At 69.8% G+C, this 110,583-nt stretch carries 104 protein-coding genes and 1 riboswitch (1 of these 105 cut by a window edge); of the genes, 55 read left to right on the top strand and 49 right to left on the bottom strand.

Features of this window, described 5'->3' with window-relative positions:
* The 4 genes from EBN03_RS24830 to EBN03_RS24840 all read left to right on the top strand — a co-directional run.
* Positions 1-306: the 3' portion of a 1-aminocyclopropane-1-carboxylate deaminase/D-cysteine desulfhydrase gene (locus EBN03_RS24830; protein ID WP_122190540.1), read on the top strand. 672 nt of this gene lie to the left of the window's left edge; only the last 306 of its 978 coding nucleotides appear in the window; the start codon falls outside the window, past its left edge; the stop codon is at positions 304-306.
* 131 nt (positions 307-437) lie between these two features.
* Positions 438-896, top strand: coding sequence for a hypothetical protein (locus tag EBN03_RS24835; RefSeq protein ID WP_147471689.1), 459 nt, complete (start codon positions 438-440; stop codon positions 894-896).
* A 105-nt stretch (positions 897-1,001) separates the two neighbouring features.
* A complete protein-coding gene (locus tag EBN03_RS34650; protein WP_199742954.1) occupies positions 1,002-1,175 on the top strand; it encodes a hypothetical protein in 174 nt (57 codons plus the stop codon).
* Positions 1,176-1,307: 132 nt separating this feature from the next.
* The gene (locus EBN03_RS24840; protein WP_122190542.1) at positions 1,308-2,027 is read left to right on the top strand and encodes a polyprenol monophosphomannose synthase; all 720 of its coding nucleotides are present in this window, start codon (positions 1,308-1,310) and stop codon (positions 2,025-2,027) included.
* A 4-nt stretch (positions 2,028-2,031) separates the two neighbouring features.
* Here the strand turns inward: EBN03_RS24840 and EBN03_RS24845 are convergent, their stop codons facing one another.
* Together EBN03_RS24845 and EBN03_RS24850 are read right to left on the bottom strand one after the other, a co-directional pair.
* Entirely contained in the window at positions 2,032-3,546 is a 1,515-nt protein-coding gene (locus tag EBN03_RS24845) for a 1-acylglycerol-3-phosphate O-acyltransferase (protein WP_122190543.1), read from the bottom strand.
* Entirely contained in the window at positions 3,546-5,888 is a 2,343-nt protein-coding gene (locus EBN03_RS24850; RefSeq protein ID WP_122190544.1) for a glycerol-3-phosphate 1-O-acyltransferase, read from the bottom strand. Before EBN03_RS24850 ends, EBN03_RS24845 begins: the two co-directional genes overlap by 1 nt.
* Before the next feature lie 132 nt (positions 5,889-6,020).
* Here EBN03_RS24850 and EBN03_RS24855 point away from each other — a divergent pair, with 132 nt between their 5' ends.
* The 3 genes from EBN03_RS24855 to EBN03_RS24865 all read left to right on the top strand — a co-directional run bounded on the left by EBN03_RS24855 (position 6,021) and on the right by EBN03_RS24865 (position 9,062).
* Positions 6,021-6,908 (top strand): oxidoreductase, encoded by an 888-nt coding sequence (locus tag EBN03_RS24855; RefSeq protein ID WP_122190545.1) that lies wholly within the window; start codon positions 6,021-6,023, stop codon positions 6,906-6,908.
* Between the two features lie 130 nt (positions 6,909-7,038).
* Positions 7,039-7,506, top strand: coding sequence for a carboxymuconolactone decarboxylase family protein (locus tag EBN03_RS24860; protein ID WP_122190546.1), 468 nt, complete (start codon positions 7,039-7,041; stop codon positions 7,504-7,506).
* 395 nt (positions 7,507-7,901) lie between these two features.
* Complete coding sequence (locus EBN03_RS24865; protein WP_122190547.1) at positions 7,902-9,062, top strand: pyridoxal phosphate-dependent aminotransferase; 1,161 nt, start codon at positions 7,902-7,904, stop codon at positions 9,060-9,062.
* A 494-nt stretch (positions 9,063-9,556) separates the two neighbouring features.
* On the opposite strand, the gene EBN03_RS24870 is transcribed toward EBN03_RS24865, so the two are convergent.
* The gene (locus tag EBN03_RS24870; RefSeq protein ID WP_122190548.1) at positions 9,557-10,648 is read right to left on the bottom strand and encodes a 3-deoxy-7-phosphoheptulonate synthase; all 1,092 of its coding nucleotides are present in this window, start codon (positions 10,646-10,648) and stop codon (positions 9,557-9,559) included.
* A gap of 323 nt (positions 10,649-10,971) precedes the next feature.
* Between EBN03_RS24870 and EBN03_RS24875 the strand changes: the two genes are divergently transcribed.
* The 5 genes from EBN03_RS24875 (at position 10,972) to EBN03_RS24895 (ending at position 16,503) form a co-directional block, all read left to right on the top strand.
* Positions 10,972-11,298 carry a hypothetical protein gene (locus EBN03_RS24875; protein WP_122190549.1) on the top strand — a complete coding sequence of 109 codons (327 nt, stop codon included), beginning with the start codon at positions 10,972-10,974 and terminating at the stop codon, positions 11,296-11,298.
* 149 nt (positions 11,299-11,447) lie between these two features.
* Entirely contained in the window at positions 11,448-12,482 is a 1,035-nt protein-coding gene (locus EBN03_RS24880; RefSeq protein WP_147471690.1) for an HD domain-containing protein, read from the top strand.
* Positions 12,483-12,586: 104 nt separating this feature from the next.
* Entirely contained in the window at positions 12,587-14,263 is a 1,677-nt protein-coding gene (locus EBN03_RS24885) for a DNA repair helicase XPB (protein WP_122190551.1), read from the top strand.
* A gap of 105 nt (positions 14,264-14,368) precedes the next feature.
* Entirely contained in the window at positions 14,369-15,025 is a 657-nt protein-coding gene (locus EBN03_RS24890) for a DUF3239 domain-containing protein (RefSeq protein ID WP_122190552.1), read from the top strand.
* A 53-nt stretch (positions 15,026-15,078) separates the two neighbouring features.
* Positions 15,079-16,503, top strand: coding sequence for a M1 family metallopeptidase (locus EBN03_RS24895; protein ID WP_122190553.1), 1,425 nt, complete (start codon positions 15,079-15,081; stop codon positions 16,501-16,503).
* An 84-nt stretch (positions 16,504-16,587) separates the two neighbouring features.
* On the opposite strand, the gene EBN03_RS24900 is transcribed toward EBN03_RS24895, so the two are convergent.
* From EBN03_RS24900 to EBN03_RS24910, 3 genes are all read right to left on the bottom strand, one after another.
* Positions 16,588-17,082, bottom strand: coding sequence for a MarR family winged helix-turn-helix transcriptional regulator (locus tag EBN03_RS24900; RefSeq protein ID WP_233608610.1), 495 nt, complete (start codon positions 17,080-17,082; stop codon positions 16,588-16,590).
* A gap of 72 nt (positions 17,083-17,154) precedes the next feature.
* Complete coding sequence (locus EBN03_RS24905) at positions 17,155-18,021, bottom strand: hypothetical protein (RefSeq protein WP_122190554.1); 867 nt, start codon at positions 18,019-18,021, stop codon at positions 17,155-17,157.
* A 3-nt stretch (positions 18,022-18,024) separates the two neighbouring features.
* A complete protein-coding gene (locus EBN03_RS24910; protein WP_122190555.1) occupies positions 18,025-20,391 on the bottom strand; it encodes a helicase-associated domain-containing protein in 2,367 nt (788 codons plus the stop codon).
* A gap of 109 nt (positions 20,392-20,500) precedes the next feature.
* Between EBN03_RS24910 and EBN03_RS24915 the strand changes: the two genes are divergently transcribed.
* A complete protein-coding gene (locus tag EBN03_RS24915) occupies positions 20,501-20,686 on the top strand; it encodes a hypothetical protein (protein WP_122190556.1) in 186 nt (61 codons plus the stop codon).
* A 195-nt stretch (positions 20,687-20,881) separates the two neighbouring features.
* Here the strand turns inward: EBN03_RS24915 and EBN03_RS24920 are convergent, their stop codons facing one another.
* Both EBN03_RS24920 and EBN03_RS24925 read right to left on the bottom strand, forming a co-directional pair.
* Complete coding sequence (locus EBN03_RS24920; protein WP_122190557.1) at positions 20,882-21,535, bottom strand: transglycosylase family protein; 654 nt, start codon at positions 21,533-21,535, stop codon at positions 20,882-20,884.
* Positions 21,536-21,545: 10 nt separating this feature from the next.
* Positions 21,546-21,742, bottom strand: a riboswitch (cyclic di-AMP (ydaO/yuaA leader).
* Positions 21,743-22,040: 298 nt separating this feature from the next.
* A complete protein-coding gene (locus EBN03_RS24925) occupies positions 22,041-22,274 on the bottom strand; it encodes a hypothetical protein (protein WP_233608611.1) in 234 nt (77 codons plus the stop codon).
* Between the two features lie 259 nt (positions 22,275-22,533).
* On the opposite strand from EBN03_RS24925, the gene EBN03_RS24930 reads away from it, so the two are divergent.
* Positions 22,534-22,956, top strand: a complete 423-nt coding sequence (locus tag EBN03_RS24930) for a cold-shock protein (RefSeq protein WP_122190558.1) — start codon at positions 22,534-22,536, stop codon at positions 22,954-22,956.
* 157 nt (positions 22,957-23,113) lie between these two features.
* Here the strand turns inward: EBN03_RS24930 and EBN03_RS24935 are convergent, their stop codons facing one another.
* The 3 genes from EBN03_RS24935 to EBN03_RS24945 are packed head-to-tail and all read right to left on the bottom strand — an operon-like array spanning position 23,114 to position 26,266.
* Complete coding sequence (locus EBN03_RS24935) at positions 23,114-23,638, bottom strand: DUF2771 family protein (RefSeq protein ID WP_233608612.1); 525 nt, start codon at positions 23,636-23,638, stop codon at positions 23,114-23,116.
* 49 nt (positions 23,639-23,687) lie between these two features.
* Positions 23,688-25,427 carry an MFS transporter gene (locus tag EBN03_RS24940; protein ID WP_233608613.1) on the bottom strand — a complete coding sequence of 580 codons (1,740 nt, stop codon included), beginning with the start codon at positions 25,425-25,427 and terminating at the stop codon, positions 23,688-23,690.
* A 50-nt stretch (positions 25,428-25,477) separates the two neighbouring features.
* Positions 25,478-26,266, bottom strand: a complete 789-nt coding sequence (locus EBN03_RS24945) for a glutaminyl-peptide cyclotransferase (RefSeq protein WP_122190559.1) — start codon at positions 26,264-26,266, stop codon at positions 25,478-25,480.
* Between the two features lie 17 nt (positions 26,267-26,283).
* On the opposite strand from EBN03_RS24945, the gene EBN03_RS35880 reads away from it, so the two are divergent.
* Together EBN03_RS35880 and EBN03_RS24955 are read left to right on the top strand one after the other, a co-directional pair.
* On the top strand, positions 26,284-27,960 hold the full coding sequence (locus EBN03_RS35880) for a DUF3027 domain-containing protein (RefSeq protein WP_407671232.1): 1,677 nt from the start codon (positions 26,284-26,286) through the stop codon (positions 27,958-27,960).
* Positions 27,921-30,980 carry a sacsin N-terminal ATP-binding-like domain-containing protein gene (locus EBN03_RS24955; RefSeq protein ID WP_233608614.1) on the top strand — a complete coding sequence of 1,020 codons (3,060 nt, stop codon included), beginning with the start codon at positions 27,921-27,923 and terminating at the stop codon, positions 30,978-30,980. The genes EBN03_RS35880 and EBN03_RS24955 overlap by 40 nt, the downstream gene beginning before the upstream one ends.
* Here the strand turns inward: EBN03_RS24955 and EBN03_RS24960 are convergent.
* Positions 30,970-31,587, bottom strand: a complete 618-nt coding sequence (locus tag EBN03_RS24960) for a TetR/AcrR family transcriptional regulator (RefSeq protein ID WP_233608615.1) — start codon at positions 31,585-31,587, stop codon at positions 30,970-30,972. The genes EBN03_RS24955 and EBN03_RS24960 overlap by 11 nt on opposite strands.
* A gap of 121 nt (positions 31,588-31,708) precedes the next feature.
* Positions 31,709-31,963, bottom strand: coding sequence for a DUF2530 domain-containing protein (locus tag EBN03_RS24965; RefSeq protein ID WP_122190561.1), 255 nt, complete (start codon positions 31,961-31,963; stop codon positions 31,709-31,711).
* 66 nt (positions 31,964-32,029) lie between these two features.
* Between EBN03_RS24965 and EBN03_RS24970 the strand changes: the two genes are divergently transcribed.
* Complete coding sequence (locus tag EBN03_RS24970) at positions 32,030-32,467, top strand: MarR family winged helix-turn-helix transcriptional regulator (RefSeq protein WP_122190562.1); 438 nt, start codon at positions 32,030-32,032, stop codon at positions 32,465-32,467.
* Between the two features lie 51 nt (positions 32,468-32,518).
* Here the strand turns inward: EBN03_RS24970 and EBN03_RS24975 are convergent, their stop codons facing one another.
* The 3 genes from EBN03_RS24975 to pdxH all read right to left on the bottom strand — a co-directional run bounded on the left by EBN03_RS24975 (position 32,519) and on the right by pdxH (position 36,059).
* Complete coding sequence (locus tag EBN03_RS24975) at positions 32,519-33,832, bottom strand: citrate synthase (RefSeq protein ID WP_122190563.1); 1,314 nt, start codon at positions 33,830-33,832, stop codon at positions 32,519-32,521.
* 202 nt (positions 33,833-34,034) lie between these two features.
* Positions 34,035-35,318, bottom strand: coding sequence for an MFS transporter (locus tag EBN03_RS24980; RefSeq protein WP_122190564.1), 1,284 nt, complete (start codon positions 35,316-35,318; stop codon positions 34,035-34,037).
* Positions 35,319-35,408: 90 nt separating this feature from the next.
* Positions 35,409-36,059, bottom strand: coding sequence for a pyridoxamine 5'-phosphate oxidase (gene pdxH, locus EBN03_RS24985; protein WP_122190632.1), 651 nt, complete (start codon positions 36,057-36,059; stop codon positions 35,409-35,411).
* Between the two features lie 147 nt (positions 36,060-36,206).
* On the opposite strand from pdxH, the gene EBN03_RS24990 reads away from it, so the two are divergent.
* Positions 36,207-37,355, top strand: a complete 1,149-nt coding sequence (locus EBN03_RS24990) for a citrate synthase 2 (protein ID WP_122190565.1) — start codon at positions 36,207-36,209, stop codon at positions 37,353-37,355.
* Between the two features lie 76 nt (positions 37,356-37,431).
* Positions 37,432-38,328 carry a polysaccharide deacetylase family protein gene (locus EBN03_RS24995; RefSeq protein WP_233608616.1) on the top strand — a complete coding sequence of 299 codons (897 nt, stop codon included), beginning with the start codon at positions 37,432-37,434 and terminating at the stop codon, positions 38,326-38,328.
* A 30-nt stretch (positions 38,329-38,358) separates the two neighbouring features.
* Here the strand turns inward: EBN03_RS24995 and EBN03_RS25000 are convergent, their stop codons facing one another.
* Positions 38,359-39,147, bottom strand: a complete 789-nt coding sequence (locus EBN03_RS25000) for a hypothetical protein (RefSeq protein WP_233608617.1) — start codon at positions 39,145-39,147, stop codon at positions 38,359-38,361.
* A gap of 161 nt (positions 39,148-39,308) precedes the next feature.
* Between EBN03_RS25000 and serC the strand changes: the two genes are divergently transcribed.
* The 3 genes from serC to EBN03_RS25015 all read left to right on the top strand — a co-directional run bounded on the left by serC (position 39,309) and on the right by EBN03_RS25015 (position 42,856).
* Positions 39,309-40,430, top strand: coding sequence for a phosphoserine transaminase (serC, locus tag EBN03_RS25005; protein ID WP_122190566.1), 1,122 nt, complete (start codon positions 39,309-39,311; stop codon positions 40,428-40,430).
* A gap of 391 nt (positions 40,431-40,821) precedes the next feature.
* Positions 40,822-41,937, top strand: a complete 1,116-nt coding sequence (sepH, locus tag EBN03_RS25010) for a septation protein SepH (protein ID WP_122190567.1) — start codon at positions 40,822-40,824, stop codon at positions 41,935-41,937.
* Positions 41,938-42,112: 175 nt separating this feature from the next.
* The gene (locus EBN03_RS25015; RefSeq protein WP_122190568.1) at positions 42,113-42,856 is read left to right on the top strand and encodes a DUF6928 family protein; all 744 of its coding nucleotides are present in this window, start codon (positions 42,113-42,115) and stop codon (positions 42,854-42,856) included.
* A gap of 4 nt (positions 42,857-42,860) precedes the next feature.
* On the opposite strand, the gene EBN03_RS25020 is transcribed toward EBN03_RS25015, so the two are convergent.
* On the bottom strand, positions 42,861-43,154 hold the full coding sequence (locus EBN03_RS25020) for a DUF2537 domain-containing protein (protein WP_233608618.1): 294 nt from the start codon (positions 43,152-43,154) through the stop codon (positions 42,861-42,863).
* Positions 43,151-43,954, bottom strand: a complete 804-nt coding sequence (locus EBN03_RS25025) for a TrmH family RNA methyltransferase (RefSeq protein WP_122190569.1) — start codon at positions 43,952-43,954, stop codon at positions 43,151-43,153. The genes EBN03_RS25020 and EBN03_RS25025 overlap by 4 nt, the downstream gene beginning before the upstream one ends.
* Before the next feature lie 148 nt (positions 43,955-44,102).
* Here EBN03_RS25025 and EBN03_RS25030 point away from each other — a divergent pair, with 148 nt between their 5' ends.
* The gene (locus tag EBN03_RS25030; RefSeq protein ID WP_122190570.1) at positions 44,103-44,462 is read left to right on the top strand and encodes an FKBP-type peptidyl-prolyl cis-trans isomerase; all 360 of its coding nucleotides are present in this window, start codon (positions 44,103-44,105) and stop codon (positions 44,460-44,462) included.
* A gap of 199 nt (positions 44,463-44,661) precedes the next feature.
* On the opposite strand, the gene EBN03_RS25035 is transcribed toward EBN03_RS25030, so the two are convergent.
* From EBN03_RS25035 to EBN03_RS25050, 4 genes are all read right to left on the bottom strand, one after another.
* Entirely contained in the window at positions 44,662-45,834 is a 1,173-nt protein-coding gene (locus EBN03_RS25035; RefSeq protein WP_122190571.1) for a YhgE/Pip domain-containing protein, read from the bottom strand.
* Positions 45,835-45,901: 67 nt separating this feature from the next.
* Positions 45,902-47,308 carry a sensor histidine kinase gene (locus EBN03_RS25040; RefSeq protein ID WP_199742955.1) on the bottom strand — a complete coding sequence of 469 codons (1,407 nt, stop codon included), beginning with the start codon at positions 47,306-47,308 and terminating at the stop codon, positions 45,902-45,904.
* Positions 47,305-48,000, bottom strand: a complete 696-nt coding sequence (locus EBN03_RS25045) for a response regulator transcription factor (protein ID WP_122190572.1) — start codon at positions 47,998-48,000, stop codon at positions 47,305-47,307. The genes EBN03_RS25040 and EBN03_RS25045 overlap by 4 nt, the downstream gene beginning before the upstream one ends.
* 163 nt (positions 48,001-48,163) lie before the next feature.
* Positions 48,164-50,311, bottom strand: a complete 2,148-nt coding sequence (locus tag EBN03_RS25050; protein ID WP_122190573.1) for an AMP-binding protein — start codon at positions 50,309-50,311, stop codon at positions 48,164-48,166.
* A 306-nt stretch (positions 50,312-50,617) separates the two neighbouring features.
* On the opposite strand from EBN03_RS25050, the gene EBN03_RS25055 reads away from it, so the two are divergent.
* The 11 genes from EBN03_RS25055 (at position 50,618) to EBN03_RS25105 (ending at position 64,955) form a co-directional block, all read left to right on the top strand.
* A complete protein-coding gene (locus tag EBN03_RS25055; RefSeq protein ID WP_122190574.1) occupies positions 50,618-54,679 on the top strand; it encodes a sensor histidine kinase in 4,062 nt (1,353 codons plus the stop codon).
* Entirely contained in the window at positions 54,676-55,089 is a 414-nt protein-coding gene (locus tag EBN03_RS25060; RefSeq protein ID WP_122190575.1) for a roadblock/LC7 domain-containing protein, read from the top strand. Before EBN03_RS25055 ends, EBN03_RS25060 begins: the two co-directional genes overlap by 4 nt.
* A 7-nt stretch (positions 55,090-55,096) precedes the next feature.
* Positions 55,097-55,471, top strand: coding sequence for a DUF742 domain-containing protein (locus tag EBN03_RS25065; RefSeq protein ID WP_122190576.1), 375 nt, complete (start codon positions 55,097-55,099; stop codon positions 55,469-55,471).
* Entirely contained in the window at positions 55,452-56,054 is a 603-nt protein-coding gene (locus tag EBN03_RS25070) for a GTP-binding protein (RefSeq protein WP_199742956.1), read from the top strand. Before EBN03_RS25065 ends, EBN03_RS25070 begins: the two co-directional genes overlap by 20 nt.
* 250 nt (positions 56,055-56,304) lie before the next feature.
* Positions 56,305-57,987, top strand: a complete 1,683-nt coding sequence (locus EBN03_RS25075) for a carboxyl transferase domain-containing protein (RefSeq protein ID WP_122190577.1) — start codon at positions 56,305-56,307, stop codon at positions 57,985-57,987.
* Between the two features lie 123 nt (positions 57,988-58,110).
* Entirely contained in the window at positions 58,111-58,929 is an 819-nt protein-coding gene (locus EBN03_RS25080; RefSeq protein ID WP_122190578.1) for an aldo/keto reductase, read from the top strand.
* A gap of 146 nt (positions 58,930-59,075) precedes the next feature.
* Positions 59,076-59,801, top strand: a complete 726-nt coding sequence (locus tag EBN03_RS25085; protein ID WP_122190579.1) for an enoyl-CoA hydratase — start codon at positions 59,076-59,078, stop codon at positions 59,799-59,801.
* Positions 59,801-60,967 carry an MBL fold metallo-hydrolase gene (locus EBN03_RS25090; RefSeq protein WP_122190580.1) on the top strand — a complete coding sequence of 389 codons (1,167 nt, stop codon included), beginning with the start codon at positions 59,801-59,803 and terminating at the stop codon, positions 60,965-60,967. The genes EBN03_RS25085 and EBN03_RS25090 overlap by 1 nt, the downstream gene beginning before the upstream one ends.
* Before the next feature lie 22 nt (positions 60,968-60,989).
* Complete coding sequence (locus EBN03_RS25095; protein WP_233608628.1) at positions 60,990-61,310, top strand: antitoxin; 321 nt, start codon at positions 60,990-60,992, stop codon at positions 61,308-61,310.
* Between the two features lie 69 nt (positions 61,311-61,379).
* Positions 61,380-63,668, top strand: a complete 2,289-nt coding sequence (locus EBN03_RS25100; protein ID WP_122190582.1) for an ATP-dependent DNA ligase — start codon at positions 61,380-61,382, stop codon at positions 63,666-63,668.
* Positions 63,669-63,707: 39 nt separating this feature from the next.
* A complete protein-coding gene (locus EBN03_RS25105) occupies positions 63,708-64,955 on the top strand; it encodes a lipase family protein (protein ID WP_122190583.1) in 1,248 nt (415 codons plus the stop codon).
* 134 nt (positions 64,956-65,089) lie between these two features.
* Here EBN03_RS25105 and EBN03_RS25110 read toward each other — a convergent pair whose 3' ends face one another.
* The 6 genes from EBN03_RS25110 to EBN03_RS25135 all read right to left on the bottom strand — a co-directional run bounded on the left by EBN03_RS25110 (position 65,090) and on the right by EBN03_RS25135 (position 71,903).
* On the bottom strand, positions 65,090-65,815 hold the full coding sequence (locus EBN03_RS25110) for an ammonium transporter (RefSeq protein WP_122190638.1): 726 nt from the start codon (positions 65,813-65,815) through the stop codon (positions 65,090-65,092).
* 184 nt (positions 65,816-65,999) lie between these two features.
* The gene (locus EBN03_RS25115) at positions 66,000-66,749 is read right to left on the bottom strand and encodes an energy-coupling factor transporter transmembrane component T family protein (RefSeq protein WP_122190584.1); all 750 of its coding nucleotides are present in this window, start codon (positions 66,747-66,749) and stop codon (positions 66,000-66,002) included.
* Positions 66,746-68,785: an ABC transporter ATP-binding protein gene (locus EBN03_RS25120; RefSeq protein WP_233608619.1), complete on the bottom strand. Its 2,040-nt coding sequence runs from the start codon at positions 68,783-68,785 to the stop codon at positions 66,746-66,748. Before EBN03_RS25120 ends, EBN03_RS25115 begins: the two co-directional genes overlap by 4 nt.
* A 48-nt stretch (positions 68,786-68,833) precedes the next feature.
* Positions 68,834-69,667: a metallophosphoesterase gene (locus tag EBN03_RS25125; protein ID WP_233608620.1), complete on the bottom strand. Its 834-nt coding sequence runs from the start codon at positions 69,665-69,667 to the stop codon at positions 68,834-68,836.
* A gap of 80 nt (positions 69,668-69,747) precedes the next feature.
* A complete protein-coding gene (locus EBN03_RS25130) occupies positions 69,748-70,530 on the bottom strand; it encodes an RluA family pseudouridine synthase (RefSeq protein WP_233608621.1) in 783 nt (260 codons plus the stop codon).
* 11 nt (positions 70,531-70,541) lie between these two features.
* Complete coding sequence (locus tag EBN03_RS25135; protein ID WP_122190585.1) at positions 70,542-71,903, bottom strand: WS/DGAT/MGAT family O-acyltransferase; 1,362 nt, start codon at positions 71,901-71,903, stop codon at positions 70,542-70,544.
* Between the two features lie 267 nt (positions 71,904-72,170).
* Between EBN03_RS25135 and EBN03_RS25140 the strand changes: the two genes are divergently transcribed.
* The 5 genes from EBN03_RS25140 to EBN03_RS25160 all read left to right on the top strand — a co-directional run bounded on the left by EBN03_RS25140 (position 72,171) and on the right by EBN03_RS25160 (position 77,408).
* Positions 72,171-73,466 (top strand): hypothetical protein, encoded by a 1,296-nt coding sequence (locus tag EBN03_RS25140; protein WP_122190642.1) that lies wholly within the window; start codon positions 72,171-72,173, stop codon positions 73,464-73,466.
* A 172-nt stretch (positions 73,467-73,638) separates the two neighbouring features.
* Positions 73,639-74,685: a PP2C family protein-serine/threonine phosphatase gene (locus EBN03_RS25145; protein ID WP_233608622.1), complete on the top strand. Its 1,047-nt coding sequence runs from the start codon at positions 73,639-73,641 to the stop codon at positions 74,683-74,685.
* A gap of 10 nt (positions 74,686-74,695) precedes the next feature.
* Positions 74,696-75,973 carry a vWA domain-containing protein gene (locus EBN03_RS25150; protein ID WP_233608623.1) on the top strand — a complete coding sequence of 426 codons (1,278 nt, stop codon included), beginning with the start codon at positions 74,696-74,698 and terminating at the stop codon, positions 75,971-75,973.
* Between the two features lie 3 nt (positions 75,974-75,976).
* Positions 75,977-76,645 (top strand): FHA domain-containing protein, encoded by a 669-nt coding sequence (locus tag EBN03_RS25155; protein WP_122190586.1) that lies wholly within the window; start codon positions 75,977-75,979, stop codon positions 76,643-76,645.
* A gap of 205 nt (positions 76,646-76,850) precedes the next feature.
* Entirely contained in the window at positions 76,851-77,408 is a 558-nt protein-coding gene (locus tag EBN03_RS25160) for a C40 family peptidase (protein ID WP_122190587.1), read from the top strand.
* A gap of 5 nt (positions 77,409-77,413) precedes the next feature.
* Here EBN03_RS25160 and EBN03_RS25165 read toward each other — a convergent pair whose 3' ends face one another.
* Together EBN03_RS25165 and EBN03_RS25170 are read right to left on the bottom strand one after the other, a co-directional pair.
* Positions 77,414-77,761: a DoxX family protein gene (locus tag EBN03_RS25165; protein WP_122190588.1), complete on the bottom strand. Its 348-nt coding sequence runs from the start codon at positions 77,759-77,761 to the stop codon at positions 77,414-77,416.
* A 64-nt stretch (positions 77,762-77,825) separates the two neighbouring features.
* Complete coding sequence (locus tag EBN03_RS25170) at positions 77,826-78,713, bottom strand: LysR family transcriptional regulator (protein WP_122190589.1); 888 nt, start codon at positions 78,711-78,713, stop codon at positions 77,826-77,828.
* An 84-nt stretch (positions 78,714-78,797) separates the two neighbouring features.
* Between EBN03_RS25170 and EBN03_RS25175 the strand changes: the two genes are divergently transcribed.
* The gene (locus EBN03_RS25175; protein ID WP_122190590.1) at positions 78,798-80,060 is read left to right on the top strand and encodes an MFS transporter; all 1,263 of its coding nucleotides are present in this window, start codon (positions 78,798-78,800) and stop codon (positions 80,058-80,060) included.
* A 110-nt stretch (positions 80,061-80,170) separates the two neighbouring features.
* Positions 80,171-80,653, top strand: a complete 483-nt coding sequence (locus tag EBN03_RS25180; RefSeq protein WP_122190591.1) for a GtrA family protein — start codon at positions 80,171-80,173, stop codon at positions 80,651-80,653.
* On the opposite strand, the gene EBN03_RS25185 is transcribed toward EBN03_RS25180, so the two are convergent.
* From EBN03_RS25185 to EBN03_RS25200, 4 genes are all read right to left on the bottom strand, one after another.
* Entirely contained in the window at positions 80,650-81,240 is a 591-nt protein-coding gene (locus tag EBN03_RS25185; RefSeq protein ID WP_122190592.1) for a TetR/AcrR family transcriptional regulator, read from the bottom strand. The two genes, EBN03_RS25180 and EBN03_RS25185, sit on opposite strands and share 4 nt — an antisense overlap.
* A gap of 221 nt (positions 81,241-81,461) precedes the next feature.
* Positions 81,462-82,424: an extracellular catalytic domain type 1 short-chain-length polyhydroxyalkanoate depolymerase gene (locus EBN03_RS25190; protein WP_122190593.1), complete on the bottom strand. Its 963-nt coding sequence runs from the start codon at positions 82,422-82,424 to the stop codon at positions 81,462-81,464.
* A 147-nt stretch (positions 82,425-82,571) separates the two neighbouring features.
* Positions 82,572-83,201: a hypothetical protein gene (locus EBN03_RS25195; protein WP_122190645.1), complete on the bottom strand. Its 630-nt coding sequence runs from the start codon at positions 83,199-83,201 to the stop codon at positions 82,572-82,574.
* Positions 83,202-83,624: 423 nt separating this feature from the next.
* Positions 83,625-84,140, bottom strand: a complete 516-nt coding sequence (locus EBN03_RS25200) for a cupin domain-containing protein (RefSeq protein WP_122190594.1) — start codon at positions 84,138-84,140, stop codon at positions 83,625-83,627.
* A gap of 90 nt (positions 84,141-84,230) precedes the next feature.
* On the opposite strand from EBN03_RS25200, the gene EBN03_RS25205 reads away from it, so the two are divergent.
* On the top strand, positions 84,231-84,725 hold the full coding sequence (locus tag EBN03_RS25205; protein ID WP_122190595.1) for a MarR family winged helix-turn-helix transcriptional regulator: 495 nt from the start codon (positions 84,231-84,233) through the stop codon (positions 84,723-84,725).
* 74 nt (positions 84,726-84,799) lie between these two features.
* On the opposite strand, the gene EBN03_RS34300 is transcribed toward EBN03_RS25205, so the two are convergent.
* Positions 84,800-84,967 (bottom strand): hypothetical protein, encoded by a 168-nt coding sequence (locus tag EBN03_RS34300; protein WP_158675732.1) that lies wholly within the window; start codon positions 84,965-84,967, stop codon positions 84,800-84,802.
* Positions 84,968-85,158: 191 nt separating this feature from the next.
* Positions 85,159-85,398, bottom strand: a complete 240-nt coding sequence (locus EBN03_RS25210; RefSeq protein ID WP_122190596.1) for a lipopolysaccharide assembly protein LapA domain-containing protein — start codon at positions 85,396-85,398, stop codon at positions 85,159-85,161.
* A gap of 122 nt (positions 85,399-85,520) precedes the next feature.
* Here EBN03_RS25210 and EBN03_RS25215 point away from each other — a divergent pair, with 122 nt between their 5' ends.
* Positions 85,521-85,922, top strand: a complete 402-nt coding sequence (locus EBN03_RS25215; protein ID WP_122190597.1) for a VOC family protein — start codon at positions 85,521-85,523, stop codon at positions 85,920-85,922.
* 53 nt (positions 85,923-85,975) lie between these two features.
* Complete coding sequence (locus tag EBN03_RS25220) at positions 85,976-86,968, top strand: zinc-binding dehydrogenase (protein WP_122190598.1); 993 nt, start codon at positions 85,976-85,978, stop codon at positions 86,966-86,968.
* Positions 86,969-86,972: 4 nt separating this feature from the next.
* Here the strand turns inward: EBN03_RS25220 and EBN03_RS25225 are convergent, their stop codons facing one another.
* Together EBN03_RS25225 and EBN03_RS25230 are read right to left on the bottom strand one after the other, a co-directional pair.
* Positions 86,973-88,025: an RNA polymerase subunit sigma-70 gene (locus EBN03_RS25225; protein WP_122190599.1), complete on the bottom strand. Its 1,053-nt coding sequence runs from the start codon at positions 88,023-88,025 to the stop codon at positions 86,973-86,975.
* A gap of 53 nt (positions 88,026-88,078) precedes the next feature.
* Positions 88,079-88,720, bottom strand: coding sequence for a dihydrofolate reductase family protein (locus tag EBN03_RS25230; RefSeq protein WP_122190600.1), 642 nt, complete (start codon positions 88,718-88,720; stop codon positions 88,079-88,081).
* 241 nt (positions 88,721-88,961) lie between these two features.
* Between EBN03_RS25230 and EBN03_RS25235 the strand changes: the two genes are divergently transcribed.
* Complete coding sequence (locus EBN03_RS25235; protein WP_122190646.1) at positions 88,962-90,134, top strand: serine hydrolase domain-containing protein; 1,173 nt, start codon at positions 88,962-88,964, stop codon at positions 90,132-90,134.
* 87 nt (positions 90,135-90,221) lie between these two features.
* Here the strand turns inward: EBN03_RS25235 and EBN03_RS25240 are convergent, their stop codons facing one another.
* Positions 90,222-91,109 carry an alpha/beta hydrolase gene (locus EBN03_RS25240; protein WP_158675733.1) on the bottom strand — a complete coding sequence of 296 codons (888 nt, stop codon included), beginning with the start codon at positions 91,107-91,109 and terminating at the stop codon, positions 90,222-90,224.
* A gap of 132 nt (positions 91,110-91,241) precedes the next feature.
* On the opposite strand from EBN03_RS25240, the gene EBN03_RS25245 reads away from it, so the two are divergent.
* Positions 91,242-91,583: a winged helix-turn-helix transcriptional regulator gene (locus tag EBN03_RS25245; protein WP_122190647.1), complete on the top strand. Its 342-nt coding sequence runs from the start codon at positions 91,242-91,244 to the stop codon at positions 91,581-91,583.
* An 83-nt stretch (positions 91,584-91,666) separates the two neighbouring features.
* Here EBN03_RS25245 and EBN03_RS25250 read toward each other — a convergent pair whose 3' ends face one another.
* The gene (locus EBN03_RS25250) at positions 91,667-92,647 is read right to left on the bottom strand and encodes an NAD-dependent epimerase/dehydratase family protein (protein WP_122190602.1); all 981 of its coding nucleotides are present in this window, start codon (positions 92,645-92,647) and stop codon (positions 91,667-91,669) included.
* A gap of 152 nt (positions 92,648-92,799) precedes the next feature.
* Between EBN03_RS25250 and EBN03_RS25255 the strand changes: the two genes are divergently transcribed.
* The gene (locus tag EBN03_RS25255) at positions 92,800-93,399 is read left to right on the top strand and encodes a TetR/AcrR family transcriptional regulator (protein ID WP_158675734.1); all 600 of its coding nucleotides are present in this window, start codon (positions 92,800-92,802) and stop codon (positions 93,397-93,399) included.
* Here EBN03_RS25255 and EBN03_RS25260 read toward each other — a convergent pair.
* Positions 93,396-94,187 carry a phosphatidylethanolamine N-methyltransferase family domain-containing protein gene (locus tag EBN03_RS25260; RefSeq protein ID WP_122190604.1) on the bottom strand — a complete coding sequence of 264 codons (792 nt, stop codon included), beginning with the start codon at positions 94,185-94,187 and terminating at the stop codon, positions 93,396-93,398. The two genes, EBN03_RS25255 and EBN03_RS25260, sit on opposite strands and share 4 nt — an antisense overlap.
* Before the next feature lie 419 nt (positions 94,188-94,606).
* On the opposite strand from EBN03_RS25260, the gene EBN03_RS25265 reads away from it, so the two are divergent.
* A complete protein-coding gene (locus EBN03_RS25265; RefSeq protein WP_147471691.1) occupies positions 94,607-95,242 on the top strand; it encodes a hypothetical protein in 636 nt (211 codons plus the stop codon).
* A 234-nt stretch (positions 95,243-95,476) separates the two neighbouring features.
* Here EBN03_RS25265 and EBN03_RS25270 read toward each other — a convergent pair whose 3' ends face one another.
* From EBN03_RS25270 to EBN03_RS25280, 4 genes are all read right to left on the bottom strand, one after another.
* Entirely contained in the window at positions 95,477-96,949 is a 1,473-nt protein-coding gene (locus EBN03_RS25270) for an FAD-dependent oxidoreductase (protein ID WP_122190606.1), read from the bottom strand.
* Positions 96,950-97,055: 106 nt separating this feature from the next.
* Positions 97,056-98,393, bottom strand: coding sequence for a caspase family protein (locus EBN03_RS25275; protein ID WP_158675735.1), 1,338 nt, complete (start codon positions 98,391-98,393; stop codon positions 97,056-97,058).
* Between the two features lie 4 nt (positions 98,394-98,397).
* On the bottom strand, positions 98,398-98,757 hold the full coding sequence (locus EBN03_RS34305; RefSeq protein ID WP_158675736.1) for an effector-associated constant component EACC1: 360 nt from the start codon (positions 98,755-98,757) through the stop codon (positions 98,398-98,400).
* Positions 98,758-99,154: 397 nt separating this feature from the next.
* Positions 99,155-99,904, bottom strand: coding sequence for a PaaX family transcriptional regulator C-terminal domain-containing protein (locus EBN03_RS25280; RefSeq protein WP_122190608.1), 750 nt, complete (start codon positions 99,902-99,904; stop codon positions 99,155-99,157).
* Positions 99,905-100,038: 134 nt separating this feature from the next.
* Here EBN03_RS25280 and EBN03_RS25285 point away from each other — a divergent pair, with 134 nt between their 5' ends.
* Together EBN03_RS25285 and EBN03_RS25290 are read left to right on the top strand one after the other, a co-directional pair.
* Entirely contained in the window at positions 100,039-101,670 is a 1,632-nt protein-coding gene (locus tag EBN03_RS25285) for an acyl-CoA dehydrogenase family protein (protein WP_122190609.1), read from the top strand.
* A gap of 29 nt (positions 101,671-101,699) precedes the next feature.
* Positions 101,700-102,683 (top strand): AurF N-oxygenase family protein, encoded by a 984-nt coding sequence (locus tag EBN03_RS25290; protein WP_122190610.1) that lies wholly within the window; start codon positions 101,700-101,702, stop codon positions 102,681-102,683.
* 246 nt (positions 102,684-102,929) lie between these two features.
* On the opposite strand, the gene EBN03_RS25295 is transcribed toward EBN03_RS25290, so the two are convergent.
* Positions 102,930-104,366 carry a PepSY-associated TM helix domain-containing protein gene (locus tag EBN03_RS25295; protein WP_233608625.1) on the bottom strand — a complete coding sequence of 479 codons (1,437 nt, stop codon included), beginning with the start codon at positions 104,364-104,366 and terminating at the stop codon, positions 102,930-102,932.
* An 860-nt stretch (positions 104,367-105,226) separates the two neighbouring features.
* Positions 105,227-105,808 (bottom strand): hypothetical protein, encoded by a 582-nt coding sequence (locus EBN03_RS25300; RefSeq protein WP_122190612.1) that lies wholly within the window; start codon positions 105,806-105,808, stop codon positions 105,227-105,229.
* Positions 105,809-105,960: 152 nt separating this feature from the next.
* On the opposite strand from EBN03_RS25300, the gene EBN03_RS25305 reads away from it, so the two are divergent.
* Positions 105,961-107,193, top strand: a complete 1,233-nt coding sequence (locus EBN03_RS25305; protein ID WP_122190613.1) for a serine hydrolase domain-containing protein — start codon at positions 105,961-105,963, stop codon at positions 107,191-107,193.
* 35 nt (positions 107,194-107,228) lie between these two features.
* Positions 107,229-107,633, top strand: coding sequence for a hypothetical protein (locus EBN03_RS25310; RefSeq protein WP_147471692.1), 405 nt, complete (start codon positions 107,229-107,231; stop codon positions 107,631-107,633).
* 77 nt (positions 107,634-107,710) lie between these two features.
* Here EBN03_RS25310 and EBN03_RS25315 read toward each other — a convergent pair whose 3' ends face one another.
* On the bottom strand, positions 107,711-108,370 hold the full coding sequence (locus EBN03_RS25315) for a YcnI family copper-binding membrane protein (RefSeq protein ID WP_122190615.1): 660 nt from the start codon (positions 108,368-108,370) through the stop codon (positions 107,711-107,713).
* Between the two features lie 120 nt (positions 108,371-108,490).
* Between EBN03_RS25315 and EBN03_RS25320 the strand changes: the two genes are divergently transcribed.
* From EBN03_RS25320 to EBN03_RS25330, 3 genes are all read left to right on the top strand, one after another.
* A complete protein-coding gene (locus EBN03_RS25320; RefSeq protein WP_147471693.1) occupies positions 108,491-109,171 on the top strand; it encodes a hypothetical protein in 681 nt (226 codons plus the stop codon).
* 297 nt (positions 109,172-109,468) lie between these two features.
* Positions 109,469-109,891 carry a copper resistance CopC family protein gene (locus EBN03_RS25325; protein ID WP_122190617.1) on the top strand — a complete coding sequence of 141 codons (423 nt, stop codon included), beginning with the start codon at positions 109,469-109,471 and terminating at the stop codon, positions 109,889-109,891.
* Between the two features lie 67 nt (positions 109,892-109,958).
* Complete coding sequence (locus tag EBN03_RS25330) at positions 109,959-110,405, top strand: hypothetical protein (RefSeq protein WP_122190618.1); 447 nt, start codon at positions 109,959-109,961, stop codon at positions 110,403-110,405.
* Positions 110,406-110,583: the final 178 nt, after the last annotated feature.

The raw sequence follows: 110,583 nt of genomic DNA on the forward strand, positions 1-110,583 counted from the left end.
TTGCGGCTCGATCGAGGGTCACTGACCCGCTCGGCGCGGCGCACCGCCGACCTGCTGTCCGCCCGCGGCGCCGAACTCCCCGCGCTGCGGCTCGCGCCGGACCGGCTGCGAGTCGTCACCGACCAGCTCGGGCCCGGTTACGGTCACGCGACCGCTGCGGGCCGCGACGCCCATGAATTGGTGCCGCATCTGCCGCTGGAGCCGGTGTATACGGCGAAGGCGTTCGCGGCTCTCCTCGACCTCGCCGGTGGCGCGGCGGCGGGTCCGGTCGTCTTCCTGCAGACCAACGGCCCCCGGCAGACCTGAGGTCGGTATCCGGCCTGATCCGGGGCTGTCGAAGTGCGTTGTCGCCGAACGGACCCGAGGTTGTCGGGCGCGGACCGGTGGCCTCGACCGGTGCGCTGCGGGCCACCCGGACGCGACCCACACCCGGCAGTGTGATCAGCATCACTCCTGTCGGCTGGGTCGGCGCGAGCAACCCCCCGTCCGATTCCGCCCGCGATGCGATATTTGTACCCGCAAGTTCAACCGAGACCGTCCCGCTGCGCGGCAGCGGAATCACGGTCTCCCCCTGGAGGAGTGGCATGGAGCGGTACCGGATTCGTCTCGAGGCGTACTTCGATTACGACATCACCGACGAGAAGGCGGTGCGAGACGAAGCGATCGCCATGATGAACACCGTCGAGGAGCTCAAGTCGCAGCTCGCGCAGATCTCGGTCGACGACATGAGCTTCCCGGACGTGCTGAAGATCGGCCAGGTGCTCAAGGTCGCCTCCGCGCTCGACGGCGCCGGCAACATCGACGGCGCCACCCGGCTCGGCCAGGAAGTGACCCTGCACGTCGAGAAGTTCGTCCCCGCCGAAGAGGGCGCCCCCGCCGAAGCCGCCGCCGGCTGACCGACAGGTGACCCGCCGCCCCGATGTGAATATGCTCACCTCGGGGCCGGTGGACGGCCGAGCGCGGCCACCAGCCGCGCGGACACCAGCGAGGAGGCGCGGGACGTGAGTGACGACGACCAGTGGTACTACTGCATCAAGCACCACAAGGCCGAGCGGGGCAAGGAATGCTGGTACGGCGACCGGATGGGTCCCTACCCGGACCAGGCGACCGCCGAACGCGCCCTCGCGATCGCCGCTGAGCGCAATGCCGCGGCCGATGCCGCCGACGAGGACTGACCCGGTTCCCGTACGGTCGAAGTCGCGGGGTTGCCCCGCGCCCATGCCGTAGCACACCCATCGGATACGGTTCTGATTCAGCTGTGCGATAGCAGTTCGGTTCAACGTGCGCTTCGATCGGGAGGGCGTCTAGTGAAGGTGACCGTGGTGGTCCCCACCTACAACGAGCGGGAGAACCTGCCCGTGGCTGTGGAGCGGCTGACCGCGCTCCCGGTACCCGACCTGCACGTGCTGGTCGTCGACGACAACTCGCCCGACGGCACCGGCGACGTGGCCGACAAGCTGGCCGCCGACCTGCCGAACGCGGTGGGCGTGCTGCACCGGACCGAGAAGGACGGCCTCGGCCGCGCCTACATCGCCGGCATCACCCGCGCGCTCGACGAGGGCGCCGACGTCGTCATTCAGATGGACGCCGACCTCTCGCACCCCGCCGAGGTCATCCCGGCGATGCTGGAGAAGCTCACCACCAGCGACGCCGGTGTCGTCCTCGGCTCCCGCTACGTGGCCGGCGGCTCCACCGCGGCCGAATGGAAGTGGTACCGCAAGGCCCTCTCGGCCTGGGCGAACTTCTACGTCAACATGATCCTGCGCCTCGGCGTGAAGGACTCCACCGCCGGTTTCAAGGCGTGGAAGGCCGAAACCCTGCGCGCCATCGACGTCGCCTCGATCAAGAGCAACGGCTACTCGTTCCAGGTCGAGATGAACTACCGCGCCAAGCAGAAGGGGATCGCGATCGCCGAGGTCCCGATCCGCTTCGAGGAGCGCACCGTCGGCGCCTCCAAGATGAGCCTGAAGGTCCAGCTCGAGTCGGCCGCCATGCCGTGGAAGTTGTTGTTCGGCAAGGCTGTCTGACCTGCTAGTCGGAATCAGCGTCGGGCGCAGGCCAGTTCAGTAGGGTCTGGACGAACAGTTCGCGGACCCTGTCCACCTCGGCGTCCAATTGCCGGGGGTCCCAACCGCTTACGTCGACGGGTGGAAGTACCGCGACGTCGACGACGCCTTTGCGGACGATCGCCGAGTCACGCCAGGCGATTTCGCCGGCGTTGCGGATCACCAACGGCACCACCGGAACTCCCGCCTGCATGGCGATATGGAAGGCGCCCTTCTTGAATGCGCCTACCTCGGGGGTGCGGGAGCGGGTGCCCTCGGGCGCCACGACTACCGAAATGCCCTGGTGCAGGGTATCTACCACCGGGGCCAGGGCCGCGCGTGCGGCCGCGCTGTCCGAGCGATCGATGAACGTCACCCCCACGAAACGCAGCATCGGCCCGAAGATCGGGTTCGCCGTCAGCTCCTGCTTCGCGACCGCGGTCACACCGTGATCGAGGACCGAGGCCAGAATCACCATGTCGAATTGGCTCTGATGGTTGAACACGAACACCGCCGGGCGCGCGTCGCGGGCATACCGGGCGCCGGTCACGCGGATCCGGATGCCGGTGGTCCGCAGCGTAGCCGCGGCAGCCTGTCGAATCATCGCGTCCGCCATCCGGCGCCGGTCACGTGTGGCGGACCGGGACACCACCCCGACGGTGGCGCCGGACAGCAGCGCCGCGAAACCGGCAGCAGTGCGAATCAGATCACGGAGCCGGGCATCCGGGCGGGGCCGGAACGTCAGCACCGGCCACTGCCGTTCCCCGGCAACCGACGCGAGTTGGGGATCGGGGTTCACCACCCGGGGGTGTCCGGCCGATTCGAGCAACGGCAGGTCGGTGGACGAGGCGGCGTAGATGTACGACTGCGCCGGATCCAACTGCCACTCCTGGGCGAACCGGCGTACCGCCTCGGCCTTCTCGGTGCGCCACAACGGGGTTCCGTCGACGTGTCCCGTGAGCACGCCGTCCACGACCGCCAGCTCGGTGTGCAGCACGGTCGGGAAGCCCAGTTCGGCACCGACCGGCTCGACCTGGAAGCGGGTCAGTCCCGTGATCAGGATCAGCGTGTGCCCGGCCACGCGGTGGGCCCGGACCAGCCGCCAGGCTTCCGGATACAGGTGCCCGTAGAGGCTGCTCTGATAGGCGCGTGTCCCGGCCTCGGCCAGTTCGTCCTCGCTGTGTCCGGCCCAGTCCGACCGGAACGACTGCAACAGCCCTTCGTATTCGGCGTCGGTCCGTGCGCTGCGCACGCCGTCGCGCATGCTCCGCGCCAGCCCCGCCGCACCGGCGGAGCGGCGCCTGTGCCACAGCACCTTCGGGCTGAGTCCGTGGGCGACCAGCTCGGCGCGACCGGCGACCGGCGCCGGTAGGACGCGCCGGTCCGGCCGCCGGTCTCGCGCGGCCGCGAGATCGGCTACGGCGCCGACCTCGAAGATCGCGGCGACCTGTGGCCCCTGTGGTCCGGCGGCGACAGCGGCCACGGCCGCATCGAGATCCATCACAGGTCCGGTTGATTGGACGGATCCAGGCCGGCGGCCCGGGTGATCCGGGCGTTGACGATCCGTAGCTCGGCGGCGAACTCGGCTCTCCGCCTGCCCAATTGCGGATCATCGGAGGTGGTCAGGCCCTGGTTGTCGGCGAGTTTCAATGCGCTGGTGAACAATTCCGTCGACACCGCCTCCGGGCTGTGCAGCCGATGCTGGAGCAGCAACTGGCGCCCCACCGCGAGACACTCCTCGATGAATCCTTTTCGATCGGTGAGCTTTTCGTCGCCACGCGCGGTCAGGCGCTCGGCGACCACCAGTTGAGCGTCGAAGAACGAGTGCAGGACCCGGTGCGCCATGACGAATCCGGATTCGGTGAGGCGGTCGAGGATGTCGGCGTAGATCATTCCCTCGGCGACCCGCTCGTGCCAATCAGGGTCCACCAGCAACATTTCGGCCGTCATCTGCTCGGCGAACTCCTTGCGTTCGGGGAAGAAGAACTCGAATTTCAGCAGGTCACGCAGCCGGTACGCGGCCGCCCACCCGGCCTTCTCCTGCTCACCGGCCGGGGCAGCGACCGCCGCCAGCACCGCCAGCTCGAGGATGGCGCGGTTGACGAACCAGTGCACCGCGCTGTTGCGATAGAACGCGGCTTCCAGGTGGGCACCGGCTTCGATCGAGTACACCGGCTCGAGTCCACCCCGGTACACGGTGACGACCCGGGCCAGCGACAGCTGCTCCAACACCACCACCAGGCCTTGGTCGTCGAGGGCTTCCAGCCGCCCGGTCGGCAGGTTGCGCGCGGCGATGTATTCGCGGACCGGCTGCAGCACCCGCCGTACCTCGGACAGAGTGAGCGCGCGTTCGCCGACGCCCAGCAAGGTCAGGGTGACCAGTGCGTTCAGGGTGATCGGGGTGACGGTGTTGATTCCCACCGCGATGTCGAAAGCCATCCGTTGCACGGCGAGATGACCCGGCTCGTCGTCGATGCCGACCGATTCCGGCAGCAGCGGATCTCCGTGCGCGGCCAGCCGTTCCCGGGCAGACATCGGTTCGCCGAACCGGATATAGACCTGGCCTGCCGAATGTTGTTGATTGCGGATGTATCTGGCCAGCCAGGCCAGACCCTCCGGCTGCTTGCTGCCGCCGGTCTGCTCCTCGACGAGGGCTTCGAGTTCGTTGAGCCGCTCGTAGGTGATCGACACCGGCACCAGCATCGCATCTTCGACCCGACCCGAACGGACCGCTGCCGCAAGGTAGTTCAACAGACCGTAGCGAGGCGGCCGCAGTTTCCCGGTGCGGGTCCGGCCGCCTTCGAAGTACCACTCCAGATTGAACCGCTTGGCCAGCAGGAAGGCCAGGTACTCCTCGACGACCGCCTTGTACACCTCGTCGTCGCCGAAGGTGCGGCGGATGAAGATGGTGCCGGTACGTTTGGCGATCGCGCCCATCGGCCAGAAGCTGAGGTTCGCACCGCCGATGACGTGGTTGGGCGGAAAGTCGTTGCGGGCCAGTGCGTCACCGAGCACGAACGGGTCGACATAAGACCGGTGGGACGGCAGAAACACCAGCGGAAAAGAACGGTTGAGCCGGCGTAGATCCGCGAGACCCGAGGTGTCGCAGTCCACCGTCCATGCCGAGGCGTGCACCGGCCGCATCGCCTGGGTGAACAGGTCGGACACCAGCCGGCTCTGCGCGGCCACCAGCTCGTACAGCGCTTTCTCCGCGCGTAGATGGACGGCTGTGCGCGACAGCCCGAGGCGTTCGGCGATCCCGTCGAGGCGGGCCCGGAACGCCGCCGAGTCGAGAATCTTCTCGGCGACCAAGCGCGGCACCTTGTACCGGTCGCCGATCACGGCGCGCTCGGCACGCTCCAGCGCGACGATGCCGGAAAGGACCACGGCCCGAGCCAACGGGTCGGCGTCGGCTCCCGGATTATCGGCACGCAGCTGCGACAGCCGTGCGGGCGCACCGGCCAGCACCAGATATCGATCGGGTGACTTGGCCACCAGACGCCGTTGCATCAGTCGGCGTGGCTTGCGCGGATTCCCGAGGGTGATCAGGTCGGTGAAGGTGGTCCGGCGCACACCGTCCCGTTCGGGCGGCAGCCACAACACCCGGATCGGGATCACCAGCGGATCGTCGCGGCGGCCGACCAGCCGGGCCGCGACCGCCGCGGTATCCAGATCGAGCTGGGTGACCGGAGCGTCGATCCCGAATTCGGCGGCGATACCGCCTTCGGCGATCCAGGTGCCGATCAACTCGCGTTCCACCCGCGACGCCGCATCGACCAGCGCCACCACCGAATCCGGGGCGGTGGGCACGGGAGTGGTCGCGATATCGATGTGATCCAGCATGGCAGTCCTCCTTGCTGAGCGCCCTCTCATTGAAGCCCCGCCGCCGTGTGTCGCGCAGCATGTTGCGGCAACCTCGGCGCGGCGGCACGCGGCGCCGCGGGATCGGCGGCGCGCACGACCTACACTCGCCCGGTGACTCGCTGGGATACCCACGATCTACCCGACCTGAGCGCCCGGACCTTCATCGTCACCGGCGCCAACAGCGGCCTGGGGGCCGCGACCACCAGGGCACTGTCCGCGGCCGGAGCGCAGGTGATCATGGCCTGCCGGGACGTGGCGAAAGCGCAGGCCCTCGCCGGCGAACTGGGCGTGAAAGTCCGGCTACAGCGGCTGGATCTGGCCGACCTGGCCTCGATCCACGAATTCGCCGCAACCGTCGACGGTGCCGACGTCCTGATCAACAACGCCGGCGTGATGGCGGTGCCGCTGCAGCGCACCCGCGACGGCTTCGAGATGCAGATCGGCACCAACCACCTGGGCCATTTCGCGTTGACCGGACTGCTCTACAACGCCGGCAAGATCGGCAGCCGGGTCGTGACGGTCGCCAGCATGGCCCACTTCGGCGGCCGGATCGACCTCGACGACCTGAACTGGGAACGCCGGCCCTACAGCCGCACCCAGGCCTATGGACAGGCCAAGCTGGCCAACGTGCTGTTCGCCCGGGAGCTGCAGCGCCGGCTGTCGGCCGTGGGATCCCCGGTGATCTCGGTGGCGGCGCATCCCGGGTACGCCGCCACATCGCTGCACCTGCACACCGGTTCGCGGCTGTTGCAGCCGGTGCTGTCGCTGGGCGCGAGCTTGCTCGCGCAGTCGGCCGAGATGGGTGCGCTGCCGTCGCTGTACGCGGCCGCCGCGCCTGACGTCCAGCCCGGTGGGTACTACGGACCCGACGGGTTCCGCGGATTCCGCGGCTACCCGGCCCCCGCGCCGGTCGCGCCCGCCGCCACCGACGAGGTGCTGGCCCGGCGGTTGTGGGAGCTGTCCGAGGAACTCACGAAGGTGGACTTCCCGGGGTCCTGACCTGCGTTGATCCACCTCAGAGACGCCGCTGTTGTGAGCTGGGACACACCCGTGTCACACTCTCGGCGGCTGCGTCGTCGACTTGATGAAGCGGAACCACACGGTGCCGCCATCGGAGAGGACCGGAACCATGGAACAGCAGATCAACATGTACGCCACCGCGACCGGCGCCAAGCTCGTCAAGCGCGTCAACGCGGTCGGTGCCGCCCTGGCCGAGACGAAGATGCCGGTGTCCAGCGAGCTGGTCCTGTTGCGCGCCAGCCAGATCAACGGCTGCGGCTTCTGCACCGACATGCACTACAAGGACGCGATCGCCGCCGGCGAGGACCCCGTGCGCCTGAACCTGGTGGCGGCGTGGCGCGAGGCGACGGTGTTCACCGAGGCCGAGCGGGCGGCGCTGGCGTTCACCGAGGAACTCACCCGGATCGCCGACCACCACCGCGGTGTGTCGGACGAGACCTGGGCCGAGGTGCGCAAGCACTTCGACGACGAGCAGGCCACGGCGCTCACCGGCGTCGTCGCTCTGATCAACGTCTACAACCGGCTCAACGTCGCCAACCGGACCCCGGCGGGCAGCTACCAGCCCGGCCAGTTCTGAGCCGGATCGTCGCCGGGCCGCGCCGGGTGTGCGGCCCGTCGGCGGCGTCCGTGGCGCCCCGCCCGGTGCCCGGTGCGATGGGCGGCGTGCACGCAACCCGTACCGACGTCTGCCGCCTAGTCCGATCAGCGCACGGTGGGGCCGTCGTCGAGTGCGGCGCGGTTGCGCCCGCGCGTGGGGACGGCCGCGATCTTGCGGGCTCGACATAACGAATCGCCCGGTCGTGCCCCGATCTCGTCTGTCGGGGCCGTGATCGGATCACCGAGATCCGGGATGGCCGTCCGGCGCTGAACAACTGCTGGACGTCGACGAATACTGATCACCGTGGGCCAGGCGTCCACTGCGCGGATCCGGCGGGGGATCGGAGCCGGGCACGGCTGGACTACGCTGCGGGGGTGTCCGAATCTGCCATTGTTGCCCGTCTGCGCCCGTTCGGGGCGACCATCTTCGCCGAGATGAGCGAGCTGGCCGTCCGGCACGGCGCGGTGAATCTGGGGCAGGGCTTCCCGGACACCGACGGGCCCGCGGCCATGCTGGAGGTGGCGCGGCAGGCCATCGCCGACGGCCTCAACCAGTACCCGCCGGGGCGCGGCATGCCGGTGCTGCGGCAGGCGATCGCGGCGGATCGGTTGCGGCGCTACGGAATCGACTACGACCCGGATACCGAGGTGCTGGTCACCGTGGGCGCCACCGAAGCCATTTCGGCCGCCATCCTGGGCCTGGTCGAGCCCGGGCAGGACGTGGTGCTGATCGAGCCCTACTACGACTCCTACGCGGCGTCCGTGGCCCTGGCCGGCGCTACCCGGCGCACCGCCCGGCTGGTCGCCGACGGTGACGGATTCGCTCTCGACCTGGACAGTCTGCGCGCCGCGATCACCGCGAACACCCGTGTGCTGCTGCTGAATACGCCGCACAATCCGACCGGTGCGGTCCTGGGTCGCGCCGATCTGACCGCGATCGCGGAACTCGCGATCGAACACGACCTGATCGTGGTGTCCGACGAGGTCTACGAGCACCTGACCTGGGACGGCCACGAGCACATCAGCATCTCCACCCTGCCCGGCATGGCCGAACGCACGGTCGTGATCTCCAGTGCCGCAAAGATGTTCAGCGTCACCGGCTGGAAGACCGGCTGGGCCTGCGGGCCCGCCCGGCTGATCGACGGCGTCATCGCCGCCAAACAGTTCATGTCCTACGTCGCGGGCGGCCCGTTCCAGCCCGCGGTCGCGTATGCCCTGGACAACGAGCAGGATTGGGTACTCGGCCTCCGAGACGCCCTGTCCGCCAAGCGACTCCGCCTGTCCAAGGCCCTGGCCGACGCCGGCTTCGACGTGAAGCGCAGCGATGGAACCTATTTCGTCTGCGCCGACATCAGCCCGCTCACCGACTCCGACGGGCTCACCTTCTGCCGCGAACTCCCCGCCCGCCTGGGCGTCGTCGCCATCCCGGTCAGCGTCTTCACCGACGACAAGAAACCCTGGGACAACCTGATCCGCTTCGCCTTCTGCAAGCAGGACGCGACGCTGGACGAGGCAGTACGCCGACTGAGCGCCTGACCAGGAGTTTCGCGGACATTTGCCTGTCCTCTCTGCCTCGAGACAGCTGGAGCCGAGTACTATGGCGCCATCACGCAAGTGATGGCTGGGCGGTGTGGTGCTGCGCTAACAGCACCACACCTGGTGGGCTACTTACACACCCAGCGGACCACCATCAGGGCCCCGGAGATTTCGGCAGCGACACACATCAGCATGCCGTAGTCGACCGGGGCTTTTTTGATGCCCCGTCGATGCTTGGCCATTCCCACCACCTCCTTTCTGGGCGCGGTGTCCGGACCACCGGATCCACCGCCCCTCGACTGGAGGTGTCAACACGCGATATCAGCTACTGGCCAGTGCAATATGGAATGCCTTGTCTACCAGCTAAATTGGTGCAATATGGGCGCTATCTCGCGTATCGGCGATATTGTCGCAACGCTGATTGCCGGTGAATACGCCGAAGCCCCCGCCGACGCGCACTCGAGGTGTGTCGGCAGGGGCTTCGATCGGCCGGATCAGGACTTGCGGCGGGCCTCCACCGCGTCGGCCAGGCGGTCGAGCGCGGTCGAGGTCGTCTCCCAGTCGATGCAGGCGTCGGTGATGGACTGGCCGTAGGTCAGCTCGTCGGCGTGGCCGAGGGTGAGGTCCTGGCGGCCGGCGACCAGGAAGCTCTCCAGCATGAGCCCGACGACCGCGCGGTCGCCGGCGGCGATCCGCTCGGCGATATCGGTCGTCACGTCGACCTGGCGCTCGTGGTCCTTGTTCGAGTTGCCGTGGCTGGCGTCGACCACCACGCGCTGCGGCAGCGACGACTTATCCAGGCGGACAAGGGCTTCGGCGACCGAGGCGGCGTCGTAGTTGGGGCCGGTGCTGCCGCCGCGCAGGATGACGTGGCAGTCGTTGTTGCCGGCGGTCCGGATCAGGGCCGAGCGACCGTCCAGGTCGGTGCCGGGGAACACGTGGCTGGCCGCGGCCGCGCGGACGCCGTCGACGGCCACCTGCACGTCACCGTCGGTGCCGTTCTTGATGCCGACCGGCATACTCAGCGCGCTGGCCAGCTGCCGGTGCACCTGGCTGGCGGCGGTGCGGGCACCGATCGCGCCGTAGGAGACGAGATCGGAGATGTACTGCGGGGTGATCGGGTCGAGGAATTCGCACGCGACCGGCAGGCCGAGGGCGGTGATGTCGACCAGGAGTCCGCGGCCCAGGCCCAGACCGGTGTTGATGTCGAAGGTGCCGTCCAGGTGCGGGTCGTTGATCAGACCCTTCCAGCCCAGCGTGGTGCGCGGCTTCTCGAAGTAGACGCGCATCACGATGTGCAGCCGGTCCGACAGCTCCGCGGACTTGGCGGCCAGGCGGCGGGCGTAGTCGAGGGCGGCCTCGGGGTCGTGCACCGAGCACGGGCCCACGATCACCATCAGGCGGTCGTCGGCACCGTCGAGGACCTGCACGGTCGCGGCGCGACCGGCCCGCACGGTGTCGGCGTGCGCATCCGTGATCGGGTGCGCCCGCCGCACGTCGGCGGGGGAGAGCAGGGGGCTGATGCTCAGCGTGCGCTGGTCGTCGAGGTCACTGTGGACGGCATCGACATCGGCGGCGGTAGTCATGAGATGTTCCTTTTCTCAGCCCGACTCGCCGAGAGGATCTACCCAACAGAGCCGGTCTGTTCCGGCTCGGGGTGGGGGAAGGTCAGCGCGTTTCACCGACCGGCCCACCCGGGGCCGGCTTCGTAAACCAGAAATACGCGCGCTGCTGCACGGGCTGGACACTACCAAGCTCCACCGCGGGTGTCATGCACCGGGTCTCGTGGGGACCACAGCCCGATCCGGAAAAGTACGACAGCGGTCAGGTATTCGCCGCACACTGTTCACACCGGGTGTTCAATATCACTCCCGTTCGACCGCGCGCATCTCGATCGGAGGTGGGAACGATGACCGGTTCGGGTGTGTCGGTCTCCGTCTCGCCGGCCGGGGCGAGGCTCGAGCCCGGCCTCGGATGCCGCGCATCGCGGACGCTGTCCGGAGTCTCCGCGCTCGGGTTCGGGCGAGCCGGCGGGCCGGATCCGCGGACTCCGGGTGCGGGCGACTTCGCGCCGTACCTGCCGGAGGTGGCCGCGGGCGGCGCGGCGGCAACGTTGCTGATCAGTTGCCGCGAGGGGTCTTCCGGTCGGGTGGGAACGGCGGTGACAGCTCGGTGTGTCCCCGCGTTCGGTGCGTCGGTCGTGGTCGACGCCGAGGAGGCCACTGCCACAGCATGATCGCCACGTCTGCCGGATCGGTCGATACCGAACCGACATTGGATGCACACCTTCGGGTGGTACAACCGAAAGAGCGCCTCGGCAACGCTGCCGCGATCTGGTGAGTTCCGGGACGACTCTGCGAAAACGTATGGGTTACAAGGGAATTCGTGTCGATCTTGGACACGGGGGCGGTGGATGGTATGCACGGCAACGGGTATCGGGTATCGGGAATCCTGGGTCGAACCGACGGCTGCCGGGACCCGCTGTGGGGTGTGGAGTTCCGGCTCACTCCGGTGGAACGCGCACTGCTGCGCACTTGGGAACTGCGGCGGCTGCAGTTCATCGCGCACGCCGGCGGCGCCGCCGTCACGACCACCCAGACATACACCCGCCTGGAACACAGTCTGGGCCTGTTGGCGCTGGTCGTGCACTTCGCGCCCGACGATCACGCCGCTCGGGTCGCGGCGCTGCTGCACGACGTCGGGCACCTGCCGTTCAGCCACACCTTCGAGGGTGTCGCCGGCCTGCACCACCACGAACTCGGGCGCAAACGGGTCCGCGGCCTGACCCAGTTGCTGGCCGATCACGGGCTCGACGTGGAAGAAGTCCTGGCCGTCGAGGAACCGGGCAGCACCTCGGTACTGCGCCCGGTCGGCGGGCTCAAACTCGACCATCTGGAGTCGTTCGTCCGCAGCGGCCGAGTACACGGGCGGCTCACCGAAGCCCCGGCCCGGACCCTGGCCAAGCTGCGGCTGGTCGACGGCGCCGTGCACACCGATGCCGAAACCGGCGGCTACCTGGCCGAACTCGCCTACGGTGAGGCCAGCTACATGTGCGGCTACGAGAACATCGTGGCGAACGCCGCACTGACCGCCATGGTGGAGACCCTGCTGGCCGGCGGCCTGGACAGCGCCGAACTGGCCGACTTCACCGACGACGAGCTGTGGGCGGCGTTGCTGGCCGAACCGACCACCGCCGCCATGGCCCGGTTGCTGCGCCGCGACCCGCTGGCCTGGGAGATGCTGCCGGTCGACCATCCGGAGGCCGGGCAGGGTTTCGCCTACCAGTTGCGCAAGCTGTACCTGGATACCCCGTTCGTCGACGGCGAACCGATCGGTGTGCCGTCGGAACGCATGGCCGAGCTGCCCCAGATGCCGTTGCGCTGCGTGGTGCTGCCCAGGGAGTTGCGTAAGGCGAGCTGACCGGCCCGGCCGCGCCGCGATTCGGTCGCGTCGCGTCGGCGCGGCGGCGTCGGCGTGTCCGATCCCATACCCAGGATGTCGGCACCCGTCGTTATCGTGGGTAAATGCCCTCCGATGGCCACTCCGAACCCGGGCCGCTGATCGTCCAGAGCGACAAGACGCTGCTGCTCGAGGTCGACCATGCCCAGGCCGACGCGGCGCGTGCGGCCATCGCACCCTTCGCGGAGCTGGAACGCGCCCCCGAACACGTCCACACCTACCGGGTCACCCCGCTGGCGTTGTGGAACGCGCGCGCCGCCGGCCACGACGCCGAACAGGTGGTCGACGCGCTCGTCACCTATTCGCGCTACGCCGTGCCGCAGCCGCTGCTGGTCGACGTCGTCGACACCATGGCCCGCTACGGCCGGCTGCAGCTGGTCAAGAATCCCGCGCACGGTCTGGTGCTGGTCGCCAACGACCGCGCGGTGCTCGAAGAGATCCTGCGGCACAAGAAAATCCAGCCCATGCTCGGCGCCCGCCTCGACGAGGACACGGTCGTCGTGCACCCCTCCGAGCGCGGCCACATCAAACAGCTCCTGCTCAAGGTCGGCTGGCCGGCCGAGGACCTGGCCGGCTACGTCGACGGCGAGGCGCACCCGATCGAGCTGGACTACACCAGCTCCGACTGGCACCTGCGCGACTATCAGGAACTGGCCGCCGAATCGTTCTGGGCCGGCGGCTCAGGTGTCGTGGTCCTGCCCTGTGGTGCCGGCAAGACCATGGTCGGCGCGGCCGCGATGGCGAAGGCGCAGGCCACCACGCTGATCCTGGTCACCAATACGGTGGCCGGCCGGCAGTGGCGGCGCGAGCTGCTCGCCCGCACCTCGCTCACCGAGGACGAGATCGGCGAATACTCCGGTGAGCGCAAGGAGATCCGCCCGGTCACCATCGCCACCTACCAGGTGATCACCCGCAAGACCAAGGGCGAGTACCGGCACCTGGAACTGTTCGACAGCCGCGACTGGGGTCTCATCGTCTACGACGAGGTGCACCTGCTGCCCGCGCCGGTCTTCCGGATGACCGCCGATCTGCAATCCCGCCGCCGGCTCGGCCTCACCGCCACCCTGGTCCGCGAGGACGGCCGCGAGGGCGACGTGTTCTCGCTGATCGGCCCGAAGCGCTACGACGCGCCCTGGAAGGACATCGAGGCGCAGGGCTGGATCGCGCCCGCCGATTGTGTGGAGGTCCGGGTCACCCTGACCGACGCCGAGCGCATGGCCTACGCCACCGCGGAGCCGGAGGAACGCTACAAGCTGTGTTCCACCGCGCGCACCAAACTGGCCGTGGTCGAGTCGATCCTGGAGCGGCACAAGGACGCTCCCAGCCTGGTGATCGGCGCCTACCTCGAACAGCTCGACGAGCTGGGTGAGCACTTGAACGCGCCGGTCATCCAGGGCTCCACTCGCACCAAGGAACGCGAGGCGCTGTTCGACGCGTTCCGTAACGGTGAGATCCCGGTCCTGGTGGTCAGCAAGGTCGCGAACTTCTCCATCGACCTGCCGGAGGCGTCGGTGGCGGTGCAGGTTTCGGGCACGTTCGGGTCCCGGCAGGAGGAAGCCCAGCGATTGGGGCGTTTGCTACGGCCGAAACACGACGGCGGGCAGGCACACTTCTACTCGGTGGTGTCACGCGACACTCTGGATGCGGAATACGCGGCGCATCGCCAGCGGTTCCTAGCAGAACAGGGGTATGCGTATCGCATCACCGATGCCGACGACCTGCTCGGTCCGACGATCGGGTGAGTCCGTTGCGGCCGCCCGAGTACGCGCGCCGGCGTCGGCAGCGCGTCGACGCGGCCGCCACGGGGACGGCTGGTCGGTACACCCGAGGTCGGTGAGGGAGAGACAGTGCGGCGCTTCGAATTTACGGTCGACCGGGGCCATGCCCGGTCGGTCAACGAGGTCGTGACCTGGCTGCGGCGACTGCGCCTGCTCGCCGCGGCGGTGACCGCGGGGCTCGCCGGCCTCACCGCGCTACTGATCGTCCACGACCATCCCTGGTCGTATCTGCTGGCCGTGGCGACGCTGCTGGCCGGCATCACCGCCCTGTTCGTCACGCTGTGGACCCCGCATCGGTACCGGATCGATAAGCTGTACGCCGCATCCGAATTGGTGCCCGCGCTGATCGCGGTCGCCGACCCGGGCCGGATCACGTTGCTGGCCCTGGTCAATCTGGCCAAGCTCGGCGCGGCGCCCACCTTCGCGCTCGTCACCCGCACGGTCCGTGCCCTGCCCGGGCATCGCACGAAGGTGGGGGAGCGGGTGCCTTCGGTGGCGCTGGGTATCGACCGCACCACCGGCGACCTGTGGCCGCGGGTCACCGTCATGCCGCTGGCGTGGGGTACCCGGGACGCGGCCGTCATCGACCGCGCCACCGCAGACATCGCCGAGGTGGAGTGGAAACTGTTGAACGACAACGTGAATCTGGCCGGCACGGTGCAGGCCGCGGACGGGCAGCGGCTGCTGCTCGACCCGAAGCAGCTGCCGGTGCAACTTCGCCGCTGACGCGACGGGCGCGTGTGCACGACAGTCCGGGTCGTCCCGGTTAGAGTCGCCCAATGGTGCGAACCGGGTGGGGTGCTGGGTGTGGGTTGCTGTCGGCGTCCGTCGTTCTCGTTCTGGTGTCGGCGGCACCGGTTGCGGCGCAACCGTCCGCGAATCCACTGATCGGCGCGCCGAGCGCCGGTGACCCTTACTATCCCGCCGACGGCAACGGTGGATACACGGTCGGGCACTACCGGATCCGGATCGACTACGACCCGGCGTCGCGGTGGCTGGCCGGACAGGCCCGGCTGGACGCGACCGCCACCCAGCCGCTGGCCGGCTTCTCGCTGGACTACTCCGGACCCGATGTGTCGGCGGTGGCGGTGAACGACCTGCCGGCCGGCTTCACCCGCAGCGGCGACCACAAGCTGATCGTGACCCCGGCGCTGCCGCTGTTGCCGGGACTGCCGTTCTCGATCCGGGTCGACTACGCCGGCGTGCCCGGCTCGGATCCCGATTCGGGGTGGATGTTCAGCCCCAGCGGCGGCGCGTTCGTGGCCGGTGAGCCGCACGGCGCCGCCTCCTGGTACCCGGTGAACGACACTCCCACGGACAAGGCCACGTTCGATCTGGTGGCCTCGGTTCCGCCGCAATGGGAGGTGGCGGGCAACGGAATCCGCGTTTCCGACAGCACCGACGACGCCCGGCGCACCGTCGAGTGGGTGTCGCGGCATCCCAGCGCGAGCTATCTGAACACCGTGGCGATCGACCGTTTCGAATTCCTGAACCAGCGCGGCGACGACGGCACCCCGCTGGAGAGTGCTTTCGCGCCGGCGGCGGCCGGACGCCGCGATCTGGAACAGCGGCTGCCGGAGGTGCTGGACTTCCTCGAATCCCTGTACGGCCCCTACCCGTTCGAGAGCGGCGGCGGCATCTACGTCGACACCGACCTGCCCTTCTCGCTCGAGACCCAGACCCGGCCGATCTACGCGCCGTGGGCCGACCTGCACACGGTCGTGCACGAGAACACCCACCAGTGGTGGGGCGACTGGATGTCGTTGCGGCAGTGGAGCGATGTGTGCCTGAACGAGTGCTTCGCCAGCTACACCGCCGACTACCTGTGGCCGGAACGCAAGGAGGGCGAGGACGTCGACGCCCACTACCGGGCCGCCGTGGCCACCCACCGCGACGACGACCGGTTCTGGCAGATCCCACTCCAGAACCCCGGTGCCGAAAGGGAATTCAGCTCCGTCTACTACCGCGGCCCGCTGTTCCTGCACGCGCTGCGCCACCTGCTCGGCGACGACACCTTCTTCCCGGCGATGACCGCCTTCGTCCGATCGCACGGCGACGCCAACGCCTCCATGCCCGAATTCCGCAGCTACCTGCAGACCAGGACGACCACAGACCTGTCGGGATTCCTCTCCGCCTGGCTGGATTCGGAGACTCGCCCGGACGACCGGTACCTGTACCCGGGCGGGCTGGGCAGCGCCGCCTGATCGCGGCTCGCCACGCGATAGCCGTGTGGCATACGCGTTCAACGGGATTCAGGGCGAGCAAGGGCCGCAGCGCGAACCGGCGGCCTACTCTTCGGTACCCGTCCCCTGCGTAAGCCCCGGGTGCACACCGGGAGTGAGCCCCGCATCCGTCGTGAGCTTGCCCAGCAGTTTCAGCAACGTGGCCCGTTCCGCGGGATCCAGTCCGCCGGTCACGGTGTCGTCCAGTCCGCGCGCGATCGGCTCGATCCGGCGCAGCAGGTCGAGGCCCGCGGGCAGCAGGTGCACCGCGTACGCGCGGCGGTCGGAGGGGTGGCGGCGTCGTTCGACCAGGCCGCGCTTCTCCAGGTCGTCGACCAGACCGACCATCACGTTGCGGTGGATGTGCAGGGCCTCGCCCAGCTGCTGCTGGGTCTGACCGTCGTAGGCCTGCAGCAGGCGCAGCATTCCGTTGTGCCGCGGGCTGATCCCCAACGGTTCGAGGGCGTCCGCGAACCGGGCGCCGACGTGGAAACCCAGCTGTGCCAGCAGAAATGCCGGATGTTCCGACAGCGGCACCAGCGGCGGATCGGTCTCGGTCACGGGTGCAGCGTACCCAGATGAGCAGCCTCGCTACCGCACAGCCGCCGAGCCGACGACGGCTCGGGTCGCGGATCAGGAATCGGCGCGGGGGGAACCGCCGGTGCCGGACTGCTGTTCGGACCGGGCCAGGTGCAGCTCTGCCTTGTGCAGTTCGGCTTCGGCCTGCTGCAGTGACTTCCGGGTCGCGGCCTCGGCGGCGGCCAGGAAACGGCGGCGATCCTGGGCGGTGGACAGTTCGGCGCGCAAGGCTGTGATCTGCGCTTCCAGTTCGGCGTGCTCGGCGGCGTTGCGGCTCGCTTCGGCGCGCAGGGTGTCGACCGCGGCCCGAGCTTCCGCCGCGGCCGTACGGGCCGTGGCGAGCGCGGATGCGGCACTGTCGAGCTCGGTACCCCGCACCGGTTGCGCCGCAACGGTTTCCACCGTCGGCTCGGTCGCCGGTTCGGGGACCGCGGTCAGGACCGGCCCGACGGGACCGAATCCGGAATAGCTGCTGGCCGTGGCGACCGTCCCGGTCCGTACCGCCTCGGCGACCTCCGAATCGGCCAGTGCCGCTTGGAGTGTCTCGCTGATCTCGCGCAGCGCCGCGTCACTGAGCGTCCGGCCGCGGTCCGCGGCGAGGGCGGCGGCCCGGCGGGCGAGCGCCGCGACCACCGTGCGCCGGCGCCCGGCCAGTTCGCGCAATCGGTCGGCGGCCGGGCGGCGCTGCGCCTCCGCGAGCGCCACACCGACGTCCAGCAGTTCCGCGAGCTGTTCCGGCGCGCCGTCGGCCAGCAGGTTCACCCCCCAGGCCGCCACGGTCGGCCGGCGCAGCGCGCCGATCTCCGTCGCCAGCTCCCGATCACCCGCTGCCCTAGCCTGTTTCACCCGGCTGGTGCGCGCGGCCACGAACTCGCCCGGATCCAGCCGGTACAGCTCCCGCGCGACCTCGTCCCGGTCCACCGGCTACTCCTCGACCAGGGCCACCGAGGCGATCCGGTGCAGAGTGAAGTGGCGGACCGCACCCGACACCGGGTCCAGGGCGTCGAGCTGGCCGCCCGCGACCTTCACCGGTTCCACGATGCGCTGACTGGCGACCCCGGACGCGTCCACGTACCCGATGTGCACGGCGCGCCGCACCCGGACCGCCAGCTGCAGGAGGGCGATCGTCGCCGCCGTACTGGTCCGGGAACCGTCGGCGCGGACGGCGTGCGCGGACCGGGCCCGCGTCGCCCGCTCACCGGCACGCAGCTCGGCGACCAGCAGCCGCAGTTGCTCGGCACTGGGCGGAGTCGGCCGCCACGACTGCCTGACGTTCGGCCGCGGCGCCAGCCGCGCACCGCGCGGGCGCAGATCGACGATGGTCCCCGACGAATCCTCGCCCGCCGGACTGAATCCGGCGCCGCGCAGCACCTCCAGCACCTCGGCCAGCGGTGCCTGCGAGATCGCCACCGTGGGCGCGATCGTCCGCAGCGCCAGCCGGTCGGCCACGGCCGCGGCCATCACCTCGGCCAGCAGCGCGGGATCCTCACTGCGCACGAAGGATTGCGCGACTCCGGCCCGCAACCGGCCGTGCCGGCGCGCCACGTCGTCGACCAGATAGGTCAGTGCCTGCGGGACCGGAGTGCGCGAATGCGCGGCGAACAGCTGATGCAGTTCGGCGGCGGTGAGTCCGGCGTCGAGCGCTCGGCGGACCGACTGCTCGCCGATCCGGTACACCGTCGCCGCGCCCGCGGATTCGACATCGGCGACCAGCGCCATCCGCGCGGCCAGCTCCGGCACCAGCGGCCCGGGCGCGATGACGGTCAAATCAGCTTGCAGCAGAACATGATCCACCGGTTTCGGCAATGCCGAGGTCATCGCGGCGACCGCGTCGGCGAGGGCCGCCGCGGCCGCTTCGGTCCCGCCCGGCCCGGTGTCCGCGAGCGCCTCGACCGCGCGCAGCAGTGCCCGGCCCGCGGTGGTCAGCGCGCCGCGCCCGATCACCCCGAGCGTCGCGGCCTCGGCCAGGGTGCGCTCGACGGCCTCGGCGCCGAACTGGCGGCGCCGACGCGGTCGCCGCCAGGCCAGCACCCGGGAGATGTCGGCGGCCGACAGCGCGGTCCCGGGCGGTTGCTCGGCGAGCAGGTCGAGGATCGCGCGGCGATCCCGCACGGCGTGCGGGGTGCGCAGTTCGGCGGACAGCGCGGCGAGCGGCTTGTCGTTCACGTCGCGCAGGCCGATCATCCACGGGAACCGGTCCAGGTCCAGCCAGCACTGCGCCAGCACCACCCAGCGCCGCGCGGCATCGTCCTCGAGCCAACTGTCCGACGCGCCGGTCGGGGCCCAGAAATCGTCGGTGGTGTCGAAGTCGGGCGGCGGTTCGGGAATGCCCTTGTCGAGAAGCCGGGCCGCGGTCAGGATCTCGACCAGAAGGCCGGTGCGGGCCTCGTCGATTCCGGCCTGCTTCGCGATCCGGCGCAGTTCCCGCACACCGAGCCCGCCGGACCGCAGGGTGGGCGCGGGCGTCTGCCCCACGGCGTCCAGGACAGCGGCACTGTGCCGCAGTAGTTCTCCCACCTCGACCGCGGCGGCCGCGTCCACGTCCGCGATCCGGTACTCGGCCGGCTCGGGCTGGGGTGCGCGCAGCGCGTGCGGGTCGGTGAGCGGTTCGCGCCGCAGGATCTGGCCGACGCCGGCGGGCAGTTCGACGGTCTCCTCGTCGATCCAGTGCAGCAGCCGCGCGGCCAGCAGGCGCTGCACCGGACGGTCGGCGGGAGTTCCGGTGGCGGCGTCGCGGGTGCGGCCGCGAGGGCCGGTGGTGGCCAGCCGGTCGAGCAGGGCGCGCTCGGCCGGGCCGAGTTCGGCCAGGGCCGCGGTGATCTCGGGTTCGGTGAGGGCGTCGGGGATTTCGGTGATGCTGCCCAGCGGCCACGGCAGCGCCTCCTTGCCGGCCGGGACCACGGTCAGCTCGTCGTCGCCCCAGACCAGCGCGCGGGCGATCAGCCGGGCGACCGCGGCGTCGATCGCCGCGGCCGACACCCGGTCGCCGAGCAGTTCGTGCAGCGCCGTCCGCGCGACGGTGCCGCCGTCGCGGGCGCTCTGCACCACCAGGGTCTCGATCACCGCGAAGTCGAGGGTGTCCAATTCGTCGGCGGCCCGCAGCACCGACGCGCGCTGCTCGGCCCGCGCGGCCAGTACGGCCATCGAGGCGGGCAGCGGAACCGCCAGGTCCGGACGCAGATGCAGCAGGGCGACCAGGTCGTCGTCCGCGCGACCGGCCAGCCATGCGGCCGACAGCGGGCCACCGGTCGGCCCGGGGCTGGTGGCTGGCTGGTCGGTGGTGGCGGTCATCCTGTCCAGCGTACGGGCGGATCGGCAACAGCGCTGATGGAGAGCGCAGTACGGCACGCAGAACGGCACCGGACGCACCGGAAGAGGACGCTCGTGTCAGAATGACCCCGTGGCGAAAGAATCGAAGAAGTACGTCGACAACGGCTGGCCGCAGGTCGCCAACGGCGATCACGCAGTGACCGAGCTCTCCTCCTCCCGTTCCGGCGGTCTGTCGCCGTTCGGTGAGGACACCCAGTTCCCTGTGCCGGTCGACACCCTGCCCTACGTGCACCCGCACACGGTCGTCAACCGCTGACACCACTCGGCCGTCCGCCTGCGGTAGTCGGGTACTGACGCCGCCGGTTCCGGCTGCCCCGAACAACTCCGAAAGCCCCCGGATCCCAACGGATCCGGGGGCTTTCGGGGTTTCGAGGTCTGCGCCGGAAACGCCGACGGCGGCCCGGGGTGAACCGGGCCGCCGTCGGCGGGTCGCGGAGGAGCGAACCGAAGATCAGTGCGGGAAGAAGTTCTTGTTGGCCTCGACGAAGTTGACCACGGTCGGGTCGATCTGAGCGTGGTTGGCCTGCGCGGCGTTGAGGGCGTCGATCGCCTGCTGCGGGACCTGGATGCCGGTGGCCTGGACCGCGGCGAAGACCTTGTTCACGGTCTGCATGACATCCTGCGAGCCGTCGACCGAGGGGGCGGCGGCGGGGGCAGGAGCAGCGGCGTCCTGGTCGTCGCCGGCGTCGGACTGCATGGCGACCTGCGGCGAGTAAGGGGCGCTGCGGAGTTCGGCGTTGCTGTGCAGGCCGAGGCTGGCCGAGCAGGAGGGCCAAGCGTTCCAGCTCTGCGCGGAGAGGACCTTCTCGGCCACCGAGATCTGCTGCTCACGAGAGGCCTGGTTGGCGGACGGCGCGTAGTCGGTGCCGCCGTAGGAAGCCCAGGTGCCCTGCGAGAACTGCAGGCCGCCCTGGAAGCCGTTTCCGGTGTTGATGGCCCAGTTGCCGCCGGACTCGCACTGCGCCAGCTTGTCCCAGTCGGACTCCGGGGCGGCGGAGGCGTGACCGGCCAGCGCTACACCCGCGCCGCCGATGATGGCGCTGGTGACCGCGACCTTGGCGACAGTCCGGCCGGAATTGGTCTGCTTGCGATGCCGTCCACTCATGTTCGGATCGTCTTCCTCTCGTCCGCGCCTGCGAGGTGAGCTGTCGGGTTCGGACTGAGAGGCCGTCCGGCCCTGGCGTACCTGGCGGTGCGCCGGGACTTCACCCCAGGGAGTGGCCGTTTCCGGCTTCTCCCACTTCCCTTGCCAGGGAACGTTCCCGTGATGGGACGTGGGTTCCCCGCCCTCGCCCCTGAGCGTTCTCGGGGTCTCGGTCCGCGGGGCGAGGTTCGGTGCGGCGGACCGGGTGCGCCGGGGTTACCCGGCTGAGAAAGACGGTACGACGATCGCCGCCAAAAATCACTATTTGGTAACCGGCGTGTCGTTACGGGTGTCGGTCCGCCGCAATTGGATACGTCGGTGCGTATGTGCTGGTCTTCGCGATCCGGGGGTACCTCGTCACGGTCCGTGACCGCTCCGTGACCATGTCGTTATGTGACGAGGATCACAGGTTTCGAAACAGGACGGCCGGTTTCCGTTGTGCGGCGCCCACGAAGATGTGCGCAGCTCAGCGGGCGCGCCGCCCGGAGAACAGGACATAGGCGAAAGCGAGGACGAATCCGAAAGGTGTTGCGCCCATGGCGACCAGATACAACCACCCCGCCGGATCCCGGTCCGCGATCAGCCGGATGCCGAAGATGGCGACGATCGACAGCACGCCGGCAGCAAAAAAGGCCAGCGCGACATAAAGCAGGATGTCGGCCGCCCGGCGCGGCGCCGGGGAGGGGGAAGTCTCGGGCACGGGTGCACCGTATCGAACGGGTCCGACAACGCCGTTTCCCGGTGGTCCCGGCTGTGCGGCACGCCACCGAACGGCGGAACCCGGACGGAAAACTGATGTGCTGACGGTATCGACCCCGGGGTAGACTGGGCGGACTTCGCGCCCCGCCGTCAAGGTCGGGCGCGTTCTTTTCGCAAACAGCGAGCGGTTCGCGGGGTTATCCGGGAACCTCGATTGTGTCCGGGCGCTCCGGACATCGGGACGACGAACGGGTGAGATAGTGCCGACCGGCAAGGTGAAGTGGTACGACGTCGAAAAGGGCTTCGGCTTCCTTTCGCAGGACGAGGGTGAGGACGTCTATGTCCGGTCGGCCGCGTTGCCCAAGGGTGTCGAAGGTCTGAAGCCGGGGCAGCGCGTCGAATTCGGCATGGCCGCGGGCCGTCGTGGTCCGCAGGCGCTGAGTGTGAAGGTGCTCGACCCGGTTCCGTCGGTGCGCGCCGGTGAACGCGGCGGCCGCAAGGAGTCCGCGCCCAGCCTGCCGCGCAAGTCGCCGGAAGACCTGCAGGCCATGATCCAGGACATGGTCACCCTGCTCGACGGCATCATGGACCGCGACCTCTCCAAGGGCCGCTACCCCGACCGCAAGGTCGCCCAGAAGCTCGGCGAGGTCATGCGAGCCGTCGCCCGCGAATTCGACCACTGAGATTCCGACCGAATGGTCAGCCGCGACAACTGATTTCGTGCGGCCCGGGTAACTCGCCGGGTACGCCCGAAATCGGTTCGGCAGTCACCGCAAGCACGGGTGCACGACGGTCGGCGGCACCCAGCCGCCCGCAAGAAACCCGGGGAGGCGGGGGAGCTCACGCATCGATCGACCAGGCTTGGAAGACCATCAGGCCCTCCTGGCCGGTCTCGTCGACGACCGGTGCCAGCAGGTTCAGTTCGGCGTGCACCAGGTGCATGTCCGGCTGCGGGGACGACTTGATCGAGAACGCCGCGGTGCCGGCCGGATAGTCGGCCTTGCTCTGCTCCATGCGGACGTCGGGGCCGTTGTCGGTCGTGTACTCCAGGGCGAGATGCCACGGCGCGTCCACGAGCTCCGACGGCAGCGACACCTGCAGCGGATAGCCCGCCGGCACATCGAATTTCGCGGTGTAGCCGGACTGGCGGCAATCCAGCAGGATCCGCGCGCCCTCCTTGTGCGGGTCGCAATACCGGAACGGTGGCACCCGCTGCGCCTGCCCGTAGGCGTAGACGGTCAGCTCGGGATCCGCGGCCTTGTGACGGTGCACCGCCACCGTCACAACACCGGCGACGGTCACGATCACGACGAGGACGGCCGCCGCGGCCAAGGCCAGGGCGGTGCGGGGGCTGAACTTGCTCACGGGAGGCGGCTTCCTGTCGGTTGTCGGATCAACTCCGTCGCGCCGGAGTCTACGGCCGGGCGCCCGGAACCTCCTGCTGCGCGTGCTGCGGCCGGTTGCCGCCCAAACCGGGCAGCAGCGAATGTCCACGGTAGCTGACGACAGTCTGCAACAGCCCGACCGCCAGCAGCACCGACACGACCGCGAACCCCTCCCAGTAGGTCGTCGGCAGCAACAGCCCGAACGCGCCGCCGATCACCCAGGACAGCTGCAACACCGTCTCCGACCGGCCGAAGCCCGACGCGATCGACTCCGGCGGCAGGTCGTCCTGGATCGCGGCGTCCAGCGAAACCTTCGCCAGCGCGCTGGATCCCGAACCGACCAGGGTGGCGAGCGCCGCGCCCGGCAGGTCGTTGGTGACCGCCGCCAGCACCGCCGTCACCGTGCACGCGAACGCGCACAACACCACGATCAGCGCCGGCCGGCCCAGCTTCAACCGGGCACCGGTCGCGTTACCCGCGAAATTGCCGACCGCCGCGGCCGCACCGAACGTGCCGAGCATCACAGTCAGCTCCAGCGCGCTGTGATGACTCGACTTGGCCACGAAGGCGACGTAGAAGGTCAGGAATCCGGTGAACAGCCGGATCGTGCTGTTGCCCCACAATCCGCTGACCACCGAACGGCCCAGGGGCTGGCGGCGGCGCCCCGGCACGGTGTCCGCCTGCCGATCGGACAGAACCTCGGTGCGCGGTTCCTCGCCGTGATAGCTCAGCGTGGCCGGGACCTCGCCCGCGGTCACCTCCACCCAGGACGGGATGTGCAGGCTCAGATAGGTGCCCGTGACGGCGACGGCCGCCGCCAGGATCAGCGCCGCCGCGGAACCACCCAGCTTCGCGCAGGCCGCCGCGACCGCACCCATCCCGAGCGTGCCGCCGACCAGCCCGAACATCGTCAGCCGGGCATTCGTGCGGACCAGATCGATGCCCGGCGGCAGCACTCTGGGCGTGACCGCGCTCTTGAGCACCGAGAACGACTTGCTGAGCACCATCATGCACAGCGCCAGCGGGTACAGCCCCCAGGTGCCGATATTGAAGATCAGCACGACCGCGATCCCGGCCCGCACCGCGAACGAACCGGCCAGCGCCAACCGGCGGCCACGCTGCAGCCGGTCCAGCATCGGGCCGATCAACGGCGCGATCACCGCGAACGGCGCGATCGTGATCAGCAGGTAGAGCGCCACCTTGGCTTTGGATTCACCGCTGGCGGCGGCGAAGAACAGGGTGTTGGCCAGCGCGACCGCGAGCGCGGCGTCGAGCGCGTTGTTCGCCATGGTCGCGTAGACCAGCGCGGTGAGCCCGGACTCGTCGGCGCCGTCGGCCTTCGCGGCCCGCTGGAAGGTAGCGATGCCGCGTTCGGTGAGTTCGCGGCTGCGCATGACGACCAAACGGGTCACGGTGAGTTTGCGGGGCTGGCCGGGATCCGTGGGCCACGCCGCGGTGGGCGCGTCCGGGTCCGGCGGCCCGGCCGGATATTCCGGGTCGCCGGACGGTTCGTCCGGGTGCGTGGGGCCCGTCACGGATCGGGGCGCAGCACCGGCGGCCATGTGGTGGCTCACGGCGTCGGGTACCTCCGGCGGGTTCCGCGTGGACATCTCACGCGTGTTCCGTGCGTTCCGGGCCGGGAGCCCGGTGCTCGCGGGAGTGTTCGCGGGCGGGTACCGGTCGTAGCCGGGATGCCGTTCGGTCATCGGGTGCTGCTCGCCGCCCCACCGACCGCTGTCGGATCCGTCGGGGTCACGGGTGGCAGTCACCCCTCGATTCTCTCGCACTACGCATCGGGATGCGTGCAGGACGTCGCCGGTCAGGAACCGGGCACGAACCGGACCTCGAACAGGGTGGGCCAGTACTTGCCGGTGATCAGGTAGCGGTCGGTACCAGGGATTTGCGCGATCCCGTTGAGCACGTCCGCGCCCGCCTTCTCGGTGATGGACAGCAGGCCGGCGGCGTCGATGTCGGCCAGCACCCGGCCGGTAGCCGGATCCAGGCGCAGGATGTGGTCGCTGGGCCAGGTGTTCGCGTAGACGGTGCCGTCGGCCGAGCAGTCGAGTTCGTTCAGCTGGACGTTGTTGTGGCTGGTCAGCCGCACGGTTCCGGTGACGGCGAAGGTGACCGGGTCGCGGTAGGTGAGGGTGTCGGTGCCGTTGCTCATGAGCAGCCGGCCGTCGCGGAAGCACAAGCCCCAGCCCTCGCCGTCGAAGTGCACGCGCCGGCGTTCGGCCAGGGTGACCGGGTCGCGGTCGAAGGCGACGCCGCTCTGCCAGGTCAGCTGCCACAGGGTGGAACCGGCCAGGGTCAGGCCCTCACCGAACATGTCGGGCGGCAGCGCGACCCGGGCCAGTTCCCGCCCGGTGGTCGCGTCGGTCGCGCGGACGGTCGACGCGACCAGCATCCCGGTGCTCTCGTAGCGGACGTTTCCGTCGACTTCCAGACCTTCGGTGAACGCGTCCCGTTCGTGCGGGTGAGTGGCCACGACCTGGAGATGTTCGGTGTCGACAGTCGCCGTCGACCGGCCGCAGCCGGTGCCGGTGAGGCTGATCAGCGCCGCCCAGACCGCCGCGGTCGCGGCCCACGCACGATGTCGGTGCTTCATACGGCAAAATGTAGGACGTGAGCGCAGTTTCTGTTTCGGAGTCCGGCGTGCGGCCGATCCTCGCGGAGGCGGCTGCCCTGGCCCGCCGCGCCCTGAACGATCTGCAGCCCAACGGGGTGGGTGACTATCTGGGGGTCACGTTCGAGGACGAGTGCGCGGCGACGCACCACTTCGCGGCGACCCTGCCCGGCTACCGCGGCTGGCAGTGGGCGGTGGTGGTGGCCGCGCCGCCGCTGGCCGACCATGCGACCGTCAGCGAGTCGGCGCTGCTGCCCGGCCCGGATGCCCTGGTGGCGCCCGACTTCGTCCCGTGGGAGCAGCGGGTTCGCCCCGGCGACCTGAACCCCGGCGACCTGCTCGCGCCCCCGGTCGACGACCCGCGCCTCGCGCCCGGCTACCTGCTCACCGGCGACCCCGCCGTCGACGAGGTGGTCGAGGAGATCGGCCTGGGCCGTTCGCAGGTCCTCAGCCGCGTCGGCCGTGAAGAGGCCGCCGAACGCTGGTACAGCACCTACGGCCCGTCCGCCGAGATGGCCCGAGCCGCCAACGCCACCTGCGGCACCTGTGGTTTCTTCCTGCCGCTCGCGGGCGCCATGCGCGCCGGCTTCGGCGTGTGCGCCAACGCCATGGGCGCCGACGGGCACGTGGTGAGCGTGGAGTACGGCTGCGGAGCGCACTCGGACACGCCGCCGCCCGCGGGCGCGGGGTCGCCGCTGTACGAGGCGTACGACGATGCGGCGGTGGAGCTGTTCGCCGCCGAGGAATTCCGTTCGCGGGCCGATACGGCCGCGGGGACGGCGGCCGAGGAACCGGCCTCGGTCGGCGGGGCGGCCGGTCCGGCGGCTGGCGAGACCGGTGCGGCCGCTGCGGTGGTCTCTGCCGAGCAGGTCGACACGCCTGCGGTTGTCGGCGACGAGATCGCCGGTGGCGAGCAGACCGCCGACAGCGTCGCTGCTTCCGCAGCCGGCGAAACCGTTGTGGCAGATGCGGAGACCGTCGGCGAAGGCGACACCGCGGCGGCCGCGAACGCAGCGATCGCGGCCGACGATGCCGCCGTTGCGCCCGAATCTGTTGTGGCTGCTGCGGGTTCGGCTTCTGCCGGTGGCGAGCAGTCCGCTGCAGGCGATGTCGCGAGTGCGACCGCGGCTGCGGATGCGTCGGGCGATGATGCCGCTGTGGCGGCCGGAACCGTTGTAGTGGCCGCGGGTTCGGCTCCCGCCGGTGCCGAACCGGCTGCGGCCGCCGCTGCCGAGGCTGCGGCTGGTGACGCTGCTGCGGTGGTCGGAACCGATGTGGCTGCTGAGGGTTCGGCTTCTGCCGGTGGCGAGCAGTTTGCTGCAGGCGATGTCGCGAGTGCGACCGAGGCTGCGGATGCGTCGGGCGACGATGCCGCTGTGGCGGCCGGAACCGTTGTGGTGGCCGCGGGTTCGGCTCCCGCCGGTGCCGAACCGGCTGCGGCCGCCGCTGCCGAGGCTGCGGCTGGTGATGCTGCTGCGGTGGCCGAAGCCGTTGTGGTGGTGGAGGGTTCGGTTCCCGCGGATGCCGGGCAGCCTGTGGTCGGCGATGTCGCGGGTGTGGAGGCGGCGGTGGCCGGTGCCGAGGGGGCGCGGGTGCCGGTGGCTCCTGTTGCGGCCGAGGCGGATCTGCCGGAGGCGTGGATCCTGCCGGCACCCGAGGGCTCGGCGAACCACTGAGCGGGGTAGCGGCCGCCGATCCGTTCGGGACGGCGGCACTGCGGGCCGCGACGATCGCGGCCTGGCGGGATTCGCCGACTCGGTTGCGTGAGGATGCCGCGACCGAGGCGGATTTGGTCCGGGCCGGATACCGGGACCGGTTGCTCACCGAGCTGGCGCAGAACGCGGCCGACGCGGCGACGAAAGCCGGTGTGCCCGGGCAGATTCGGGTCCTGCTCCGTGACCGCACCCTGTCCGTGGCGAATGTCGGTGCCGCACTGGATGTCCCGGGCCTGCATGCGCTCACGGCGCTCCGGGTGTCGGCGAAGCCCGGCGAGGGCGAGCGTGTCGGCCGGTTCGGGGTCGGCTTCACCGCGGTCCTGAGCGCCGGTGACGAGATCGAATTCCGTTCCACCAGCGGCTCGATCCGCTTCTCCCGCGCCGAAACCGCACAGACCCTGGCGGACAACGAGATCCACCACACCGACGACCCGGAATTCCGGCCCCCCGCCCTGCGCCTGCCCTGGCCGACCACCGCGACCCCGGCCCCCGGCTTCGACTCCGAGATCCTGATCACCCTGCGCGACGAGGTCGACGCCCCCGCCCTGCTCGCCTCGATGCGAGCGGAAGCCACCGACCTCCTACTGGAACTCCCTGCCCTGCAGGAGATCCGCATCGGCGACGACCGCTTCACCAGCACCCGTGAACCGATCGGCGGCGGCCTGACCCGCCTGCGAGTGGTGCGCCCGCTCGCCGAAACCTGGGATGCCGAAGTCGAATCTCGTGCGGATGAGACCGAAACTCGGGAGTGGTGGGAGTTCTCGACCGCCCACGCGCGCTGGTCGGTGCCGGTGCGGGACGGGCGGCCGGTGGCCGCGCGGCCGGATGTGCTTCGGGCGCCGACTCGTTCGGACGAGGAGTTGTCGCTGCCGGCCGTGCTGATCGCCGATGTGGCGATGCAGCCCGATCGGCGGCGGTTGCTGCCGGGGGCCCCGCTGCGGCGGTTGGCGGCCGGGTACGCCGATTTCGCTCGCGCACTGCCGCCGCTGGACCGGCTGGTGCTGGTTCCGGTACCCGGCTTCGCGCGCAGCGAGGCCGACGCGTTGCTGCGCGAAGCGCTGATCGAGGAGCTCGCCGGCGGAGCGTGGCTGCCGATCGTGCCCGTCGCCGGCGATACTGCGGATCTGCTGCGTGACAACGACTTCTATTCCGGTGTTCCTGCTTTCGGCGCGCCGGTAGCAGCCGGCTCGCAAGGGCCCGGCGCGGGCCCGAACACCGTCGGCGAACCAGCCGTAACCGTGTCCGGCGATCCGGCCGCGGGCGAGCTGAGCGCGGAGGTGTCCGACGAGCCGGCTACCCCCGTCGCCGTCCCGCGTCGGGCGAGCGTATTCACCGGTGTCACCGCCGATTTGGCCGTCCTGCTGGCGGAAATGCTGGGCCCCCTGGTGGTTCCGGAGCTGTCCGGTCGCTCCACGGCCGACCGGCTGGCGGCGCTGGACGTGCATCGGGTCGGGCCGGCGCGGATCGCGGAGTTGTCGGCGAGTCTGCAGCGTCCGCCGCAATGGTGGTACGCGCTGTACGACGCGCTGGAGCCGTTCGCGGGGGATCCGCTGGTCGCGGAGGAACTCGGTGCGCTGGCGGTGCCGCTGGCCGACGGGCGGCTGGTGACCGGGCCGCGGACCGTGCTGTGTGACGAGGCGCTCGACCTGCTCGGACCCGAAACATCCGAGAGGACAGCGGCATTCGACGAGCTGCCGATCCGGTGGGCGCGCCTGGTGCACCCGGAGGCCGCGCATCCGCTGCTGAACCGGCTCGGCGCCCAGGTCACCAGCCCGGCGGATCTGCTCACCGATCCGGCCTTGCGGCTGGAACTGGAGCACGATCCCGCCGATCCGGATCTCGTTGCGGCCGTGCTGTTCCTGGCGAGCCGGGTCGCGCCGGGCACCGTGCTGCCGGCGTGGCTGGGGCAGCTGGAACTGCCCGGCGCGGACGGCGAACCGGTTCCGGCCGACGAACTGCTGCTCCCGGACGCCCCGCTGACCGCGGTGCTGGACGGTGATTCCCCGTTCGGCACGGTGGATTCCGCGCTGGTCGATCGGTTCGGTGCCGCGGCGCTGCGCGCGCTGGGGGTGGGCTGGGGTTTCACCGTGCTCACCGAGAGCGATCCGACCGGCCCCGACCACGACCTCGACGACGAGCCGGACTGGTGGTCCGGCCTCGCCGAGGATCCGCCGGAACTGGTCGCGGTCCGCGATCTGGACCTGATCGACCCCGACGCCTGGCCGGCCGCCCTGCGGCTGCTGCTGGACGACCCCGTGACCCGGCCCCTGCTGGCCGCCGCCGACGGTTACACCGCGTGGTGGCTGCGCCGGCACGCGCGGGTGGGCGGCGTCGCCCTCGGCTTGTGCTGTCGCCCCGGCGATCCGGACTTCGCGGGCCTGCTCACCGAGCTACCGGGTTTCACCGACCACGACCTGGCGGCACTGAGCGGAGTGCTCGCGGACCGCGAGCGCATCACCCCCGAACTGGCCGCCGCGCTGTTGGACGCGCTCGCCGACCCGGCACGCACGCCGAGCCCCGACACCGTCGCCCGCGCTCACCGTCTGCTGGCCGCGGTGATCGCGAGCGGCCACCTGGAACTGGATCAGCTGGATCTGCCGTCCGGTGTCCGGGCCCTGTCGGGTGCGGTGATCGACCCGGCCGACGCGCTGGTGCTGGACCGCCCGGAATACGGCCAGGTGCTTCCGCCCGGCCGCTTGGTCGTCGGGGATATCGAGACGGCCGCCGCGCTGGCGACCCTGCTGGATCTACCGTCCGCCTCACAGGCGGTCACGGCGGAAGTGCTGGGTGTGGGCCGCCCCGCCGCCTGGCGCGACGCACCCGAGGCGGTGCTGTTCGGCCTGCAGGGGGTTCCGCACGGGGACTTGTTCATCCACGACACGGTCCGGGTACGGCTCGGCGGCGCCTATACCGCCACCGTCACGGTGCCGTGGTGGCGCGACGACCACGGCACCCATCTCACGGCGCTGCCTACTCGCTGACGTAGGACGCGATCACGTCGGCCAGCACGTCGAGCTGGTCCTGGACGGTCGCGCTGTCGCCGTCGACCAGCCAGCGCAGTACCACGCCGTCGATGAAGTTCAGGGCGAACCGGCTGATGGTCTGCACCGGCAGGGTGAAGGTGATGCCGGTTCCCTGCCGGGCCTGCTCGAGCACCTCGGCGACGTTGCTGTCGTTGAATTCGTATTGCTCGCGGGCGATCGCCAGTTTTGCCGGGGTCTGCTCACCCTCGCGCAGGGCGTAGGTGGTGGTTTCGTAGGTCAGTAACTGGCGTTCCGGGCTGGATTCGACGTTGCGCCAGAGCAGTTCGACGGCGGCACGAACCAGATTTCGGAATGAATCTTTTCCGCTCCCGAAGCTGCGCCAGACGGATTCATCCGCCTCGACAGAATTACGCAATTCCATCGATAGCGCCTTGACCAGCTCGGTCATCAGCGCATCCTTGTTTTCGAAACAATAATGCACCACACCCAGGGAAACACCCGCGGCCTGTGCTACGTCACGCGTGGTAACTCCGGCCACGCCCTTCTTTTCGGCAAGGCGTATGGCTGCATCGATTAGATGCGCTCGTCGTTCTTCGACGCTCAATCGGGAGGACACCCCACGGAGTTAAGCGTCAAGTCGGCGAACAGTCAATTCGTGACCGGTGAAAACACGCGTTGGAGGGCTCGCGTGTCCGATCCGCTCCCCACATGTCCGATTCGGGCCACTAGAGGCCGGTCTGGGCGCCTTTGTCACCGCGGCGCGCGCCCCGGCGCTGGACCAGGAACAGGGTGTAGCCGACGGCGCCGACCGCCAAGCCCATCAGGCAGACCGGCCGGGCATCGCGCCAGTCGGCGACCAGCCACACCGCCACGGTCGCGACCGCCCACAGCACCGTGCCGACCGCGAGCACCGGGCGCGGATCCGTCAGGCGCGGCGGAATCTCCGGTACCTGCGGCGTTTCCGGGGCGGACTCGGTCATGGGTTCCAGGGTAGCCGTCCGCGCACTACCGACCCGAAATTCGGACTCTCCCGTATCCTTTGGCCGATGACCGATCCTGTCGACCGCCGTGCCGTGGCTGCCGAACTCGCTCTCGCCGTCGTGCGCATGACGCGTCGCCTGCGGGGCCGGCGGGGTGACGCCCAGATCTCACTGACCCAGCTGTCGGCGCTCGCCACCCTGTTCCGGGAGGGCGCGATGACGCCGGGGGCACTGGCCGCCCGGGAACGGGTGCAGCCGCCGTCGATGACCCGGGTCATCGCCTCGCTGACGAATCTGGGCCTGGTGAAACGGGATCCGCATCCCACCGACGGCCGCCAGGCGATCGTGTCGATCTCCGACGCCGGCAGTGCCCTGATCTCCGACGAGACCGACGCCCGCGAGGCGTGGATGAGCGAGCAGCTGGCCGGCCTGTCGGAAACGGAACTTCGGACGCTGTCCGAGGCGGTAGGCATCATTCGCCGGATCGCCGAACGCCCGGAATAACGACGGAACCCGCCCTCGCGGTGCGAGGACGGGTTCCGTCGGAAAATCTGCTCAGCGGTTGTCGAGGGCGATGAAGTCGCGCTCGGTGTAACCGGTGTAGATCTGGCGCGGACGGCCGATCTTCAGCGGCTCGCTGTGCAGTTCACGCCAGTGCGCGATCCAGCCGGGGAGCCGGCCCATCGCGAACAGCACGGTGAACATGCGGGTCGGGAAGCCCATGGCCCGGTAGATGACGCCGGTGTAGAAGTCGACGTTCGGGTACAGGCGACGCTCGATGAAGTACTCGTCGTTGAGCGCGGCTTCCTCGAGCTGCTTGGCGATGTCGAGCAGTTGGTCGTCGCCGCCGATCTTGCCGAGGATGGTGTCGGCGCACTGCTTGACCAGCTTGGCGCGCGGGTCGAAGTTGCGGTAGACGCGGTGCCCGAAGCCCATGAGCTTCACGCCGTCTTCCTTGTTCTTGACCTTGCGGATGAACTCCTTGACGTCACCGCCGTTGGCCTTGATCTCGTCGAGCATCTCCAGCACGGCCTGGTTGGCGCCACCGTGCAGCGGGCCCCACAGCGCGTTGATGCCACCGGACACCGAGGTGAACAGGTTGGCGTCCGACGAACCGACCAGGCGCACAGTCGAAGTCGAGCAGTTCTGCTCGTGGTCGGCGTGCAGGATCAGCAGCATGTCCAGCGCGGCGGCGATCTCCGGGTCGACCTCGTAGGGCTCGGCCGGGAAACCGAAGGTCATGCGCAGGAAGTTCTCCACCAGCGACAGCGAGTTGTCCGGGTAGAGGAACGGCTGGCCGACCGACTTCTTGTACGAGTAGGCCGCGATGGTGGGCAGCTTGGCCAGCAGTCGGATGGTGGACAGCTCGACCTGCTCGGGGTCGCGCGGGTCCAGCGAGTCCTGGTAGTACGCGGACAGCGCGTTGACCGCGGAGGACAGCACCGGCATCGGGTGCGCGTTGCGCGGGAAGCCGTCGAAGAACCGCTTCAGGTCCTCGTGCAGCAGGGTGTGCCGGCGGATCCGGTTGGTGAAGTCGTCGAGCTGGGCCGGGGTCGGCAGCTCGCCGTAGATCAGCAGGTAGCTGACCTCGATGAAGGTGGACTTCTGCGCCAGCTGCTCGATCGGGTAACCCCGGTAGCGCAGGATGCCGGCCTCACCGTCGATGTAGGTGATCGCGGACTTGGTCGACGCGGTGTTCATGAAGCCCGGGTCGTAGGTGACGTACCCGGTGCTGGCCAGCAGCTTGCCCAGGTCGATTCCGTCGTTACCTTCGACCGCCTTGGCGACGGTCATCGGGTACTCGCCGCCGGGGTAGGACAGTACCGGCTTGGCATCGGTGTCGACGTTGATGATGTTCTCAGCGGGCACGGAAGGATCCCTCTCAGGCTAGAACCGTAGGCAGCGGATGCGGTCGACATCCGGCGCGCTTGCCTCAACGCTAGCCGCTGTCCGCGAGAGGTGAGCGGCGAGGGTCGGCTATACCTACCTCACGGTCACCGTTGTCGAGTGTGAGTGATGCGCAACGTTCGTGGTATCAGTCGGGCAAGGTGGCCGAAAAGAGATCGATCGGTCAGCGGATCGCGACCTCACCGGCGGATTTTCCGGCCCGGTAACGGGCGAATGCCGGGAAAATCACCACCGAGAGCGCGATCCCCGCGATCACCAGGATCCCGCCCCCCGAAGCGGCGACGGCGGTACCCAGACCCGCCGCGGCGAAACCGTGGGCAACATCACCGACGCGGGGTCCACCGGCCACGACGACCAGGAAGACGCCCTGCAGGCGACCGCGCAGTTCGTCGGTGGACACCGTCTGCAGCATGGTCGAACGCAGTGAGGCCGAGAACATGTCGGCGGCACCACCGAACATCAGACAGGCCACGGCGATCGCCAGCCCGGTCGTGCGGTCCAGGCCGTGCCCGGTGAATCCCACCGCGACCCCGAAACCGACCATGGCCAGCCCCCACAGCGCGATGCAGATCAGCACCGTCGCGCCCTGACGGCGCACATGGGTCAGCCAGCCCGACCACACGCCGCCGACCACCGACCCGGCCGCGATACCCGCGAACAGCAGCCCCAAGGCCACACCGCCGCCGGCCGGATCACCGAAGGTGGTGTGTGCCATCTCCGGGAACAGCGCGCGGGGCAGGCCGCACACCATGGCGACGATGTCGACCACGAACGAGGCCAACAGGATCGGCTGCGTGGCCAGGTACGCGAATCCTTGGAGGACCGAACGCAATCCGGCGGTGCCGCCGGACGCGGTGGCCGGCAGCGGCGGCAGCGTCCACACCGCGGCCACGGTGACGGTCAGCGCGATCGCGTCGATCAGGTACAGCGTGGGTAGGCCGAGCACCGGGATCAGGGCACCCGCCAGGACCGGGCCGACGACGGCACCGAAGCTCTGCAGGGTCATGTTGAGTGCGTTGGCGGCGGGCAACTGCTCTTCGGGCAACAGCCGGGGCAGGATCGCGCTGCGGGTGGGCGCGTTCATGGCGAAGCACGCCTGCTGGATCGCGAACAGGCACAGCACCAGCCAGACGTCGCGCATCCCGGCGGCGGCCTGCACCCAGAACAGCACCGAGGTGATGCCCAGTCCGGAACCGGTGAGCAGCAACAACTTCCGCCGGTCCATCACATCGGCCAGCGCGCCACCCCACAGGCCGAACACGATCAGCGGGACCACCCCGAACAGTCCGGCCAGCCCCACGAATCCGGAGCTGCGGGTGATCTCGTAGATCTGCTGCGGAACCGCGACGATCGTCAGTTGGCTGCCGACCACCGTGACGACATTGGATGTCCAGAGTCGCCGGTAGTGCCGGTTGCGGAGCGGGGTGACGTCGGCGAGCAGTTTCACCGCGAAAACATTAGCCGTGTGAACGATGCCGCTGCCAGGGAGTTTCCCGTGATGCGCGCCATGATTCGAACTCCGCGCGGCCGTCGCGGATCAGGGTTGCAGGCGTTCGATCTTCGCGGCCGACGGCTCGGTGCTGCCGGGATCGAGCGTCATCCGGATCCGGTTGTGCAGGCGGCTGCGCCGGCCCTGCCAGAACTCGACCTGCTCGGGCCGCAGCAGGAATCCGCCCCAGCCCGCCGGCACCGGGATCTGTTCCACGTCGGCGAAGCGGCGGGTCACCTCGGCCAGGGCGCGGTCCAGCTGGTCGCGGCCCGCGATCGGCCGGGACTGCTGGGAGGCCCAGGCGCCCAGCTGCGAATTCCGGGGCCGGGAACGCCAGTAGATCGCGGTGACCTCCGGCGGCACGGGGCTCACCGGTCCGCGCAGCCCGACTTGGCGGTGCAATGCCGGCCACACGAAAGTGGCTGCGGCATAAGGGGTCGCGGCGAGCTGCAGGCCCTTGCCGGACTCGTAGTTGGTGTAGAAGGTCACACCCTCGGGCGAGAGGCCTTTACACAGGACCGTCCGGGCGGCCGGGCGGGGGCCCGCCGAGGTGATCTCGACCGTCGCCAGCACCATGGCGTTCGGTTCCGCGATCCCGGCGGCGGTGGCGGCCTCGATCCACTCGCGCAGCAGCGGCTCCCAGCCGCCCGCCAGCCACGATTCGTCGAGGTCCGGGTCACCGCCGTATTCCACCCGCATGGCGGCGATATCGAGGTCGGCCCGGGTCGGGTCGGAGTCGGCCAGATTCGACATGTTCGAGAGGTTACTCCGGGGTAGGTGAGCGGCTAGGGTTCTCATCGTCGGCGTGGCCGCTCCCGGGCGGCCCTCACCCGAAGGAGCATCCCGATGACTGCCAGCTCTGCAGACGACCCCGACGCGGGCGTGCCGGCGGATTTCGTTCCCGGACTCGAAGGGGTCGTGGCCTTCACCACCGATATCGCGGAACCGGACAAGGACGGCGGGGCGCTGCGCTATCGCGGCGTCGACATCCAGGACCTGGTCGACCACGGGGTCACCTTCGGCGACGTGTGGGCGCTGCTGGTCGACGGGCAGTTCGGCCACGGGCTGCCGCCCGCCGAACCGTTCCCGCTGCCCGTGCACACCGGCAACGTCCGCGTCGACGTGCAGGCCGGCCTGGCGATGCTCGCCCCGATCTGGGGTTATCAGCCGCTGCTGGACATCGACGACGCGACCGCCCGCGACAATCTGGCCCGCGCCTCGGTGATGGCCCTGTCCTATGTGGCGCAGTCGGCGCGCGGCATCTACCAGCCGGCCGTGCCGCAGGCCAAGATCGACGAGTCGGCCACCATCACCGAACGGTTCATGGTCCGGTGGAAGGGCGACCCGGACCCGCGCCACACCGAGGCGATCGACGCGTACTGGGTCTCGGCCGCCGAGCACGGGATGAACGCGTCCACCTTCACCGCGCGGGTCATCGCCTCCACCGGCGCCGATGTCGCGGCCTGCCTGTCCGGCGCGATCGGCGCGATGTCCGGTCCGCTGCACGGCGGCGCGCCCGCGCGAGTGCTGCCCATGATCGAGGAGGTCGAGCGAACCGGCGACGCCCGGGCGCTGGTCAAGGGCATCCTCGACCGCAAGGAGAAGCTGATGGGCTTCGGGCACCGGGTATACCGGGCGCAGGACCCGCGTGCGACCGTACTGCGCGCGACCGCGAAGCGCCTGGACGCACCGCGTTACGAGGTGGCGGCCGCCCTGGAACAGGCGGCGCTGGCCGAACTGCGGGAACGCCGCCCCGACCGTGCCATCGAGACCAATGTCGAGTTCTGGGCCGCGGTCATCCTCGACTTCGCCGAGGTCCCGGCGCACATGATGCCCGCCATGTTCACCTGCGGCCGGACGGCCGGCTGGTGTGCCCACATCCTGGAGCAGAAGCGCCTCGGCAAGCTGGTCCGCCCGGCGGCGATCTACACCGGTCCCGGCCCGCGCCGCCCGGAGGACGTTCCCGGCTGGGAGCGGGTGAGCGCCCACGGCTGACTCGAATGTCGGTGTCCCGGATCCGAACCGCGGGACTCCGGTGGCGGGGCGCCAGATGGCCGGTAGCATGCGGCTGGTGCGAGATGCGGTGCTGTCACGACGTGGACTGTTGATCTCGGGTGCGGCGATGATCGGCGGGATCGCCGCCGGATGTTCCGGGGGGAACGGGCATTCCGCGAAGGCAGCGCCGACCACGAGCGCGGCCCCGACGACGACGCGCCCGCCGCAGGCGGTGCAGATCGACAGTTCGCCGATCGGCTCGGCGAGCGGCCTCACCCAGGTGGACCCGAACACGGTGGCCGCGAAGTACGCCGCGCGGCAGCCCGGTCAGTGGGGGATGGACCTCGACGGCATCGTCACCTCGTTTCCCAGCAAGGGCATGCAGTTCGCGCTGACCTTCGACGCCTGCGGAGGTCCGGACAACGACGAGATCAACGACGAGTTGATCGATTATCTTACGGCGCACCAGATTCCGGCCACCTTGTTCCTGAACAAGCGGTGGATCGACGCGGACCCCGACCGCGTGGTGCGGCTCGCCGGCAACCCGCTGTTCGAGATCGGCAACCACGGCACCCGGCACTGCCCGCTCTCGGTCAGCGGGCACGCCGCCTACGGCATCCCCGGCACCGCCTCACCGCAGCAGGCGGTGGACGAGGTGTGGGGCAACCACGAGCGGATCATCCAGCTGCTCGGCAAGCCGCCGCGCTTCTTCCGCACCGGCACGGCGCACTACGACGAGGTCGCGGTGTCGATCGTGCAGGATCTCGGCGAGCGCCCGGTCGGCTTCAGCGTCAACGCCGACGCCGGCGCCACCTACACCGCGTCGCAGGTGGTCACGGCCATGGCCGATGTCCAGCCGGGCGGCATCTCGATCGCCCACATGCACCGGCCGCGCTCGGGCACCGCGGGCGGCATGGAGTCCGTGCTGCCGAAAATGCGTGCGGCAGGATACGAATTCGTCCATCTGCCCTGAGACCGGAGTGGCCGGTCGGCTCCCGCCGGGCTAGTCGGCGAGGGAGGCCGCCCAGTCCACGGCGACCGAGGCGCCCCGGTCGACCGTGAAGAACGCCACTTCGAGTCGGCGTCCCAGATCGACCAGTTCGATCGCCGTCAGCGGTACCGGCTGCACGATCCGGACCCGCCACGGCTGCGGTTCGTCCCAGGCTTTCAACTCCAGGTCCAGGCGCAGTACCGGGTCGTCGTGGCCGGAGTAGTCGGCGGCGATCGGGGTGGCGGCCAGGACGGTGGCCGAGGCGCGGCGGCCGTCGGACAGCACCTTGGCGATGCTGACGCGGGTGGCTTCGTCGGGATTCGGTACGTGCAGGACCAGTCGTTCGCGGTCGCCCGGGTCTACCCGGCAGCCGACGATGTCGCCGGGCCGCATGAGTTCGAGGTCCATATCGCTGACCCGCTGCCGGACCCGGGTCTCGTAGGGCTGGTGGCCGGGCACCTGGATGCGGACCCAGAACCGGTGCCCGGACTCGGTGCGGCGGGCGTCGTGCGGGACCACGAAGGTGGTCATGGCACACGGTCGCACACCCAGCACGGTGGCTTCACCGGCCTGACCGCGCATGAGCAATTCCTGGGCGGCGGCCGGCGAGAGGGCGCCCGGGCGCAGCGCGAAGCCGTGTGATTCCAGTCGCTTCGAGATCCGGCCGAGCAGTCCGGGGTTGCGGGGTAGTTCCGGACGCGCCGCGACACGGCTGCTGTCCGAGGGGGCAGCGGCAGCCCTGTGCTCGTCCGATGTCGGCCGCTGAGCTGTCCGCGGCTGGTCTCGACCCGCTACGTTCATGATCCCCACGGTAGCCGGGCAGTGTGTTCGGTCACGGCGATACCGCGGATCGCGGGTGGATAGCGGGACCGTAACGGTCAATTCGCCCGGTCGTTCGGGCTGCCGCCGTACCGCGCACCCACCTGTTTCCGCGCCTGATCGCGACCATTAGTCTGGTGCGCATGACCGCTGCTCTTCCGACCATTCCCGCCGACCTCTTGCCCGCCGACGGCCGGTTCGGCTGCGGCCCGTCCAAGGTCCGTCCCGAACAGCTGCAGTCCCTCGTCGAGGTGGGTGCCTCGGTGTTCGGTACCAGCCACCGGCAGAAGCCGGTGAAGAACGTGGTGGCCCGGGTGCGTTCCGGCCTGCGTGAGCTGTTCTCGCTGCCCGACGGCTACGAGGTGGTGCTGGGCAACGGTGGCACCACCGCGTTCTGGGACGCCGCGGCGTTCGGCCTGATCCGGGAGCGCTCGCTGCACCTCACCAACGGTGAGTTCAGCTCGAAGTTCGCCTCGGTGGCCAAGGGCAACCCGTTCATCGGCGACCCGATCGTGGTGTCGGCCGAGCCGGGCAGCGCGCCGGAGCCGACCTCGGACCCGTCGGCCGACCTGATCGGCTGGGCGCACAACGAGACCTCCACCGGTGTGGCCATCCCGGTGTCGCGGCCGGCCGGTTCCGAGCACGCGCTGATCGCCATCGACGCCACCTCGGGTGCGGGTGGTCTGCCGGTGAACATCGCCGACTCCGACGTCTACTACTTCGCGCCGCAGAAGTGCTTCGCCTCCGACGGTGGCCTGTGGATCGCGATCATGAGCCCGGCCGCGCTGGCCCGGGTCGAGGAGATCAAGGCGTCGGGTCGCTGGACCCCGGAGTTCCTGTCGCTGCCGATCGCGATCGACAACAGCACCAAGGACCAGACCTACAACACCCCGGCGCTGGCCACCCTGCTGCTGTTCGCCGACCAGATCGAGTGGATGAACGCCAACGGCGGCCTGGACTGGACCGTGAAGCGCACCCTGGACTCGTCCTCGCGCCTGTACTCGTGGGCCGAGTCGAGCGAGTTCGCCACCCCGTACGTGGTGGACCCGGCGCACCGCTCGCAGGTGGTCGGCACGATCGACTTCGCCGACTCGGTCAACGCCGCGCAGGTGGCGAAGATCTTGCGCGCCAACGGAATCGTGGACACCGAGCCGTACCGCAAGCTGGGCCGTAACCAGCTGCGCGTCGGCATGTTCCCGGCGATCGACCCGGAGGACGTGAGTCAGCTGACCCGCAGCATCGACTGGGTTGTGGGCAACCTCTGAGGTTTTCCCGACCTGCCGCCGCGGCCCCCGGAATTCTCCGGGGGCCGCGGCGTTTTTCCCGGGTCGACACGTATCGGGTCGCGTGGAAAACTGACCGTGAACCGGCTTGGCGCAAGTACGGTTCGGGAGTGCAGTGGCGTTGATGTGTAGCGGGCCGGGCCAATTCGGCGTGATCTTGGCCGGAACCCGCTGATCGAATGGTGCCGGGATCGTAGAGGATTCGCACGTGCTGAGCTGTACGAAGAACGAATTGGTTGCCCGATGGCCTGTTCCAGTAGATTGTCGCGTGCGTGTCCTGCCACATCCACCACAGAAGTGCACTACTGTTCCAGAAACTATGGGCGGGTGTCGTAAGCCTGGCTGGGTCGACGCAGCGATAAGGAGGTAGCCGGTGCGTGAGCTTCGAGTGATCGGATTGACGCCCGATTCCGCGCACATCGTGTGCATCGATCCCGAGTCGGGGCAGAAGTACCGCCTCGCCGCCGACGACAAGTTGCGCGCCGCCGCGCGCGGCGACCTCGCCCGTTTCGGTCAAATCGAGATCGAGACGGAGGCGACCATGCGTCCACGCGACATCCAGGCCCGGATCCGTGCCGGTGCCTCGGTCGAGCAGGTCACCGAGGAATCCGGGATGCCCGCCAGCCGGGTCGAGCGCTTCGCCTACCCGGTACTGCTCGAGCGCGCCCGCGCCGCCGAACTGGCGCAGAAGGCGCACCCCGTCCGCAAGGACGGTCCCGCGATCGAGACCTTGATCAGCATCGTGTCCTCGGCGTTCGTCGAGCGCGGCCACAACATCGAGATCGCCGAGTGGGACGCCTGGAAGGACGAGAAGGGCTACTGGGTCGCCCAATTGCAGTGGCAGGCGGGCCGTTCCGTGATCGCCGCGCACTGGCGCTATCAGCCCGACGCCCACGGTGGTTCCGTGGTCCCGCTCGACGACCCTGCCAACGATCTGGTCGATCCCGACTTCGGCCGGGCACTGCGCGGCCTGGCCGCCGTGCACGGCGCCGCCGACGACATGGTCCGGGCGGCGATCGAGACGGCACCCGTCGAGCCGCGTCCCGAACCCGCCGCGGCGGTGGCGACCGCCGCGGTCGCCGAGGAGTTCGAGGCCGAGGTCGTCGACGAGTACTACGAGCGGGCCGCGGTCGGCGGTGCTCCGGTTCCGGTCACCAAGTCGGCGTCCCCGGCGCCGCTCCCGGCCACCAAGGCGCCCGCCCCGAAGGCCCCGGCCGCCAAGACTCCGGCCCCGAAGACCCCGGCGGCCAAGACACCGGCCGCCGCCGCGCCCGCGGTGCCGGCGCCCACCGCGCCGGCGAAGCCGGCACCGGCCGCACAGCCGAGCCTGCCGACCGCCGAACCGGCGCAGCCGGCCGCCGCGGCCGCCAGTGCGGAACCGGCCGCCCCGGCCAAGCCCGCCAAACAGCCCGCCCGGGCCAAGCGCGGCAAGGCACCCATGCCGTCCTGGGAAGACGTGCTGCTCGGAGTGCGCAGCTCCGGCCACTGATCGCCAACGAACCCGGCCCGCCACCACCACGGTGGCGGGCCGAGTTCGTTTCCGGAACCGGACACGCCCGTCACTCTTCTCGCATGGGCGATATCGGACATCCGAGTGCTGCGGGGGAGTAGATTCCGGCACAGGCCGTCGCGCTGACTCGTCCGCGGATCGGGAGGTGCCGGGAATGCTGTCTACCGCCTCAACACTCTGGTACGTCGATGCCGGGGACCCGCTCGCGGTGCTGCGCGACCATCCGGACCCCGATCCCGACGCCGCTTTCGCGCTGGCCCGCCAGCTCAACCCCGACTGCGATGTCGTCCCCGCCGCCTCCGGCAGCCTGAAGATCTGGGCCGGTCCGGACGCCGGCGCCCTGTTCATCGGCTGCTATCCCGGGATCACCGTGCTCTGCACGACCCAGGCCGCCCGGCCACGCCCGACCACGCTGCCGGAACTGCTGGTCCGGCCGCTCGCCTCCGACCACACCTATCTGGCGTCCTACGACCTGGGCCGCGGCTGGGGTGCGTTCGCGCACTGGGAACGCGGCGAGTTCCGCCGCGCCTTCAGCGCCACCCAGGTCGACATCCTGGAGGACGAGGGCATGCCCGCGGTGTGGGAGCGGCCGTACTGGGCGGGCGAGTTCCCGGTGCCGCGGGTCGCGGGCCGGCTGCCCGACCCGCAGACGCTGCCGTTCGATCCGCCGGCCTTCGCCGACCACGCCAACCTGGAATGGCTCGGATTCCGCTATCTCGAACCGGATGCCGCGCAGGCGGACAGCGGTACGGTGCACCCCGGCGATATCGCGGTGTGCGGTTTCAGTCTCTATCCGAAGGGGTCGGCACCCCGACAGGCGGTCGCGCTGCCGGAGACCATTCCCGCGGACCCGCCGCGCCGCTGGTTCGGCTGGCGGCGGCGCACGCCCGTGGGGTGAGGCGTCAGACGTTGCCGATCACGGTCACCAGCCAGCCCAGTAGAACCCCGGCACCGGCGCCCGCGATGATCCAGCGCACCACCCGGATTCCGCGCCAGCGCCACAGGGTCGGGGTGGCACCGACCGCGGCGACCACATTGATCGCGATCGCCAGCAGCCAGTTCACCTGGGCCAGCGCGTCGGCGAACGAGTAGACGGCCGCCGCGGTGAGCGCGGCCACGAACGCGGCCACGGCCAGCCCGGCGGACCAGGGCGTGGGCTCGGGAGCCTCGATCCGGTTGTCGGTCGGCTGGATCACGCGGTTCGTACCCTTTCGTAGAAGGCCATCGCGGCGGCGGTCGCCACGTTCAGTGAGTCGGTGCCTGCCGACATGGGGATGCGGGCCCGGATGTCGGTGGCGCGCATGGCCGCTTCGGTGAGGCCGGGGCCCTCGGCGCCGAGCAACAGGGCCACCCGGTCGCCGGTCAGTGCCGACGCGAGGGTGACCGCGCCCGGATTCGGGGTGAGGGCGATAATCCGAAAGCCGTTGTCCCGCACAAGGTCCAGGCTATCCGGCCAGGTCGGCAGGGTCGCGAACGGGACACGCAGCACGTGGCCCATCGAGACCCGCACCGCGCGCCGGTACAGCGGGTCCGCGCACCGGTCACCGAAAAGCACCGCGTCCGCGCCCAATCCGGCCGCGTTGCGGAAGATCGAGCCGATGTTCTCGTGGTCGTTGACGCCCTCCAGGATCGCCACGGTCCGCGCGCCGGCCAGCAGGTGCGCCGGATCCAGCTCGGCGGGGCGTTCTGCCGCGGCCAGCACACCGCGATTCAGGTGGAAGCCGACGATCTCGGCCATCACCTCGGCGCTCGCCCGGTAGTAGGGCACCTCGACGCCGGCCAGGTCGGCCGCGAGCTGGTCGTACCGCCGGGCCACCCCCAGCAGGGCGAACGGGCGGAAGCGCGAGGACAGCATGCGCTGCACCACCACGACACCCTCGGCGAGCACCAGCCCCTTCCCGCCCGGCCGGTCCGGGCGCCGGTCCGCGGCCGACAGGTCGCGGAAGCCGTCGACCCGGGGGTCGGCGGGGTCGTCGATATCGATCACTACGGCCACGGCTGTTCATAGTGCCACCAGGGCAGTGTGCTGCCGCTGCCGGTTCTGGCGTATTCGGGTGGTACCCGCGCCGCGGAACTCGGACGTTCGGGGCGGCGATAGGGTGGGCTGGAACGAAGCTGTATCCCGATCCGAAGGGAAATCCCTGATGTCAAAGCCCGAAATCGAGTTCCAGGACGGCCCGGCTCCCACCACGCTCGTCATCAAGGACCTGATCGTGGGCGACGGCCCGGAGGCGAAGCCCGGCGGCACCGTCGACGTGCACTACGTCGGCGTCGAATACGACACCGGTGACCAGTTCGACGCGTCCTGGGACCGGGGCGAGTCGATCAAGTTCCCGCTGCGCGGCCTGATCGCCGGCTGGCAGGAAGGCATCCCCGGCATGAAGGTCGGCGGCCGCCGCCAGCTGACCATCCCGCCGGAGCTGGCCTACGGCAAGGCCGGTGGCGGTCACCGCCTGTCCGGCAAGACGCTGGTCTTCGTCATCGACCTGCTCGGCGTGAACTAGGCTCCCCCGCCTCCCCGGGTTTTTTGGCCCGACTGGGTGCCGTTGCCCGTCGGGCACGCTCGGCGGCGGTTATGCGGCACGGCGATTCTGGGCGTACCCGGTGAGTTACCCGGACCGCACGAAATCAGTTGTCGCCTCGGGACAGAAACAGGCCTGCCGCCGACCATACGGTCGGCGGCAGGCCTGTTTGTTGCGGTGCTCAGTTCCGGACCACGTCCACCGGGTCGCTGATGGTGTTGGCGATCGCGGAGGCGGTGCTGTCCGAGCGGGCCGGGAGGGCGTTGAGGGCGGCGCCGGTCTGGGTGTTGAGGTTGTTGACGATCTGCTGGAGCTGGGTGACGCCCGAGGAGAGGGCGCCGAGGGCGCCGGAGATCTGCTGCGAACCCTGGTCGGCGAGGGCCGGGATCTGCTTGGCCAGGCTCGCGCCCTGGTTCAGCTGGTCACCCGCGGTGCCCAGCTTGGCCGAGGCGTCGCGCAGCAGCTGACCGACCGAGGTGTTCGGGTCCGAGCTGGTGCCGGTCAGGTTCGCGAAGTCGGTGAGCTGCTTGCCCAGGCCGCTGGACACCCCGCGCAGCGCCTCCAGTTTGGTGATGATGTCGGTGACGGCCGGGTCGTTCGCGAACGGCAGCGCGTGCAGCAGCGGCAGCACGACGTCCAGGCCGCTGGTCAGCTGCGCCGACGACGAGGTGATCTGGCCGATGGTGACCCCGGTCTGATCCAGGGTGTCGGCCAGCGAGCCGGCCTGCTTGGTGGCGGCCGCCAGTGCGCCGTTGAGCTGGTCGATGCCGCTGGTCAGCGAGCCGGCGCCGTCCTTGGCGGTGGCGAGGAAGTCGAGCATCTGCTGCGCGCCGCCGGAGAACTCGGTCGACGCGCCCGCCGCCGCCTGCACACCGGCGTTGAGCAGCTGAGCGGTGAACTGGACCTGCTGCACGTCGCCGCGGGCCAGCGCGATCACCGCCAGCGCGGTGTCGACGCCCGCGGCGCTGATCCGCTTGGTGACCTCGTCGACGGCGTCGTCGACCACGCGGGTGTCGGCGTCGCGGTTGGTGTCGACGGTGAGCTTGGCCTTCTTCGGCTTCGTGCTCGCCAGGGTGCCGAGGGAGGTCGACAGGTCGGCGGGCAGTGTGATCACTGCCGCGTAGTCGGAGGTGCTCGCCTCGCCGGGCTTCACGGCCGTCCAGGGGTGGTTGTGCGCGTCGGTCAGCGCCTTGACGATCTTCGCGCCGGTCGGGCCGGTGTCGGAGTTGACGATGGCGAGACCGGTCGGGGCGGACGCCTTGCGGACCCAGTAGTAGATCCCTCCGCCCACACCGCCGAGCACCAACAGGACGATCAGGGCAAGGACACCTACACGAGTGCGATTAGCGAACACGATTGACACCGTAGAGGGTGTTCGTGTGCCGGGTGGTGGCGCGCCTCTGAGAATTCGTTAAGGGCGTTCACTGCCGGACCGGCAACTCCAGCACCAGACGCACTCCGCCGAGCGTTCCGTCATCGAAATACGCACGGCCACCGTGCAATTGGGCCTGCTGCGCGACCAGCGCCAAGCCGAGTCCGGACCCGCCTTTGATCGCCTCGCTGCCGCGGAAGAAACGCTCGAACACCGCGGTCCGCTCCTCGGGGGGAATGCCGCGGCCGTTGTCGTCGACCGTGATCACGATCCGGTCGCCCCGGCGGTGCGCCGACACCAGCGCCCGGGTGGCGCCGCCGTGCCGGGCCGAATTGGTGAGCGCGTTGTCCAGCGCCAACCGCAGCCCGGTCGGCAGACCGCGGGTGACCAGGTGTGGATCGGCGTCCACCCGCACGGCCAGCTGTGGGAAATGCCGGCCCGCGTCGTGGACCGCCTGGTCGACCAGATCCAGCAGATCGGTCTCCACATGATCGCGGTCGTTGGTGAGCTCACCGGCGGCCAGCCGCTCCAGCGCGGCCAGCGTGGTCTCCACCCGGCCCTGACCCCGCTGCAGGTCGGCCAGGATCTCGGCGCGCTGTTCGTCGTCGAGGTCCAGTGTGCGCAGCACCTCGAGGTCGGTGCGCATGGCGGTCAGCGGGGTGCGCAACTCGTGCGCGGAGACCGCCGCGAAATCGCGGGCCGTGGCCAGCGCGGCCGCCGTCTCCGCCTGGGCGGCGTCGACCCGTTCGAGCAGCGCGTTCACCGCCGCACTCAGCTGCTCGGCTTCCCGCACACCCGAACCGTCAACCGGCGAATCGGGAACGGCCGGATCGGGATTCGGCCCGGTGGTCCGCCACCGGGTGCCGCGGTGCGCGCCGACCTGCCGGGTCAGATCCGCGATCGGCCCGACCGCCCGGCCACCGAAGACCCAGCCCAGCCCGGCCGCCGCCGCCACCGCGAGCCCGGCGCCGGCCAGCACCCAGTGCTGCTGTTCGGTGGTGGTCTGATTCGCGTCGGTCAGCGGGATGCCCAGCGAAACCGTTTGTCCCGCAGGCTGATTGTCGGTGGTGGTGAGCACGCGGAACGGGGTGCCCTCGACCGTGATGGTCCGCGTACCCACCGACAGCGGCGGCAGGGCGACCGCCGTGGTGGCCTCGACCGCGCCGTCCTTGTGGATGGTCACCGCCAGGTCCCGGTCCGGACCGGTCAGCGACAGGATGCCGACCGCCAGCACCGGCTGGATCAACACCACTCGCGAGGCGAGCGCGAGTTCCTGATCGGCGTGCGCCAGATTGCTGCGCTCCAGTTCCCGCGCCGCCACCCAGCTCAACACCGCCGCGATGATCACCGCGCCGAGCGCGGCCGCCGCGGCGACCCGGGTACGCAGCGAGAAGGACCGCCGCCGACGCCGGCGCGGCGGCCACGGCGCGGCCGCCGCATCCGCCGCGGTGCTCACTTGGGTGCCCGCAGCACGAAGCCGATCCCCCGGATCGTGTGCAACAGCCGCGGCGTGCCGTCGACCTCCAGCTTGCGCCGGAGATAGCCCACGAACACGTCGACGACATTGGTGTCGGCGGCGAAGTCGTAGCCCCACACCAGTTCCAGCAGCCGTTCCCGGGACAACACCACGCCGCTGTTACGCGCCAGCGTGGACAGCAGTTCGAATTCCCTTTTGGTGAGCTCGATTTCGCGGCCGTTGAGCAAGGTGCGGAATCCGGCTTCGTCGATCTGCAGCGGGCCCACGGTCACGATATCGGTGGACTCGACAGCCGGGGTGTCGGTGCGGCGGCGCAGCAGTGCGCGCAGCCGCGCCACCAGTTCGGCCAGCACGAACGGTTTCACCAGATAGTCGTCGGCGCCGTACTCCAGCCCGGCGATCCGGTCGTCCACCGAACTCTTCGCCGACAGCACACAGATCGGGACCTCGTTGCCCATGGCCCGCAGCGCGGTGACCACCCCGGCGCCGTCCAGCACCGGCATGTTCATGTCCAGCACGATCGCGTCCGGCGCCGACTGGCTGACACTGCGCAGCGCCTCGGCGCCGTTGCGCGCCACCCGCACCTCGAAGCCGGACAGCCGCAGTCCGCGCTCGACCGAGGCCAGCACGTCTTCGTCGTCGTCGACGACCAGCACGGACACCGCGGTCATCGCCGGACGCCCGGCACGCGGACGGGACCGCGGGTGGCGGGGGCGCGGCGGTGCGACGGCGCTGGCATGGGACTCCTTCGCGACTGGTCGATGTCGGATCTGGTTCCGACGGTAGTCGCGAGTCTTGGCGTGCGCTTGTAGCGGCTGTGTGAAGTCGGTGAGATCAGTGCGCCAGCGGGGTGCCGTTCGCGGCGTCCGGGTCGCCGATCAGCTCGGGCGCGGGCTGTTCGGCGTGCGGTGCCGCGGCCGGAGCGAGGCTCGCGCGGGTGGCCAGCGTCTGATCCTCGAGCGCCACCACCACCGCCGGATCCTCGACGGTGGCCGGCATCTCCCATTCCACACCGGACACGATCTGGCGGATGGTGCGGCGCAGGATCTTTCCGGACCGGGTCTTCGGCAGGGCCTGGACCACGACCACGTCGTACAGGGTGGCGATCGCGCCGACCTGGTCGCGGACCCGTTCGATCACCTCGTCGCGCAGCTGATCCGGGTCGGGCGTGGGCACGGCCTCGGCCAGCGACGCCGGCGCCTTGAGCACCACATAGGCGATCGGCAGCTGACCCTTCAGCTCGTCGGGGATGCCGACCACCGCGCATTCGGCGATCGCCGGGTGTCCGGCCACCGCGGCCTCGATGCTGCCCGCCGACAGCCGGTGCCCGGCCATGTTGATCACGTCGTCGCTGCGGCCCAGGACGTAGAGGTAGCCGTCCTCGTCCAGGTACCCGGAGTCACCGCTGAGATAGTGGCCGGGGAACGCGGACAGGTAGGAACGGACGTACCGCTCGTCGTCACCCCACAGCGTGGTGAGGGTGCCGGGCGGCAGTGGCAGGCCCATGACGATATTGCCCTCGACGCCGGGTGCGACCGCGTCGCCTTCGAAGTCCAGGACCCGGATGCGGTAGCCGGGGATCGGTACACCCGCCGAGCCCGGTTTGGTCGGAAGTGCTTGCAGCCCCAGCGGATCCGCGCACACCGGCCAGCCGGTCTCGGTCTGCCACCAGTGGTCCACCACCGGGCAGTCCGGGTTCGGCGCCAGCAGGACGTCGCGCGCCCACTCGTAGGTGGCCGGGTCCAGGCGCTCGCCGGCGCAGAACATGGCCCGCAGTCCGGTCAGGTCGTAGCGGTGGGCGAGGGTGGCCGCGGGATCGACCCGGCGGATCGCGCGCAGGGCAGTGGGCGCGGTGAACATGACGTCCACGCCGTACTGTTCGACCAGCCGCCAGTAGGCGCCGGCGTCGGGAGTGCCGACCGGCTTGCCCTCGTACAGGATCGTGGTGGCGCCGATCAGCAACGGGGCGTAGACGATGTAGGAGTGCCCGACCACCCAGCCGATGTCGGAGGTGGTGAGCATCGTCTGCCCCGGTTCGAGACCGTAGATGTTGCGCATCGACCAGGCCAGGGCAACCGCGTGACCGCCGTTGTCGCGCACCACGCCCTTGGGCTTCCCGGTGGTGCCGGAGGTGTAGAGGATGTAGAGCGGATCGGTGGCGGCCACCGGAACCGGTGCGGCGGGCTCGGCGTCGCGGACTGTCTCGTCCCAATCGAGCCACTGCGCGGCGATGCTCTCGGCCGAGCCGGGCAGCGATTCGGTGGCCGGCTGCGGCTGCTGGAACGGGATGACCGGGAAACCGTCGCGCTGCTTGACCACGACGTGCCGCGGCGCGGTGGTGGTCACCTCGTCCAGCGCCCGAATCACGATGGGCGGGTATTCGATTCGCTTGCCGGGTTCGAGACCGCCGGAGGCCGTGACGATCAGGACCGGTTCGGCGTCGTCGATGCGGGCCGCGAGCTCGTGGGCGGCGAAGCCGCCGAACACCACCGAGTGCACCGCGCCGATCCGGGCGCAGGCCAGCATGGCGATCACGGCTTCCGGGATCATCGGCATGTAGACGACGACCCGGTCACCCGGCCGGACGCCCAATCGCCGCATGGCTCCGGCGAATCGGGCGACCTCGTCCAGAAGTTGGGCGTAGGTGTAGACAACTGTGGCGCCCGTCATAGCGGAGTCGTATATTAGGGCGGGTTGGTCCGCACGGCCGCCGGTTCGATGGTCTTCCGCAGCGAGGAGCTCGTCGTCCGTCCCGGTGACCGGACCGGAAGATGTGAGATCGAGCACATGGCGGTCGAGGGCATTGTAGGAGGTGTTGAGGCGAGCATCCGGAAACCAGCGGGCCGTGGGTCTCGCTGTGGCATCGAGGATCTGGTCCGGCGGTACATCCCAGCTGATGGCTTTCGCTGCGGTACGCCAGAAGTCGGAGGGGTCCACGAGGCTCGTCTGGTAGGTGGGACGGTACTCCCGCTTCACGTTCAACCGTGTGACTCCCTGCCTCGCCTCGATAGATCAGCCTGATTGTGGCAGACTTCACGCGACGTCCGGGTGGACGCCGCGACCTTTGATTTTGTTCGGAAGAGGCAGGTCAAAGGGTGGTGCTTGCCAAGGGGTCGCACAAGAAGTTATTGATCCGTTAGAATCGCATGTCACAAATTTCGGCCGTCGTAGACGCAATTTCTCGGCCAGCCGTAGTTCTCGGCCAGCATTGCCTGTCGAGCCGGCGCGCGAACGCACAGGCTCGGTTGATGGCGCGTGGCTGGGGCCAGTTTGGAAAGTGAGTGGGAGATGCGTGACGCCGCGAGGTCCGGCGGAAGTCGTTGGACGCTGGGCAATTGGGACCTGCGCTGGAAGGTCACGGCGGTGCTCGCCGTGCCGCTGCTGGTCGCTGTTGCCCTGGGGGCGTTTCGAATCACCGCGCAGTTCGGCGATTCCTCGGACATGAACGCCGCTGCGCGCCGGGTCAGCACGATCCCGGCGATCAGTAACCTGTGCGTCGCCGGTGCGACCGTCGCCATGGAACAGGCGATCATGTTGGGGCCGGACAAGTCCCTGGTCAGCGATGCCGACCTGGCCGCGCTGGACACCGCGATCACCGCGGCCCAGCGGGCCGCCACCAAGCTCACCGACGAGCCGGCCGCCAAGGCCCGGCTCGACGAGATGATCACGATGTCCAAGGCGATCCGGGCCAACGGTCCGTCGCCGTCGGTGCAGATCTCCGACGCCAGCGGTCCCTCGCAGCAGCTGTACGCCGATGCCGCCGATCTGATGGCCGACGTGCTGCTCGAGGTGAACGACTCCGGGATCCAGGCCGCCAAGCTGCGGCTGATCTCGGTGGTCAACGCGCGCGCCATGGTCGTCACCGGTGCGGCCGGTCTGGCCGAGATGCTGCGCGGTGACACCAAGAACGGCATGGCCGACTTCCTCAGCGCGGCCAACACCGAGAAGTACCTGGTGGGCACGATGGCGCGCCAGTTCCCGCCGAACGACGAGCGGATCATCGCGCTGCAGAAGCTGGTTCAGGACCGGATCGACATGGTGTCGAGCGGCCCGCAGGTGTCGGCCGGGCAACTGCCCGTCGCCGACCTGCGGCAGTCCGCGCTGGACACGGTGGCCGAGTACCAGAAGGTCGTCGACCCGTCGATCGTCGACATCACCGGCCGGGTGAACACGCTCGCGGAGAACTCGCGTGGCGCCGCTTTCCGTTACGCCGTCATCGTCGTCTTCACCATCCTCGCGGCGCTGTTGTTCGCGGTGCTGGTGGCGCGGGCCATGATCATCCCGCTGCGCAAGCTGCGGCTGGCCGCGCTGCGCGTCGCCGAACACGACCTCGGGCACGAGGTCGCGCGTCTGCGTGACGGCGCCCGGCCCGAAGACGTTCCGCTGGAACCGATGCCGGTGCACACCGAGGAGGAGATCGGTCAGCTCGCCCGAGCGGTCGACGACATCCACGGTCAGGCCCTGCGTTTGGCGGCCGATCAGGCCGCGATGCGTACTCAGGTCAACGACATGTTCGAGACGCTGGCCCGCCGGTCCAAGTCCCTTGTCGACCACCAGCTGACCCTCATCGAGGCGATGGAGTACGACGAGAAGGACCCGCGCCTGCTCGAAAACCTCTTCCGCCTCGACCATCTCGCCGCGCGTATGCGACGCAACGGCGACAACCTGCTGATTCTGGCCGGTACCCGGCAGCGGCGCGGTAAGTCCGCGCCGGTCGAGATCGCGGACGTGCTGCGCGCGGCCATCTCCGAGGTCGAGGACTACGAGCGCGTCAAGCTGGGCGCGACGCCGCGTGGCGCGGTGACCGAACCGGCCGCCTCCGACCTCGCGCACCTGTTCGCCGAGCTGCTCGACAACGCGCTGCGGGCCTCGCCGCCGGAGACCGACGTCAAGTTCACCTTCGCCCAGGCGCACGACCAGGGCGTGCTGATCGAGGTCGCCGACCGCGGTATCGGTATGCCGCCGGCCGAGATGGCCGAGATCAACCGGCGACTGGAGATCACCGCCGAGCCCGGGCCCGAAACCGCTCGCCACATGGGTCTTTTCGTGGTCGGCCGGCTCGCCGAGCGGCACGGTCTGACCGTGCGGCTGCGTCCCACCTTCGACACCGCCCGGGACCCGGGTGTCACCGTGGCCGTGCACGTGCCGCGGCCACTGCTGGTCGCCCCGGCCGGTGGCACCGTGACCGTGCCCCCGCAGTCGGGTATGCAGTCGGTGGCGCCGCAGGACGACACCACCGCCAACTCCTCGATGCAGACGCGCGCGGTCACCCGCACGCCGAGCGGCAACATGATGGTGACGGTCGACCCGGGTGTGAGCGGGCCGATGCCCACCAGCAGCCGGCCCGCCGGCGCCCCGGCGCCCGGCAGCGGCCCGGCCCCCGGGCCGGGCAGTGGCCCGATTCCGGCGACCGGCCCGACGCCGCCCCCGGCCCGGCCCGCGACCGGCCCGGTACCGCCCGCGATGCCCGCGGTGGCCAACGGCGCGAACGGCCTGCCGCAGCGCCAGCCCGGCAACAACATTCCGGCCGGCCTGCCGCAGCGGCAGCCCGGCACCAACGGCCCCACTGTTCGCCACACGCTGTCCGGTCCGGCCGGAGCACCTAGTTCCGGTCTGCCGCAGCGGGAGCCGGGTGCCGCCGGCCCGCAGGGTCCCGGCGGCCCGGGCCTCGGCGCGCCGCAGGGTCCGGGTGCGCCGCAGCAGCGCCCGCAGGGTCCCGCGCCGCAGCCGCAGCCGGGCTTGGCCGCCAGCATGCTGCGCCGCCAGCCGGCGCAGGACGGTCAGCCGTCGACGCCGCCGCAGTCGCTCGCCGGTGGGATGCCGCCGGCCGCCCCGATGCAGGCGCCGCCCGGTGCGCCCGCCGCTGGCCCGCAGCCGGGTTCGGGTGCCGCGCCGCAGGGTCCTTCGGGTCTGCCGCAGCGCCAGCCCGGCACCGCCCCGCAGCCCGGTGGCCCGGGCATGCTCGGTGGATTCCCTTCCCGCCGTACGCCTTCCGCGCCGCCGGCCGGTGCGCCGCTGTCGGGTGGTCCGGTGCCGCCGCCGGCGAACGGTCCGGCCGCGCCGCACGGGCCCTCGGGTCTGCCGCAGCGGGAGCCCGGTGCGGGCCTGCCGCAGCGCCAGGCGAACGGTTCGCTGCCGCAGCGTGACGGTCTGCCTCAGCGTGACGGTGGTCTGCCTCAGCGTGACGGTGGTCTGCCCCAGCGTGATGGTGGTCTGCCGCAGCGCGATGGCGGTCTGCCGCAGCGTGAGGCCAACGGTGCTCTGCCGCAACGGGACTCGGGTCTGATCCCGCGCAGTCCCCAGGAGTCCGGTCCGATCCCGCGCAACCCGCAGGAGTCCGGTCCGATCCCCCGTAACCCGCAGGAGTCGGGTCCGATCTCGCGCAACCTGCAGGAGTCCGGGCCGATCCAGCGCAACTCCGGTCCGATCCCGCGCGCGCCGCAGGATCCGGCGGTCAACGGCCCGGCCTCCGGTTCGATTCCTCGCGTGCCCAAGGAACCCGGCGTCAACGGTGCGCTGGGCCTGCCGCCGCGGGACTCGGCTCCGATCCGGCGCGAGCCCGGTATCCCCGGCCTGCCGCAGCGCGAACCCGGTTCCACCAGCCTGCCGCCGCGCGCGGCCGAGGGCCTACCACAGCGGGACGCCGGTGCCGGCCTACCGCAGCGGGACGCCAACGGTGGTCTGCCGCAGCGGGACGTCAATGGTGTTCTGCCGCAGCGGGATACCAATGGTGGTGGTCTTCCGCAGCGGGATGCCAACGGTGGTCTGCCGCAGCGGGACGCCAATGGTGGCCTGCCGCAACGGACTCCGGGTGCCGGGCTGCCGCCGCGGCCGCTCCCGACGCCGGGGCTGAGCCTGCCCGTGCCCGAGCCGTCCGGTCCCGATACCGCGGTCCCCGCGGACCTTCGCGACCAGGGCCGCCACAGTTTCCGCCCCAACCCGCAGAAGACCGCGGCGTTCTTCCAGACCCGGCTGCAGCCGGCGGCGGAGGAACCGGCGGCCGTGGGTGGCGGAACTCCGATCTTCGCCGAGATGATGTCCGCGTGGCTGGCCGATCCGAATGCGGATCGGTCGCAGGCCGCCGCCAACTTCGAGTCAGCCGCTGACGAGGGATGGCAGGCCGCACGCCGCGCGGTCGAGTCGGAATCGGCGAAGCGGACGGCTTCCGGATTGCCCCAACGTGATCCGGGTAACCGACTGGTTCCGGGCGGTGTTGTCGGAAACGCTGACCGCACGACCCACCGTGACCCAGAATCCATCAAGTCCAGCCTGAGCCGCCACCAGCAGGGTGTCCGGGATGGCCGCGCGATGAGAGCAATGAACCTCACCGGAGATAAAGGAGACCGATGAACCCCGATCTAGGTGGTACGAACCATCAACTGGATTGGCTGGTTACCAACTTCACCAACCAGGTTCCCGGTGTCGCGCACGCCGTGCTGGTGTCGGCCGACGGTCTATTGATGGCTGCCAGCGCGCAGCTGCCGGTGGACCGGGCCGAGCAGCTGTCCGCGGTGACGGCGGGGTTGGCCAGCCTCTCGGTGGGTGTCTCGAACTTGTTCGAAGGCGGCACCGTGCTCCAGTCGGTGGTCGAGATGGAACACGGCTACCTGCTGCTGATGGCAGTCGGTGACGGTTCCTACCTCGCCGTGTTGACGAACACCAACTGCGACATCGGCCAGGTTGGTTACGAGATGGCCCTGTTGGTCGAGCGAGTGGGCCAGACGGTCCAGGCCACACCTCGCGTCACGATGGGTTCCTGATGGCGGGATGGACATAGACAATCAACGCGTGGGGCCCGCCGAGCCGAGCCTGGTACGCCCGTACTCGCTGACCGGCGGCCGGGTGCGGCCGAAGGTCGAGCTGGCGTTGGAAGCCCTCGTCGCATCGCATCCGGTCGCCTTGGAGCGGCAGTTCGAGCTCACCAACATCGAGACGTCAATCGTGGAGTTGTGCCGAGAGTCGCCGTCTGTTGCGGAACTGGCTGCCCGACTGGGTATTCCGATCGGGGTGGCCCGGGTACTCGTTGCCGACCTCATCGAGGCCGGCCATGTGCGGGTATCCGCGACTTTGAAAGACGATTCGAGCGACGATGAACGTCGCGAGCTGATCGAAAGGGTTCTCAGTGGACTCCGGCGTATTTGATTCGACAGCCCAGGTCGATACGCGCACAACGAAGCCGACGTCGGCGAAGATCGTGGTCGCGGGCGGTTTCGGTGTAGGTAAGACGACGCTCGTCGGCGCGGTTTCGGAGATCGTTCCGTTGCGCACCGAGGCGCTGGTGACCAATGCCAGTGTCGGTGTCGACAGCCTGGCTGCGGTGCCGTCGAAGGCCACCACCACGGTGGCCATGGACTTCGGCAGGATCAGCCTCGCCGACGACCTGGTGCTGTACCTGTTCGGGACTCCCGGCCAGTACCGCTTCTGGTTCATGTGGGACGACCTGATCCGCGGTGCCATCGGCGCTGTGGTGCTGGTCGACACCCGCCGGCTGGAGGACAGCTTCGCGGCCGTCGACTACTTCGAGGCGCGCAGCCTGCCCTTCCTGGTGGCCATCAACGAGTTCGACGATGCGCCCCGGTATCCGCTCGAGGACATCCGCCAGGCGCTGGCCGTGTCCGCCGATGTGCCGATCATGTCGATCGACGCCCGCCGGCGCGACCCGGTCAAGCAGGCGCTGGTCTCGGTCACCGAGTACGCGCTACGCAAGGTCGTTCAGGGCTACTAGGCTCCGGCGCTCCTGGCACGGGCGGCCGGCCGCAGCACGATGAGGATGCTACGGCCGGTTGCCCCCGCGCCGGCCGCGAGCCGGTGCGCGCTAGGCTCGCCCGCATGACCCTTTCGGTAGCGGAAGTGTTGGGCGAAGTGCTCGATCCGTGGTCGCTGCTGTCGTTGGTCGGGCAGCTCGTCGGGGTGCCGGTCTCGGCGGATTCCCACGGGGACCGCAGGTGAGGCCCCGCGGCGGGTAGGTTCGGCTGGTGACTCTTTCGGCGGCGGACCTGCTCGGCGAGTTGGTCGATCGTGGGTCCTTCGTGTCCTGGGACGGTCCGGTCGTGCCGGTTCCGGTGTCGGCCGCGTATCGCGCGGAGCTGACGGCCGCGGCGGAGCGGTCCGGTACCGACGAGTCCGTGGTGACCGGCGAGGCGTTGTTGCGTGGCCGCCGGGTGGCGGTGATCGCCTGCGAATTCCGCTTCCTGGCCGGGTCGATCGGTGTGGCCGCGGCCGAGCGGGTCGTGCGGGCGGTCGAGCGTGCCACCGAACTCGGTCTGCCGCTGCTGGCCTCGCCTACCTCGGGTGGGACCCGGATGCAGGAGGGCACGGTCGCCTTCGTGCAGATGGTGAAGATCGCGGGTGCGGTCGCGGCGCACAAGCAGGCCGGCTACCCGTATCTGGTGTATCTGCGTGACCCGACCATGGGCGGGGTGTTCGCGTCGTGGGGTTCGCTGGGGCACATGACCTTCGCCGAACCCGGTGCGCGGATCGGATTCCTGGGACCACGGGTGTACGAGGCGCTGTACGGGCATCCGTTCCCGGAGGGTGTGCAGACGGCCGAAAACCTTTACCGCAGTGGGGTTGTCGACGGTGTGCTGCCCGCCGGGGTGTTCCGCCGGGTCGCGCACCGGGTACTCGAAGTCGTCGACGGCGCGCGCGGTGCCGCCGGTGCGGCGAATGCCGGTGCCGCCGGTATCCGGGTCGGCGTCGAGGGGCGCGGTGCCGTGCCGGAACCCGATGCGCCGCGGTCGCCGCGCGGTGGCGGAGCTGACCGAAGCGGACATGGTGCGCCGGATAGCGCTGTGCGGCAGTCGTTCTCGGCGGGTGGCGACCCTGTGGATGCGGCGTCGGCGACCGGATCTGCGCCTTCGGCCGGGGAATCCGATTCCGGCACACCGGCGCAGGCCTGGCGGGACGTGCGGATCTCCCGCGAACCGGGCCGCCCAGGCATCCGAGAGTTGTTGCGGCGGGCCACGAATCGCGTTCCGCTCAGCGGCACCGGGCAGGGCGAATCCGATCGCACTGTCCTGCATGCCTTCGCCCAGCTGGGCGGGCGGTCCTGCATCGTGTTCGGACACGACCGGTCCACCGCGTCCGCCGAGAACACCATGGGCCCGGCCGCATTACGCGAAGCGCAGCGTGCCATGCGCCTGGCCGCCGAACTTCACCTGCCGCTGGTCCTGGTCATCGACACCGCCGGTGCCGCGCTCTCGCGGGAGGCGGAGGAACGCGGGCTCGCCCCCGAAATCGCCCGCTGCCTGGCGGAACTCGTCACCCTCGACACCCCGACGGTATCGGTGCTGCTCGGACAGGGCAGTGGCGGCGGTGCTCTGGCCCTCCTGCCCGCCGACCGCGTCCTGGCCGCGCAACACAGCTGGCTGGCCCCACTCCCGCCGGAGGGCGCCAGCGAACTCGTCTACCGTGACCCAGCCCGCGCCCCGGAAGTGGCCGCCGCGCAGCGCATCCGGGCCCGCGACCTGCTGGCCGACGGCATCGTCGACCGAATCGTCGCCGAAAACCCCGACGCCGCAACCGAACCGGAGGACTTCGCGCGCCGCATGGTGGACGCGATCGCGGCCGAGCTCACCGACCTCGGCGGCCGCCCGACCGCGGAACTGCGTGCCCTGCGCTCGCGCCGCTACCGCCGCCTCGGCCTGCCCACCCGATAGCCCGGCGCCTCGGCCGCGGTGTACGCCACGGTCCAACACATACGTCGGTCGTTGACGTGGTCGCCGAGCGCTTCTACGGTCGCAAAGGTGACCTTTCGTAGCGCGACCAGCACAGTACCGTCGATGGTTCTCAACGACGGGAACGTGATTCCGCAGCTCGGTTTCGGTGTGTGGCAGGTGAGTGAGGATCAGACCACCGCTACCGTCGCCACCGCGCTGGAGACCGGCTATCGCAGCATCGATACCGCCGCCGCCTACCAGAACGAGACGGAGGTGGGCCGGGCGATCGCCGAGTCGGGTCTGCCGCGCGACGACATCTTCCTCACCACGAAACTGTGGAACTCCGACCAGGGCTACGACTCCACGCTGCGCGCCTTCGACGCCAGCATGGCCAAACTGGGTGTGGAGTTCCTGGATCTGTACCTGATCCACTGGCCGGTGGCCGCGGCCGGCCGGTTCGTCGACACCTTCCGCGCCTTCCAGACGTTGAAGGCGCAGGGCCGGATCGGGTCGATCGGCGTGAGCAACTTCCAGATTCCCCACCTGGAACGGCTGATTGCCGAGACCGGTGAGGTGCCGGCGGTGAACCAGATCGAGCTGCATCCCACGCTCGCGCAGCCGCGGCTGCGCGAGTTCCACGCCGAGCACGCCATCGTCACCGAGGCGTGGAGCCCGCTGGGCCAGGGGCAGGAGCTGACGAACCCGGTGATCACCGCGATCGCCGCCGAGATCGGCCGGACCCCGGCGCAGGTGGTCATCCGCTGGCATCTGCAGCTGGGCACCGTGGTCATCCCGAAGTCGGTGACCCCGGCCCGCATCCGGGAGAACTTCGACGTCTTCTCCTTCGAACTCACCGCCGACCAGATGGGGCGGATCTCCGCCCTGGACACCGGCACCCGGGTCGGCCCCGACCCGGACGAGTTCGCGTACGGCCTGGACTGACGCGGTATTCGCGCGCCCGGCGGGCGGCGGGCATCACGTACCGCGCGGTAAGTTGCGGCAATAGAGTGGGATCGACGAGATCGTCCGGCGGCCGGACCGGCCACCGCGACGCACGCAATCGAACCGCATGTATTGGGGAGAAGCTGATGCTGGCATCCAGCCGCTCGGGTGATGTGATCACCCTGGAACTGCAACGTCCGCAGCGCCGCAACGCGCTCAACCTCGAACTGGTGGGCTTGCTGCACGACGCGGTCGTGCAGGCCGCGGAGCAGGCACGGGTGATCGTACTCACCGGCCAGGGCACGGTTTTCAGCGCGGGCGCCGACCTCGACGGGATCGACAACGAGGACTTCCTCACCGCCCTGCAGGCCATGCTGGTGACCATCGAGTCGGTCCCGGTGCCGGTGATCGCCGCGCTCAACGGCGGCGCGTACGGTGCCGGGGTACAGCTGGCGCTGGCCTCGGATCTGCGGGTGCTGGACCCGAATGCGTCGATCGCCATCCCCGCCGCGAAACTCGGTATCTCGGTGGACAATTGGACGATGAAGCGGCTGGTGTCGCTGGTCGGCGGCGGTCCGGCGCGCACCATGCTGATGGGTGCCGGGACCATCTCGGCGGCCGACGCGTACACCCACGGCTTCGCCAACCGGATCGGCACGCTCGCCGACGCCCAGCAGTGGGCGGAGTCGATCGCCGAGCTGGCGCCACTGTCGTTGCAGCACATGAAACTCGTGCTCAACGACGACGGCACCCGCACCGAAGCCACCGATGATCAGCTCACGGCACTCCACCGCGCCTGGTCGAGCGCCGATGCCAAGGAGGCGCTCGCCGCCCGCGGCGAGAAGCGCACCCCGAAGTTCGAGGGCCGCTGATGGCGGGGACGATCCGGCGTCTGGTCGCCGGTGCCGCCGGCGTCGCGGGACTCAGCGCCCTGGTCCGGGCGGCCTGGGACGTGCCCGAGGAGCTCGGCGCGACCGCGAACGAGATCGCGCCGGTGGCCGCGGGCGCGAGCAGCTATCGCGACCGCAAGTTCCACAACACCGAGCCCAGCGTCCAGCTTGCGCCGGGATCGTCCCCGTCACTGCTCACCTCGGTGCTCACCCGCCGCAACGTCGGCCGCCCGCCGCGGCCCGTGCCGCTGGTGTCCGAACCGCCGGCCGGGACGGCGGGTGCGCTTGCGGTGACCTGGTACGGGCACGCGTCCGCGCTGCTCGAGGTCGACGGGTTCCGGGTACTCACCGACCCGGTGTGGAGTGAGCGGGTGTCCCCGTCGCAGCTGGTCGGCCCGGCCCGGCTGCACCCGGTGCCGTTGCCGCTGACCGACCTGCCGCCGCTGGACGCGATCGTGATCTCGCACGACCACTACGACCATCTGGATCTGGCGACCGTGCGCGCGCTCACCGACACCCAGGACGCGCTGTTCGTGGTGCCGCTGGGAATCGGCGCGCATCTGCGGAAGTGGCGGGTGCCCGCGGCCCGGATCGTGGAGCTGGACTGGGGTACGTCCACCACGCTGAACCGTCCCGCGGGTTCCGGGGCGGACGCGCTGGTGATCACCTGCACCGAGGCGCGGCACTTCTCCGGGCGCGGCACCTCCCGCAACCTGACCCAGTGGGCGTCGTGGGTGATCTCGGGCCCGCGGCACCGCGCGTACTTCGGTGGCGACACCGGCTACACCAAGGCGTTCGCCGAGATCGGCGCCAACTACGGCCCGTTCGACCTCACCCTGCTGCCGGTCGGCGCCTACGACGAGCACTGGCCCGATATCCACATGAACCCGGAGGAGGCGGTCGCCGCGCACGCGGACGTGTGCGTGGGCGCGGCGGGCTACGGCGTGATGGTGCCCATCCACTGGGCCACTTTCAATCTGGCATTTCACCCGTGGGTCGAGCCGATCCGGCGGATGCGGGCCGCGGCCCAGGCCGCGGGAACCCGGACGGCGGTGCCGCTGCCGGGTCAGCGACTCGATATCGATACCCTATCGCCGCAGGTAGAGTGGTGGGAAGATGTGGACAAGCCCGGCAAGACCGACGAATGACGGAGGTAACGCTGTGAGTTTGATGGACACCTTGAAAGGGTTGCTCGACAAGGGCAAGGAAACCGTCGAGGGCAACGCCGACAAGATCCACGATGCGGTCGACAAGGCCGGCAGCTTCATCGACGAGAAGACCGGCGGCAGGTACGGCGAGCAGATCAAGAAGGGCACCGACGCGGTGAAGAGCGCGATCCCGGAGCCGCATGCCGCCGCTGCGTCCGCCCCGGAACCCGCGCCCTCCGCCTCGGAACCCACGCCGCCCACCCCGGAACCCGCGCCGCCAGCACCGACACCGGCGCCGCCCGCACCGGAACCGGCGGCCGAACAGACTCCGCCGGCCGAGTAGCTCGGCCCGTCCGACCTCCGGGCTGTCGCGTGCGCGGCCGCCGGTGACGTCGCGCGCCCGGCAGCCGCCATGGCCACCCGCGAATACGGGGGAATCGAGGTTGCGGTCAGCAACCTCGACAAGGTGCTGTATCCGTCGACCGGTACCACGAAGGGGGAGGTGGTCGACTATTTCGTGGCGGTCGCGGCCGGTGTCCTCCCGCACATCGCGGGCCGGCCGGTCACCCGAAAACGCTGGCCGAACGGGGTGGACCAGCCTTCGTTCTTCGAGAAGAACCTGGCCGCGCACGTGCCGTCCTGGCTGCCGCGGCGCGGCGTGGTCCATTCCGATCGGCGGGTGACCTATCCGCTGATCGACTCGGTGGCGGGGCTGGCCTGGCTGGGCCAGCAGGCCGCACTGGAAATCCATGTGCCGCAATGGCGTTTCGATGCCGACGGGCCGGGCCCGAACACCCGGCTGGTCTTCGATCTGGACCCCGGCCCGGGTGCGGGGCTGGCCGAATGCGCGGCGATCGCGCTGGCCATCCGCGACACCGTGCACGAGGTGGGCCTGCGCGCCTATCCGGTGACCAGCGGCAGCAAGGGAATTCACGTCTACGTGCCGCTGGACAATCCGCTCGACGCGACGGGCGCGTCCACGGTCGCCAAACAGGTGGCCACCGGACTGCAGCAGTTGCATCCCGGTCTGGTCACCGCGTCGATGGCGAAGTCGGCGCGGACCGGCAAGATCTTCTTGGACTGGAGTCAGAACAACCCGGCCAAGACCACCATCGCGCCCTACTCGCTGCGCGGGCGTGAGCATCCGACCGTGGCCGCCCCGCGCGCCTGGTCCGAGATCGAGGCCGGAGACCGGTTGCGGCAGTTGACCTTCGACGAGGTGCTGACCCGTTTCCGGGCCGACGGTGACCTGCTGGACGGACTGGACCCCGCGCTGCCCAGGGCCGCGGATCCGCTCGACACCTACCGGTCGATGCGCGATCCGCGGCGCACCCCGGAACCCGTTCCGGCCGGGGCGCCGATCGCCGGGCCGGGCAACCGGTTCGTGGTGCAGGAGCATCACGCGCGCCGGCTGCACTGGGACGTGCGCTTGGAACGCGACGGTGTGCTCGTGTCCTGGGCGGTCCCCAAGGGGCCGCCGACCTCACCGAAGCAGAACCGGCTCGCCGTCCACACCGAGGATCATCCCTTGGAGTACCTGGACTTCCACGGCACGATTCCGCGCGGGGAGTACGGCGGCGGCGAGATGACGATCTGGGACCGCGGCACCTACGAGACCGAGAAGTGGCGCGACGACGAGGTGATCGTCCGGTTCCACGGTGAACGGCTGGACGGGCGTTACGCCTTCATTCAGACCTCCGGGACGCAGTGGCTGATGCATCTGATGAAACCCGTCGAGCCCGAACCCGCGGCTGCCGGTGTGGGCGCGCGCGGCAAGGTGGTGCGGACCGCGACCGGGCCCGCCGGTGCCGAGAGTTCCGACTTTCCGCGCGGTCTGCGCCCGATGCTGGCCACCGCCGCGGAGGTCGCGAACCTCGACGACACCGACTGGGCTTTCGAGATCAAGTGGGACGGCTTCCGGCTGATCGGCGAATTCGACCGCGGCACAGCCACATTGCGCAGCCGGGCGGGAAACGTGGTCACCGATCGCTATCCGCGGATCGCCGCCTCGGCCGCCGCGTTGGCCGGGCACAGGGTGGTGCTCGACGGTGAGGCTGTCGTCCTCGACGATCAGGGTCTGTCGAATGTCGCGCTGCTGCAATCGGATCCGGCGCGCGCGGTATTCGTGGTGTTCGACGTGCTGTATCTCGACGGCACCTCGCTGATCGGCAAGCGCTACAGCGACCGCCGCATGGTGCTCGAGGCGCTGGCGGCGTCGGTACCCGAACTGCTCGTGCCGGACCGGATGTCCGGGCCGGGCGCGACGGCGCTGGACATCAGCCGCGAACTCGGCCAGGAGGGGGTGGTGGCCAAGCGGCTGGATTCGACCTACCAACCCGGCCGGCGCTCGCAGGCCTGGATCAAGACCCGCAACTGGCGGACCCAGGAGGTGGTTATCGGCGGCTGGCGGCGCAGTCCGGCGCGCCCGTTCGCCTCACTGCTGGTCGGGATTCCGCACGAGGGCACCCTGCAGTACATCGGCCGGGTCGGAACCGGTTTCAGCGAACGGCAACAGCAGGAACTGTCGGCGCGAATGCGGCCACTGGAGCGTAAAACCAGCCCGTTCGACAACGACCTGACCGCCGAGGAAATCGCCGACGCGGTATGGGTGACACCGAAACTGACCGGGCTCGTGCGTTTCATGAATTGGACCGATGCCGGGCGGCTGTGGCATCCGGCATGGGTATCGGGCGGCCGGTAAATTCCGCGGACCCGGCGAATCAGTCGTTATCATGGTGCTATGGCACCGATCACATTCCGGGCTGCCCGAATTCTCACGCGATTGTGCCGATCGGTTCTGGTCGGGGCCGTTGCCGCCTTGACGGTGCCGCTGTCGGTCGCGCCGGTGCAGGCCGACCAGCCCTCGCCCGATTCCGACCCCTTCTATTCGGTTCCCGCGGATGTGTCGTCCTACGGCAACGGCACCCTCCTGGGTGCGCGGCCGATCTCGCTGTTCGGGCTGCCGGTACCGGTGTCGGCCTGGCAGATCCGTTATCGCACAACCGATTCGACCGGAAAGGCGATCGCCGACGTGGCCACCGTGCTGGTGCCGCAGGGGGAGTGGAACGGGCCGGGAGCCCGGCCGGTGCTGGCCTATCAGATGCCCGAGGACAGTCTCGGGACCGCCTGCGCCCCGTCCTACGCGCTGTCCGGGGGTGGCGGCGCCGCCCTGGCCAACGCCCTGCCGGACGTGCCCTACATCGGCACCGCGCTGCTGCGCGGCTGGTCGCTGGTGCTCAGCGACTACGAGGGTCCGCAGTCGCGATTCCTGGACGGGCTCACCGAGGGTCGTGGGGTCCTCGACGGGATCCGGGCCGCGCGGAGCTTCGGGCCGAGCGGGATCGGGCCGGCCAGCCCACTGGGCATGTGGGGCTACTCCGGTGGCGCGTTCGCCACGCTGTGGGCGGCTCAGCTGCGGGCAAGCTACGCGCCCGACGTGGTGCCGGTCGGACTCACCGCGGGCGGGGTGCCGGCCGATGTCGCCGAGTTGGCCGCGCACGTCGACGGCGGCGGCCAGGCGGGGTTGTCGCTGCTGATCCTGCTGGCCATGATCCGTCAGGAGCAGCAGACGGGCCTGGCCGAGCTGCTCAATCCCAAGGGGCAGGCCCTGCAGGCCGATTCGGCCGGCGCCTGCGGCACCGACCTGGTCCTCGCGCATCCGCGGGCGCACGCCGACGACTACGCCACCGCGCCCGGGGTGCTGACCAGTCCGCAGTTCCTCGCGGCCGCCGAGCGGAACAGGCTGGGCAACATCCGGATCGACGTCCCGGCCTACCTGTACCACAGCACCACCGACGACACCGTCCCGGTCGACGGCTTCTCCGCCATGGTCGACCGCTACTGCGCGCAAGGCGTGGCGCTGACCGCCGTCCACTCGTCGTGGCCGTCGCACAACGGCGCGGCCATCGGCGAGGCGGGGGGAGCGATGAAGTTCCTCGCCGACCGGTTCGCCGGAGTTCCGGCACCGACCGGCTGCAACGTCACCTAGGGACTTCGGCGCCCTCGGCCGGCGCACGGCCGTGGTTCCTTGCTACTGCCGCAACGACAGAGTCCGCGGGATGATCGTTCGCTGTCGCGCGCGGCCCGGCTCGCGAATTCGGCCGGGGCAGTGACAGTGTCGGGTCAGTTGGCCGGGATCGGGAACTGTGCGGGCGCGTCCTCCGGCGGAATCGGGGAGATGACCGGCTGCCCGTTGTTCGCCCACTTGGTGGTGCCGGCCGGGGACCGCAAGCTGTTGATCAGGTCGTAGCCCGCCACGACCAGCGTCGGTCCGCCGACCACCATGGTGCCGACGATGCCGCCGAGGGTGGCGCCGGTGATCGTTGTGGCAATAGCGCCCAGGCCGGTGGGGAGTCCGGCGACGAACCCGATGAGGGCGCCGAGTGCCGTGCCGATGAATCCGCCGACCGCCGTGGCGATCCCGAACTGGCTGGCGAAGGAGTTCATCGCCAGCTGGTCCTCGGCCGGGGAGGCGATATCGGCGGCCGTGTCGGAGACCGGGGCCGGGCGTGCGGTGGCCGGGTCCTTGACGACCGTGAGGTCGAGCTGGTGTCCGTCCGCGCTGACCACGTGCGACATCGGGTATTCGGTGTGGTCCTGGTCGAACGACAGCGGCATGGTGATCACCGTCCGGCCGGCGTCGTCGCGGACGTCGACGGTGCGATCGTCGGCGGCGACCACGAAGGTGGCGTCCCGCAGCGAGGCGTGGATGGTGTCGCCGTCCAGGGTCGCCTTGTAGACCACGTCGGGGACGGCGGCCGGTGCCGGGTTCGCCACAGCCGTGGCGTTCACACAGGCCAGAGTGGAAACGATCGGCACAGCGACAGCGGAGAACGAGCGAAGATTCATCTTCAAATCCATTCCTCACCAAAAGTTGTGGTTTCAGGTCACTCCGACCCGAAGTGGTGCAGCGAAACGGAACTCCTTGAAGCTACATGTGCGCAAATATGGGTGTCGAGTGGAGGTTCCGGGCGAAATGGACCGAATATCGGTGAATATCACCGCTACTCGGGGATAGATGACGAATGTCCGTTCAGCTCAGGAACAAATTCAGCGCGACGGATCCGCCGCAGACCGCGGCGACGATCAGCAGCGCGACCACATCCGCGCGGCCGGGGCTGTCCGGGTGCGCGGTGAGCGCGCCGGTACCGCCGCGCGCGGTGATCGCCTGGCCGAGTTCGCCGGCCCGCCGGGTGGAGACCGCCATGGTGGCGGTGAGGATGTCGAGCATCGGGGAGTCGGCCGGGCGGCGGGTCGCGACGTGGCGGTGGTCGCGGGGGCGCAGCCGGCGGGCGGCGCGCAGCACGCGCATCTCCTCCAGCAGCAGCGGCAGGCCGCGCAGCGTGAGAGCCACCACGACCGCCCACTCGTCGACCGGAATCCGCAAGCGGCGCAAGGGCGCACCGAGTTTGGCCAGCGCGGGCGCGATCTCGCCCATGGGCGTGGTCCAGGCGATCATGAACGAGGCGGCGAGCAGAATCAGCCCGTACACGGTGACCTGGGCGAAGCGCACCACCGCCGTCGGCCCGCCCGCGATATTCAGCGCGCCGGCGGCGAGGATCATGGCCCAGAACCACCACGGCAGCCGCGGCAGCGTGCCCAGCGGCAGCCGGGCCGCGACACCCACGCCGATCAGGAACGTGGTCATCGCGGCGAGCACCGGCCAGCTCGGCAGGTACATGAGCACCACACTGATCGCGGCCACGCCGAGGATCTTGGTGCCGGCCCACAGCCGGTGCACCGGACTGTCGACCGGGACCTCGCGGAACAGAACCAGATTCATGCCGTGCCCTCCCGCGCCGGTACCGCGTGGGCGGCCTCGGTGATCCGGCCCGCCGCCAAATGGATGGTGCGGTCGCAGATCGCCGCGAGATCGGCCACGTCGTGTGAGATGACGATCAGGGTCAGCCCCCGATCCCGCAGTCCGGCAAGCAGTTCCACTGCCTCCGCCCGGCCGCGCGGATCCAGTCCGGCGAGCGGCTCGTCCAGGATCACCACCGTCCGGCGGGCCACCACGATCGCGGCCAGCACCACCCGTTTCGCCTGACCGCCGGACAGTGATTCGATCGAGCGGGTGGCCATCGTCCGGTCCAGGCCGACCGCGTCCAGCGCCCGGCCGACCGCGCCCGAACCGGTACCCGGGCCACCCCAGTCCTCGAGTTCGGCCGCCACGGTCTCGCGCTGCAGTTGCAGTCGCGAATGCTGGAACGCCAGCGCCACCTGGCCCACCTTCTTGTGCACCGGGTGGGCCCGAGCTCCGTCCAGCAGTTCGCAACTGCCGCCGGTGGGGACGGTCAGCCCGGCCATGATCCAGGCCAGCGTCGACTTGCCCGAACCGTTGCCGCCGACCACCAGCAGTGCCTCGCCGCGCCGGACGGTCAGGTCGATGCCGTGCAATGCCGGTGCGGCCCAAGGGGTTCCGCGGTTATAGGTGTGCCGGACAGCGCGTAGCCGCAAAATATCCGCGCCGCTGGGCGCCGGGCGGCGGCGCGGCACCGGGCCGGGCCACTCCGGTAGCCGGTCGACCACGCGGCCGCCGTCCAGATGCACCACCCGGTCGGCGGCCGCCGCATCGTCCTCGTGATGGGTGACCAGCACGACGGCCATCGGATAGCGGCGCGGCAGCCCGGCCAGCAACGCCACCAGTTCGCGGCGGCCGGCGGGATCGATCATGGCGGTGGCCTCGTCGGCGATCAGCAGGGCGGGCCGCCGGGCCAGCGCCGCGGCCACCGCGAGCCGCTGCTGCTGCCCGCCGGACAGGGTCGCGGTCTCCACCGAGTCCAGCCCGGCCAGCCCCACCTCCGCCAGCAGACCGGGCACGTCCACCCGCGCCGCCAGTTCGGGCGGCAGTCCCCACACCACGTCGTCGGCCGTGCGTACACCCAGGGTCTGCGACTCGGGGCGCTGCAACACCAGCGCGGTCCCGCCGAGCCGGCCCAGACCCGCCGAACCCGGTCGTTCCACACTGCCGGTGGTGGGCGGCAGTCCGGCGAGCAGCCGGGTCAACGTCGACTTACCGGAACCGTTGTGCCCCACGATCGCCACGAACTCCCCGGCCCGCACGGTCAGGTCGAGACCGGTCAGGGCATCGGTGCGCGCGTCCGGATAGCGGAAGGACACGTCCCGCAACCGGACCGGCAGCGGCCCGGCCGGCCGGTCGTCGCGGGCGGCGTCGAGCGGGTCGTGCCCCGGCACCCAGGCCAGCCGGTCCAGCACCGACCCGAGGGCATACCAGGAGACCAGTGCGGTCCCGACCACCCCGGCCGCCACCGACAGGCTCAGGAACGCCCACCACCAGTGCAGGGTCCAGTCGGTGAGCCGGACCAGATCGTCGCCGACGGTGGTGAGCTGCGGTTGCCGGCCCAGGATCCGGGCCGTACTGCGCGCGGTATTGCGGACGTTGTCGAACAGCAGCGCGCGCGTCGTCCCGGACACGGCCAGGATCCCGACCGAGAACGCCGCCCAGACCAGCCCGGCCAGCCAGGACAGGCCGAACACGGCGAACAGGCCGCCGCGCCGCCGCTTCACCTGGCCCACGATCCCGCCCACAGTGGCCGCGGTCAGGATCGCGAAGGCGGGCAGCAGACCGGCCGCCACGAAGGTGACCAGGAAGGACGCCACCGTGGCCGCGGCCACGGCCCGCGCCCGGAAACGCATCGCCAGCAACCCGAGCGGGACCGCGGCCACCAGATTCAGGGCCGCCGCGAGCGGGAGCATCGTGCCCAGCGTCACCAGCGCGACGGTGACGCCGGCCAGTACCGCGCCGGTCGCCAGCTCGATCGGGTGGAGTCCGTGAGCGGGCGCTGGTCGAACTGTCACGGCACAAGTCTGCCAGCAGTTGCCGATCGCGGCCGATAACCGCCGGGGCTAGTTCGGCAGGGCCGGGATCCGGCCACCCATCGCCACGGTGTGCATGACGCTGGTGAACCGGGAGCCGTCCACGATGTGCAACAGCACCGACGGGTCGGGGGCGTAGTCGATCGGGAAGTCCAGCGGGTCGTCGCCGTCCCAGCTGTTGCCGATCTGCGAGGCCACACTGGGCGCGACGGTGAACGGCCGGCCGCCGAAGAGGGTGGTCGCGGCCGAATGCAGGTGACCGGTGAGGGTGGCCAGGATCCGGGGGTCGCGCTCGATGATCCGTTCCAGCCGGTCCGGATTGGCGAGCCGGATCCCGTCGCAGACATTGTGGTACATCGGCATCGGCGGATGGTGCATGGCGAGCACCACCCGGTTCTCCGCGGGGGTGGCGGCCAGCAGGTTCTCCAGCCAGTCGAAGGTCTCGTCGGCCAGCAGGCCCGCGGAGTCGCCGGGAATGGTCGAATCCAGCAGCGCGACGGTCACGCCGGGCAGTTCGACGGCCTGGTTGATCGGGGTGCCCGTCGGCGGCTGATCCAGCAGCGCGGCTCGCAGGTGCCCGCGGTCGTCGTGGTTGCCGGGCAGGAACCACAGCGGTAGCGGGCCGTCGAAAGTGGCTCGGGCCTGGGCATATTCCGCCGGGCGGCCACGATCGGCGATATCGCCGGTGACCAGGACCGCGTCGGGCCGGTGCGGCAGTTGCAGCAGGTACGCCAGCACCCGCTCGGTGCGTTCAGCGTTGCGATCGTGCGTATCGAAATGCACATCGCTCAGCTGGGCGATCAAAATCATGCAGCTGCCCGCCTTCTCGTTCCCCGCGTCGTCGCGCCCGAGTATGCCCGTCACGGGCTCCTTCCAGGTTAGAACGGGCGACCCGTTCCGGCGGCCAGGCCGTGACTCTCGCCACGTCAAATAGCCGTCCGCTATCAGCTGAAGGCGGCCAGTAGCGCCTCCGGGTCGGCGGTCACCGGGGTGCCGGCGAGGGCCCAGAAGTCCGCGCCCGGGGTGGCTTCCAGGTCCAGCCGCTCCCGCGACCGCCAGGGGGCGTCCAGACCCAGCCGCCACGAATGCAGATGGGTGCGCGGGAACGCGCCCGACCGGTCGAACAGCGGATCACCGGCGATCGGGAAGCCGATCCAGGCCAGATGCACCCGGATCTGATGCCGGCGTCCGGTGATCGGCCGCACCGCCAGGACCGTGCCCGCGTCGCCGTGCAGCAGCACCTCGAACTCGGTGCGGGACGGATAGTTCTTACCGGCCAGGATGTCGGCCTCGGCCACCGACCAGGTGTCGCCGGTGCGGGTGATGCGCTCACGCGGCGCGGCGATCCGCACCCGGTTCTTACGCCCGACGCTCAGCGGCAGCTCGATCGTGCCGCGGTCGGGCAGGCCGGTGGCGGTGGTGATCGCGAGATAGGTCTTGGTGGCGGTCCGCTTGGCGAACTGGCGGGTCAGCGTGCCGTGCGCGGTCAGATCCTTCGCCAGTAACACCAGCCCCGAGGTGGCCTTGTCGATCCGGTGCACCGGATACAGCCGCTCACCCGCCGCGGCGGCCAGCTCCACCAGATCGGTGTCGTGCCGTTCCCCGGTGACCGAGATACCGGCGGGCTTGTTCAGCGCCAGCACCGCCGCGTCCTCGTCGACCAGGCAGCTCGCCCGCAGTTCGGTCCAGTCCACCGCACCGGCCGGCGCCGGCTGCTCCACGTTCACTCCCGGGAAGGTTACCGGGTGGCGAACTCCAGGTCGGTCAGGCTGTCGTCCATGGCCATCACCAGCCGGGCCAGGTTCGGTGCGGCCCGCCGACAGCCCACCACCCCGATATCGATGCTGTCGCCGTTGCCGGCGACGGTGATGTTGACGCCCTGCCCGTCGAACGGGATGGACAGCGGATACCAGTGCTCGAGCCGGGCGCCCCGCAGATACCGCGCCTTGCGGTGCCCGGGGACGTTGGAGATGGTGACGTTGAACGGGACTCGCGGGCCGTGCGGCAGCCCGGGCACCAGGTCCAGGCCCGCCGGGGCCAGCAGCAACAGCGACAGCGCCTGCGCCTGCCGCCGTGACAGCCCGCCGAACACCTGCTTGCCGGACTGCATGGACGCGCTGATCGCGCTCAGCCGCCGCACCGGGTCGGCCACGTCGGTGGCCAGGTTCGCCAGCAGCGCCGCGACCAGGTTGCCCTCGGTCTCGGCTTCGGCGGGGGTGCGCATGTTCATCGGGACCATGGCGACCAGCGGCCGGTTGGGCAGCGCCTGCCGTTCGAGCAGATAGGTGCGCAGCGCACCGGCGGAGATGGCCAGCACGATGTCGTTGACGGTGGTGCCGGTGGCCCGGCGGACGGCGTCGATGCGGTCCAGCGACAGCGAGCCGATCGCGATCTCACGGGCGCCGCCGATCGGCACGTTGAAGACCGTGCGCGGCGCGGTCATCGGGAGCGTCAGGCGGCCGTCGGTGACCGCCCGCAGGACCGACAGGCCCTTGTTCAGTTCGTTCGGCACGCTCGCCGCCAGCCGGGGCAGGCCGCGCAGACCGACCCGTGCCGACCGGTGCGGGGTGTCGTCGCCGCGCTGCGGGGCGCCGAGCGTCCAGGCCGGATACAGGCCCGAATCGAGCGGATCGGTGGTGAAGCTGCGGGTGGCCAGTTGCTGGCCGGTCACGCCGTCGAAGAGGGCGTGATGGATCTTGGAGTACATCGCGAAGCGTTTCCCGCCGAGCCCCTCGATCAGCCGGGTCTCCCACAGCGGCCGGTGGCGGTCGAGCAACTGGCCGTGCAGCCGCGCGACCAGGTCGAGCAGTTCGGCGGTGCCGCCGGGCGCGGGCAGCCCACTGCGCCGCACGTGGTAGCCGAGGTCGACCTCGTCGGCGTGGGACCAGGCGCGCAGCGAGAATCCGCCCCACTCCCGGTGCAGGCGGCGGCGGAAACGGCTGCGCACGTCGGTGGCCGCGAGGTATCCGCTGTATAGCTCCTGGACGAATTCGTCGGTGTCGCACGGTGTTTCGAAGAGATACAGCCCGCCCACATGCATCGGGTGTTCGCGGGATTCGAGCGCGAGGAAGATGGCGTCGAGCGGGTCGAGCAGTTCCATGGGTTTCTCCCTCGGATCGGTCTGCGAGCCACCGGGCCGGACGTATCCGTGCTGCGTACGGGCGCCGTGTGCGGAGCCTACCGACAGATATCGGTGCCGAACGGAAGTTCCCACCGCGACCCGCCGCGATTGTCGGATCGCATCGGGCCCGGACGGTCTCGATCCGGTGCCGCGGCGGGATCGCGCGCGGTCGATATTGCCGTGGGCGAACGGCCTTGTGCTCCCGTACGATCGCGTCGACAGGACCAAGGTGGGGGCGAGGTGACGATGGAACTGCTCACACTCGCCGAGATCGATGCCGAACTGGCGCAACGTGGCCGGGAACTCGACAAGATCAGCGCCACCCTGCTGGAGCTGGACGAGCATCCCGGTCTGGTGCTGCTGCGCGGCTATCCGCCCGCCGGCGTGACCGCCACCCGCTGGGAGCCGATGCGCTCGGCGCTGGAAGGTCTCTGGGAGGACTTCGGGCGGGTGCGGACCATTCTGGATCGGGCGCGCGCGATCCGGGCGGGCAAACACCGGCTCAGCGATGCCGAACGGGCCGAGGTCACCGGATTGTTGCGGGACCGGGCCTTCGAGGTGGCCCGGGACCCGATTCCGATGAGCCAGCGGTCGCTGACCGGCCCGGCCGAGAAGGTCCGCTACGTCGGCCTGGCCGACACCCTGGACCGCATGCGCGCCGCCTATCCGCGGCTCGCCGAATTCCTCGACGAGGTCGACGCGATCAATTCCCGGGTCCTGTCCGGGCTGAGTCCGGTTCAGGCGCAACTGGACCGGCTGGCCGGCTCGTCGGAGCGGGCGGCGGGCATCCTCGCCGATGTCGCGGACCTGCTGGGTCTTTCGGCCACCGACCCGCTGTCGCTGACCCTGCCCGAGATCGACACCCGGATCGCCGCGCTGCGCGCCCGGGTCACCCGGGAGGCCGATGCCCTGGCCGAGGCGCTGGCCCTGGCTTCCGACTGGCCCGCCGCGATCGCCGAAACCCGTTCCGCGCTGGACGAACTCGGCCGACTCCGGGAACGCGCCGCCGAGCTGCGGGTGGAAGCCGAGACCAAGATCCACACCGTGCCGCTGCCCGTGCGCGTGGACGAGACCCCGGGCCTCGCCGCCGAACTGAGTGCGCTCGCACTCGGAAGTTCCGGCGCGCCGCCACAATCCGGGATCGGGCGCACGGATCCGACTGTCGTGCACACCTTCTCCGTTGCCGACATCCCCGCACCGCCGGCCGGTCCCGGGGCGCCGGTCCGGCCCAGCGCACCCGTCCGCGACGCCACGGCCCTGCTGGCGCTGCGCCGCCGGATCGCGGCCGCGGCCGCGATGCTCGGCGGCGATCTGGACCTGGCCCAGGGCCTGCTGGACCGGCGGGCCGAACTGCGCGGCCGGCTGGCCGCCTACGAGGCCAAATCGGCCAGGATCGGGGTCGGCGAGGATCCGGATGTCCTGGCGTCGAGCCGGGTCGCCCGGGACCTGCTGGCGCACCGGCCGTGTGACCTCGCGGCCGCCACCCGGGCGATCCTGGACTATCAGCAGGCGGTCGCCAGGGCCGCAGGACGTGGCGCGTGAACGGCGTGGATCACGAGCCCGGCGCGATCGAGGGCTGCCAGGACCGGAGCATACTGTTGGCCCGGCGTAGGCCCCGAGCGCGTACGCTTCGGCGCACGGGCCTCGACGTCGGGGCCGGTCGGCTTCGGGGACCGGCGGACGCGGGCGTAACGAGCGGAGGGGTGGTGCCGTTGTGGCAGAGCGAGGTGGCATCGTGGATGCGGTGACCGGGTTACATTGCCCCGGATGCGGGGCGCAGTTTCGGCTGACCGATCGCTTCTGCGAGGCCTGCGGTCATGAGCTGGCGATTCGCCGGGCGCTGTTGCCCGACTTCGGGATACCGGCGGGCAGCGTGTGCGAGTCCTGTGCGGCAACCGAATTCGATGCCGACGGCTACTGCGTGGCGTGTGGCGAGTGGCGGCGGCCGGCCGACCGCAGCGCCGCCGATCTCGGTGCGGTGCAGCTGGTCACCGACCGTGGAATCGCTCACGCGCGCAACGAGGATTCGGTCGCCGCGGCCGTCCTCGACGACCCGACCGGTTCGGTGGTGGTGATCGCGGTCTGCGACGGCGTCTCGACCTCGGAGAACCCGCAGGCGGCCTCCGCGGCCGCGGCCCGCACCGGCGTGGACGAGTGCGTGGCGGCGCTGGCCGCGGACCGGCCGTCGCCGGAGGCCGCGGTGGCCGGGCTGGAGGCGGCCGCGATCGCGGTGCGCGACGTCGCGACCTCCGGGCACGCGCCGTCGTGTACCTACGTGGCCGCGGTGGTGCGGCCCACGGCGAACGACACCCACGAGGTCACCGTGATCAATGTCGGTGACAGCCGGGCCTATTGGCTGTCCGCCGGTACCCGCGACGACGTCCCCGCGCAGCGGCTGACCGTCGACGACTCGTGGGCGCAGGCGCTGGTGGACAGCGGCGTCATGGACGAGGAAGCCGCGATGCGCGACCCGCGGGCGCACGCGCTGTACCGCTGGCTGGGCGCCGATTCCGATCGCCGGCCCGGTGACACGCGTCCGGTCACCGTCGAGGTGCGCGGTCCCGGCGCGCTGCTGCTGTGCAGCGACGGGCTGTGGAACTACCTGTCCGACCCGGTCCGGCTGGCCGAGCTGGCCCTGGCCCGGCCCGCGGAGACGGCCGCCCACGACCTCGTCGACTTCGCTGTGCAGAGCGGCGGCAGCGACAACATCACGGTCGCGCTGGTTCCGATCGTGCCCAGCCGGGCGAGCGTTCAGCAGTAGGAGTTTTGCGTTGAGTTCCGAGGCAGTACAAGGCATTTCGGTAGCGATCGACAACAATCAGTACCTGGCCGACGGAGCCGACACGGTCGACGCCGTGGTGACCGTCGCCGCCGACCACCGCTTCGCGGCGGCCGCGCCCGTCCAGGAGCGGCTGGAGATCATCATCATCGACTGCTCGGGGTCGATGGCCGCGGGCGACCGGTTCCTGGGCGCGCGGCGCGCCACCGAGGCGGCACTCGACGAACTGCCCGACGGCACCCTGTTCGCCATCGTCGCCGGCACCCACGAGGCACACGTGGTGTATCCGCGCGGCGAACTCGTGCGGGCCGACCCGCGGACCCGCGCCGAGGCCCGCCGCGCGCTGGACACCCTGCGCCCCTACGGTGGCACCGCCATGGGGACCTGGCTCGGCATGGCCCGCACGCTGGCCGCCCGGTACCCGCAAGCCATGTCGCACGCGATCCTGCTCACCGACGGCAAGAACGAACACGAGCAGCCCGCGCAGTTGATGGCCGAGATCGGGGCCTCGCGCGGGCGCTTCACCTGCGACTGCCGCGGGGTCGGGACCGGGCCGGTGGTCGACGAATTGCGCACCATCGCTTCGGGTCTCAACGGCACGATGGACGTGGTGCCCGACGGCGCCGGATTGGTCGCGGACTTCCGCGCCATGATGCAGTCCTCGATGGCCAAGATCGTCCCGGATCTGACGCTGCGGGTTTGGACCCCGGCCGGCGCGACCGTGCGGTTCGTCAAGCAGGTCGCGCCCACCATCGAGGAGCTGAGCCGCACCGACTCCGCTGCGCAGGTGGGGGATTACCCGCTGGGCAACTGGGGTGTGGAGGAACGCGACTATCACATCCAGGTGCGGGTCGAGCCGGCCGCGGTGGGGCGCGAGAAGCTCGCGGCCCGGGTCAGTGTGCTGGCCGGCGACGAGGTGATCGGCCAGGGCTTGGTGAAGGCGCTGTGGACCGCCGACACCGAACTGTCCACCCGGATCAACGCCCGGGTGGCGCACTACACCGGGCAGGCGGAGCTGGCGCAGGCGGTGCAGGAGGGTCTGGCCGCGCGCAAGGACGGTGATCTCGACACCGCCACCGCGAAATTGAAGCGCGCGGTGGAGCTGGCGGCGGAGTCCGGCAACGACGGCACCGCGAAGCTGCTGCGCACGGTTGTGGAGGTGGACGAGCGGGACGGTACGGTCAAGCTGCGCCGTCAGGTCGACGATTTCGACGAGATGGCGCTGGATGCCCGCTCGACCAAGACCGCGCGGGTGCGGAAGGAGAACTGACCCATGGCCATCTGCCCCGAGGGCCACGACTCGACCGCGGCCGACTACTGCTCGGTGTGCGGCGAATTGATGGGCGCCGCCCCGGCCCCGGTGCACGAGGCGTGCCCGAACTGTGGTGCCCCGGTCACCGGAAGGTTCTGCGAGGCTTGCGGTTGCGATATCCGGCTGGGTGTGGCGCCGACGATGGTGGCTCCCGCGCCGCCGGGGACCCAGTCGGCGCAGTTCCCGGAGCCGGTCGTGGCGCCGGAACCGGTCGTGCCGCAGCAGATCTGGGTGGCCACGGTGTGGGCGGACCGCCAGCTGTTCGATCGCACGGTGGCCCGCAAGGGCCCCGACGCGGAACGGGTCGAGTTCCCGGTCTTCTATCAGGAGCGGCGGATCGCCTTGCACGGCAAGGATTTCCTGATCGGCAAGCGGAGTGTGTCGCAGGGTGTGCGGCCGGAGATCGACCTCGGGCTCGCCCCGGTCGATATCGGTGTGTCCCGGGTGCACGCGCGGCTGCACATCGAGGGAATCGAGGCCAGCGTCACCGATCTCGGTTCGACCAACGGCACCAGCATCAACGGCAGTGACGATCTCATTCCCGCGCAGACACCGGTTCCGCTGCGCAGCGGGGACCGGATCCACGTCGGCGGGTGGACCACCATCACCCTCACGACCGAGCTGGGCTGACCGGCCGATCACACCGACACGCCGGTTCGACACGCCGACCGGCTGACCTGCTTTCCCCCTGGTAGGCGGTGCATTTCGGGAATTACGGGCCGATCGGTCTGTTACCCGACAATCGAATTCGTGCCAGACTGTGGCTCGCACAAGGCGCCGTGATGTTTTCGAGATTGTCGGAGTTCATTCGATTAGCTCGGGAAGGACCGGAGGCATGTCGAACAATGGTGGAGAGTATCGAAAACGCCGCTCGGCGCCCCGCCGCAGGCGAAGAGCGCCGATCATCGCACTCGTACTGCTAGGAATTACGCCGATCACCGCCACACAGGTGGATGCGCAAACCATCGTGATACCGGGTATCGGGGTATTCGACATCCCCGACTTCCTCGCTCCGCAGAACCAGGTGGCGCCGCCACCGGACGCCGACAAACCGGCCGCGGAGATCGCCATCGAAGCCGCACGATCGAAGATCGGTTCCGGATATTCCGGCGGTGGCAACGGACCGGATTACTTCGATTGTTCCGGGCTCGTGCAGTGGGCGTACCGGCAGGCCGGGGTGGACCTGCCGCGCACCAGCTACGAGCAGCTCGCCGTCGGAACCCCGGTGAGCCTGGACGAACTCGAGCCCGGTGACCTGGTCTCGTTCTACGGCGGCGGTCACTCGGGTCTCTACGACGGCAATCATCAGGTCGTGCACGCGTCGACCGGCGGACGCGGTGTCGAGGTCTCCGACATCTCGGAAATGCCCTTCGCCGGCGCCCGCCGATACTGACCCGCTCACGAATTCAGTTGCAACACCAGAGCGACGGCGGCCGGCGCGAGGTAGAGCACGGGAAACGCCACATGACCCCACGCGCCGGCTCGGACAATGGTCACCACCGCGCCCAGGAAATACAGGATGATTCCGATCGCCGCGGCGATGCCGATCGGCGGCAGGGCGATTCCCACGACCATTCCGAGCGCGCCGGCCGCCTTCAGGAAGCCGAGTTTCGCCCACCACGACCGGGGCACGCCGTACTGGACGAGCGGCTCGACCACGAACGGCTTCTGCGTCAACAACGAGAAAGCCGAGAATCCGACCCAGAGGGCGGTGACCACGGCCAGGACGATATATGCGATGTGCATCGGAACTCCTCGGTAGTGCGTAGCTGTCTACCGAGTGGACGAAGTACCGCGGAAATGTGTGACATCAGGAGCCGCACGCCAGCGGCCCGCGGGATCCGGTGATGGTGGCGACGAACGCGCGCGCCGCGTTCGACAGGGTGCGCTGCGGGTCGTGTCCGACGCTCAGGTGCCAGATCAGCGGCTGTTCGGCGGCCACGACGGCGATCGGCTCGGGCGCGTGCCCGGCCACCGAACGCTCGAGCAGGGTGACCCCGAAGTCCTTGGCGGCCAACTGAAGCGCGAACAACTGATCGGGCACCTCGATGACCGGGCGGCGCCCCGGAAACCGCGCGTCGGCGAGACTGCGCAGCCCCCAGCCCGGCGGGAAGTCGACGAACCGTTCGCCGTCGAGATCGTCGGGCCGGAACGGGCGGTCCGCCAGCGGGTGGCCGGGCGCGGTGCACAGCACCAGTTCGTCGGTCAGGATCCGGTGCACGCACAGGCCGGGCCAGCTCTCGCCGGTGCCGGCGAGCAGCGCCACGTCCAGGCTGCCGTCGCGCACGCCGGCGATATTGCCGGTCATGCCGATCGTGCTCTGCCGCATCTGGACGGTGACGCCGGGATGGCGGCGATGCAGCTCGGCGATCACGGTGGCCATGTCGAGGTTGCGGACGTTCATCAGGCTGCCGACCACCACCTCGCCGCGGACCTGCAGGCGGGTGGTGTCCACCGCGTCGAGGATTCCGGCGCGGGCGCGCAGCAGGGCGCGAGCCGGTTGGACCATCGCCTGCCCGGCCTCGGTGAGTTCCAGGGCACGCGGGGTGCGGTCGAACAGCCGGGTGCCGAGTTCGCGTTCGAGCTTGGCGACACTGGTCGAGACCGCGGATTGCACCAGGTTGAGGGCCCGAGCGGCCGCGGTGAACGAGCGCTGATCGCAGCAGGCGAGGAAGCATTCGATCTGTCGGATCTCCACGTCAGCGATGGTATCAATTCTGTTGATGGCGACATCGAATACTATCGCTTTCATTGATCGTCGCGGGGGCGCACTCTTTTCCTTGTGACTACGCAGCTTGCCCCGGCCCGACTGACCCGCTCGGTCGTGCTGGTCTTCGCCATCACCGCCGGTACCTCGGCGGGCGCCCTCTACTATCTGCAGCCGCTGCTGAACCGGGTGGCCGCCGACCTGCACGTCTCCACCTCCACAGCCGCGCTGGTGGTCAGTGCCGCCCAGGTCGGCTACCTGGTCGGTCTCGCCCTGCTGGTACCGCTGGGTGACTTCCTCGAACGCCGTCGGCTCGTGCCCGGTCTGCTGCTGGCGTCGACGGCCGCGCTCGGGGTGTCCGCGGCCGCGCCGTCGTTCCCGGTCCTCTTGGCGGCCGTCGCCGCCACCGGGGTGTCCGCCGCCGCGGCCCAGGTCGTGGTGCCGTGGGCCTCGGCCCTCGCCGACCCCGAACAGCGCGGCGAGATCGTCGGCACCGTGATGAGTGGGCTGCTGCTGGGCATCCTGCTGTCGCGGGTGGTGTCGGGTGCGATCGCTCAGCTGGGTGGCTGGCGGACCGTGCTGCTCGTGGCCGCCGCGATCCAGCTGCTCATGTCCGCGGCGGTCTACCTGCTGGTCCCGGCCACCGGCCGGGCCGCGGCCGGCGAGAGCTACCCCGAGGTGCTGGCCTCGGTACTCGCCCTGATCCGGCGGCACGCCGTGCTGCGGCAGCGGATGCTGCTGGGATTCATCGGAATGGGCTCGTTCTCGCTGGTGTGGACGGCGCTGGGCTTCATGCTCGCCGACCGGTACCACTATTCGGCCGTCGTGATCGGCACGTTCGGCCTGGCCGGGGTGGCCGGTGCGCTGGGTGCGCCGGTGGTCGGCCGGCAGGCGGATCTGGGTCGGCTGCGCCCGGTGACGACGGCCGTCTGGCTGTTGCTGCTGCCGAGCTGGGCGCTGCTGCTGTGGGGTGAGTACAACGTGGTCGTGCTGGTGGTCGCACTGCTGGTGTTCGACTTCGCGATCCAGGGCATCCAGCTGTCGAACCAGAGCGCGGTCTACGCGCTCGACCCGGCCGCCCGCAGCCGTCTGACCACCGCTTATATGGTCACCTACTTCCTGGGTGGGGTCGCCGGCTCGGTGACCGCGGGACTGGCCTACCAGGCCGGCGGCTGGGGACTGGTCACCGAGATCGGCGTGGGTGCCGCGGTGTTCGGCCTGGTGGCGTGGGCGCTGTTCGCCGCCGCCGGCCGTGCGGTCGTGGCGGATTCGCCGATCGCGGCGGAGTCGCTCGCGCCGGAGCCGGAGCCGGGCGTTCGCGAGCCGCAACCCTGCTGATCCGCTGCCGGGCGAACCCGGGTGGGGAATCCCCGCCCGGGTTCGCTGTATCCGCCGCGTTTTCCCGGGTGCGCTATGGTCGGGACATCAGCCGTCGGGAGTCGGGGAGCATGGCGCAGCAAGTGCAGGTCGAAGCCGACGGGATCAGCCGGGTGGAGCGGTTCCACGCCTGGTGCGAGGCCGTGGTCGCCCGCTTGCCGTGGGGCCTCGACCGGGTGGTGGCGCCGACGTTCCTCGGCTTCACGCTGATCAACAGTTCCACGTTCGCGCTGGATCTGCTGTTGTTGACGCTGCTGCACGGTGTCGCGCGGCTCGCGGTGCCGATCGCGGTGACGGTGGCCTACGTCGCGGCCTTCGCCGTCAGCTTTCTGCTCAACCGCACCATGAACTTTCGCTCCCACGCCGCGGTCGGCCCGCAGCTCGCGGTGTACGGCGTCGTGGTGCTGGTCAACTACCTGGCGTTCATTCTCGGCGTCTCGACCGGGCTCGCGTTCGTGGGCATGGAGTACCACCTCGCGCGGATCGTGGCCGGAGCCTGCGAGGCGGTCTACATGTACTGCGCGATGCGGTGGGTGGTCTTCCGAACCGGTTAGCGGTCCTGGACCGTGATGGTCAAACTCGGCTTCTCGGTCCCCGGTTCGGCGACTTGCTCCCACACCGCGTCGACCATCGGGGCGAGCAGCAGTTCGCCGAGCTGCCGGACCAGGACGGTGACGATCTGCGTCGCCTCCCGATGCTCCCGGCTGGCCACGCCCGCGTCGCGCAGGGCGGTGACCTCGCGCTTGGTGAGAGCGACGAGTTCCTCGAGCAGATGCAGCCGTGAATCGTCGCTCGGTTCCAGCACCGCGCGACGCACGTAGTTGATCACTGCCGGGTTCTCGGCCAGCATCTTCGCGACCGCGCGGTCGCGGCCGGACGCGACCTCGGCCGTGGTTCCGCTCGGCGGCACCGACGCCACGGCCGCCGCGAAATAGTCGACGACCAGTTGGTCGACCGCCTCGACCAGGCCCGCCTTGGTCTTGAAGTGGTGCTGGACCAGCCCGAGCGTGACGCCGGCCTCCGCGGCAACCGCGCGCAGCGATACCCGGGCCTGCCCGAACTGGGCGAACAGGTCCATTGCGGCGTTGCGGATGCGCGCCTTCGCGGTCAGATCGTCGTTCGTCGCCCGTGGATTCAGCATGTTCCCCTCATTGCTCGGTGCCGCGAATTGTACTCGCCGGTAGCAAGGGCGGGCCGGTGCAGTCGCTACCGCGAACAAATGACCACCGGAAGAAATTCGGGTGGCCGGGGCTGGGTGCCGTGTTGTGGCCGAGATCATCGTCGATGCGGGCGCCGCAATTGTGGCTACTCACAATATTCGGCGGCCGGGATGCTGAATGTGCAGCGAATACCGAATGCGGCTCACCGGCCGGCGCCGGCGCGGAAGAAGTCCCAGATCACCTCGGCCGCATCGAACTGGTGGCTGACCTTCCCGACCAGCAGCGCCGGCAGGTACTGGTTGCCGCCGGGCCAGGTGTGGCCGCCGCCGGTCACCGCATACAGCTCGACCGAACTGCCGTCCCGGCATCCGGACGTGGTGGTGACGGTCACCGATGTGCCGTCGTGCGCGGTATCGGGAAGCGTACGGACCTCCGGGTCGGCGGTGCACCCGTCCTGATCCCGCCAGAATCGCTGCGTATCGTCGACCGACAACACCGGAGAATTACCCGCACCGCCGAAGTGACCGCTGGTGACCCGCACCGGGCCACCCGCGAACGGCACGATCGGATCGGCGGTGCCGTGGACCGCCAGCACCGGGATCGCGTACGAAGGAGCGCATCCGGCGGTGTCGGCGGCCGGGAGCGGGCCCGCGACCGGCGCGATCGCGGCGATCCGTAACTCGGGCGAACAGCCGATCGCCTCGGTGAACATGGCGCCGTTGGAGATTCCGGTCGCGAACACCCGGGCCGGATCGGCGCCCTCGGTGGCGACCAGGCGGTCGATCAGCGCCCGCACGAACCCGATGTCGTCGATGCCGGCCGCGCCCGCCTTGGTGTCGCCGCCGCGGCCGTCGTTCCAGGACCGTTCGTAGCCGGCCGGGTAGACGGCCAGGAAGCCGTCGCGGTCGCTGAGCCGGTCGAAATCGGTGTGCTGCTCCATATCCTGCGGTGTGCCGCCGCCACCGTGGAAGATCAGCACGACCGGTAGCGGGCCGTCCGGAGCGTTCGCCGGATGATGCACCAGCGCTTCCCGGGTGCGGTCGCCGACCGGTACCTCGATCGTGATGCTGTCCGCGCGAGCGGTTTTCGCGCAGCCCGCGACACCGGTCAGCAGGATCGCGGCCGCCGCGACGGACACGGCGGTGCGGACGGATCGGCTGCGCATGATTTCCTCGATTCCTGGCGGTGACCGAATTCCAGTGAACCGCAGCCGTTCCCGGGCCGAAAGCCGGGAACCGGTGCTCTCAGCCGATCGTCAGCAACGACAGAACCGGGCCACCGCGCCCGCGGTGGCCCGGTTCGTGGTTGCCGGTCAGTTGTAGACCGCGCCGAACGACGGCATCGAGATGGTGGCCAATTCGTACTGGTAGCCGTCGGGGTAGGTGTCGCTGACGCCGACCCACCAGCGGTGCCACAGCTGGCCATACACCGCGGCGACGATCGGGCCGCCACCCGGCTGCAGGATGTCGGTGCGGATGGTGGTGTCGATCGGGTTGTCTTGGTGCTGGGACAGCAGATTCGTGCCGCTGCGGCCGTTGGCCAGGTTCAGCCACACCACGTTCAACTGCGCGCTGCCCTGGTTGGGTGAGATGGTGCCCGGGCCGCCGAAGAAGCCGAACTGGAATCCGCCGTACACACCCAGGGCGATACCGGAACCGTAGGTGCCCGGACCGGTGCCGTTCTGCCCGATATCGGACTGCGCCGGAACCTGGAACGGCTGCGCCGGCAACGCGGTGTCGCGGACGGCCGGATGCGCGGCGATCAGCGCGTCGATGGCGTGTTCGGCGGCGGTATTGCCCGCGACCGAATGCCGCAGTTGCGCAACGGCGGTATCGAAATCGATCGCCGGCTTCGCCGAGGCCTGGCCCGCGAATACGAACATGGTCGCCGCGGCCGCGGCGAGCGCCGACGTCACACGACGGGCGAAAATCGATCCACGCATAAACAGCTCCTGATTGTGCCGGTACTGCATCGGATGATTCGAGCTCGGACGATTCGAGGTTTCGTTCGGGCGCGCGACAGCGCGTTCGGTTGCCTAGGCTGCCAGCTCACCTGCACGCCTGTCCAGTGTCCGCGCGGTAATAGACAGGCGCCGAGTCGAACTCGGGGTGAAACGTCCGAATTATGCGCGGTACTCGATGAACTGCGCGACCGGACTATTTCGATGGCAATTCCCGGTGGCGGTAGTGCCGGGCCGGCGCGACCCGATATGGGCGGCGCGCACCGGATTCCGCGCGTGGGTGTGGCGAAGGATCGTGGTCGTGGCGAAGGATTATGAATTCGTCTTTCTCGGCGACCGCGGCCGACGCGGTCCCAGTCCGCGTAGGGCTGCTTTGAGCCCGGACCCGCGCTGCGAGGCGCACATTCAGTCCGTCTCGGCGCGATAGCCCCGCATGCGCCCGATCGGCGCCAGGGCCGCGAGCAGTACCCGGACCAGCGGCGCGGCCGGAACGACCGGGCGGAACACATCCCGAAATTCGGTGAGCAGCACCGCATATGCCAGCAGGCCCGGACGTCCGCTCGCGCGGACCTGGCCGCGCCGGTGCAGGGCGTCGATGCTGCGGAACCACTGTGCGGTGCGGCCGGAGGGGGTGACCTGCCAGCGCACGTGCGCGGCCTCGTCGTGCGGGTTCCACATCTGGTGGACGGCGCCGGCCGGAATGCGCAGGGTGTCACCGGCTTTCAGTTCCAGGTCACGGCCGTCGAGCCGGACGGCGATGGTGCCGTCGAGGACCTCGAAGTACTCGTCCTGGGCGGGGTGCCAGTGGGCGGGCGGCTCGTGGCCGCCGGCGCCGAACTCGGCGACCATGTCGAGCCGGTCGGTGGTGCAGCTGTGCAGGGTGAGGGATTCGTGGTCGTCGAGCTTCCAGGTGGTGGTCATGGTCTCTTCCTCTCAAGTAGCTTGACATCAAATTATTCGATATCGAGCTACTTGGCAAGAGATTGTTTGAAGTCGAGCTATATTGGGGGCGTGCAGGAATCGCAGCGAATCGACCATCTGTTGGGTCAATGGGCCGACGAACGGCCCGACGTCGACACCGGATCCATGGCGCTGGTGACCCGGCTACAGCGCGTGGTGCAGCTCATCGACCTGCGGCTCGACGCCCTGGCCGCCGAATACGGCGTGCACCGCAGCGAAGGCGACGTGCTGTTCGCCCTCCGCCGCGCGGGCGCCCCCTACCGGCTCTCGCCGTCCCGCCTGGCCGAATCGCTGCTGGTCACCACCGGAACCATGACCAACCGCCTCGACCGGCTGGAGAAGCGCGGCTACATCCGTCGCATCCCCAACCCCGAGGACCGGCGCGGCATCCTGGTGGAACTCACCGACGTCGCACGGGAACTCACCGACACCGCGCTGGAGCAGCACGTCGGCAACCAGCGCGAGATGCTCGCGGTGCTGTCCGTGGCCGACCGGCGGGAACTGACCCGCTTGCTCAACACCCTGATCGACCATCTCGGCGCCTGACCCGGCCGCGGACACGGAACGGCCCGGGAGCCGTGCAACTCCCGGGCCGTGCCGTAACTCCGGTGAACCGCGTATCAGCGGTCCATGCGCCCCTTCGGCTCGCGCATGTCCTCGCGGTCGCGGCGCATCGTGCCGTCGCGCATCATGTCCTGCTGGGAGCGCTGCTGCTGTTGCTGCTGCTCCATCGGCCGGCCCTTGCGCTCCTTGCCCTTGCCTTCGCGACCCTTGGTACTACCAGACATCGAAACCTCCGTACTGGTTCTTCGCGCCCGGGTTCGGGCGCGTCCCACGGCACATTCGCGATACCTGAAGCGCGGCAACCGCTGGGAGGGCGGAGCCGCGATATCGATCCTTGCTACGCGGGACGCCCGATGTCAACGATTCCGGGCAAATCGGCCGCTGACCGGCGGCGGCGAAAACCGCTGCGCGCGTGTCAGTGCCGACGGCGCCGGAACCACGGGAAAACCGATCCGACCACGACGCCGGAGACGAACAGCGTGAGCATCCACAGCCAGGCCGGGGCTTCCACGCTCCAGAAGTAGATATTCACCCGCCCCCGATGGGTGTTCTGGAAAACGAATATCAGCGCCAGTATCGCGATGATCAGACCCGCGACCATCTTGGGCGACAACCTGCTCAGGAAACTCGCGGAACCGCCTTCGGTGCTCGTCATGACACGCTCCTTCGCAGGTGCAGGGCATACCTGCTTCGATCGTACGATCGCCGGATGCCCGGGGCGGCCACGACACGTAGGGTTGGCCCGACCCTGTGCTCGCTGGGAAAGAGGGGAGTCCCATGGGGATGACTGTGGATCGTTTCGACCACATCGTGCTGAACTGCCGCGACGTCGCGCGCACCGCCGACTGGTACGTCCGCGTCCTGGGCATGGAGGCCGAGACCTTCGGCCCGACCGGGCGCACCGCGGTGCGATTCGGCAACCAGAAGATCAACCTGCGCCCACTCGGCGCGCTCGCCGCCGACCCGGCCTGGGTGACGGGCGCGGTCGAAGCCGCCGGCTCCGAGGACCTCTGCTTCGTCACCTCCGCCGCCCCGGACGAGGTCGCCGCCCACCTGACCGCGTGCGGGGTCGAGATCGTGCAGGGACCCGTGGTCAAGGTGGGGGCGCTGGGCGAGATGATCTCGCACTATTGCCGCGACCTCGACGGCAACCTGATCGAGATCGCCGTGTATCGCTGAGCACCGGTCCCTTTCGCGGACGGTGGTGGTCTACCTGGTGAAAGGAGTTCACCATGACTGTTCCCACCACCATGCACGCCCTGCGACAGCGGTCCGCCGACGGCCCCGAAGGCCTGACCCTGATCACCGATGCGCCGGTGCCGGTTCCCGGCCCGGGCGAGATCCTGATCCGAGTTGCCGCGGCCGGGATCAATTTTCGTGATGTCACGCTGTCGCGCGGGGACGCGCCCGACAGTCCGCCACCGCCGTACCTGGCCGGCTTCGAGGGAGCCGGTACGGTCGTCGCACTCGGGCCGGGGGTGACCGCGCCCGACCTCGGGGCGCGGGTCGTCGGGGTCGGGTCCGGCGCGTTCGCGCAGTACATGGTGCTGCCCGCGGCCGGTGCGGTGCCGGTGCCCGCGGGGTGGACCGCCGAGCAGGCGCTGGGCCTGGTCGTCAACTGGCCCACCGCACTTGCCGCGCTGGTGCCGCTCGGGCGGGTCGCCGCGGGGGAGACCGTGCTGGTCCAGGCGGCGGCCGGGGGTACGGGTCAGGCCGCGGTCCGGCTGGCGAAGCACTACGGCGCGACCGTCGTCGCGGCCGCGTCGCCGGGCAAGCACGAGACGGTGCGCGCGCTGGGCGCCGACTACGTCATCGACTCCCGCCGAACCGATCTCGCGGCCGAGGTAGTGCGCCGCACCGATGGGCAGGGCGCGGATCTGGTGCTGGAGTCGGCCGGTGGCGCGAGCTTCGCGGCCGCGGTCGCGGCGGCCAAGCCGGTCACCGGCCGCGTCGTCGTCTTCGGCACGGCCGGCGGGGATGCCACGATCTCCAATCGGGACCTGGTGTACCGGAACCAGATTCAGCTCACCGGATTCAATGTCGGGGTGCTGATCCGGTCCGCGCCGCGGGTCTTCGGCGAGGTGATGAGCGAGCTCTTCGGGCTCGTCGCCGCCGGTGTGATCCCGCCCGGCAGTCCCACCGGGTACGACCTCGCCGACGGCCCGAAGGTGTTGGCGGAGCTGGAAAGCCGCACCACGGTCGGCAAACTGGCGCTGCGGCCCTGAACCGTCACGCCAGGGTCTCCGGATAGCCGAATGTCGTGACCAGCGTGGCGTGGTGGAACGCGACCACGCTGGTCACGCCGTCCGCGGTCGCGGCCAGCACCACCGCGCCGTAGCCGCGCAGCACGCCGTCGGCGTCGCGGCGGTAGATCACGGCCGCGGGCTGACCGTTGGCCGTGGTGGCCAGCATCCGCCAATCACCCGGCGCGCCGAGCACATAGCGGTCGAGGAACGCGATACAGCCGGCTCGGCCCGCCTGCCAATCGCGGAACGGTGTCGACTCCAGGGTCGCGTCCGCGCGCAGCACCTGTTCGAGCATGCTCGCGTCGGACCGCTCGAAGGCGGCGATATAGCCGTCCAGCAGCGCGCGGGCGCGCGGATCGGCCGGTTCCAGCAGCGCGGCGGGCTCGGGATCCAGCTCGTCGAGCCGGGCCCGGGCCCGCTGCAGGCCGCTCTTGACCGCCGTCGGCGTGGTCTCCAGAATGTCCGCGGTCTCGGCCGCCGAGAACGCCAGCACCTCCCGCAGGAGCAGGATCGCGCGCTGGCGGGCCGGCAGATGCTGCAGGCTCGCGATCAGCGCCAGCCGCACCGACTCTCGCCCAATCGTCACCGCCGCGGGATCGTCGTCCGGCGCCGCCAGCCACGCGTCCGGCAGCGGTTCCAGCCAGGAAACCACCTCCGCCGCAATGGAATTCGGCGGACTCTCGCCGGGACCGCCGAGACCCGAAGGCAGCACGCGCATCCGGCGCGGCCGCAATGCCGTCAGGCAGACGTTCGTCGCGATCGTATAGAGCCACGTTCGAACCGACGCCCGCCCCCCGAACCCCGGATAAGCCCGCCACGCCCGCAGATACGTCTCCTGCACCAGATCCTCGGCGTCGTCCGGCGACCCCACCATCCGATAGCAGTGCGCCAGCAGTTCCCGCCGGAACCGGCGGGTCTCGGCGTCGAACCGATCCGGATCCGCCGCTCGCTGCTGTGCGGCAGGGATCGTTGCCCGATGCTCGGAGGTGTCGAGCCTTGCGGCGACCGTCGCATCGAATTCGTTCTGGCTGGACATGATTCGTGCCTCCGGTGAAACGTCCGGTGTACCGGTTCGGCGACTCGTGCCCGTCAGTCTCGCTTGCGGTTCCAGAACTGGTGCACGGTGCCGTTCGGGAACGAGACGGATTCGATCGTGAAGCGGTCCTGGAGGTGTTCGAGGCCCGCCCAGAGCGAGACACCGCGCCCCAGGACGACCGGCACGATCACCAGGTGCATGAAGTCGATCAGGTCGGCTTCGAGGAACTGGCGGACGGTCGACGGGCCGCCGCCGATGCGGACGTCGAGTCCGTCGGCCGCCTTTCGGGCGAGCTCGAGGGCTTCGGCGGGTGTGGCGTCGATGAAGCGGAAGCTGGTGCCGTTGGCGAAGTCGATCTGCTCGCGCGGGTAGTGGGTGAGGACGAATGTCGGTGTGGCGAAGGGGGGTTCGTCGCCCCACCAGCCCTGCCAGCCATCGTCGGGCCACTCGCCGGACTGGGGGCCGAACTTGCGGCGACCCATGATCTCGGCGCCGATCCGCTGCCCCCAGAGCGTCGACAGCGCGTCCTTGAAGCCCATCGGCCCGATATCGAGATCGGTGCCGCCGATCCAGCGGCCGTCGAATCCGCCGAAGAGCGCCTCGGCGCCGCCGATCGGGTGATCCAGGGTCACCTCCTCGCCGGCGGCGAACCCGTCGAGCGAGACGTTCATGTTGTGCACTCGGGTGTGGGACATGTCGGCACCCTAACGCCGCGGACCTGATTCGGGCGCGGCTTCGGAGGGGCCCGGTGCTGTCGCCGCCGCGGTCGACATTCGGTTCGATATGCGGTTGACGGAGGGTCGGCGGGGTGGTCGCGGGTGTTTCCGTTACCGTCGTCGTCGCGAATTTCGGATCGCGACAGTCATCGAAAGTCAGCGTAGAAACCTCTTTTCCACTGACCGCATGCTCGGCACCCGCTCAGAAACGGAAGTACCGATGCTCAAAAAAACACTGTCCGTAGTGATTTCGCTTGCCGCGTTGACGGCGGCGACCCGATCCGCGAGCGCGGATCCCGGCGGGCTGCCGCTGTTGCCGCAGGTGCCGTTCTATCCCACGGCCTTACTCGCGGCATCGGACAACCCGGTTCCGTTGGGCGGGACGGGTACACCGATCGAGGCCGGCTACGACTATCAAGGCACCAGGCGCACCCTCACGGATTATCTCTCACGCACCGCGACGAGCAGTTTCCTTGTCGTCCACAATGATTCGATTGTCGACGAACGGTATTTCGGCGGGTATTCACCGGTTACCCCGTTCAATTCGTGGTCGGTCGGCAAATCCATCACCGCCACCGCGGTCGGAATCGCGCTCGCGGAAGGCGCGATCCGTTCGGTCGACGATCCGGTCACCGACTACGTCCCGGACCTGTCGGGCAGCGCGTACGACGGTGTCAGCATCCGCGACCTGCTGCACATGTCGTCGGGGCACCAGTACGACGAGACCCAGGCCACCAACCCCACCACCGGATCCACCGCCAGCACGATCCGCATGGTCGCCGGTACCTCGCTGGCCGCCCAGGCCGAGGAGTCGAAACGGGACTTCGTGCCCGGTACCCGCTGGAACTACGACTCGATGAACTCCTTCGTCCTCGGCTGGGCCGTGGCGAACGCGACCGGTCGCCCGCTGTCGGCCTACATCCAGGACAAGCTCTGGCAGCCCGCCGGCATGCAGGGCCCCGCCCTGATGGGGCAGGACGACCACGGCAACGCCATCGCATTCTGCTGCTATCACGCCACCGCAAGGGATTTCGCGCGCTTCGGCCTGCTGTACCTGCACGACGGCCGCGCCGGCGACCGTCAGGTGGTCCCCGAACAGTGGGTACGCGACTCCACACACAGCACCGAGCCGTATCTGCAACCGCATCAGCTCATGCCCGGCGATCCCGGCGCCACCGAGAACGAGTACGGCTACGGGTACCAGTGGTGGCTGGGGGACGGCGATCGGGGAGATTATGCGGCGATCGGGCTGCTCGGACAGTTCATCTACGTATCACCGAAGGACGATGTGGTGATCGTCAAGACGAGTGAGGATACGAACTCGGCGGCGAACATGGGGGAGGCCATTCACGCCTTCCGCGCGACTGTCGACGCGTTGAACGAACAGGGCTGACCCGGGCGACCGGATTCGGCAGGGCCGCTTCGGATCCGGTCGCCTGACAGTCGAATCATCCACTCCGGGGCACGGATCGGGTGCCCGTCAGCCGCGGGCCGTTTCGGCCACGACCGTCGTGAACAGGGCGGCCGCGGCGTCGGCGGCGGGGTCGATCAGGCGCGGGTCGTCGTAGAAGTCGATCTGGCCGGCCGAGTCCAGCCACAGTTCGGATTTCTCGGCGGTCACCGCGGCATAGAACGCGCGGGCCCACGGCGGGACGAGGGCGTGCTCGGAGTGGACCAGCAGGAACGGGACGGTCAGCCGGGCGGCGGCGCGGTAGGCGTCGAAACCCGCTGTGTGCTCGAAGGATTCGACAGCGAAAGCGTTGGTGTAGTTGGGGACCGCGCCGCGGGCGGTGCCGTAGTACTCGAACGCCTCGGTGAGTGGCATGGCGACATCGCCGTTGTCGGTGGCAACGGCCGGGATCGTCTCCACCACACCGTCTTTCAGGCGCCGCTCGCGGGCGCGGCGGCCGCGCTCGACGACAGCGGGATCCGCGGGCGAGGCCGTCCCGTCCGGGTAGACCCCGGCCACACCGGCGAACGCCCGGATACGCGGGTCGTCGGCCACCGCGCGCGCCATGTACCCGCCGCCCGCGCAGACACCCAGCGCCACAACGGTTCTGCCGGCGAAGCGCGAGTCGGCGAGCAATGCGGTCACCGCCGCCTCGATATCGGCCGCCTTCCCGAGCGGGTCCTCCAGCTGGCGCGGCGTGCCCTCGCTCGCGCCGAACCCGGTGTGGTCGAAGGCCAGTGCCGCGAAACCGCGGCGCGCCAAGGCGGCCGCGTACACGCCCGCCGCCTGCTCCTTGACCGAGGTCAGCGGGCCGGTGGTGACCACGACGCCGACCGGATCACCGGCCGGCAGATACAGGTCGCCCACCAGGCGGTTGCCGTCCCGGGTGAAGACGAACTCGACCGGATTCGCTGTCATATCGTGCTCCAGTTCAGTGGGGGTGGCGGGTCCGCCACTACGGTGGAGTCGACGATAAGCGGCCCCGAAGACCCGCGGTAGAAGGCACTTCACGGTGCCCTTCGGGCCTCCCTCGAGACGGAGACGACGACCATGGCCCCGGTGATCCCCGACGTGCTCGAGGAGTCCTGCACCACCCGGCAGGCCCTGGAGCGGCTGTCCGCGAAGTGGCGCATCCTGCTGATCTACGCCCTGCTCGACGGCCCGCATCGGCCGTCGCGCCTGCGGCAGCGGCTGCCCGGCATCACACAGAAGGTGCTGACCGAGACGCTACGCGGCATGGAAGCCGACGGGCTGGTCGAGCGGCACGTGTACCAGGAGCGGGCACCCCAGCACATCGAATACTCGCTGACCGCCCTGGGGCGATCGCTGGAGACCCCGCTGGCCGCGATCTGTGCCTGGGCCGCCGAGCATCCGGCGAGCGTCGGCGAATGACGATGATGGCCTGCCGGCCCGAGCGCACAATCATCACCTGTTTCGGCGAAATCGGCCGATGATCGTGCACTCAGGCCGGGGAACTACATCTGGCCGGATTCGACCAGGAACGAGATGAAGTCGCGCACGGACCGTTCCAGTGTGCGCGGGGTGTAGCCGAGCTCGTTCGCGGCCTTCGAGTGGTCGACCAGCGGCGACGCCAGCAGCGGGCCGAGGGCGGCCTTGGAGATGATGTCGGAGTTGAACTTCGCGCCGATCGGCTCGGCGATCGGCATGACCGCTTCGAGGGCGGACAGCGGAAGGCCCAGCAGCGGACCCCGCCGGCCCGCGGACCGGGCGCATTGGCGCATCCACTCGATGAGGTTCGCGAATTCGCCACCGAGCAGGTAGTTCTCGCCGGTGCGGCCCTTCTCCGCGGCCAGGATCATGCCGGCGGCGACGTCGCGGACGTCGACCAGGTCGAAGCCGACCCCGCTGATGAAGGCGGGAACCCGGCCCTTCGCGGCGCTGCGGGCCAAGCCGTTGAGGCGGGACAGGCGCGGCAGGTAGTCCGCGGGCCCCCAGATGCCGGTCGGGTTGCAGATGGTGGCGTCGAGGCCGTCGTCGATGACCTTGCGCAGTTCCTGCTCGCCCGCCCACTTGGAGCGGTCGTAGACGGGGATCTCGGGGTCGATCGAGCGGGGGGTGGCCTCGCTGAGTACCTTGCCGCACTGCGCCTGGTCGAAGGCGTGCACCGAACTGAGGTGCACGAATCGCCGTACGCCGCAGTCCAGTGCGGCCCGCGCGACGGTGGCCACACCTTCGGTGTTGATCCGCCACGCGACCGGGTCCTGCATGCGGAGGGTGACCACGGCGACCAGGTGGTAGACCGTTTCGACGTCGGCGAACGCGGTGCGCATGGCGTTCGGGTCGAGGATGTCGGCGTTGACCCAGGTGACGGCGCTCGAGGTCGACCGCTGGTTGGCGACCCGGTCGATGGCGACCACTTCGTGACCGTCGCCGACCAGCTGGTCGACGAGGTTGGCTCCGACAAACCCGGCGGCACCGGTGACGGCCACTTTCATCTGAATCCTCCGTTGGACTTCCTGCGAAACGGCCGGGCGAGCGGTCGGTGGATCGACGCGATCGCTACCCTGTTCGTCCGGACCTGTGGTGCAGACTACAAAGAACTTTGGGTCCACACAACTTTTTGATAGAACTAATTCTAGGGGGTGCCGTGGTCGAATCGCGCAGAACGCGGAAGAAGCACGAGCTGCGGGAACGGATCCTCGAGGTCGCTATCCGGCAGGTCGGTGAGCGCGGGCTGGCGGCCACCACGGTCGGCTCGATCGCCGAAGAGGTGGACATCTCGCAGACCACCTTCTTCAACTACTTCCCGTCCAAGGCCGTCCTGGTCGAGGCGGTGATCGGCCGGCTGAGCGACCTGCTCGGCACGGTGCTCGCCGACGTCGGCTCGGGTGACGAGCCGGCGGCCGACAAGGTGCTCAAGCTGTTCGAGTTCGCGGCCAGCCTGACCACGACCCAGCATCGGGTGTTGCGGGACATCGTGATCGAGGTGGTCCACGAGTCGACGCTCAGCGAACGGCCCAGCGGGAATCTGTCTGCGCTGCACGAGAGCTATCGGACGGTGCTCGCGGACGGCCAGCGCGCCGGCGAAATCCGGGTCGACCTGGACGCGACGATCCTCGCCGACGTCGTGATCGGGATGTTCACTTCGGTGTTCACCAACTGGGCCGACGATGTGGCATACCCGATCTCCGACCGGCTGAACACCTTCGGCAAGCTGGCGGTCGAGCTGGTCGCGCGCGGCGCCTAGATCACGAAGGGGATCAACGCTTTCCGGTCGGCCGGGTAGTCGGGGAACTTGTCCCGGTACCACTTGTGGGTGGCGAAGGCGCGGGGCACGAGATTGCCCGCGGTGATCAGCAGGATGACCACGCCGGGCAGCGACCAGGTCAGCAGCGCGAACCCGCTCCACGCGATCAGCTCGCCGAGATATGTAGGGCTGCTGACGAATCGGTAGCCGCCGCCGAACGGGATGCGGTACTCGGTGGCGCCGGGGTTCGCCTTGTCGCGCAGGTTGCGCACGATCGATTCCGAGGACACCAGTAGCGCGAATCCGCACAGGTAGACGACCAGGCCGCCGAGGAAACGTGGGTCGGTGAGCCAGGCCGAGCTGTACCGGTGCAGGTAGTCGTTGCTGAACATCGCGCCGTTGAGGTAGCCGTGCACGCAGGTCACGAACATGCCCATGCCCAGCACCGACACGTTGAAGCTGGTCGTTTTTCCGGGCACCTGCCGGATCGAGAGTGGGAAGAACCAGCCGCGATTGGCGTAGTGCAGCACCCAGATCGCCGCCAGCACCGGCGACGCGCCCTCGAACCGATGCGGCCCGGTCAGGTAGAACACCGCGAACACCACCGTCGCCGGGATCTCCATCAACCACCACCCGAGCTTCGGGTTGAGGTTGAATCCCAGTTTGGCGGTGGCGAACCGCCCGTACGGGCTCTGGCCGAACAGGCCGCCGATCAGCACGAACGCCGCGAACCCGAAGGCGATCGTGAGGATCGTGTCGTACGTGGTGTTACCCGTGTACCAATGCATCGGGGGTCCTTCGGCGGTGGTGCGAAAACTAGAACGATTTCTAGTAATACCACGGGGGTCGGCTTGCCATGGTGCGTTTCGGGGCGCGTCCGACCTCCCCCTGCGCCGCGTTCGTCCCGCGGTTGGACGATGCGAGCCGCCGAATCCGCTGGGCACTCGGCGACACCGGCGGGCCGCTACGGGTCGGATGCGTGGGCGCGCAGAAGTTTCGGTCACCCGGTGGCCGCACGCCGACGACCCACCGGCGGCCTCGCGGGGGAGCGGCTCGGCCGGGCGGGGCTCGGGTGGCGAGCGGCGGCGCCGTAATTCGCGCAACCGAACCCGACGTGTTACGTTATCCGGTTGCGCTCCAACAGAATTCGGACCGGTTGGAGCGCACAACCACCACTTCGAATCGCACCAGACCTGAAGGAAACGTGTTGCGTCACCCCGCCCTCACCACCATGTTCGCCGGCACCGCCGCGCTGGTCGCCATCGTCGCGCCGGCCGCCACGGCCGACCCGCTGACCGGGTCCGCCGCCGCCGGCGCCGGATCGGTCGAGGTACTCCCGCTCGCCGTCGCCGGTTCCGCCGACGGCGGGCCGCTGGCCGCCGCCGGGTCCGCCGCCGCGGGCTCCGTCGTCGCGCCGATCGTGCTCCCCATCCTCGGCTCGGTGGCGGCCGGCGCGTTCACCGCCCCGCCCGCCCCCGACCTGCCGGCGGCACCCGTCACCCCGCCCGCACCGACCACGGACGGCATCACCTACGACTGGAACCAGTTCGAATCATTGAGTGCCGGTGACTGTTTCACCGGCCACTCGGACGGCACGATCACGGTGACCTCCTGCACCCGGCCGCACACCAACCAGGTCTACGCCGTGCTGCACTCCGACGCTACCGACGTCGACGCGCTCGACCTGTGCGATGCCACCGCGAGGCGGACGCACTCGATCCGCTCCACGGTCCCCAGCGATTTCGATATCGAGGCCTACTTTTCGGTGACCCGCACCGACAAGGTCGTCTGCACGGTCGCCGCGCCGGACGGCAGCACCTACCACGCGTCGTACGTGGGCTGAGCGAACCACATCCGGGCAGCACGAATCCGGGGCCGGCACCGCGTGACAGCAGTGCCGGCCCTATGCCCGCGCAGGTCGTCGTCCTGGGCGCCCAAGGCACACTTCTGCGGGGTGACCGCACCGGCGGCAGTTGTCCGCCTGGCCATCGGAGGCTTCGCGCGACACCGGACGATCGGTCCCGCGGTCCGATCGTCTGCGGCCGAACACCCCTGCGCCTGATTCGCCTGTGCCGCTTCAGTTTCGAGCGGCCGAGGCCCCCGCGCGCCGGCCGAAGAAGCTGCCGTCGCCGAGCGAGGCGCCGCTGACGTAGCCGCCGGCCGAGATCCCCGCGGTGCAGCGGCCCGCCGCGAACAGGCCGGGGATCGGGTCGCCCGAGACGTGCAGGACCTCGGAGTCGACGCTGGTGCGCAGGCCGCCGAGCGTGAATCCGCCTGTCATGCCGCGCAAGTCGATCGCGGCGACCGGTGAACCGATGGGTGCGACCCATTCGGGCTTCTTACCCAGCAGCGGGTCTTCGCCGTTCGCGGCGTGTGTGTTGTACACCTCGACCGTGGTCTGCAGGGACCCGGCAGGCAATCCCATTTCGGCCTCGAGTTCGGTGACGGTCTCGCACACCCAGGTGGGCGGCATGCGCAGCATCGGGGTCGCGGTGGGGCGGGTCAGGCCCTCCTCGTAGGCGGCCTGGTCGATGACCAGGAACGCCTGATTGTCGTTGCGCAGCAACGTCGCCTGGCCGACGTGACCCGGGTAGGTGTCCTCGGGGACGTAGCGCTGACCGCGGCCGTTGACCAGGATGCCGCGGATGAACAGCTGCGGATCGCAGAAGAAGGCGACCTCGGTCGCGTCCATGTGCGCCAGATCCGCGCCGAGCGCCTGCGCCATCCGGATCGCGCGGCCGTCGTGCTCCTCGATCGAGGCCGCCGGCCGGCCCGCGATCCGCGGCGCGAAGGCCTCCACCATCGCGCCGTTGTAGGCGAAACTGCCGGTCGCCAGCACCACACCGGTGCGGGCCCGCACCGCGACCGTCTTGCCGTACTGTTTCGCGACCAGCCCGGTTACCCGGCCGTCGGCGTCCACGACCAGCGTCTGTACCCGCACGTCGTACACGGCTTCGACGCCGAGCTCGATCGCCTTGTCCACCAACGGTTTCATCAGCATGTAGCCGCCGCCGCGCTCTCCGTTGGACTGCTTGTCCGCCATCTGCGGCACGTGCCCGCGCGGCGCCGGGCGGGCGATCGTGTTGAACGGTGCGGAGTTCTCGCCGCCGCTGTACATCAGCCCCGCATCCGTCGGCGGCTCCCAGCCGGGCTCACCCCAGAACTCGGCCTTGAACGGGACCCCGATCTCGTCGGCCAGCCACCGATAGTGGTCGACGCTGCCCTCGCAGTAGAGGTCGATCTTCGCCTCGTCCGCGCCGGGACCCAGCGCCGCTTTCAGGAACGCCTGCATATCCGCCACGGAGTCTTCGAAACCGCACGCGGTCTGCAGTGGCGTGCCACCGCCCAGATAGACGAACCCGCCGGCCATCGCGGCCGCCCCGCCCCACCCGCTGGTCCGTTCCAGCACCAGGACCTGCGCACCCGCGGTCGCGGCCGCGACCGCGGCGGACGCACCGGCGACACCGAAACCGGCGACGACGACGTCGGCTTCGTAGTCCCAGCGGGCAATCCGGTCGGCGGGAATCGGGCGGATCGAGGGGTCGGACATAGCGGTTCCTTTCACGACGCTGTGACACTCCGATCTACTCCGGGTGCACGGCGTCGGGTGCCGAGGAGTCCGCTCAGCGGGAACAAAATGCCCGGCGGCGTGCAGCTCAGAACTCCTCGGCGAGGCGGCGCCACCAGCGGCGGGCGCGGATCGCGCCGCGAACCAGCTCGTGGACGCTGGAATCGAATGCGTCCCTGGATATTTCGTCGGCTTCGCGTTCGCCGGGCCAGTACACGACCCAGCTGCCCGGCTTTCCCCGTACCCGAGCGGGGGACATGCCACCCATGAAGGGCTGCCAGCCCCGCCGGGCCGGTACCGCGCGCCGGTCGCCGAACATGTTCAGCGTGGTGAGCGGGAAGTCCGTGCGGGACACGATGAGACCGGCCTCGTCGGGTGCGAGCAGGGTCGACTGGTCGCCGTGGGAATTCCACTTGTCCGGGTCGGTGGACGCGACGGCCAGCACCGGAACTCCGTTGGGGCACCGGCCGACACCGGAGGAGTGGTTGCCGCCCGGGCACAGGCTGGCCTCCCACACCGGCTCCGACCGGGACGTGAACCGGCGATCGATGCTCGAATGGTCGACCGACCACCGGGGGAAACCGGACAGAGCCGCGGACAGCGCGTGCTCGACCTCGACCAGCCACCGCATCGCGTCCGGATTCGGCGCTTTCGCGACCGGACGCACGGCGGGGATCGGTGCGCGCGGCGCCGCGGTCCCGAACCCCGGGTTCGCCGCCAGCACGAGACCGGCCGCGGTGCCGTCGGCGCGGAACCGGGGGGTCGGCAGGCCCGACGCCGCCAGCTGATGGTGCACCTCCGTGGCGACCTCACCGAGCAGCAGCGGCTCGGATCCGCCGGGCACACCCTGGCGCAGAGTCCGCAGCAGCGCGTCGGTGAAGGCCGTGTTCCGCAGGCCGGGCGGTGCCAGGCTCGGCAGGTCCGCGGCACTCGACGCGAGGGTGTACGCGCCGCGCACCTCCAACTGCCCGGCCACGAGCGCGCCGGGATCGGCCATACCGTGCCCGATGGCCCGGCCGGAGAAGCAGCAGTCGAGCACGACCACCTTCACCCGGGCCCGGGACCGGCTCAGAATCTGGCGGACCCGAGAGAACGCGAGCGCGGTTTCCGGGACCGCGTCCGGGTCGCTCTCGGTGACCGCCAGATGGAGTTGCTGCTGCTCGTCCAGCAGCCCGTGACCGCTGTAGTAGAACAGCAGCACGTCGAGCTCGTCGGCCGTCGCAGCCTGCAGCAGTCGGCTCAACTGTCCGGGGCGTTCCGGGTTCGGCACCGTCTCGATGCCGGCGACGAAATTCGGGTCGTGCAACGACTTCAGCGTCGCCTCGAGGTCTGTGAGGTTCGCGGCAACGGAGTCGAGGGCGGGCAGGTGGTCGTAGCTGCTGGTCCCGGCGAGCACGATCCGCGTTCGGGGTGAGTTCAGCTCCACGGGATCAGTCGGCGGCTTCGCCGAGCGCGGTGCGCAGGGTCTCGACCAGGCTGTCGTCGCTGTGCAGTCCCGATGCCGTGACCTTGACCTTGCGCCGGCCCTTGGCCCCGCTGACCTCCACCACCAGATTGCGCCGGCGGCTGCGCAACCACACCGCGAGCGAGGCGGCGATCGCGCCCAGATCGACCTTGGTGTCGACGGCGATCTGCAGTGTGTCGCTCAACGCGCCCATCCGGCCGGGTTCCAGTGGAACCGGGCTGATCCGCGCCGACACGACCCCGGCGACCGGCTCGTCGGACATCCATTGCGCCAGCAGGGGAAGCCCGTCCGGATCGCCGGTGAGCGTGATCTCGAAGCCGCCCATCTCGCGTTCTGCCTTTCGACGTCGGAGCCCTGCGCGCGGACATACACATTGTCACGGCAGATGTGCTTGCGCGCCCGTTGTTTTCGCGGATCATGGACGCGGTCGGCGGGTGCGCGCGAGGATCCTGGCACGGCCGCGGTGTATCGGACCTGGCGCGACCGTGGAACATCGGCACGGTTGCCCGCACCAGTTCGGTTGCACCGGAATCGATCCGGGCACTGTTCGCCGATGCCGGACCGCTGTGTCGGAAAGGGCGACGGCAGAACGGTGACGGCCGCCTCGACGGCCCGGCCGGGCTTCGTGACCGTGCTCGGGCAGCGCGCGGCGGTGCTGCATTGTTCACTCGTGCATCTCAATACTGCAATGGCTTCGAGCCGGGCCGCGACCGGTAGCCGGTTCAGCCCGTGCTGGACCGGTCGCCGATGAGCTCGTAGGCGAACGCCGCGAACTCGGCGCGGAAATCGCTGTAGGCCGCGCGGAGTTCGGCGCCGGGCCACGGATCGGGCAGCAGTTCCGGCGGAAGTACCGGGTCGTCGAGGATCGTGCGCACGCACGCCGCCGCGATCTCGAAGCGGGCCGCCATCGGTTCGGCGTCCGCGAGCGCCGCCAGGAGCCGCTGGGCTCGGGCGGACCAGGATCGCACCCGGAACAGGCGCTCGGCGAGGTCGGTCTCGGATTCTTCGGGCCGGCCCGAGAAGAACGTCAGCCGCTCGTGTCCCGGTCCGGAGCCGGTCGGCCACAGGTTGTCCGGCCGGGTCCAGACTCCCTCGCGCAGTTCGCCGAATCGCATCCGCTGCAACGTCTCCCGCAGCGCGATTCGGGCGGCGGGGTCGTCGGCGCCGGTGGTCACGACGGCGATCCGCCACGAGCCGTCCCAGTGCTTGCGCTGCGGATGCTGCGCATCGTCCTGACGCTGCTGCCGGTCGATCAGTCGTGGTGACAGCCGGTAGATCGAATCCGCGCGTTCCAGGTCGCCGGCCGCGACCATCCGGGTGAGCGCCGCGCGCACGGTCGACTCGTGCAGGCCCATCGCCACGCACACTGCGACGATCCCGCTCACCGGTGCCTCGGCGGGGTGCGCGCCGAGCAGCGCGCTGAGGATCGCCGATCGCGCGGTCAGGCGCCGGGCCGGGGTGCGTGCTGACATCGGCGCATCGTATCCGGCCGTCGCGGTTCGGCCGTGGCTCGTGCCGCAGCCGATAGCGACGGTACGTATTGCATTTCTAAGTTGCTCGAGTAACATTTGCAATACCGCGAGGCCGAGTTCGGAAGGGAAGCCGCATGCCGACACACGAGGTCACCAATCAGGTCCCGCCGCTGGTCGACTACGACGCGGCCGAAGTCCCGGTCGTCCTGGAAACGCTGCACCGGGCCGGCGCGGGGCACGCGCTGGACGAACTGCACGAGATCGGCCGGATCGCCGGCACCGCCCGAGCACAGGAATGGGGCGACCTCGCCGAGGCGCACCCGCCGGTCCTGCACACCCACGACCGCTACGGACACCGGATCGACGAGGTCCGATACGACCCGAGCTACCACCGGCTCATGGAACACGCGGTCGGGTTCGGCCTGGCCGGCGCGCCGTGGGCCGACGAGCGGCCGCATCCGCATCTGGTGCGGGCCGCGAAGATCAGCGTGTGGGGTACGGTCGACGCCGGTCACGGCTGCCCGATCTCGATGACCTACGCCGTGGTTCCCGCGCTCCGCGCCGCACCCGACCTCGCGGCCCAGTACGAACCCGGGCTGACCAGCCGCAACTACGATCCCGACCTGGCGATTCCCGCCACCAAACGCGGCCTGATCGCCGGCATGTCGATGACCGAGAAGCAGGGCGGCTCCGACGTGCGAGCCAACACCACCCGTGCGGTACCGCAGGCCGACGGCTCCTACCGGATCACCGGCCACAAGTGGTTCACCTCGGCGCCCATGTCGGACCTGTTCCTGGTGCTGGCGCAGGCGCCGGGCGGCCTGTCCTGCTTCTTCGTCCCGCGCGTGCTGCCGGACGGAACCCGCAACACCTTCCGGCTGCAGCGGTTGAAGGACAAGCTCGGCAACCACTCGAACGCGAGCAGCGAAGTCGAATACGACGACACCGTCGGCTGGCTGGTCGGCGACGAAGGCCGTGGTGTGCCGACCATCGTCGAGATGGTCAATCTCACTCGGCTGGACTGCATTCTCGGCAGCGCCGGCGTGATGCGGGTCGGGGTCGCGGCGGCCGCACACCACGCGGTCCACCGGCGCGCGTTCGGGGCCGCGCTGATCGATCAGCCGCTCATGCGCAATGTGCTGACCGACCTGGCGGTGGAGGCCGAAGCGGCGACACTCGCCGGCCTGTGGCTGGCCGAGGTCACCGATCGGGCCGTCGGTGGCGACGAGCAGGCGGCCGCGTTGCGCCGGATCGCCTTGGCGGTCACCAAGTATCACGTCTGCAAACGCGCCCCCTTCCACGCGGCCGAGGCGCTGGAGTGTCTCGGCGGCAACGGTTACGTCGAGGATTCCCGGATGCCCCGGCTCTATCGCGAGGCGCCGCTGATGTCGGTCTGGGAGGGATCGGGCAATGTCGCCGCCCTGGATGCCTTGCGGGCCATGGCGAAACAACCCGAGACCGTCGGCATCTTCCTCGACGAAATGAAATCGGCCGCCGGTGCCAGCGCTGCGCTCGATGCCGCGATCACCGAATTGGAAGCCGAGTTCACCGAATTCGACACCATGCAGTACCGGGCCCGCCGGGTCGTCGGCCGCATGGCGCAGGTGCTGCAGGGTTCGTTGCTGCTGCGCTACGGGCACCCCGCCGTCGCCGACGTATTCACGCGGACTCGCCTCGGTGCCGACCGCGGCGATGTCTTCGGCACGCTGCCCACCGGAATCGACACCGCCGCCGTGCTCGAGCGGGCCGTACCGAAGATCGGCTGAACCGGCAGCGGCAGAAAGGATCCGAATCAATGACGATCGTCCGACCTCGCTTCCCGCACACGGGCGAAGCCGCCGACTACGCGGAGATGCTGCACGCGCTCGCTGATGCCTCGGTCACCCGCGGCTTCAGTCCGTACCGCGATATCGACTGGGATGCACCGGAATTCGAGGTCGTGCCGAACGACCCCCGGTGGATCCTGCCGGAAACCGACCTCGTCGGACGGCATCCCTGGTACCGGGCGCAATCGCGAGACGCCCAGATCCGCATCGGCATGTACCGGCAGGCCGCCATGGCCAAGGTCGGTCTGCAGTTCGAGCAACTCCTCATGTCCGGCGTCATGCTGTACCTGCTGCGGCTGCCGAACGGATCGGCCGAATTCCGGTACGCCACCCACGAAGTCATCGAAGAGTGCAACCACACCCTGATGTTCCAGCAGGCGGTGAACCGGAGCGGCGTCGACGTCCCCGGCTTCGACCCGTGGTTCCAGCGTCTCGCGCCGCTGATTCCGCTGCTGGCGCGGATCTCACCGACCTTCTTCTTCATCTGCATTCTGGCGGGTGAAGAGCCGATCGACCATATCCAAAAGGCGTTCCTGCGCGGCGAACCGGACGACTATCACCCGATTCTCGAGGGTGTCATGCGGATTCACGTCGCCGAGGAGGCCCGGCACATCTCCTTCGCGCACGAGTTCATCCGCCGCCACGCTGCCGCGGCGGGGCCGGTCGCCCGCGCGACCTGGTCGATCCTGCTCCCGGTCGCCATGCGCGTCGCCTGCGAACTGATCGTGCCGCCGCCGGCCGAATTCTGGCGCAAGTTCGATATCCCCGCCCAGGTCCGCCGCGACTTGTTCTGGGGTCGAACCGAATCCTGCCACGAACTGGCCGGTTACTTCGGCGACGTCCGGGCCCTCGCCGCGGAAGCCGGTCTGCTGAACCCGGTAGCGGACCTGGTCTGGAAGGCGCTGCGCATCGCCGGCCCTCCCTCCCGATACCGCGGCGAACCCAACCGCTGAAACCGTCACCGCGGATCGCCGTCGAGACCGGTCGGACTCGACGGCGATCCGCGTGCCCACCCTGATCACTCTCCGAGGATCCCCGGTGCTCGCGAATCTGCGTGGCGCTGGGCACCCCGGCGGGCACCGTGCGACCGCGCGGTAGTCCGCTGATCCGCGACCGCGCCGGGTGACCGACCGGCGCGGTTCGCGGTGCCGTGATAGAGCCGAAAGGTTAACGCTGCCACGGCAATACGGGATCCAGCGCTATCCGGCGATGTCCGGAGTTCGCCGGGACAGCAGGCCGATCGTTACGTCCACGACGAGAAAGACCAGCAGACTGATCCCGACCAGCGGCACGAACCAGCCCACGACGGCGGCGGTGACGACGACGGGCACGGCCAGGATCGGCGGGGTGCGGCGCAGCTGTCCGCGCCGGGGTGCCCGCCCGCCGGTGAAGGCGCCGGTGGGGCGGCGGCGCCACCACAGCAGGTAGCCGCGCCCGATCACCGTCACCAGTGCGATCATCGTGACCAGCAACAAAAGCTGGTTGGCCGGGCCGAACAGCATGCCCATATGCAGTTGGATGCCCCAGCTGGACAGCCGAGCCATCAGCGGCCAGTCCTCGAACCGCAGCCGGTCGGTGACGGTGCCGGTCGCACCGTCGACGGCGACCGAGTCCTGGGTCCACACATAGGACAGCCGCCGTTCCTTGGCGACGTAGGCGACGCCGGACTCGGCCGGGACGGTGACCTCGAGCGGCCCGGACAGGCCCGCGCCCCGGGCGGTCGCGACCACCGCCTCGATCTGCGCGGCCCGCTCCGGTGTGCTCGGCAACGGTTGCGCCGCACCGTGACCGGTGTGCTGGGCGTGCTCACCAGCGGTGCCGCCCGAGGCGGGGCCGAAGGTGAGCTTCGTGTTCACGGCCGGTGTCGTCCAGCTCAGGTCCTGGCGCAGCTGGTCCACATGCGCGCCCGCGTACGTGGACCAGGTCATTCCGGTAGCGGACAGGAACAGTGCCGGCAGCAACACCCAGACCCCCACGGTCGCATGCCAATTGCGGGTGCGACCGCGACTGCTGCCCGACCGATCCGGCCACAGCAACCGCAGTCCGCGCGCCCGGCGCAGCCACAGCACCAGACCGGCCAGCGCGACGATCCACAGCCACGACGCGGCGAGTTCGCTGTAGAGCCGGCCGAATTCGCCCAGGTGCAGGTTGCGGTGCAGCTGATCGATCCAGGTTCGCAGCGGCAGGGCACCGGTGCTGCCGTAGACGACGCTGGTGCCGACCGGGCGGGCGGTCGCGGGATCCACGAACACCGCCCGCTGCTCGGACTCGCCGAGGCTCGGATCGGTGAACAGCACCCGTGTGGTGTCACCTGGGTGCTGGGCCGGATCCACCGCGGCCAGGACGAGACGCGGCTGCGTGGCGGTGGCGGCGGTGATCTGGTCGGCCAGGGGGCGGGCGGGGCCGGTCGAGTCCACGTGCAGCAGATCGTGGTTCAGCACGGATTCGACGGTGGGTGCGATCGCGTACAGCGCGCCGGTGAGCGCGGCGATCAGGATGAACGGCGCGACGAACAGCCCGGCGTAGAAATGCAACCGCAGGGCCAAGCCGCCCAGCGAGGTGCCGGGTCTGCGGCGAGACGGCCGGGCCGTGGGTGTCGCCCCGGTGTCGGGGCGCGGAATATCGGTGGTGCTCAAGGGGGAGATGCTCCTGTCAGAACTGGTCACCCACATCCGGATCGCGGTGTTGCCGCAGGCCCGGTCCGGGCAGCGGCGCCTTGCGCAACGCGCCCGCAGCTGAGCCGTGCCGAGCCCGCAAAAGCTTGCGGCAGCCGACGGCTCGCGAGATGTCCGGCGGCCTACGCCCGTCGAAATCGGCCGCGAGCGGTGGCATGCCGTGGCTCGCGAGCTTCCGGCCGGACCTGCGCCGTGGCCGGGATCAACACGAACCGCCGCAGCCGGGCCGGCGCGATTCCCAGCGGACCTACGCCCGTCGGGACCGGCCGCGAGCCGTGGCATGCCGTGGCTCGCGAGTTTCCGGCGGGACCTGCGCCGTGGCCGGGATCATCGCGAACTGCCGCAGCCGGGCCGGCGAGATTTCCAGCGGACCTGCGCCTGTCGGGATCGGCCGCGAGCCGTGGCATGCCGCGGCTCGTGAGATTCCCGGCGGGAGCTGCGCTCGTGGCCGGGATCATCACGAACCGCGGCAGCCGGCGCCTCGCGAGATCCTCGGCAGACCTATGCCCGTCGGGACCCGCCGCAAGCCGCGGCCGGTGAGATTCCCGGCGGACCTGCGCTCGTGGCCGGGATCATCGTGAACCGCGGCAGCCGGAGCTCGTGAGAGACCTCGGCGCGGGGCCTACGCCCGACGCCGGGGATCAGCCACGTACTCGGCGGCCGTGGAACGCGCGGACCCAGCCTCGGCGGCACGCAACGGAAACTGTTGTGCCCGTTGGCAATCGGTCCTCGCATAATCGCCGTGACGCCGCGGTGTCGGGATCCGATGTGGGTGTGATGACTGGCGCACGCTGGGCGTGCGCGGTGACGCTGTGGGCGGTTCAGCCCCGAAGCAGGATCGGCGGGCCGCGCGTCGGCGGGCCGCAGGTGGCAAGGATTTGCCGGACCACACGCGGCCGATAGATGCTGCGCAGCGGAAGCCGCTGCGTCACCGGGTAGGAGAGCCGGTGGAGTCGGATCCGCGCCCAGGCGGTGGCGAGTGTGCGATGCGCGAGGCCGGCGCCGTGGATCACGGTCGCCGCCACGGCGGCGGCGACGGTGTGCGCGGCCAGCATGGCCGGCGTCCACATCGCGTGCCCGCCGGGCATCGTCATCGCATCGGCGGACAGTGCGGCATGGCTCAGCGCTTGGCCGGCCAGCAGCGCCGCGGCGAGCGCGGTCGCACTGCGCCGCGCCGACGGCAGCGTCGTGACGACCGCACCGACGACCGTGGCGGCCGCGAGCAGCAGCGTCAGCGCACCCGACGCCGGTGGCGGCCCGCCCGCGGCCCAGCCGTGCGCCGCGATCGCCAGCACACCGCAGACCACGCCGGCCGCTCCACCCCGCAACCGTGCCGCCGCGGTGCGGCGCGCCTGCGCCACCACGGGGATACGGGCCGGGGATCGGCCGACGACGATCGTCACCGGCAGATCGTAACGAAGCAGTGCGCGGCCGATTTCGCCCGGATCGCGGGCTGCACCGGGCGAGGGGCACTATCTCCACCACCGGAAAATGCGGTCCGGGCGGGTACAGTGCGGCGGTTCGCGAAGCTCAGCCGCACGAAGGTGTCATCGATATGTCTGTTCCACAACGGAATCGGTTCCGGCCCGCTGCCGGAGTCGTCGGAAGGTCGGCGATCTTCGCGGCCGCGGCGAGCCTGCTGCTGAACCCGGCCACCGCGCATGCCGACGTCCCGGCCGCGATCGCGAGCCTGCAGTCGAACTTCCAGACCGACGTGTCGGGCAACCCGCTCAAGCCGATCCCGGGCATGATCGGGCTGGTCCGGAACGGGAACACGATTCAGTACGTCAGCTACGGGAACGGCAACCTGAATCCGAAGACCGCCATCGATCCGACCCAGAAGTTCCGGATCGCCAGTGTCACCAAGCAATTCACCGCGACCGTGGTGCTGCAGCTCGAGGCCGAGGGCAAACTCTCGATCGACGACACCGTCGCCAAGTGGCTGCCCACTGCCATCACCCCGGCCAACAACAGCAACGGCTACGACGGCAGCAAGATCACGATCCGGCAGTTGCTCGACCAGCGTTCGGGACTGCCCGATTACACCGGGTCGGCCGCCGTGGTCAACCCGATCTTCGGTATCCCGTTGAATCTCGACGGCTCCATCTCGTATGCGCCGCAGGACCTGCTCCGCGACGCGCTCGCACTGTCGCCGCCCACGACCACCGGATCGACCGGTCCGGCCGATCGCGGCTGGAACTACTCCAACACCAACTACCTGCTCGCCGGCATGATCATCCAGAAGGTCACCGGTAACCAGCCCGGCGTCGAGATCACCAACCGGATCATCCGCCCGCTCGGTTTGGCCAACACCTCGTTCCAGACCGATCCGACCATGCCGCCCAACTCGATTCACGGTTACGCGCCGTTCGTCCCCACCTGGGACATGGCCCTCAACGACGTTTCCACCTCGAACATGCAGTTGTACGGCTCCGCCGGCGCGATCGTCTCCACCCTGGCCGATCTGTCGACCTTCCTGCAGGCCCTGTTGTCCGGCAAGCTGCTGCCCTCGGCGCAGTTGGCCGAGATGAAGACCGTCGTCACCACGGGCGGAAGCTACAACTACCCCAGCTACGGCCTGGGCGTCGGCCAGGCGGAGCCGTGCGGCCCCGGCACCGGGACCGCCTGGGAACACACCGGCAACCTCTGGGGCTACTCCACCAGCTGGGTCGCCAACGACGACGGATCCAAGCAGGTCATCCTCATGGCCAACGAATACGACGACATCGCCGAGGACATGATCTGGCCGATGAAGCCGCAGACCTACCAGGCCTATTGCCTGCTGTAGATCCGGTCGCCGCACGCGCGAATTACGCTGTGCGCGTGGCCACCTCGACACTGCGAGCATCCGACGCGAACGGCCGGACGCTGGACGATCCGACCGACACCCAGGTGCACGACCTGTTCGCGGATCTCAACGCACGCCGGCCGTTCGCGGTCGTGGAACGACTCGATCGCGAGCCGGCCGGCCAGTTCTACTTCCAGCTTCACCTCGACTACGTCGGCGACCAGAACCCGGACGCCGACGAACCGGTCGATGTGGACTACGACATCGAGTTCCGCGCCGGCGGCCCGGACCAGCACTACCACGCCCGGGTCACTGGCGAATACAGCAGCGCCGGAACAGATCTCGCATACATCGTGTACACGGTGTACCGCGCCTGGCGCACCGGAGACCCCCAGCTGAAAACCCTGCTGCCCTGGGAACTACTGACCTTCGACAACTGAAGCGCCCGAGCCGGGGATCGGCCGACGACGATCGTCACCGCCCGATCGTGACGAACGCTGTGCGCCCGTCGGACCGCTCACGCCTTACGACGCATGGCACCGAGGCCGACACCGCCGAGCAGGCCGAGCGCTCCCAGCACGATGCCGATACCGCCGAGCCATCGCGCGGTCTTGTCCTCGCTCGACGTCGACGATGCGGCAGCCGGCTGAACGTTCCCGTGTTTCGAGGTGCCCTCCGCTTGCTTCGGTGCGAGTTTCACGGTCGGGGCCGGGTTTTCCGGTTCGTTGTCGCCGGTCTGCTTCTGGTCCCAGTGCACGACCTGGCCGTCGGCGTAGGTCTGGACGGCGGGCAGGGTCAAGGTGTCGGTATCGGGCAGGTCGTCGGCCAGCACGGCGAATTGGGCGAATTGACCCGGGCCGATGCCTCCTCCGGCGTCGGCGGTCCAGGTGACGGCGGTGACCTTGTGTTCGGCGTCGCGGGTGATGTCGGCTTTCCAGCCGGGCATGGTCTGCGTGTCCACTTCGGTCAGGGCTGGGAACTGGATACTGAGCTGAGTGGTGGGGCTGCCGGTGGCCGATTCGTTCGGCACCCGGAACATCAGCACGGCAGACCCGCCGCGGGCGGCGTCCGGGGCGGACACGGTGACGTGCGCGGCGGCGGGTCCGGCGGCCAGGACGACCGCGACCGCGGCTCCGGCTCCGGCCAGGACGGTGCGGTACGAGCGGTAGTTATTCATCGAGATGTTCCTCCTCGCAGTGGGGACGGACACGATCTGATGCAGCGTGAACAGACTATTCCATCGCGGAACCACTTCCCGTGGTCTGCGGATAAGCGGCGATGAAATCCGCATTCGGAATTGGTCGGCCATCGCGTTATAGTGTCGGCGACACATCTCCGATGGTGCCCGTTCGAGACGATGAAGGTTGCTGATGACGTTACTTGCGTGCGTTGGCAACTCGTCGTACCTCCGATTCGCGTCAGGCGGATTCGGGGTGTTCCCATGAATCGGTCGGCGGATCGAATTCGCGGCGGTCTCAGCGGTGTCACCTGCGGCGTGCTGGCGGTCACCGCGCACGGCTGGGCCGGCGAGTTGCCCGGCTCGGCCGCGCTGACGGTCCTGCTGGCCGTCGGTTGTGCGGTCGGCGCCGGTACCGCGACCGTGGTCGGCCGCAGCCGATTCGGCCTGTTCACCGCCTCGGCCGCAGGGCAATTCGCCGCACACATGCTGCTGTCCGCGAGCGCCGGTCGCTCGGATATGCCTATGTCGGAGCCCGGTGAATCTGGGTGGTTGATGCTCGCGGCGCATGCGCTCGCGACGCTGATCTGCGTCGTTCTCACCGTGGCGGCCGATCGCTGGTATCGCGCGCTGTCGAGCACGGTGCGCACACTGGTCCGGCCGTTCGAACCGCATCGTGTACACGGTGAACTGCGGATTGTCCGGACACGTGCGGTCGTTCGCCGCATCGCCGAGCACCTGCTCGGTGCGATATCACGGCGCGGCCCACCCGTGTCGAATCCGGCAGCCTTCGCGCTCTGACCTGCTTGGTGCTGGTCGGCAGCGTCTGCTGTGCTGCGCATTTCACACCCGCTTCGGACGCGGGCTGCCCGTGATCGTTAGGGCCCGTTTGTTTTCCGATGCGGCAGGGCGGTCGTGCCGCACGCCTGACTCGAGGCGGTCGCGCCGGCGTCCGACATTCCGAATTCCAGGTGCCTGAAAGGCGCCAGGAATCGCGAACATTCAGCGGTAATCGAGCCGGATATTACTTCTCGATTTGCCGCGCCCTTACCTTCGCTGCGCGCTGCAATTTTCAGCGCGGACGGAAAGGAACCAGTTATGCCCTACAACAGCTCGACGGCGCGTGGAATCGGCCGCGGTACGCGGCGTCGCGTTCCCGTAGTGCTGGCCGCGGTCGCGGCTGCCGTGCTCGGTTCGGCGATCGGTGCGGGTGTGGCCGATGCGCACTCGCACATCACCCACGCCGAGCCCTTCGACGGTCAGGTCGTCGCGGACAGCCCCGCCGAGGTCAGCATGACCTTCAATGAGAAGGTCGACAACCCGCAGCTGACCGTGACCGGTCCGGACGGCACCACCGTCTACTCCACCGGGGACGTCCAGGTGGACGGCCGGACCCTGAGCATCGCCCTGCTCCCGTTGGACCAGCCGGGCACCTACGACACCCACTTCGCGGTCGACTCCAAGGACGGCCACCGGATCGAAGGCGACCGAACCTTCACCTACGCCCCGCCGGCCAACTGACCCCGATCTCCCACCGCACCAACACTTTTCGTCTCGCGGACCGCTGGTTCGCGGGGAAGGAACACTGATGAAGACCATGCAGACCGTCGCCGTCACCGCTACCTCGGCCCTGGCCGCGCTCGCCATCGCCGGTGGCACTGCCGCCGCCGACCCGATCGCGCAGGCGGCCGCGCCGGCCGTCGCCCCCGCTGTCCCGCAGGCCCAGCCGATCTACTCCCAGGACGACTTCAACGACGCGCTCGGCCAGGCGAGCACCCAGATCGGTCTGGCCACCGCGCTGGGCGGTATGACCGGCGGCGGCGTGGGCCTGCTCGGCGGATGCATTGCCGGCGCCGTGGTCGGTACCGCGCTCATGCCGCCGGCCATCTCCGCGGACGCGCCCGGTGGCTGCATCGCGGGTGCCGGCCTGGTGGCGGGAATCGGCACCGCCGTAGGGACTCTGGTGGCCGGAGTGCCGATCACGATCTACAGCCTGAACCAGATGAACAACACCCTGCAGAACTCGCACGAATGACCGGCACCCTCGGGTCCCGCCCGTGCGGCGGGACCCGAGGAAGCCGAACCGCCTAGGCAGTGTTTCGAAGTGAATGATGGGTTGGCACCGCTGTGCGGTGCCAACCCATCAGCATGTTCAGCGAAAGTTGCTGTCCACGTTGGCATGTAGGCGAGGTCTCCGGTAGTTGGTTCAGCTG

The organism is Nocardia stercoris, assembly GCF_003696265.1.
Classification (GTDB): domain Bacteria; phylum Actinomycetota; class Actinomycetes; order Mycobacteriales; family Mycobacteriaceae; genus Nocardia; species Nocardia stercoris.

Bases quoted from the DNA above. Each gene is read 5' to 3' on its own strand.
- EBN03_RS24845 (WP_122190543.1), bottom strand. From the start codon at position 3,546: ATGGATCTCGATGCGGCCGTGGCCGCTGTCGCCGCCGGACCACAGGGG.
- EBN03_RS24850 (WP_122190544.1), bottom strand. From the start codon at position 5,888: ATGCTGGATCACATCGATATCGCGACCACTCCCGTGCCCACCGCCCCG.
- EBN03_RS24860 (WP_122190546.1), top strand. From the start codon at position 7,039: ATGGAACAGCAGATCAACATGTACGCCACCGCGACCGGCGCCAAGCTC.
- EBN03_RS24870 (WP_122190548.1), bottom strand. From the start codon at position 10,648: ATGACTACCGCCGCCGATGTCGATGCCGTCCACAGTGACCTCGACGAC.
- EBN03_RS24875 (WP_122190549.1), top strand. From the start codon at position 10,972: ATGACCGGTTCGGGTGTGTCGGTCTCCGTCTCGCCGGCCGGGGCGAGG.
- EBN03_RS24885 (WP_122190551.1), top strand. From the start codon at position 12,587: ATGCCCTCCGATGGCCACTCCGAACCCGGGCCGCTGATCGTCCAGAGC.
- EBN03_RS24895 (WP_122190553.1), top strand. From the start codon at position 15,079: ATGGTGCGAACCGGGTGGGGTGCTGGGTGTGGGTTGCTGTCGGCGTCC.
- EBN03_RS24910 (WP_122190555.1), bottom strand. From the start codon at position 20,391: ATGACCGCCACCACCGACCAGCCAGCCACCAGCCCCGGGCCGACCGGT.
- EBN03_RS24920 (WP_122190557.1), bottom strand. From the start codon at position 21,535: ATGAGTGGACGGCATCGCAAGCAGACCAATTCCGGCCGGACTGTCGCC.
- EBN03_RS24945 (WP_122190559.1), bottom strand. From the start codon at position 26,266: ATGAAGCACCGACATCGTGCGTGGGCCGCGACCGCGGCGGTCTGGGCG.
- EBN03_RS24965 (WP_122190561.1), bottom strand. From the start codon at position 31,963: ATGACCGAGTCCGCCCCGGAAACGCCGCAGGTACCGGAGATTCCGCCG.
- EBN03_RS24970 (WP_122190562.1), top strand. From the start codon at position 32,030: ATGACCGATCCTGTCGACCGCCGTGCCGTGGCTGCCGAACTCGCTCTC.
- pdxH (WP_122190632.1), bottom strand. From the start codon at position 36,059: ATGCGGGTGGAATACGGCGGTGACCCGGACCTCGACGAATCGTGGCTG.
- EBN03_RS24990 (WP_122190565.1), top strand. From the start codon at position 36,207: ATGACTGCCAGCTCTGCAGACGACCCCGACGCGGGCGTGCCGGCGGAT.
- EBN03_RS25000 (WP_233608617.1), bottom strand. From the start codon at position 39,147: ATGAACGTAGCGGGTCGAGACCAGCCGCGGACAGCTCAGCGGCCGACA.
- serC (WP_122190566.1), top strand. From the start codon at position 39,309: ATGACCGCTGCTCTTCCGACCATTCCCGCCGACCTCTTGCCCGCCGAC.
- EBN03_RS25015 (WP_122190568.1), top strand. From the start codon at position 42,113: ATGCTGTCTACCGCCTCAACACTCTGGTACGTCGATGCCGGGGACCCG.
- EBN03_RS25030 (WP_122190570.1), top strand. From the start codon at position 44,103: ATGTCAAAGCCCGAAATCGAGTTCCAGGACGGCCCGGCTCCCACCACG.
- EBN03_RS25045 (WP_122190572.1), bottom strand. From the start codon at position 48,000: ATGACCGCGGTGTCCGTGCTGGTCGTCGACGACGACGAAGACGTGCTG.
- EBN03_RS25055 (WP_122190574.1), top strand. From the start codon at position 50,618: ATGCGTGACGCCGCGAGGTCCGGCGGAAGTCGTTGGACGCTGGGCAAT.
- EBN03_RS25060 (WP_122190575.1), top strand. From the start codon at position 54,676: ATGAACCCCGATCTAGGTGGTACGAACCATCAACTGGATTGGCTGGTT.
- EBN03_RS25065 (WP_122190576.1), top strand. From the start codon at position 55,097: ATGGACATAGACAATCAACGCGTGGGGCCCGCCGAGCCGAGCCTGGTA.
- EBN03_RS25080 (WP_122190578.1), top strand. From the start codon at position 58,111: ATGGTTCTCAACGACGGGAACGTGATTCCGCAGCTCGGTTTCGGTGTG.
- EBN03_RS25085 (WP_122190579.1), top strand. From the start codon at position 59,076: ATGCTGGCATCCAGCCGCTCGGGTGATGTGATCACCCTGGAACTGCAA.
- EBN03_RS25090 (WP_122190580.1), top strand. From the start codon at position 59,801: ATGGCGGGGACGATCCGGCGTCTGGTCGCCGGTGCCGCCGGCGTCGCG.
- EBN03_RS25095 (WP_233608628.1), top strand. From the start codon at position 60,990: ATGGACACCTTGAAAGGGTTGCTCGACAAGGGCAAGGAAACCGTCGAG.
- EBN03_RS25100 (WP_122190582.1), top strand. From the start codon at position 61,380: ATGGCCACCCGCGAATACGGGGGAATCGAGGTTGCGGTCAGCAACCTC.
- EBN03_RS25105 (WP_122190583.1), top strand. From the start codon at position 63,708: ATGGCACCGATCACATTCCGGGCTGCCCGAATTCTCACGCGATTGTGC.
- EBN03_RS25110 (WP_122190638.1), bottom strand. From the start codon at position 65,815: ATGAATCTTCGCTCGTTCTCCGCTGTCGCTGTGCCGATCGTTTCCACT.
- EBN03_RS25115 (WP_122190584.1), bottom strand. From the start codon at position 66,749: ATGAATCTGGTTCTGTTCCGCGAGGTCCCGGTCGACAGTCCGGTGCAC.
- EBN03_RS25135 (WP_122190585.1), bottom strand. From the start codon at position 71,903: ATGGAACTGCTCGACCCGCTCGACGCCATCTTCCTCGCGCTCGAATCC.
- EBN03_RS25140 (WP_122190642.1), top strand. From the start codon at position 72,171: ATGGAACTGCTCACACTCGCCGAGATCGATGCCGAACTGGCGCAACGT.
- EBN03_RS25155 (WP_122190586.1), top strand. From the start codon at position 75,977: ATGGCCATCTGCCCCGAGGGCCACGACTCGACCGCGGCCGACTACTGC.
- EBN03_RS25160 (WP_122190587.1), top strand. From the start codon at position 76,851: ATGTCGAACAATGGTGGAGAGTATCGAAAACGCCGCTCGGCGCCCCGC.
- EBN03_RS25165 (WP_122190588.1), bottom strand. From the start codon at position 77,761: ATGCACATCGCATATATCGTCCTGGCCGTGGTCACCGCCCTCTGGGTC.
- EBN03_RS25180 (WP_122190591.1), top strand. From the start codon at position 80,171: ATGGCGCAGCAAGTGCAGGTCGAAGCCGACGGGATCAGCCGGGTGGAG.
- EBN03_RS25185 (WP_122190592.1), bottom strand. From the start codon at position 81,240: ATGCTGAATCCACGGGCGACGAACGACGATCTGACCGCGAAGGCGCGC.
- EBN03_RS25190 (WP_122190593.1), bottom strand. From the start codon at position 82,424: ATGCGCAGCCGATCCGTCCGCACCGCCGTGTCCGTCGCGGCGGCCGCG.
- EBN03_RS25195 (WP_122190645.1), bottom strand. From the start codon at position 83,201: ATGCGTGGATCGATTTTCGCCCGTCGTGTGACGTCGGCGCTCGCCGCG.
- EBN03_RS25200 (WP_122190594.1), bottom strand. From the start codon at position 84,140: ATGACCACCACCTGGAAGCTCGACGACCACGAATCCCTCACCCTGCAC.
- EBN03_RS34300 (WP_158675732.1), bottom strand. From the start codon at position 84,967: ATGTCTGGTAGTACCAAGGGTCGCGAAGGCAAGGGCAAGGAGCGCAAG.
- EBN03_RS25210 (WP_122190596.1), bottom strand. From the start codon at position 85,398: ATGACGAGCACCGAAGGCGGTTCCGCGAGTTTCCTGAGCAGGTTGTCG.
- EBN03_RS25215 (WP_122190597.1), top strand. From the start codon at position 85,521: ATGGGGATGACTGTGGATCGTTTCGACCACATCGTGCTGAACTGCCGC.
- EBN03_RS25220 (WP_122190598.1), top strand. From the start codon at position 85,976: ATGACTGTTCCCACCACCATGCACGCCCTGCGACAGCGGTCCGCCGAC.
- EBN03_RS25225 (WP_122190599.1), bottom strand. From the start codon at position 88,025: ATGTCCAGCCAGAACGAATTCGATGCGACGGTCGCCGCAAGGCTCGAC.
- EBN03_RS25230 (WP_122190600.1), bottom strand. From the start codon at position 88,720: ATGTCCCACACCCGAGTGCACAACATGAACGTCTCGCTCGACGGGTTC.
- EBN03_RS25235 (WP_122190646.1), top strand. From the start codon at position 88,962: ATGCTCAAAAAAACACTGTCCGTAGTGATTTCGCTTGCCGCGTTGACG.
- EBN03_RS25240 (WP_158675733.1), bottom strand. From the start codon at position 91,109: ATGACAGCGAATCCGGTCGAGTTCGTCTTCACCCGGGACGGCAACCGC.
- EBN03_RS25245 (WP_122190647.1), top strand. From the start codon at position 91,242: ATGGCCCCGGTGATCCCCGACGTGCTCGAGGAGTCCTGCACCACCCGG.
- EBN03_RS25250 (WP_122190602.1), bottom strand. From the start codon at position 92,647: ATGAAAGTGGCCGTCACCGGTGCCGCCGGGTTTGTCGGAGCCAACCTC.
- EBN03_RS25260 (WP_122190604.1), bottom strand. From the start codon at position 94,187: ATGCATTGGTACACGGGTAACACCACGTACGACACGATCCTCACGATC.
- EBN03_RS25270 (WP_122190606.1), bottom strand. From the start codon at position 96,949: ATGTCCGACCCCTCGATCCGCCCGATTCCCGCCGACCGGATTGCCCGC.
- EBN03_RS34305 (WP_158675736.1), bottom strand. From the start codon at position 98,757: ATGGGCGGCTTCGAGATCACGCTCACCGGCGATCCGGACGGGCTTCCC.
- EBN03_RS25280 (WP_122190608.1), bottom strand. From the start codon at position 99,904: ATGTCAGCACGCACCCCGGCCCGGCGCCTGACCGCGCGATCGGCGATC.
- EBN03_RS25285 (WP_122190609.1), top strand. From the start codon at position 100,039: ATGCCGACACACGAGGTCACCAATCAGGTCCCGCCGCTGGTCGACTAC.
- EBN03_RS25290 (WP_122190610.1), top strand. From the start codon at position 101,700: ATGACGATCGTCCGACCTCGCTTCCCGCACACGGGCGAAGCCGCCGAC.
- EBN03_RS25305 (WP_122190613.1), top strand. From the start codon at position 105,961: ATGTCTGTTCCACAACGGAATCGGTTCCGGCCCGCTGCCGGAGTCGTC.
- EBN03_RS25315 (WP_122190615.1), bottom strand. From the start codon at position 108,370: ATGAATAACTACCGCTCGTACCGCACCGTCCTGGCCGGAGCCGGAGCC.
- EBN03_RS25325 (WP_122190617.1), top strand. From the start codon at position 109,469: ATGCCCTACAACAGCTCGACGGCGCGTGGAATCGGCCGCGGTACGCGG.
- EBN03_RS25330 (WP_122190618.1), top strand. From the start codon at position 109,959: ATGAAGACCATGCAGACCGTCGCCGTCACCGCTACCTCGGCCCTGGCC.